This window comes from Sphingobacterium sp. UME9 (assembly GCF_014170215.1).
GTDB classification, from domain to species: Bacteria; Bacteroidota; Bacteroidia; order Sphingobacteriales; family Sphingobacteriaceae; genus Sphingobacterium; species Sphingobacterium paramultivorum.
Window position 1 is genome coordinate 403,701 of record NZ_LZZP01000009.1, and the last position, 91,275, is coordinate 494,975.

Sequence of the window (91,275 nt, forward strand, 5' to 3'; positions counted from 1 at the left end):
GAGTGTCATCGAACGGGTTGAGGTTATCAAAGGTGCTACATCCATCTATGGAAATGGCTCCGCAGGCGGTATTATCAACTACATTACACGCAATCCATCGAAAGACGCAGCTCCGATACAAGGGATCACAAGTGTTAGAACTACTTTCAATCCAGTTCATAGCGCCGGTACTATGGGCTATCGCATAGGACAAACCTTATACGGACAAAAAAATAAATGGAATTATACCGTCAGTGGATCCGCCGATTATGTTGGTCTGCAACGAGATGGTGACGGTATCCCCCTTGGTCAGACTGATGGTCTTTCAAACACCTATCAATATAACGCATTCCTAAAAGCTGGCTACCGTATTGATAGTAGCTCCAATATCACAGCAGTGTACAACTTCTACCGAAGTAACCAACACAATAGATACATCAGCCAAACAGGTGTATATGGTCAAACGCCAACGATAGGCGTGAAAGGCGAAGATCCAGGTAAACCTGCTGGAACTCCATATAACCACAATGCCATGTTGACCTATACTAAAAGTAATCTATTCGCGTCGACATCTTTAACTGCTTCTGCATACTACAATACATTTCGATCCATGAACCGTTATGTCGAGAAAGCTTCTGCATGGTATGGCCCGGGACAAACACAGATCAATTCGGAGAAAAAAGGCTTACGTGTTAACTTAAACACACCTTTTCAGATATTGGGTTCAAATGCAGATATCACCTATGGTGTAGATTTACTAAATGATGTAACAGATCAAAATCTGACCGACGGCAGGGTCTATATTCCCTATATGAACATGTTAAACGTTGCTCCATACGCCCAAGTAAAAATTGATTTCCTAGAGAATTTAATCTTTAAAGGCGGTGTGCGCTATGAAAATGCAACAGTCAAAATAAAGGATTTCAATACCATTGCTACAGGCCCCAACAACGAAGGAAGTATTGCCGTAAAAGGAGGCGATATCCCCTACAAAGGAGCGACCTTCAATGCAGGTTTGCGTTACAACAAATTCGCGATCTTTAATCCCTTCGTTAGTTTCTCACAAGGTTTCGCGATCAATGAACTCGGCCGTATTGTGCGTCGGGCAACAGATAACGATCTAGATAGCCTAAAAACTGATCCTATTATCACCAATAATTACGAAATCGGATTCTCAAGCAATTACAGCATTTTCCAGCTATCAGCATCTTATTACTACAGTACTTCAAAAATGGGCGTTGAACTGGTGGACATTGGCGGTTACCTGATGCCACAACGCCTTCCAGAAGATGTGTATGGGTACGAAATTGCATTAAGCGCTAATATTTCACCTCAATTGACCATCGGTGGAACCTATGCCTATGTGGAAGGAAAATCAAAAAAAGACGATGGATCAAAATCCTACCTCAATGGTTCACGTATCTCGCCAGACAAAGCAACGGGATACATCTACTATACTCCGATCAAACCCTTAACCTTTCAGCTTTTTTGGGTGCATACAGGATCCCGGGATCGCTTTCTTCCAAACGATAAAGGCCTATACAAAAACAGCGAAGGCCCCGTTAAGACCGTTGACCTATTTAACTTAAATGGAAACTACCAGGTAAACAAACAATGGTCTATCGGCATGGGAGTAGAAAACTTATTCAATAAAAACTATTACCCTGTTGTCAGTCAATATCGTGCCTTAAATGAGGAATACGTCAAAGGACAAGGTATGCTGGCCTCTTTTAACATCAACTACAAATTCTAATATGTTTAAAACTGTCATTCTTTGGTTGCATAAATGGCTCGGAATCATCACCGGAGTTGTGGTATTCATCCTAAGCCTGACAGGCAGCATATACACCTTTCAGGATGAGCTCAAGCTCTGGGCTTATCCTGAAAAATATTTTATCTCCGACACAACCAACCACTCAAAAACTCCGCTACCTTTAAGCACACTTCTTTACAGCGCACAGAAAAGCCTCAAAAAAAATCAAAAAATCACGCGGGTTGATCTCTATCCTTCGAAGGATCGTACCTGGGTATTTCGTGCCATAAAAACGGACGAAAAAGCATTTGGCCATTGGAATTATTACCGCTATTACAAACGCGTTTTCATCAATCCATATACTGGTCAAGTACAGCAAGTAGAAAATTCAAAAACAGAATTCTTTCAACTGGTGCTTCAGCTTCACCTAAACCTCCTCTTGGGCAAGCAATATGGCCATTCTATCGTCAGCTGGTCAACGGCCATTTTTGTCCTTATCTTACTTAGTGGCATCGTTCTTTGGTGGCCAAAAAAATGGAAGGGCAAGAATCTCAAGCGCAATTTTTGGTTAGATACCAAAGTAAAATGGAAGCGACTGAACCACGACCTCCACAATGTCATCGGATTTTACAGTTTATTTATCGGATTGATTTTTGCCATTACGGGACTTGCTTTTGCTTTTCCGGATTTCAAAAAGACCTATATCGCAACATTCAATTTATTGCAGTCGCCAACAGCTTCTTCCACACGCAGCTCCCCTATACCCTTGCCCGCTGTGGAAAAGAAATTTCAGGACAATGCGCTGCGGTATGCCTTGACAAATTATCCGGATGCTGAAATGATGTCGATCCGACTAAAAAAAGAAACCGAAACAGCAATGGATATACAGGTGAGACATCATGAAAAACGAAGCGGTGTATTTGATTGGCTTTATTATAATAAAGAAGAAAACAGTCTTACAGCAGTCAAATCCAGCAACGAATTGCAGTATGGGGATAAGCTCGGTGCACTTAACTATGATATTCATACCGGTGGCATCGGTGGACTCACAACAAAAATTATCGCTTGCCTAGCTAGTCTCTTTTGTGCTTCCTTGCCCATCACAGGATATATTATCTGGATGAACAAAAGCAAAAAGAAGAAAAAGAAAGGTTATCAACATAATGTTAATAAGTACTGTTAATAACTGTATTTTTCTTTTAAACAGGTTTTCAACAGCGTTATTAACATAATGTGGAAAACTAACCTTTACCCTATTTACCGACACCATCTCTTGTACAATTTATAGGAATGCGATACACCATCTGAAAAAAACAACATACAAGACAAAAAGACGACAATCTTTAAAACGAGAAGATCCCAACGCCAAGCAGCGCAAACAGAGCAACACTAAAAAAAGGAAGCATTCTTCAACAGAAGGAAGCAAAGCACACAACCAAAAAAGAAGGCCGTGCGAGAAAAAAAGAAAATCCGATACACAGAAGTGCACCGGATTTCTTCAATAACAAACCAACAAAAACATACTAAAGATTCGGATTTCGCACCGTCTCTTCGTATGGTATAGCAAACAAATAATAAGAACTGTTTTCTACAAAATTAGAACCATTAGGAAATTTAATAACTCGGTGCCCTTGACCATTAACCAGCTTAGGCTTACCGTCTGCACCCACAATTTCTACTTGAATAGGTTTTCCTTCAGCATCAAGATAGGATTTACGCACAACCTTTCCCTGAGTCCGAAGAATATCCGACAAAGCAAATCCTTCACCCCAAAGTTCCTTGCGTCTTTCAACAAGAATGGCAGCAATTAATTGTCCATTATCATTTCCTGAAAACAGCTTAGCGTTTCTAGCCGTCCGTAATTTGTTCAGCGCTGCTACCGCTTTATCGTTTTCACCAGCTCTTGCATAACCTTCAGCCGCTATCAAAACCATTTCAGAAGCACGCATGTATACAATATCTCCAATTAAATTGGACTTAAACTTAAACTTCTTATACCGTAAGAAACCTTCCCGACCGGGTAAATTATCCCATTCAAATAAAGCGTAACGCACATCACTGGCATCGAATAAATCTTTAAAATAAGGATCGGCCATAAAACTATAGTAATAAGATCCAGCTGACGACACATCCAAATAATGAAATGTATAACTTGCCACATTTTGCTCGTTAGTCTGCTGATGTCCCCAAATCCACTCACTATTTCCAAGATCATTAAAACCGGCCTGATAATCTGACGGAGTCATTAAATTATACTTCTGAGCTGCTTTTTCAGCATATTCCGCAGCTAGCTTCCATTCGCCTACCTGTAAATAGGTTCTCGCAAGCAGACCATAAACGACATCCGCATTGATTTCATATTTATCCGCTCTACCAGCAGAAGCCAACAAGCTTTCACTGTCTTTGAGATCTTTCAAGATAAGTTCATACACTTCTGCCTGTGTTGACCTTGATTTTCCTTCAGTCGACAATGTACTTGGTTCGGTATAGATCGGAACAGACTTGGCATTTTTATCTTTCAGATAACTGAACTGATAAAAAGTCGCCAGGTTTAGATAAGAAAACGCGCGCAATGCTTTCGCTCTTCCTTTCAATACATTTTTGGTTTCGACAGATCCCTCAGCTCCATCCACTTTCGCGATCACATTATTCATATTATCGATCACTTTATACAGCATTATCCAAAAAGAATTAACGCGATTAGAACGATTGTTTGTTAATTCGGTAAATGCGTATGCATCGCGATAACCGTATTTGGTCGTCACCGCAACATCACTTCCCATTGCATCACTTGTACGCATTACCGCCGTATAACCTGGATTGGCATAAGTAAAATAGGTATCATTTAAATACTTCCAGGTACCGTTGATCACCGTAGCAACATTGTCGGTATTTTTAAACACCTCACCTTCCGGCACAGAAGTAGTCGGATCCAACTCAAGCGCATCCTTACATGATGCATTCACTAGGGAGAGCGCCAATATGATATATACAATTTTTAGTTTCATGATTTTCATTTAAATTCTCAGATTAACAATAAGGCATTAAAAAACAAGCTGAATACCACCAGAGATTGTTCGCATTGCCGGATAGCGAAAATAAGTCGCTCCATTCACCGTCTGCTCTGGATCCATTCCTTGATGACCATAAAATGTCAATAGATTTTCGGCAGTTGCAAAGACACGAAGCTTTTCTACACCTATCCGCTTCAATAAATCCGAAGGTAATCTATAGCCCAAACTCACATTTTTAAGGCGTGCATAAGTGCCACTGTAAAGAAAACGTGTGGACGAAGAGGTCCAATTCAAGTTATCGGTAGTCAATTTAGGCACATCGGTCTGCGTATGCTCGGGCGTCCAACGCTCGAGGATCTCCTTGGACCAAGCACGTCCTGGATTATTACCGCTATGCATAAGCTGAATATAATCGTTATCTAATATCTGTCCACCCAAACTAAAACTCAACAAAGCAGACAAATCAAAATTTTTGTAAGTGAAACTGTTTTGAACCCCACCGACAAGATCTGGCAATGAAGTCCCGGCAATAAAATTACCGGCCTTACTGTATTCCGAAGTTTTTTCACCTGTTTTATTACCGTCCTTATCAGCGGTATACCATTGTGGGAGACCGTTATCCGGATTTACTCCAGCCCATTCCGGCAGATAAAAATCATAGATACTTCCGCCTACACGCAAGAGTTTATTCCCTGTAATGATCGGTTTGTTATCTTTTGGCAAAGCTGTAATCTTGTTTTTGTAATGCGAAAGATTGACGTCTAAATTCCATTTAAAATTTTCATTTCGAACCGGGACAGTACGAATATCCACGTCGACACCTGTATTTTTCAGGGCTCCAATATTTGCATCATAGCCCGTATAGCCTGTTGAATAAGCCATCGGCATGGTAAACAGCAAATCCTTACTCCGACGGTTAAAGTACTCCACACTCAATGAAACCCGGTTTTCAAATGCAGATACATCGACACCTACGTTCAAATTGAGGTTCGACTCCCATTTTAGATCTGGCGTAGCCAACCTACCGGTATACGTTCCGCCTTTACCCAAACTATTTGCAATGGTATAAAGTCCTTTATAAGCATAATAGGTACCTAAATTATCGTTTCCTTGTCCACCATAACTTGCTCTTACCGTCAGCTGATTAATTGTTGTGTTATCCTTCAAAAATTCTTCCTGTTTCAGCTTCCATGATCCACCCACAGACCAGAATGTTCCCCAACGTTTTGCTGGCGAAAAGCGGGACGAACCATCGGTACGTAACGAAGTCGATAAATAATACTTGTTATCATAGTTATACTCCGCTCTTCCCAAGAAACTCAATAGCCTATACCCAGCACTTGATCCTGTGAAGTTATTGAGTTGTGATGCAGCAGCAGGTTCATCAAAGTAAGGGAGCACAAATTGCTGTCTGCTACCGTTGATATTACTACTGTTAAAATCATAGTATTCCTGGCCGGCCAATACATTGAGGTAATGTAAGCCAAACTGCTTCTCATAAGTCAATAGATTGTTCCAGGTCTGTGCTACGGTACGCACATTTGAACGATAAACATACCCGCCCGTATTCACACCGTCTCCCAGCAAAGGATTGGTATAGTCGTGTGTATTCCCGTTGATATAATCAACATTATATGTCGACTTAAATTTTAAATTTTTGGAAAACAACACTTCTAGATAAGTCCGGGCAGATAGATTTTCCCGACGGATATCATTTCTGTCCAAAGGAAGAGAAGCAGCTAAATTATTACGTGGTGTTGCACCACTTGGACGATATTCTCCAAAATCGTAAATCTTATTTCCGGCTCCATCAAGCACAAACGAACCATCTGCATTGCGCTCATAGTATGGATAAAAAGATGGCACCAGCCTCGTAAAATTTATAATGTTTGCCGTATTGCTGTCCTCAGACTGCGGATATTTTTGTTGTGTACTGCTACCACCTATGTTGAGACCGACATTTAACCAGGATTTCACTTTGCTGTCAAGATTTGCACGTAGGTTGTACCGTTTAAATCCAGATTCAATCGCTATCCCCTGATCATTCAGATAACCACCCGAAATATAATAGGTGCTTTTGGCACTACCACCGCTAAACCCTAGGTCTGCTTGTGTACGCACTCCCGTACGTTGCAATACGTCGGTCCATGGATCATCCCATAGTGTCTTCGCGCCGGCAACCAACTTACCGTCTACTCCGACCGGCTGCGGGTATTGACTGCCATACGGATTGATATTTAAATCTGTCAATACGGTCTTACTTGCGTTGGACGCCGCTTGCTCTGCTGTAAGGCCATTTGACAGGTTTTTGTTTCTCAAAGCTTCCCAATAGAGCTGAAAATATTCATCGGTCGATACCTGATCATAGTCACGAACTGCACGGGTTGAATAGCCCTGTGTAAAATTGAGATTAATCTTGGTGTTGTCGGAAGACACACCGGACTTAGTTGTAATAATAATCACACCATTCGCCCCTCTGGAGCCGTAAAGTGCACTTGATGCTGCATCTTTTAAAACAGAGATAGACTGAATGTCATTCGGATTGATGGAGTTAATATCCCCGGCATAAGGACTACCATCCAACACGATCAGAGGTGAACTGGAGGCATTAATGGAGCCGATACCCCTAATACGTATGGCTGCTTCCGTACCTGGCTGTCCCGAGGACGCTACAGACTGTAAGCCCGGTACCTGTCCCTCCAGGGCCTTCGTAATATTTGACACCTGTCTATTTTCAATAGCTTTGCTGCTCACCGTACTGACCGATCCCGTTATGTTTGTACGTTTGGCAGTACCGTAAGCCACGACCACCACCTCTTCCAGATCTGTACTGGAGGGTTTCAAGGACAATGTTAAGTTTGTACTTGTTGCTTTTAGCTGTTGAGATTCATAACCTACAAAAGAAAATTCCAATACAGGTAATGCGTCACCTGTGACATTGATTGTAAACTCTCCTTTTGAATTCGTTAAGGTTCCTTGATTTTGCCCCGAAATGCGAACATTTACTCCAGGAAGTAGGTGACCGGTATTGGCATCAACAACTTTTCCTTGTATAGCCCGCTGCTGAGCATACAACCTGTTCATATTGACACCTGATAATGCTATCGCAGCAATAGGAAAGTATTTAAGTTTTGCGTACATCGTAAGAATGCTTTACTAAATAAGTTAAGTGTGATTAAATACAAAAAACACAGTGGCTCCTTGCATTCCAATAAAATCTACCGAATAAGTAGTTTTTATTGGAATGCAAATATATAACAAAATCTATTGAATTAATAGATTTTGTTATATAAAAACACAAAATACTATAAATGAAATATTTAAAATTAAAAACTAAGCTTTTAAAAGTTATTTAGTAAGCTAACTCACTATTATTGATCAAGCCATTTTTGAAACTTCGGAGATCGTTCCTCACTAACAATGACTACAATTCCCGCTGGAGTTGAGGGTATTAACTCTAATTTGATTCTATTCCGACTAATTTTTAACATGGATTGAATCGCATCTATTCGGACAAGAAATTTACGATTGATCTGAAAAAAAACTGTTGGATCTACCTGTGTAACGAGATGAGTGATGGTATCTTCAATAATATATGCAATTCCAGATCCTTTTTCTACAGCATACAGCTCTTTGTCTTCTGCCATAAAATAAGCAATATCAGCAATGGCCAGCGACTTTAAAAAATTACCATATTTCACTAGAAAACGCTGTTTGAGCCGAGGTTCTACTTTGGGCAGTAGCGGTTCGATACGTTTCATGACCTCAGCCAACTCGTCGCTGTCGAAAGGTTTTAACAGATAGGCATAACCCTTATTTTGGAAGGCTTCCAATGCATATTGTTCGTAAGCAGTCGTAAAAATCAGCGGCACATCGATAGATACCTGCTTAAAAATTTCAAAGCTCAGCCCATCCATCAGGTGGATATCCATAAAAATCAGATCGAATTGATTTCTATTGATCGTCATCACCGCTTCCTGAACCTCTTTTGCATTGGTAAAGATCAGTTCACTTTCTCCGTAGAGCGCAGTCAACATCTCCTTTAAGCCTACAAAAGCCCAGTCTTCGTCTTCGACAATCAGTATTTTCCATCCCATGGGTTGAATGTAATAAAAAATCCATTTCCTAAAAAGAAAATGGATTAATATATATAGGATTTAAAAAAAATCAATTATTTTAACAGATCGGGATTATTATTGATTGCTTCCTGTGGATAGCGTATCACATAACGAGGATCGTTCTGCTGCAGGGTTACCGTTCTACCGAAACTACTGTGCGTGATCGCAGGGCGTGTCGTCCGTTTTAGATCATACCAACGTAATCCCTCTAGCGCCAGTTCACGCTTACGCTCCAGTAAAACCGCATCCAGTAACTGTACTGTTGACAAACCTGCGTCAGCCTTAGTTTCTTTGGCATAGGCATCTGCTGTGAATCTATTTTTCTTTAAAGCAGACAGATATTTTAATGCCTCTGCAGTATTTCCCAGACGAACATAACATTCGGCCATCGTTAAATAAAGATCAGCATTTCTAAAACTCACGTTAAAACGATTTTCACCGCCTTTGAGAGATACATAATCACCACCACTTTTTTGGAAGTAACGGCCTTTTCTTAAATCGCCTGCAGAATAACTGTCTAACAAGACCGGTGAAATAAAGGAACTTGTACGTACGCCAGGAACAGATACTTTTTCCAAAGCCATAATCATCTCTGCCGATTCAAAATCATTCGGAAGTAGACTTCCAGCAACATTCAGATCAACCAGTTTGTCATTTATAGCCAAAGATTTCTTAGCGGCATCAATTGCTTCCTGCCACTCAGCGCGATATAAATGAACGCGTGAGGCCATGGCAAAAGCAGCGCGTTTGCTAAAGCGATAATTAACACCTTTTGCCTGATCATCCACAGTCAGTAAAGCTGTCCCTTTTTCCATGTCAGTTAGGATCTGTACATAGGATTCTCCAATGGTCGCGGGAACAAAACGTTGTTCCAGGTCAATCTTTGTTGATAAAGGAACACCCCGAAGCCCTGCATTACTCGCCGAATAGACCTCGCTGTATAGATTTAACAACTCAAAATGAGCATAGGCACGCATTAGGTAAGCTTCACCTTTAATCTGATCTACCGTGGCATTACTTCCTAATTTCTCATCAATCGTACTGATGACCTGGTTGGTATAAAAAATACTGTTGTAAAATGCCAAATACGGATAAGCAATTGTTGCGGGATCAGGGTTTTGATCGTTCCACAGGTAGACATCCTTAATACTAGAGGCATCTGTAGAACTCTCATCTATAAGTAGTTCATCTGTACGCAGGGACAAATAAGACTTATGTGCAGGAAAACCTACGTAGCTACTTGTCATTAATCCCCTAAAATCGCTTTCCGTGGCAGGAATAACTGTTCCAACCGGTTGTATATCTAAATATTTATTGCAGGATGTCAATGCGCTCGCTGTCATGATCATTCCAAAATAAATTATTTTCTTCATGTTATAAATCAATTAAAAGAATTAAAAACTTGCAGAAAGACCAAAGGCAAACGATTTGCTGATCGGCTGTGCATAATAGTTACCATAAGTTTCAGGGTCAAAATATCCTTCATAATTCGCTCCGAAAACAAATAGGTTACGCCCTTCCACATTCACACGCAAATTGTTCGCACCAATTTTTTTACTTAGTGCAGCAGGGAGTGTATAACCTAAACGAATGCTATTGATGCGGACATAGCTCATTTTCTTAGCCCAAATATCATACTGGTTGAAAGAATTGATTGGGTCGTTGCTTTCCATCCACCCATACGCCATCCAGCGTTCATTTAATTCAGAACTAATACTTCCCAATGCTGGTAAAGTGTTGTTGCCCTGTAAAGCCATCAATAGGTCCTTAGTGTAATTCTGTCCACGATCTACCTTACTAGGATTATAAGTCGGTGTCCGGCTTACCCAGCGCTCCAAATTGAAAACAGCTGAAATTGCCAAATCAAAATTAGCATAACGGAAACGGTTAGTCATACCACCGATAAACTTCGGATCTTTACTACCTTTATATTTAAATTTAGCACGGTATTGCGCTGCAGTCATATCGGTTTGCGAAATATAACCCGGCAAGAATTCTGCCCATGGATCATATAATCCATAAAACTCCTCAAAGCTTGAAATCGTTCCATCCTGATTTCTAAACTGCATTACGCCATCTTTATCCAAACCTGCTGTTTCCAATACGTACATACCATTCATCGGACGACCTTCCTGTGCCTCTGGTGCATAAGCCTTCGGATCATTCATAACCTTAAGTAACTTATTGTCGTTATGTGCAATATTGAAGTCCGTTGACCAAGAAAACCTATCTGTCTGAATCTGACGGCTTGAAATCGTCAACTCAATACCTTGATTGCGTGCTGAAGCCCAGTTAACCTGCACATTTTGGAATCCATTTTCCAAAGGTAGTGCGCTGAAGCCAATTAGGTCAGAACTTTTCCTGTTATAATAATCAACGGTAATATTCAGTCTATTTTTCCACAGCCCCAGATCAATTCCAGCATTATAGGATTGTGTGCGTTCCCATCTCAATTTATCATTGGCAGGCATTCCAACTACCACAGAACCTTCTGGATAACCTGGAAGTATAGTTGCATTTTTATACTCTCCAACAATAAAAGGATAGGTATTCCGGTCCACATTCCCCTGGATACCATAAGATGCACGTACACGAAGATCCGATAGCGCTGTTTTTCCTTTAATAAACTCTTCTTCTAATACATTCCACGATCCCGAAAGCGACCAAATTGGCAAAAACCGATATTTTGGATCCACACCAAACATATTTGAGCCATCATAACGAATACTACCATTGACGTTGTACTTACGATCAAATGTATAGGTCGCATTTCCATAGAATGAAGCGTAAGAGTTTTCAATAAATCCTTTTTTATACGGGTTGAATCGTTGATCTTCTTGATTGTTACTATTTGGAAAAACAATACTTTGCGTAGTCAAAGTTGCTGGATTATAGCCAAATCCTTTAGTTGAAACGATTTTATTCGTACTACGCCGCAACTCTGTTCCTCCCATCAGTTCCAGCTCATGTTTATCATTCCAAGTTTTGTTATACTTTAAGTAAGTTTTCCAATTATATTGGAAAATACTATTATAGTCATTTTCAATCTTACCTCCAGTTGGCAGGAAATACTTGTTCGTTTTACTAACAGCATCATAATATCGTGTAGCAGCACGCAATTTTCGGGTATTATAGCTTTCCTGATCGGCAAATTTTTCTGTGCTGTTTTCATCAAACTGCAGACCAAATTCGGAGCGTAAAGACAATTGTGGAACAATGGTATATTCCAGGTAACCGATCGCTTTCAGCGCCTTATTTGTTAATGTATATTTGGTATTCTCGCGCTCCTCTACAGCATTGAAAGGAATATAGGTATCTCTTTCGTAGCCTTCAATATCCGGATCATAATTGTATTTCCCAAATTGATCACGTACAGTCAAGTAAGGGTTAACCGAACGTACATAATTACTTGGATTAGTAAACCCGTCCGCCTCCTGGATCGGGTTCTGCCTATTTGAAATGGATCCGAGTAGATTAATTCCAGCTTTGAATCTGTCGTTAATATTGAAGTCATTATTTAATGTCAAAGAATAACGGCGAAGATCAGCTCCTTTTGTAGCTCCTTTTTCATCATAAAAACCACTGGACAAATAATAGCGATGTCCGTCATTACCGCCTGAAATTGATGCTGAATACTGCTGGTTGACCGCCTGACGGTATAATTCTTTCCCCCAATCCGTCTGTTGTGCGCGCAATTGACTTATCGACTGCTGCACTTCTGGTGACAAAGCCGCTAAACCACCCGAACGGTAAGCATCCAATGCATTTGCTTTGTTTAGGATACGCATAACCGCCCCCTTATCCGTACGATAATTTAAATCGGTTCGGTCGGCCATCAATAGTTCAAAGTCCACCTTTTCATTGGCATCCATCAGGTTGAGGTTACTGAAGTCCGGGCGTTGCGTCACAAAGGTGTTTGCTGACACCTGCAATTTTGCAGGCCCAGATTTCCCCCTTTTTGTGGTAATCACAATCACGCCATTTGCCGCCCGGGCACCATAGATTGAAGTCGCTGCAGCATCTTTTAAAACGGTAATATCGGCGATATCATCGGGATTGATACCCGCAATCGGAAGATTGTTCAGACTATTCAAATTGTCTTTATCAATTCGATTGGGTAGTTCTGCCCCTTCAATCGGCAATCCGTCAATAACCCATAGTGGATCCTGTGTACCATTCAGTGATACTGTACCACGGATACGGATCTGTGGTGCACTATTTGGTCCACCATTAAAATTGCTCAACTGCAAACCTGCTACCTGACCAGCAAGCATTTCATCGATCGATGCAACCCCCGTCTGTTTGATGTCTGCTACATTGATTTTATTGTAAGCCGTCGTATTCTTACGCTTTTTGATATCCGTATAACCTGTTACGATCACCTCATCCAAGGATTCACCACTTGGTTGCAGCAGGATTGTTTTATGATCCTGGAATACCGGCACCTGAATACGCTGGTACCCGACATAGCTAATCGTTACATATTTTAAATTACTAGGCACTTTTAAGCGAAATTCACCAGCCGCATCGGTCAATGAACCCAATGCCGACTGCTGCACCTGATTAGGTACACCGATATCTTCTGCTACTGCCGAACTTTCAACGACAACCGTCGCCCCCACGACCGGTTTTAACGTGACCGCATCCAAAACCTTTCCTTTCAGTTCCCTGGATTCCTGCGCATGCGCAACGTGCACACACATGAAGGTCAACGGTATTAAAAACTTATTCATTTTGGTAGATGTTAATATATTAGTTTAATTCTAAGGTATTTGCAATACGTAGTAAAAGATCCATGTAATGCGATTTTGTAGTCGCGTCACCTGTCCGCTGCTTTTGTTTCAGCAACTGGTAAATCTCATATAGTTCAGCACGTTTATAGGTCAACATATCGGAAGTACGTATCATGCCAGTGACATGTACATTCCGAAGTCCCGTTTGTGAAGAGGATGCATGTTGCGGATGTAAACATAGATCAGGTTGTGTCGCTTCAACCAGTTGCTCAATGCCTGCCAGTTTCTTCGCATTTAATTTCTCCATGGATTTGTTTGTAGATACCATCAGAACATCCACATAGTTTTGTTGTAGCATCCGTGTTTTAAGGTCCAACGATTGTCCACTGATGGTTTTAGCAAAGATCGTCTGACGTACAGAAATTAGAAACTCAGGTGCACTCCATGCTTTTCTACTTCCAAAAAGATTTTCCATCTCAACCATACGCAGCAAACGTTCATCGTTGACCAGTTTATACAACATGGCATACTGAAACTCACGTTGTAGGTTATAAGGAGCATACTCAAATGGTCCTATTGGAGAATCTTTCAATGGAAAAGTTTTTGCCATCAGCTCTGGGACGAACAACCACTCGGGCATGTAAAAAACATTCTTCTTGAGATATTCCAAAGCACGTACTTGTTTGTCTTTTGGTACTGGACTATAGGCATCTTTTTGATCACCCAAAACAGCATTTTCCAGGTATATTCCCCCGATATTATTTAAGACATGGTCAGCATACGCGTACCATTGTCCGACTACACCCATATATAATTTACCGGCACGGTAGTAATCATCACCTACATTAGTGGTCCAGTTGATAATATTAGGCATCATACGACGCAGATTCAGCATGCCATATTCACCAGCTTTCATCGCGTCGTCACCAAGATCTTCCGATTGAGCCCGCGGATCAACGATATTTTTAGAATCTTGCTGTTCACCGTAATGGTAAATAGGATCATGTACATGGCTGTCAATTTCCTTTCTCAACAAAGGAATTTCATCCCAAGGTTGCGTTTTGCCATACCAACGGTAAGCCCAGCCAATGGCATACTTGTCGTAAGCACCGATCACGGGAGTGATCTGTTCCACACCATCTTCGGGTTGTGCCACATAATTGAAACGAGCGTAATCCATAATTGAAGGAGCAGTCCCCCCCATTTTGGCGGTGAAGCTTTTGCTACGCAATGAATCAACAGGAAAACTTGCCGAGGAGCCCATGTTATGCATAAGACCCAAAGTATGGCCAATTTCATGGGAAGAAACAAAGCGAATGGCATGTGCCATTTTTTCATCCGAAAACACATTGGATCGTACCGATGTATCTACTATACCTGTTTGTATACGCATCCAGCTATTTAAAATCGTCATGACGTTGTGCCACCAGATCACATCGGCTTCAAGGATCTCCCCCGAGCGCGGATCGACCACTGAAGGTCCCATGGCGTTAGCCTGAGCAGATGCTGCATAAACGATCGAGGATACATTGGCATCATCGGGATCAAATTTGACACTATCCGGCTGTTGTTTGGCCAGAATTGCATTTTTGAAACCAGCAGCTTCAAAGGCAACCTGCCAATCATGAACTCCATCGATGATGGCTTGTCGCCACTGTTTTGGTGTCGCCGGATCTAAATAAAAGACAATCGGTTTCTTTGGTTCGACCAACTCCCCTTTCAGATACCGCGCTTTATCTTCGTCACGCGGTTCTAAGCGCCAGCGATTGACCAGATTTTTCTTATCCAGTTCCTGTTGTTTATCATTAAAATACCAACGTGGTGAAGTAAAGAAACCTACTCTTGGATCTGCAAACCGCGCAACCATAGGATTTTCAGGCAATTCGTAAAGGTTACTTGTAATTTCTAAAGAAACCGGTACAGATTCATTACCTTCAGTCACCTTGGTAGAGAATACAGACTTCACAACGATATTATTCGCATAGGATTTAATGTCTTCAACGGTAGATATACTCGTTTTAGGTGAAGTTCCCAAACCCAAAGACGTAAACACATCCGTAAAGCTTTTTTCTGAACCGTCAAATACTTTATTGACTTTGATCACCACGGCACTTGAATCTTTTGAATAGCTTTCAATCTTAAAAGATTCGATATAAGAAGGACGGTAGTTATCATAAACTGAAGCCGCAATCGCATCACCCTTAGGTACTTCGACCTGCGGTTTAATCTCCGAAACCCACACTTCTTTTTTCTCCTTACGATGGGTAAAACGAATGACCTTATTTTCATAATTCATCCCTTTGTTTACCCCAGCCTCATTCAAGGCCAACGGTACAGAGGATAGCTTTTGGATCAACAATATATCTTGCCCCATCTTTTTCAATGGAATTTCAAAGTAGTAGTTGTTTTCTTTACGGATCACAGTAAACATTCCACTATCCACACGCGCATCTTTCAACAATTTGTCGTATGCAGCTGTAGAATCTTTCTTTGCCGTAGAATCTTTGGCAGAAGTAACCGTCTCTTTTTTTCTTAAACCTACTGTTTGCAATAATGAACAAGATTGCATTAGACCCGCCGAAAATAAAAGACCAATGGCTAGCTTAGTATAAGTGTTTTTCATCAAATAATTATTTTTGAGCTCGCTTTCAAAGGCATAAATGAGCTCGTGGCATTCTATTTGTTTTTCACTGGTGACGACGTAACATCAACCGAATATCCATTGTTGATCCTAAGCCTGTTTTAGCTTCGGATTTTGAATCAGAAAGTAATTGCATCTATTCCATGGAGGTCAATCATAAGTTGCACTTTATAAAGACCTTGGCATTTTATGGGATAAGATTAGGCTAATCACAAACTAAAACCGCTGGATTAAGAGCCAAATTTGTTAAAAATATTGTACAGAATAATACATAAAGGGATGAACACGTAGTTCAGAGTGATGAACACGCACTATAAAAACATGAATACGCAGACACCTCCAATTTCATTATTCATATACAGCATTATGCGAGTGGTAATCGCACAATAAATTGCCCCGACGCTATCCCAAAATGAAAACCTGCCATGGCATAGTAACTATAGATGGATGACAAATAATTGAGCCCGTACCCTTCACCTTCAAGCTCTGCTCCCTGTCTGGGCTGCCAGTTGTTGCTAACCTCCAGCAAGTTGGTTTCGGGTATATAGATTAAACGAATAGTAAGCGGATTCTCTTTCGAAATGCGTGTATGCTTTATCGCATTCTCAATCAGCATTTGCAAACCCAAACGTGGAATTTTCTGTTCTAATAATTCTCTTGGAATATTTATATCCATATCCTGCAATGCCGCGCCGAACCGCACCTGCTGCAAAAAGAAATAGGCTTTGGCCAATTCCAGTTCCTCCCTTAGCGTAGACCATTCGGCCTCATCTGTACGCAACATTTTACGATAAACCTTGGTCATCTTTCCAATAAATGACTTGGCCAGTTCATCGTCTTTTCCGATCAGGTACTGAAGCGACCCAAATGTATTGAAGAGAAAATGTGGATTGATCTGTTGTCGCAATTGTACAAGGCGCATCTGCGTATATTCATTTTCCTGCTTCAGGGCCAGCAATTTCAATTGCTGAATCTTGCGTCGCTCCATAACATTAAAATAGATCAATACCATCGCCACCAACATCAACCCTACACCGAGCAAGATACTATAGGTCAACAATTCCTGAATTTCCTCTTCGATACTCAACAAGAGAACATACACCTTGATTTCGCCACCAACAAACAGAATGTTACAGGGATAGGAATTAACCATCACGTCCAGCTGCAGAAAATCTGACTGAACAATTTGCCCCTGTTTTGACACAGCGGCAGTATTTCTCTTTCCCCACTTTCGATTATCGGGAGAATACACACAGATGCCGCGGTCATCATAGATCTCAAAATAAGCCCGCCTTCCGAAATTGAGCTTCGCAAAATAAGCATTCAGCCTTTCGATATCCATATAGATATGATATAGCCGATGATTTATTGTTCGTGTCCGTAACAATGTTAGCATCCTATGGCTCATATAATCAGGTTGACCAACCGGGATAATGACCAATAAGGAATCACCACTCTCCTTTGGATCAAAAGTGGGTTGTTCCAATATTTTTTTTTCAGAAAGGTACAGATCCTGCTGTAGCAATTCCAATTGCTTTTTGACAAGAAACATATTCTCATCCGCAAAATCGATCAAGATTCTTTTCTTAAGACGATCAACTTTATGATGGATAACACCGAGCAATCCCCCTCCTACCAGCAGCAACAACAACAAACAGACAATCAGGATAATACTATTTTTCTGTTCGGCATTTTTAAATCGAAATTTCACGGCGCAAAAATACATCAAAATTTTCAAAGCTTTAGCAAACAAGTTCATAAGAAAGGCTCTAACCCAGCCTTTTGTCAATGAAAAACGACATAATCCAAGCTCTTTTCAAAATAAATGCATCATATAACTGAGATTAATAATAATTTTCTGACTTTTGTAACCACAAAAAATTACAAAGTGTCAAAAGCTACATTTATAAAGGTTGTGAAACGTATCGCTATCGTTTTTGCAAGCATCATAGTCTTACTCGTTATCAGCATATTATCCATCCCTTATATATTCGAAAATGAAGTCAATAGCAAGGTCAAATCACTGGTAAACGAACATATCAAGGGCGAGTTAAACTACGCTAAAGTGAGATTAACCTTCTTTGACCAGTTTCCACTGCTGACAGCGTCGATGGATGATGTCTTATTAAAAGGTGCCGAACCTTTTAAGAACGATACACTACTTGCCGCAAAGAAAGTAAGTTTTGGTGTGGATTTGATGAGCCTGCTCAAATCCAAAATTGTCATCAATAAATTCATCGTGAACAGCGGAAAGATCAACATCCTGGTAGACTCCCTGGGTAATGCCAATTACAACATTTATAAATCTAGCCCCGCTGATTCCACAAAAACACAAGACAATTCCGAAAGCAGTGCTTTAGCCTTCCAACTGATTAAACTGGAAAAAACCAATCTACATTACGAAGACCGCTCTATTCCGCTTAAGATAGAAGCTAAGGATTTGGAATATGAAGGCAAAGGGGATCTCATGTCAAATATATTTGACTTAAATACACGGGCAAAAATTGCATCTTTCTCCTTCTCTTTTGACAACGAACTATATGTGGACCGAAAATCAATTGATGCCAATTTACTTACACGTATCAATACCAACAACTTGTCGTTCGTATTTGAACGAAACGATATCAAGATTAACCAGCTACCGGTTCGATTCAGAGGGCTCCTGTCATTTATATCCCATGGATATCACCTTGATTTTAAATTGAAATCACAGGAAAGTACCCTGGCCGAATTACTTTCATTAGTCCCAAATAGCTACGCTTCTTGGATCAAGGACCTCTCCGTGAAAGGTACATCTGAGGTTTTTGTTAATCTAGAAGGTGATTATATTGTCGACAACAACAAAATGCCTAATCTTTCACTTGGGCTCATGGTCAACAATGGCTTTCTCGCGTATAAACAATCCACCAATCCGCTAACAGACTGGAACGCCAAATTACGGATAGACTTGCCGGCACTGAATCCGGACTCGCTACAAATTGATCTTAAACAATTTGACTTTAAAGTTGCTTCAGGCTATTTCAATGCACAGGGTAAAATAGCCGGACTACACCCTGTAACCGTGCATGCCAACATAAAAAGTGATCTTAATCTCGATAAACTCCATGCCTCGCTACAGTTTCCCGATTTTTCTTTCGGTGGGAAATGGAATCTTGACGCAAAAATCGACGGAACATACGCCAAAGCTATTCGTAAGGTAGGACTTCAAAAACGCGAACAGGAATACGTCGCATCCATTCCTACTTTTGATATCAAAAATACACTCGTAGATGGTAAATTCAAATTGGCTAACCTCCCACAGGGATTGGACAAAATTGCTTATCGTCTGGAAGCAAAAGATCCCGATGGCCAGTTAAAAAGTGCATCAATAGCAATCCATGACATTTCTGTTCAGGCACTTAACAACTATATAAAAGGATTTATTTCAATAACAGATTTTAATAAAATTGCAGTCAATTCGGATTTAAAGGCATCATTTAATTTAGCAGATATCAAAAATTTCTACCCAATTAAACAAGTCGAATTGGCGGGATTGGTGGATGTCAACCTCATAGCAAAAGGTTATGTGGATCTCAAACGAAACATTTTTCCCGAAACCAATACGTCCGTCGTGATGAAGAATGGCTTGATCAAGTCAAATGATTATCCTATCCCGATGGAAAATATTCAGGTCGAAGCTTTTGTCAATAGCGAAAAAGGTTCACTTCGAGATCTGAATGTCAAAATTCTACCGATATCATTTACATTTGCGGGTGAACCTTTTTTCTTGAAAGCAGACCTCAAGAACTTCAATAACATCAAATACAACATACAGTCCAAGGGTAAGCTCAATCTCGGCCCTATTTATAAACTCTTTGCATTGGATGGCACCAATGTCGATGGCTTTATCTATACAGATTTCAGTTTAAAAGGCTTACAGAGCGATGCCACCAATGGTCATTATAACCGACTCCAAAATAGCGGTCGGTTAAGTATTGGAAATATCCAAGTTCAGTCCGACATGCTTCCACAGCCTATTGCAATTAGAAGTGGGAACTTCAGTTTTAATCAGGAGAAAATGAATTTCGATAAATTCCTGGTTGCCTATGCTAAGAATAATATTTCCATCAAAGGATACCTCAACAATATTATTAATTATGCAACAAGTAGTCAAGCACCGTTAAAAGGTCAATTTACACTCAGCAGCAAGAAAATCAATGTGGATGATTTTATGGTTTTTGCCGCCCCTAGTTCGTCTACAACAGCAAGCTCCTCCGAAAGCGGTGTGGTTCTTCTCCCCAAAAATTTGGACGTTCAGGTCTTAGGGCTTGTCAACGCTATATCATATAACAAAATGAATATCAAAGATTTCAAAGGGGACCTACAGGTAAAAGAAGGTAAGATGACACTGAATAAGACAAACTTTGAAATCGCGGGACTGAAAGTAGATATGAACGGAAGTTATCGTCCCATAAATCCACGTAGAGCAAGTTTTGATTATGCGGTGAAAGCCGACAGCTTTGATATTCAACGCGCTTACAAAGAGATACCGATGTTCAGAGAAATGGTTAGCTCTGCCAAAAATGCTTATGGCCTTGTTTCATTGGATTACAAATTGGGTGGCCTATTGAATGGCAATATGCAACCAGTGATGCCTTCTATCGTCGGCGAGGGATCCTTAACGCTAAATCAGATTAAGTTCAGAGGCTTCAAACTACTCAATGGAATTAGTCAATCTACTTCCAAAGAAAAATTGAAGGATGGCGAAGTAAAAAAAGTTGTTATTAAATCCCATATCAAAAATAATGTGATGACCATCGAACGCACGAAAATGAGAATGATGGGATTCAGGCCTCGCTTTGAAGGTCAAGTGACCTTAGACGGACGTATGAACCTAGGTTTTAGACTGGGCTTACCTCCTTTTGGAATCTTTGGGATACCTATGCGAATTACGGGCACTCCAGATAACTTTCACTTAAAAATGGGAAAATACAAAGAAGAGGATCTCGATATGGACATGGATGATGAGGACAGTAAAGTATATAAAGAATCTCAAAAAGTGCAAGAAACACAGGCTAAGTAAACGCGCAATTAGTTTTAGTAAATTCAGTCGACACAATAGTGCTGAATTAAAAACGTTATTAAGTTAACAGAAAGATTTGTTAACTTAATAACGTTTTTAATTGTTGAAAACTATGAGATACATACTAATTATACCCATTGCGGTTCTATCCATCTGCAGTTGGTCCAGTTTCAATACCGTTAACGACCAGAAAAACCCCTTATACGGGAAAGTATTCCGTGAGATCAATGAAATTGCTGAATTAAAATCTTATACCTACACAACTGGCGCACTTATTGAAACCGACAAGAATGCACAGGGCGATTATCGCTTTGCTGCCGGCTATTTTACAAATGCCAAAAATGGTGTTTGTATTTTAGAGGAATTGTTACCCGATGATAGCAAAGGTAAAGTCAAATACAAGATTTTGGATACCATCAATATCCAAAAACTGAAGTCCAACGAGCAGCTCAGCTTATGCAACTGCAAGCAAGGTGACAAACCAAACAGTGAAATTATAGCCATTAGCCGGGTCGATGAAAGCAAAGAATATTTCGACAAAATCGTCAAAGCATGGCGCATGGATACCAAAAGCCAGAAAATTATTCCTTTAAAAGACACAAAAGGTATAAGCTGTCTTAATGAAGGCTACGGCATCTAGTAGCGACAGTTTTTTAAATCAATCCGTCAGCCTTCAACTTGTCAAACACATGCAAAACGCCAATGACCTGGATCGGTTCTTCCTGGTACTCTTGGTGTGAAAAATAACGAACGGCGCCAATCTCATTACTGGGTTCGATCTGCTCTGTTAATGGATACAGAAAACAATCTTGTTCCATGATAACCTCTGGCACAAGCCCGTATGCCGGGGCTGTAACATGGCAATAATAAGATATTTTATCCGGATCCAGATTGATATTTAGCTCCTCCAAAATCTCACGACGAAGGGACTGCAGGGCTTCCTCCCCCGCATCAATCTTTCCACCCGGCAGGTACCATGCCTTTCTATTGTTGCTATACGCTAATAATAATCTATCTTCCTTAATACTCACTAAACCCGCTGTAGGCAAACATTTTGTTGTTGTCATGAAATGTATTATAAGCTATTACTGATTAAATACGCTAGATGTGAAATTACTTCTTTTACGACATTTATCAAAGCGCAACAGCTAATTTGGAGAATCCTTCATTAAAACTTTGCACAAAATCAATAGAGAGGCTAATCAATATCCCGAAACAGCATGGGCTAGTTTCTCTTTAAGCACAAGCTTCCGTAGACTCTTCAAAAAAGTCTCCGCATGATTTATGGTAAAACACAGCGGCGGTAATAGACGGAGCGTATAGCGTCCTGCATATCCTGTAAAAATCTTTTCAGAAAACAGCAGTTCTTTGCGCAGATGTCGAATATCGTTTTCAAACTCTACGCCAATCATCAAACCTTGCCCCCTAACTTCACTCACGCCATGAATTTTTCTTAATTCTGTCAACAAAAATTCACCTACAGCTGCGGCATTATCAATCAATTGCTCCTTTTGAATTACATCAAGTACAGCCAGAGCCGCCGCGCAGACCGCATGACTACCACCAAAAGTAGTCCCCAATTGTCCTATGACCGGCTTTATCTTAGGCGAAATAATTGTTGCCCCCATCGGCAGCCCATTTGCAATCCCTTTGGCCACCGTAATTAGATCGGCTTCTATCCCTGCATGCTGATGTGCAAAGAAAAGTCCCGTGCGCCCATACCCGCATTGAATTTCATCCAAAATAAGCATGGTCCCAGTTTTCGTGCAAATTGCTCTTACTTCCTGTAAGAAACTAGGACTTGCCCGATGAATTCCCCCGACACCTTGAATAGGTTCGATAATGACCGCACAATATTCTTCCGTTTCCAATTGTTTTTTCAAACTGGAGATCTCATTGAAAGGTGTAAAGACAAATTGTTCACTTTCATTTAATGGTGCACGAATTGACTGGATATCCGTTGCCGCAACCGCAGCGGAGGTTCTCCCATGAAACGCATTTGACATCGCCAATACTTTCCTCCTTCCCGTATGGAACGAAGCTAACTTCAGTGCATTTTCATTTGCTTCAGCTCCCGAATTACTGTAAAAAATAGCATACGTCGGATAACCACAGGCACTGCCTAAGCGTTCGGCCAAACGATCCTGAAGATCGTTTGTAACTGCATTTGAATAAAATCCGATCTTGTTCATCTGTTGTATAGTTTGCTCAATAACATGCGGATGACTATGCCCAACAGAAATAACGGCATGACCACCATAGAGATCTAGATAGGCCTGCTGCTGTTTATCATAGACAAAGCAACCAAGGGCTCGTTCGATCGCAATATCAACTTTCTCAAAAACGGGAAATGGTTTCATGAATGACTTAGAATTAGTAAAACTCAAAAATCCACTTAAATCCCCTTTCATTCCTAGTCCAAGATGGTTATTTATTACTAGTCCAGCCGACACAGGCAATAAACAAAATAACTCATCTTAAATAGAATAGCGCAGCACTGCTCATGCGCCATCTATCGAATGTATTTTAATCCTGCAGAACAATTGTATATTTGAACAATTACCCGATACAACAGCCTCATGCTTAGACCTTGGAATTTAACGATAGATATTGACAGATCCTCTTCAAAAGCAATTTACATCCAAATAGCGGATAACATTGCTGCTGATATTCAATCTGGTAGATTGCCGAAGGGAACGGCCTTACCGAGTAGCAGATCTCTTGCAGCCCAACTAAAATTAAACCGAAACACGGTAATTGATGCCATACAGTTGCTGTTGAGTGAAGGTTGGCTGGTTAGTCAAGCACGTAGAGGTATATTTGTAGCGGCCCAATTACCTTATGGCTCGAACCTATATGTTGCACAAAAGATCGAATTATCTGATCATCAGCCTCCAACACGCATTATATTCGATGACGGTAATCCAGACAGTAAGATTGCCCCGGTAGAACAGCTCGGACGGGCCTATCGCCAAATTTTTAAACGTAGCGCACGTTGGAAAATGATGGGATATGCCGATCCCCGAGGTCATCTAGATTTTCGTGAAGAAATCGCCAATATGCTCAACATCGAACGCAACATGCACATCGATAAAAACAAGCTATGCATCAGTCGTGGAAGCCAAATGGCCATGTACCTGGTCGCCCAATGCCTATTGCAGCACGATGATTATATCTTTGTAGAGTCCCCTGGATACCATTCAGCCTGGAAGATCTTTGAAAAAGCCGGCGCGAAATTGATTCCTATCCCTGTCGATGCCGATGGTCTTATCGTTGAAGAACTGCTGCCGCATTTATTGAAAAAGAGCAATATTAAGGCGCTGTACCTTACCCCACATCGACAGTACCCAACCACTGTCACATTAAGCAAAGAACGGAGATCACAATTAATAGCATTATCCAACCAATATAACTTCACGATCATCGAGGATGATTACGACTACGAATTTCATTTTGAACAAGTTCCCTATTACCCGCTCGCTTCACAGCAGGAACTGATCAATACAGTTTACATTGGTACACTGAGCAAAGTTGTCGCACCAGCACTCCGTATCGGTTATCTTGCGACGAGAAACGAGCATTTGCTCCAGCAGATTACCGAACTTCGCTACATCATCGATATCCAAGGTGACAATATTATGGAGCAAGCTGTACTGGAACTCATTCAGGATGGAACAATTCGTAGACATATCCGAAAAGCAACGCAGCTTTACAAAAGGAAACGTGATTTTATGATCGCCCAATTGGACAAACATCTGCAGAACCATGTGAACTATATTTCTCCACAAGGGGGATTGGCGGTTTGGCTATCTTTTAAACATCAAATCGACTGGGCATTTTTATTCCAAAAATTAAAGGAAAGATCAGTACATATACCGCATCCCGAAAACTACATCAGAGAAAATGTTTTTGGCGGAATACGGCTTGGCTACGGATCCTTATCAGAGGAATTGATCGAAGAAGGAATAGTCATTTTGGCTGAACTTTTGGAACAGGCAAAACTCTCCTCCTAATGGTTTGAAACACAAAAAGCAACTAGACTATTTTCCAATTCGGACGGACTTCATTAGATTAAAATTCTGAAAAAACAAGCACATTCAATATTTAATTCCGCCTCATAAAGACCGATTAAAAGATTAGTATAGGTAATACGTAAAAAACAGTTAAAAATGCTGATAAAACGTAATTATTTTGTCAAAAATCAATTTTTTCACTTATTAATCGCATAAATTAACCGTAGTTTTACGGCGCAAAAGACACACGAGTAATTCCTAATAGGATAGCTATATAATAAGAGAGAGAATAGAGTACATTAATTTATGACTGAGAGAATACCCAGCAGGCCATATGCAGCAATAACTGGTATTGGCGGATATATTCCACCGAATAAAAGATCGAATACAGATTTGGAGCAGTTTTGCGATACATCCGATGAGTGGATTATCAAACGCACAGGTATTAAGGAGCGGAGAATTTTAGAAGAAAATCTTGCCACATCAGACATGGCTGTAAAAGCTATACAAGATTTGGCAACACAATATCATAAAAATCTGAACGATGTAGATGCCCTAATTGTGGCGACTTCTACACCTGATATGCCTATGCCGGCAACAGCAAATATCATTTTAGAAAAATTAGGTCTTACCAATGTTTGGGCTTTTGATGTCAATGCTGCGTGCTCTGGATTTTTATATGCCTTAGATATGGCTTCTGCTCTCGTTGAGACTGGACGTTATAAAAATGTACTCGTAGTCGGAGCCGACAACATCAGTACTTATGTCGATTTAAAAGACCGTTCAACCAATATTCTTTTCGGTGATGGCGCTGGTGTGATATGGCTTGAGCCATCTCTAGAAGGTGGAATTATGGATGCCTATCTATGTAGCAATGGAGCGGGAAAAGAATTTTTAAAAATTGAAGCCGGCGGTTCTTTGTATCCAATCGACAGCAATCTTCCTGTTAACGACAACAGATTCCTGAAACAAGATGGTAAAACTGTATTTAGACATGCTGTTCAGTCTATGAGCGATGCGTGCAATACGGTTTTGCAACGCAACAACCTACAGATTGAAGATATCAATTGGTTAATCCCACATCAGGCTAATCAGCGCATCATTGATGCCGTTGGGCGTAGTCTTAATATACCACAAGATAGAGCGTTAAGTAATATCGAATACCTAGGAAATACCATTGCTGCAACGATTCCACTATGTATCTGGCAAAATATTAAAAAATTAAATACCGGTGATTTAGTCATGTTAACCGCCTTTGGTGCCGGTTTCTCTTGGGGAGCCAGCATATTTAAATGGATGATTTAAGCGATCAAAAACTTTAGTCGTCATAAATTCACACTAAAATAAAACCCCAGGAATCAATGATTTCTGGGGTTTTTCTTTATTTCCCGCTACCAAAAACAGGATCGCCCTTGCGCAAGAAGAATCGAACCTATCCTCTTTTTTACAGGCAGCACCGTGAAGAAGAAAGGAATAAATAATGGGGAGTTTATAGGGACCTTATACGGACCTTATAGGGACCTCATTCGGATAAAAGCGTCTAAAATCCGATTTAATTCCCAATGAAGTCCCAATAAAATCAGTATTATTTCAGAAGATGTCCTCCATTTATCCTCTCTTTTAATGGCAAAATAAAAGGGGGCTTTGCATCGCAAAGCCCCCTTTAAAACTCCAATAAAACCTACGCTTTTAATAATTTAATGACAAGCCCACACCAAAGCCCATATCACTATCATAATGCGTTCTAAAAGCCATATTTTTGGTGATGACATAATTTAGTCCCGCCATATATTCAAGGTCCGAGTTGACCATAAAATCACCACGGATTCTTCTAGCGATCGGAATATCTTCTCGCATCAGCTGCAATCTGACAATACCATCGTGATACACCTCCGCCTGAAAATTGACCAACATGGGTAAAGTATACATAAAACCCAGACTTAAGGCTTTGCGACTATCTTTTTTATTGGCCTGTCCAAAAATATTTTTCTCATGTTCATCCTCCCCCATACGGCGATAACGATAATCAAAACCTACAAATGGCATAAACCATTGCATCTTCCCAAAGTATCTACCCAGGTGGGTTTCCACCTCATAGCCATGCATATCATTATACCCTAATCGCCATTCGGAACCAAGCTGCCAACGCGCATTCTGAAACATGGCCTGACCGTCATTTCCATTGGTCGCAAAATCATTTTGCGCCATAAAATGGGTCATATTACTTTCCATTTGCAATTCCTTATAGGCTTTGGCTTTGTCTGGAAGATTGGGATTTTTATAATCGTCCACAGCAAACACGCGGTTCATCCCAGCCATCATATGATACAGAATATGGCAATGAAAAAACCAGTCCCCTTCTTCATTTGCTAAGAATTCGATCGTATCCGTCTCCATCGGCATGATATCAACCACATTTTTCAATGGCGCTTTTGATCCTTTTCCATTCAACAGTCTAAAGTCAAAGCCATGCAGATGTATTGGATGACGCATCATCGAATTATTATAGATGGTAATGCGCAATACCTCACCCTTTTTTACAGGTATCTTATCCGTTTCAGAGAGAATTTTATTGTCCATGCTCCATACATAACGACTCATATTTCCCGTAAGCGTAAATTTAAGATCTCGTATCGGCGCTTCTTTAGGCAGTTCCGTCGCCTGGGGAGATTCCAACATCGCATAGTTTAGCGTTACAATATCGCCCAATGCATTAGCATTATAACGATTTGGATCTTCTTCCATCTTCATTTGTCCATGATCCATACCGCTATGTTTACTGTGATCTTCCTTTTTCTTTCCATCACCTGTAATTTCGGGATACATCACCACATTCATATCCATCTGATTCAAGCTCATCTTCATGCCCATATCATTAAGGTCCCCATTCATCTTCATCATATCGTTCATCATCTTCATGCCTTCAAAATATTTAAGGCGGGGAAGTGGAGAAATCAACTGTTTGATGCCATTTCCGACAAAATAACTCGCAGATTGCGTTCGATCTTCTGTTGTTGCCATAAATTCGTAAGCTGTACCTTCATTTGGGATTGTTACAACGACATCATAAGTCTCCGATACGGCAATCATCAATCTATCGACCTCCACCGGTACCACATCATTCCCATCATTGGCAACAACGGTAATTTTGCCACCTGCATAGCGCAGCCAAAAATAAGACGAAGCACCGCCATTGGAAATTCGTAAACGCACTTTATCTCCTGCTTTCAAAGCTTTACCATTCACCGATTTTAAATCCGTGGAATGAGCCCCGTTCATCAAGACCTTATCATAATACACATCACTGACATCCATTGCCAGCTGACGTTTCCATTCATTCGTAACTTTCGTCTTAAACTTCCCTTCTTTAATAGCTTCAACGTACGATTGTGTAGCCCCTTTTTTTATCGCGGCCCAATCGTTGGCCGTGTGTAACATCCGCTGAATGTTATTGGGGTTATAATTTGTCCATTCACTCAATATGACCGGAATCGTGGGTAAATCATCAATTCCTTTCCGGAAAGTCTTATCATCTGCACGCTTGTTGAGAATAAGACTACCATACATACCGATCTGTTCCTGCAGGCCGGAATGCGAATGATACCAGTGTGTACCGTGCTGGATTATCGGAAAACGATAGGTATAAGTCGAATTCGGCTTTATAGGTTCCTGCGTCAGGTGTGGCACACCGTCTTCTTTGTTCGGCAGAAAAATACCATGCCAATGTAGCGACGTACTCTCCTTTAACTCATTGTGAACAACAATTTCCGCCGTATCTCCTTCAGTAAAAGTCAGGGTAGGCATCGGAATCTGTCCGTTTACAGCGATTGCCCGTTTTGATTTGCCGGCATAATTGACAATGGTATCCCGTACATAAAGGTCATGACGAACCACTTTCTGGGCCAGCACTGTCAGTTGTGTCATCAATAGTAAAACAACCGTTAATATATTACTCTTTTTACGCATGTTCATTCATTTAATTGATTAGTATTCCATTTCCCATCGGTCCTACGCCATATTGGTAGACCAGTCTAGCCCCGTGATGCCCTGTGATAAATAGTATCACCGATAAACTTATCAACAAAATCAATATCAAATAGTTTATCCAAGCACCTGCACCTTTCCGCAATCCAACAAAATGCAGGACTGTTGTACTACTTGCTAGCCAAAAGCTGATCCAGGCAAAACGTTGATGGATCTCAAAAACCGTAAAGGCTCCTTCATCGGCATCGCCTGAAATATGGGTTGCGGTCTGAATTGCAGCAAGCGCTCCAAGTGTTCCCAATAACAACAATCCAAAAGTCAGCACAGTGAAAGGACGTCGATGTTTTTTTAACAATAAGGCACCAATATGACTAATCAACGCCGTCAACAAGAGTACAATCGGAAAATGCACCAATAGCGGATGTAAACTGGGCAGTCCTTCGAATAAGCTTTTCATTGTTTTATTGTATTGTTTCTACGATAGATCCACAGGTGGGCATTGATTGACCTAGATAAGGATTTTCAATTTTCTTTTGTGTGCTCAACCAATTGGCTCCTTTTCCATCACGATACATAGGGCAGTGTTGATAATAGACCGTAACTTCAGGTTTGAGAGATTTCATCAACACATACATATTTTTGGAAAGGGTCACAAAGTGCTCCCGCTGATGTTCATTTTCCTTAATTCCAGCGATATGTTCTGTATCGAAAGCCAATTTTCGTTGATATTCCTTCCAAAGCTTTCCTTGAACAGCATCCAATTGTTCGCTATTAACTTTTTCAATGGCGGCCTGGATTCCTTTCGCAGCTGCCTGTGCAGCCGCTCCATTATCCTTAACCAATGCATCTTTCAGTTCGAAATAGGCACTGTATAAGCCTGCAAAAGGACTGCTAGCCGTTTTAAGATTAACTTTCTCGGTGGATGATTCTATTTTTGCAGCCGTATTACTTACGCCGGCCGCCTCTTCTTTAGTCAAAGCGGTATCGCCTTTACCATTGCCGACAGCTATCGTTGCGGTATCCTCGGCAACAGCGACCATATAATCTGCATGTGTATTTTCCGATGTTGAATTGTTGCATGCAACGAATATCAAAGCCGTCGCCACAATTAGCATAAACTTTTTCATAATTAAGTGTATTTATAGGTTTAGATTTTTAATGTAATTTCGATAGTTTGCTTCGTTTTCAAAATAGGAAACTTCACCCTGATCGCCGGTAATTGCGATGGAAGCCGTCGCCTTATCTACTTCTTTTTTTGAAAAAGGATCGATGGCTACACGTACCGCAGCTTCTTGGGGTATGCGCTTTTTACACATTTCACAGCAGCCATAATAATCCTTACCCTCGTGTCTGACCAGCAATTGTTTTTTCCCCATAAAAGCATCATTCACCATACAAACTTGTGCTGTAGGCACAAGATCGCCTACCTTGTATTGAACGGACTGTACAGGCAAATTGATAGCAGGATCAGTCGAAACTATTCGATCTTCAGCTTGGGTATTCGTTTGTGAACCATCACAGGCCGTTAACGACAACACAACAACCGATAGGATAGCTAGGAAATAATTCATAACGCAGCCGATTAGTTTAACGTTTCCACTGTACTTCCGCAACTGATCATTTGTGCACCAAAGAATGGGTTTTTCACGGCATTCTCCTTACTTAACCAATGCGCTCCCTTGCCTTCATTAAACATGGGGCAATGCTGATAATAAATAGGTCCATCCACTTTAATCACCTTCAGAAGCTCATACAACGTATTTGAAAGAGATGCAAAAGCCACACGTTGCTTAGCCACATCTTTATTTTTAGTTATACCTGCCGCATCGGTTGCCAGCTTATTCATAACCTTCATCCATACCGTATGTTCATCATGGCTAAGTTTATTCATATCGACAGCTTTGATTGCTGCTTGAAATGCCTCTGCCTGAGCCGCAGCTGCCACCGCATCTGTCTTCACCAAAGCATCCTTTAGCGCAAAATAAGGATTTGTCAACAGTACAAATGCGGTCTTTTCATCGGCTGATTTTGTATTCGCCGAAGGTTGAATTGTTGTTTGTACGCCCTGGCTATGGTTCGTATGATCAACCTGATGTTCAGTGCCATTTTTTAATGCTGGTTTTAGGGCTCGTTCATATTGTTCAGCTTTTGCCAATTGGACATAAGCATCATCTGGAGCCAGAAATTTCTCATTGTCGAACCCCGCCAATGCAATACGCTTAAGGACCTCATCCGCGCTTGTTTTTGAAGAGTCGTAGGTAACAACTGCTAGCTTGGTTGTCTGATTCCAGTCAACTTTAGCAAATTGTCCGTCCTTGCCTTCTTTTTCAATGATCGTTTTAACAGCCGGAGTATTTCCAAAAATCTTTACAGTAGCTGTCTTTGCATTTTTAATTTGTGCATGTGTATGTTGGGTGGATAGTAATACAGGGATTACCAAACCAAGTAATGAAATTAATCTCATGATTATGATATGTAGTATATAAAAGAATACTGACGAAAAAACCCTTCTACAGCGATTTACTGTATTTGCGTATTGAATCCGATAGATTCAAAGGGATTTTCATAAGCTAAATAAACAGGGTTTTGGATAGAGAAACCGATCCAAAAAGACATAGCATAGGCTATCAGTCTAACATTAAGCGATCTGAGGAGGTTGCCAAATGGAAAAATAGGCATCTGCGCAATAAGGTTGTTTATAACGCGCATAAGCGTTTAATGCATCAGCATGTAAGGGTAAAATAAGCTGAGCTTCGATCACTGAAACAATAGGATTACATTGCAGGGAGGTGCGGCATGATTTTTCGCCACAATGTTTACCACAGTCATCCCCATGGTGATCTGATTTTGGCGATTCAGCTCTTTCATCTTTACAACAATCTTCTGTTCCGACGTCTTTTATATGTTGTCTTTCATCAAGACAACAGGATTTTTCTTCCTGTTTTGGCTTTTCGGACGGTTCGTGGCAGGCAAATAACCTATTTGGTGCTAAAAAAAGCCCCAGCATACAGATTACAAATACGATATTGCGTTTTGCCCACATAACGGATTAAATTTGAAAAGTAGAGATGTGCTACTTTGGAGGTAAATTTCGGTAGAATTTACGAATGTACAATTGTAATATTTCTTATTTTGTTTATAATATTTTGATTTGCTGTATTTCCGATTCTCGGCCTGACCACATAAAAACTATTTTTCGAGTCCTTTGATCCAGTTAAGCATCAACAGACAGCCGGGTGCATACACTCCTCCATGATCAAAACCCTGCAGTTGGTACAACGAGGTTTTGGTATGCCCAACCTGTTTTAAGATCGCTGCCAAATGTGCGTTTTCCTCAAACCGTGCGGCCATTTCCAATTGTTGATCGCCGGTGATCAGGAGAATTGGAGGTGCATCCTTCCGGGCAAAAGAAAGTGGTGCAAACTGGTCAATCTGGGGGATCACCATAGATTGACCACGTTCCTTTTTAATTGTATAATGCGTATTTGTTTGCCCACTAATCGGCGCCAGCCCTTTTATATTATTTGCATCAACACCAAATTTTTGAAGGTAATGTTTATCCAAACCAACCATTAAAGCCAGGTATCCGCCTGCAGAATGCCCCGACACATAAATTTTTGAGGGGTCTCCACCATAGCTGGCAATATGTGAAAATGTCCATGCAACAGCCTCAGCAGCATCTTCAATATAGCTCGGCGATTTCGCTTTGGGGCTTAGCCGATAATTTACAGCTACAACCGCTACACCTTTCTCTTTAAGTTCAAGTGGAATAAATTTATTTCCCTCCTCTAGTCCACCTCCATGAAACCATACGATGGTAGCAAAATTTTTACGATCAGTCGGGATATAGATATCCAATTTACAACGTTCTTTCTTATAAGAATCTGGTTCATCAGGTTTACAATAGGCAACGTCGGTTGTCGTTTTATATTGCTGCGCAAAAATCAAACTTGGTGAAAACAGAAAAAAGAAGATAACAAGCAATTTGGAGGACATTATAAATCGTATTTAAGTGTTAAATAGCTTAAAGTTAACAAAACTCAATCAAAACTATTTGGTTGAGCTAAAATAAGTTTCAACTTTACACTTTTTATTTTATATTGATAATTATCTGGCGATAGATATAACAAAACCCAAATTTTCCTGTTATTAACTTAGAAAACATCATACATTATATGGAACAGATAAAGATTGAAACCCATATCAACGTACGCGTAGAAACGATCTGGAATGCGTATAACTCAGCCGAAGATATCATGCAATGGAACCATGCTTCAGATGATTGGCACTGTACAAGCTCAATCAATGATTTACGCATTGGCGGAAAGTTCAAAAACCGCATGGAGGCAAAAGATGGATCCATGGGCTTCGATTTTGAAGGCAGCTATACCGCGCTTGACCCCTTTAAAAAAATAGCCTATGTTATGCCTGATGGCCGTCATGTTGAAGTCAACTTCAATGCAAAAAAGTCTGCTACGGATATCACGATAATTTTTGATGCAGAAACGGAAAATCCAATTGATATGCAACGTAATGGATGGCAAGCCATACTCGAAAATTTTAGATCCTACGTTGAAAACACCTATGCAACGACACAACTCGGGTAATCGTATTAATGATGAACGAACTTAGCTTGTCTTTTCATGCAATCATCTTTTAAATAAAGGATATGCTTAGGATTCTTAAAAGTATAGTTATATTTAGCCACTAATTTATCTTCCCTTCTCCATTAAAAGCGGGGAACGATACCAACAAAATGCGATAAAAAGATTACATATGACAATAATTAACAATTATGAAGAGTATAAAGCCTTTGAAGGAAAATCATTAGGCGAATCCCAATGGCATGTTATTGATCAAAAACAAATTAATCAATTTGCGGATGCAACACTTGATCACCAATGGATTCATTTAGATAGCGAAAAGGCCAAAACGGATAGTCCTTTCAAATCAACTATTGCCCATGGCTATCTGACCTTGTCTCTCATTCCTTATTTATGGAAACAAATTGCTGAAGTAAGAAATGTCAAAATGGAAATCAATTATGGGATTGAAAACCTACGTTTTGCACAACCCGTTTTGGTTGACAATGCTGTACAGCTACATACACAAGTAAAATCGGTGGTCAATTTGAGAGGGGTTATTAAAGTTACCATTGAAGCTACATTGAAAATCAAAGACAGTGCAAAACCGGCTTACGTGGGTGATGTTATCTTTTTATATCATTTCAATTAATTCCAACATTAGACTATAGGCCATTAGCGAATTCTTATACATGCGCAATAGCTTTCAAATAAAACTTATTACAAATCATAAGGATTATCCTTATGATTTGTTGCTTTTAGCAGACGAAACCATTCATGCAATCGACAAATACCTCTATGAATCGATGGTTTATGTTGTCTATGAAACGGAAAAACCTATCGCTGTTTTCTGTTTATATCCGGTCAATACGGATACATTAGAAATTAAAAACATCGCCGTATCAACAGAGTTTCAAAGTATGGGGCTCGGAAGTCAACTGCTTGATTTTATCAAGGAGAACTACCAGCAATACCCGAACCTGATTGTAGGTACCGCAGATTGTGGTCTGGCTCAAATTCGTTTTTATGAACGAAATGGCTTTGTTAAATACGCCATCCGCAAAGATTTTTTCATCGAAAATTATGAGCTGCCTATTTATGAAAATGGTCAGCTGTTGAAAGATATGATTATGCTGAAGTATACGTTAAATGCCTAAAGGCAAAAATAAATATAGACGAGTACCGGTATTGATAATCCCAACCACAGCACTACCCCCTGTAGTATTGCTTTAAAACCTACTGCCAACAAAACCTCCCTAGACAAGCTTGCTCCAATTAAAAACAAAGTTAAGGTAAGCCCCATCTTTGAAATAGGAACGACATAGCCTCCTATATGCTGAAAAAAAGGGATATAACTTGTTAAGATAACCGCCAATACAAATAGACCAATAAAATATGGTATTTTAATGCTCGTCCCTTTGGTCTTGAATGCTACAGCACTTAAACAGGCGATCGGAATAATCCATAAAGCTCTAGTTAATTTTACGGTTGTCGCGACCTGTAGTGATTCATTACCATATTTACTCGCTGCACCAACGACAGAACTGGTATCCTGTATAGCAACCGCGCACCATAAACCAAATTGTGTCTGGCTGAGATCAAGCAAATGACCAACAACAGGAAATACAAATAAAGCAATGGCATTCAGTACGAATATGGTCCCTAGCGCCACACTTACTTGCTTCTCATTGGCTTTTATCGTCGGTGAAACCGCCGCAATGGCACTTCCACCACAAATGGCAGTGCCGACAGAAATCAAATAAGCGGTCACCTTTTCCAACTTGAGTAACCTACCCAATAGATAGCCCAATGATAATGTTCCGAGAATAGAAATAACTGTTAACACAAACCCTTGCTTACCCGTTTGGATAGCCGTATCGATATTCATTCCAAAGCCAAGTCCAACGACAGAAATCTGTAACAAAATCTGTGTTGCCCTGTGATTGACTGCCAGAAAGGGATGACCGATCCATTGTGCTACAATAATGCCCAAAAGTAAGGCAAGCGGAGCTGAAACGAATGGCGTAAGACACAATACAAATAAGAGCATAAAAATGATTTCCCGAACGGAAACTTTTCGATTGAGCAACTGTTTATAACGAATTGTCGTATTTATTTTTTTGTCCATGACAATGATACATTGATTGGCACAAAATTGAATAACTCTCAATTATTTTAAAAGACACAATTATAAATGAGTCATAACAATTAGTTATAATAAAAAACTACATTTTAGCCAAATAGCTAAAGAATACGCTATAAAAACGAAATAATCCTTATGGTAGAACATTAAAATACTACGATAAATGATTATATTTCAAATAGGTTACAAAACATATGGATTAAACTCGACTTAATAATTATATACCGATGAAACTGACAGCCATTCATCCCAAACTGCCCATGCGCAACAAAACCATCACAAAGGATTTTTATCTACATAAACTTGGATTTTCATTATGTGGCACTGCCGACTATGAAGGGTATCTGATGTTGAAGAAAGATGATATTGAAATTCATTTTTTTGAATTCCAAGAACTTCCACCCGAAGAAAATTATGGTATGGTTTATATACGCACAGACGATATTGATTGTCTGTATGAATCTTTTAAAGAAAATAACGTTGAGATTCATCCCAATGGTAAACTTGAGATTAAGCCTTGGGGTCAGCGTGAGTTTTCGATTTTAGATCCCGACAGCAATCTACTCACCTTTGGCGCCGATACTTAGACATCGAAAAGCCCACTAAAGATTGCTAAAAATCAGCGAGGATCCGTAGTGGGCTTGGTATTGTTTGTATGGGTTCTTAGCCGAAAAGGTCTGAACTCAAATAACGATCACCTCGGTCACAGGCAATAAAGACAATAAGGCCTGCTTCGATTTCATTTGCAATTTTAAGTGCTCCGGCAAAAGCTCCGCCGGTACTCATTCCGGCAAAAACACCTTCGCGCTTGACAAGCTCCCGCGCAAACTCGGTTGCTTCCTGTTGGGATATATCGATTACACGATCTACCCTGCTCGGATCAAAAATCTTGGGCAGATATGCTTCGGGCCAACGCCGTATACCTGGTATCGAGGATTCCGGAGTAGGCTGGCAACCTACAATCTGAATAGCTGCATTTTTCTCCTTCAGATAGATGGAGTTTCCCATAATTGTACCTGTAGTGCCCATAGCGCTTACAAAATGTGTAATCTTTCCTTCGGTATCACGCCAGATCTCAGGTCCCGTTGTCTTGATATGTGCTTCGTAATTATCCGGATTTGCAAATTGATTCAATATAAAATAGCCTTCTTTTTCGGCCTTTTCTTCTGCATAATCGCGGCATATTTCCATGGATTCCAATAAGGTGACTTTAGCGCCATAAGCCTCCATCGTAAGTGTTCGCTCCCGTGTTGAAGAAGCCGGCATCACAAGCTCAAGGTTAAGTCCATATATACCTGCAATCATAGCCAGTGCGATTCCGGTATTACCACTCGTTGCCTCAATCAATTTGCTATCTTTTGTAATGTCACCGCGCTCCATCGCCGAGCGGATCATATTTAGTGCCGCACGGTCTTTCACCGAACCAGCAGGATTATTCCCCTCCATTTTCGCAAATATCCGCACCTTGGGATTTGTATGAAATTGTGTTATCTCGACTAAAGGCGTATTTCCTATGGTATCTATGATATTTCCCATGGTATCTATATTATTGGTTTCGAATCTATAAATTTTGAGGTGGCCTGATGATATACGGTGGTGTAAGGCTCTACAGAACTTGTCAACCAAACATTCCCGCCAATGACCGAATGATGGCCGATGTGTGTTTCACCGCCGAGGATTGTGGCCCCTGAATAGATAATGACATGATCACCGATTGTCGGGTGGCGTTTTACATTGGAAAACACCTTATCAACACTCAGCGCGCCCAAGGTTACACCCTGATAAAGCTTCACGTAATTACCAATGGTGCAGGTTTCACCGATGACTAATCCGGTGCCATGGTCAATATGCAGATGATGGCCTATCGTTGCTCCGGGATGGATATCAATGCCTGTTTTGGAATGGGCATGTTCCGTCAATATACGCGGTATCAAAGGAACACCCAAGCGATGCAGTTCATTGGCCATCCGGAAGATACAGATGGCAAAGAAACCGGGATAAGTACGCACGACTTCTCTTTTATTCTGTGCTGCTGGATCCCCATCCATCAAGGCATCCGCATCCCAGCACATCAATTCATAAAGCTGTGGAATCCGTTCAAAAAATTTGTGCGCTACTTCCGAATGATTACAACTTTGACAAGCTTTGGATTTGCTTAAGAGCTGCTCCAGTTCTAATTCAAATTGTTCAAAAGCGAGCTTCACATCATCGACCGATTTCATCTCGCTAGAATTTCGTTCGGGGAAGAGCACATCCACAATTCGGATAGCCCAGCCGCAGATCTTCTTGTTAGAAGGCATTTCTAGAACAGCCAGTTGCTGTTCATAGATATGTTGATAAAAATCATGCATCTTCACTAGTTTATTAAAACAAATATACTATACAATATTGATAGATTAAGCCTTATTATCAAAACTTAGCCCCTTTGACCATCACGTATTGTCCCCTGATCAAGGGAGCACATCTTTTAATTTACAGAACCAGACGCTCAAACAGCTCCTTCAATGTTGCTTCGGGGTCCTCACATAATCCGGGATGTGATGCCGAACATTGAATCAGGGTACTCCGCTTTGCGGTCAGCCATCGAAAGCGTTCGGTGATATCCAGTGCAGCAAGTTTGCCGGCATCTTTTTCGCCGTGGCAGATTCGTTGGAAAGATGAAAGATGATTTTCGATCAATTCCAATTCAATATCCGGACAAAGCGACCGTACCTTCTGTTCATTGACAAGATAAACCATCTTCGCAAAACGATACTTACGACAATAAAGAGCTACGCCTACATTGATAAATTCCTCTCGCTCCACCCGTGGTATCAAACGTACCACAGCATACTCATATACGGTCTTTTCTGGCATCTTCTATTTGTTTTACAAAAATGGATGAATTGGCTACACGCCGTTTCAGGAAAGAAACATACACTTCGCGCGCATCGGCTGCAGAGAGCTCACGTTCGGCATCTTCCAGCCACTCATCGGGAACCACCGCCAATATTCCGCGAAATACCGCCTCCGTAAAAACGGAACGGTATTCCTGGTCTATTTTCTCCACCATACTTGCATTTTTGAGCAGTACGTGATCTTTAATCTGAACAAATGGTTTTAGGGATTGTTCTTCCCAATTATCCCAACTGTGATGAAAATATAAAGAAGCGCCGTGATCTATCAACCAAAGTTCTTTATGCCATATCAGCATATTTGTATTCCGCACAGTACGGTCTACATTCATCAAGAGTGAATCCAACCAAACAATTTTCGATGCTTCCTCCGCGCCGATAGCATCGACATTCGCGTCAAATGTGATGGCTCCACTCAGAAAATGAAGTCCCAGGTTTTTGCCCACACTAAATTTGAGCAGATCCTGAATTTCTTCATCGGGTTCTGTACGGCCAAAGGATTCGTCCAACTCCGCAAATACAATTTCGGGAACTCTTAATTTTAGTAATCTTGCCAGCTCTCCGCCGATCAATTCCGCGATCAATGCTTTTCGTCCCTGACCTGCCCCTCTAAATTTTATAACATAACTAAAGCCGTCATCGGCATCGACTAATGCGGGTAAAGACCCTCCTTCCCGAAATGGCTGAACATATCGGATGATCTCTACTTCTCTAATAACAGGTTGTTGAAAATCCATGAATTTATATTTTTACTATCTTCAAAGTTGGCAAGATACCTTGCAAACTGATCAAACTTATCTAAAGTTACCCATATTTAAACGTTTGGGGATATAGGAAACAAGAAATTCACGCCATGCACTTGCACGATGCTGTTGCCCCTAGCCCCTGCGAACTTTTAATTGTGGTAATATCCAAAATTATTGTTTATATTTTAGCAATAAAGCACAAATTGTACATTCATTTGACCGTTGGAAGTATTATTTTCTAATTATATTTGTAGTGTAATCACAACTTGTCTCATCAAGTTTCTTCAATCAACGATATGGATACCATTCAGGAATATAACAGTGTTATCAAACATTGTCAGGATTTATTTATTAAAAAAACAAAAGATTATGGAACGGCATGGCGGATTATGCGCCTATCTTCCATTACGGATCAGATTTACATTAAAGCACAACGTATACGCACGCTAGAAATCAAAAAGGTTTCCAAAGTAGGCGAAGGAATTGTTGATGAATATATCGGTATTATCAATTACTGTGTCATGGCCATGATTCAGATTGATTTGGGTGAAGATGGTGAAGAAAATTTGGATCCAACCTTTGTAAATCAGAAATATACAGAAAAGGTTACCGAGACCAGAGATCTCATGCTTGCCAAAAACCACGATTACGGTGAGGCATGGCGCGATATGCGTGTTTCTTCCATGACAGATCTGATCTTAATGAAAATACACCGCGTCAAACAAATTGAAGATAATGATGGGCAAACCCTGGTTTCTGAAGGCATCCATGCCAACTATCAAGATATGCTCAATTACGCAGTTTTCGCATTAATTAAATTAGGAATCGCACAACAATAATCGGATTATGACAGTTACACAGCAGCGTACCAAAACAAATTATCTTTTAGGATTTTGCCGGATTTTCACGGGACTTCTTTTCATATTCTCAGGTTTTATTAAAGCAAATGACCCGACAGGGTTTGGCTATAAGCTTCAGGAATACTTTGAGGTCTTTCATCTCACAGCTTTTAATGAATACGCTACTGCCATCGCTGTAGTGATCTGTGGTTTTGAAATTTTGTTAGGAGCACTGTTATTATTGGGGGTCTATGCGAATACCGTTGCCTGGGGCCTGCTACTACTGATTCTATTTTTCACTTTTCTAACCTTCTATTCGGCATTTTTTGAGGTCGTGACCTCTTGTGGCTGTTTTGGGGATGCCATTCCACTTACACCTTGGCAATCATTTTCTAAAGATCTAGTGCTCTTGGCGTTGATCCTTATTATATTTTTTAACCGAAAGCAATTACGATCAATTATCAAAGGATCAGGCAATCAATTCGTTGCTACTGTGATTACAGCTGTTATCTCTTTAGGTATTGGTGTCTATACCGTAAACTACCTCCCGTTTATTGATTTCTTACCCTACAAAGTTGGCAACAACTTACCTTCATTAATGGTGCTTCCTGAAGGCAAACAAGGCGATTTGTTTGAGCAAATCTATACCATGAAAAACAAAAAGACGGGTGAAACAAAAAAGGTCAATGACAAGGTCTATATGGCTGACAAGCTATGGGAAGATGAATCGTGGGAAATTATAGGTGAACCTGAGAGTAAATTGGTCAAAAAGGGATATGATATTCCTATTCCTGATCTCTTGATTACGGATGCCGACGGAGCAGACCATACGCAAGAAATCATCGCTAATCCGTATTACAATCTTGTTATCGTTGCAAAGGATCTTTCTTCGACCAATATTGATGCTATCCAAAAGATCAATCAGGCAGCCATCCAATTAACAAAAGATTATAATGGGCTTCGTATTGTTCTATTGACTGCTTCGGCATCCAAAGATGCCCAATATCTGAGTGATAAAATGCAATTAATTGCGGAGATATTCTATGCCGATCTCATTCCTCTGAAAAGCATGGTCAGGGCAAATCCTGGTGTACTCCTCCTAAAGGGAGGCAACGTCGTCGGAAAATGGCACTATAATAACTTTCCGGATGCCAAAACCATTGAAGATAAATTTCTAAGTAAAGACAAATAGTACCTATGCCTAAACCTATATTTTTGATTGGTTATATGGGAAGTGGAAAAACTACCCTGGGTAAGAAACTTGCCACTAAACTCGAACTCCCTTTTATCGACACAGATGAGGAGATCGTAAAACAAATTGGCATGAGCATTACCGAATATTTTAGTCAACATGGTGAAGACGCATTCCGGGCATTAGAACGCGAGCAATTGCGTAAATTTTCTGAGAATGCTGCCGTAATATCTACCGGTGGTGGTGCCCCCTGTTTCTTTGACAACATGGAATGGATCAAGGCGAATGGATATGCCGTCTATTTACAGATGTCACCTAAAGCACTTTTTGACCGTCTTTCTCAATCTAAACTACACAAAAGGCCCATTCTAATCGGAAAATCACCTGAGGAACTACGGCTATTTATTGAAGAGAAGTTGATCGAAAGAGAACCTTATTATACACAGGCCCATCTGACAGTCGACCAATTAAATACCAGTGTCGAGGCACTAGCCGATCTGATTAATCAGCACAATAGATAGACAATGAATATACGTATACGCCACTACTTCCTTTTATTGATCTGCTTTATCGTAAGCAGTTGCTTTCGTAACGGAGCCAATACGGATGGCTTGCCAGTGGGTAAACGTATACAGCTCCAAAATGTGGAGGAATTATATCAGTTTTTGACCTATGACGATAATCGTTATCCATTGGTCAGTTTGCATCGTGGTGGCCCCACATCTGGATACCCCGAAAATGCAATCGAAACGTTTTCCTATAATGCGAGCTTGCAGCCAGTCCTTGTTGAATGTGATGTTCGCATCAGTAAAGACTCAGCGCTGATATTAATGCATGACAATACGCTAAACCGAACAACCACCGGCAGAGGGCCTGTGAATGCCAGCAGTTTGGCTGAGCTCAAAAAGCTTCGTCTATTGGATAATAACAAAAAGATAACGCCATATAGGATCCCCACGCTGGAAGAAGCACTTTCTTGGGGAAAAGGAAAGGTAATCTTCACCTTAGACATTAAAAATGATGTCCCTTATGAAGCCGTTATCAATGCAATTCGCAAACAAAGGGCAGAATCTAGCGTAGTCATCATCACGTATAGTGCCAACCAGGCGGCCAAAGTGCACAGTCTGGCTAGCGACATCATGATTTCGGCCTCGGTCAATAATCTGGATGACCTTGCTCGTCTAAATGAAAAAGATATCCCCGACAATCGCTTGTTAGCCTTCGTCGGAACCCGTGAAGCAGACCCAGCATTGACCAAAGTACTACATGACCATGGAATCATGTGCATATTGGGTACACTGGGAAACTTAGACAGACAGGCCGACAAAAAAGGCTTTCAAGTTTATGCCGGATTTATTGATCGCGGTGCAGATATATTAAGTACAGATCGACCTACAGAGGCAGGGCGAGCGCTAAATTTCTACATCAAGAAAAGAGGAATTACTTCGAAATTTATTCAGTAAGATTCCTAACTTGTGCCTAATTCTATTCGTTTAATACTTGGATTATCTCGATATATCCCTTCAATCTTTTTTAGCACGTACAATTCTCCCGATCAATTTATAGACCTCAAACCATAACACTGATGCTGCAGCCACGGAGAGCGCTATCCCCAATTCATATCCGCTCAGGGCTGCTACAGCAAAAAATTGGGCGACCGGAGCAACATATAATATCACGGCTAAAAATAGAAGCACAGCGATCGAAATACCCACGAGCAGCAAGTTTCGGTTTTTAAAACTTTCAAGGATACTATAGTGGAAAGATCGGTTAGCATAACTCAACAAAACATTGGCAAAGATTAAAGTAGCGAAAACCATAGCCCTCGTTTTTTCCTCTGTTCCCCCCTGCTGAACAGTAAACTGATAAACAAATAGAATCCCTATAGTGATTATCAGGCCTTGAACAATGCTTATTCCGAGCTCATTTATACTCAAAAAAGTGTCGCCCATAGCTCTAGGAGGTCGTTTCATCGTATCCTTTTCAATAGGTTCATTTTCATATACAATCGAGCAGGTGGGCCCCATGACCAATTCGAGGAAGATCACATGCACAGGGCTAAAAATCTGCGGAAATACCCAGCCTAAAAACAAAGGTAGTGATACGGTCAAAATAATGGGGATATGAATAGAAATGATGTATTGAACCGCCTTCTTGATGTTTGCGTAAATCCTTCTTCCGGCTGCTATACCAATGATTAACTTTTGTAGATCGTCATTTGTGATAATCAACGCCGCGGCTGATTTTGCTATTTCAGTACCTTTATTGCCCATAGCAACGCCGATATGGGCTGCTTTTAATGCTGGGCCATCGTTTACTCCATCGCCAAGCATCGCCACAACCTCGCCTTTCTTTTTAAGGGCATTTACAATAGCCAATTTAGCATCGGGAAACATTCTGGTAAATAAAGTTGTTTGCTCCGCTATCGCCATAATTTCAGCCTCGGACCTATTGACTATTTCACTGCCATTTATCGGCGGAGACAAAATACGAATTCCGGCCTGAGCCGCTATTGCTTTAGTCGTATCGGCATTGTCGCCAGTAATTACTTTGACTTTAATCCCGGCTTCATAAATATCTTGGAACACTTCCTGGATACCCTTTTTGGGTGGATCATAAAATACGGTCAACCCTAAAAATTGGAACTCAAAATCCTGTTGCTTCGCGGGGAAATTATTGCCTTCGAATTTCGCTTTCCCCACACCCAATAGACGAAAGCCCTGCTCTCCATAGGATTTAACAATAGCCCTAATTTTATCTTTCTCACTATCGGGCAGCTTCGATACGCTAAGTATAGCCTCCGGTGCCCCTTTGGCAGCAATAATCCGATCTTTTCCTGTATTTTCGAAAAGATGGGTCATCATCGGCGGTTTACCATCTAAAGGATATTCATGAAATAATGCATATTCCTTTCTGAGGTCCTGCTTTTGCGTTTTTTCATATATTTTATGCAACGTAATTTCCATGGGGTCAAAAGGCACAGGCTCACTGCTCCACATCGCATAATCGATAAGCTCTCTTAAATCGGACTCATCAAACCTTTCCTGATCATAAGATGAATCCGTAGCATAATTATAGAGGTATTTCAATTGCATGGAATTCTCTGTAATGGTCCCGGTCTTATCTGTGCAAATCACCGTTGTACTACCCAAAGTTTCAACAATACTGCTTCTTTTGATTATAATCCCCTCCCGCATGAGTTTCCATGCACCAAGCGCCATAAAAGTTGTAAACGCAACAGGAATCTCTTCCGGCAATACAGACATGGCCAAAGTAAGTCCATTGAGCAAGCTCGCCACTAAATTACCACTGTCAATAAAACTGTATAGACATACGATTAAAAAAATTAGGATACCGACAATGGCCATTGCTTTTACAAACTTTTGGATTTGCACCTGCAACGGTGAAATTTCTTCCTTGATATTTTTGATCGATTCACCTATTTTCCCAACACGGGTCTCTTTACCGATTTCAGTAACTTCAAACACAGCCAGGCCTGAGACCGTAACCGTCCCGCCGTAGACCAGATTATCTTCAGATTTACTGTCCTTAAAGACGGAAAAACTCTCCCCCGTCAACGAAGATTCATTGACAGAAAAATCGTTACTATGTAGAATACGACCATCAGCGTTTATAATTCGACCTTCCTCTGTAATGCAGAGATCCCCCACAACAATCTCATGTGTTGGAATTTCACTAACCTTCCCATTTCGAATCACGATGCTTAATGGTTCATTCAGCTTTTCCAATTCCTCCAGGGCTTTTTTGCTACGATTATCCTGATAAAAAGAAATAGCCGTAACAGCAACAATAGCGACAAACATAAATACAGCCTCTCCGTAATTCCCCACAAAAACATAAATCATCGAGATGATAATCAACAGAATCAGCATAGGCTCCTTCAAAATATCCACAAGCAGTTCAAACCATGTATTCTTGTGATTATCGCTCAATTGATTCCAACCATATTTAGCGCGAGAGGCATTAACCTCAGCTGCGGAAAGACCTTTCAGATTATCGGGAATATTATATGACATATCGAATGAACTAGGTTACCTAAATATAATGAATAATTCTTGTATCCAGGAGTTAAATCATCTGTCGACGATCATCTCCTTCACATGTAACATCATGTTACAATCTTTTATTTACAACTTTTACTTTTTGTAAAAAAGAAAGGCTACATGACTTATCAGCAACATATTAGCATAAAATTTACCTTATAATACTTTTCTTTTATTGCATATTTCTATTACAATGATATATTTGCGCAGAAATTCATTTGGGGACTTTGAATTTTATATTAGCCAAAAGCAATTTTACGATCATTTTTCCAATAATGCCAAGACAGCTTCTTGCTATTGAAGTCCTTCTTTGCTACCTATGTTTTCAGATCAGGTAAAACACAAAGAGAAGCTGGAAACTAAACATATTGTTAAAATATTTCTGTACCTATCGTTAGATATGGAATAGCATCTAAACTTGTTGTGGCCTCCATAATAGTATATTAATAATAAAAACAAGATGGTCATCTTAATTGCAGAAGATAATGAGTTGATATTACGGACAGTTCAATACAAACTGATCAAGGCAGGTCACGAGGTTATCACTACCACCAATGGAAAAGATGCAATTGAAAAGCTCAATACAATGGATCTAGATCTGATCATTACCGACATTATGATGCCATTTGCTTCGGGGATAGAAGTACTTTCTTCCATAAAAAAGCTCGAGAAAAAAATCCCCGTTATTGTACTTTCCAACATGGGACAAGAGGAAGTCGTCATTGAAGCTTTTGACCTTGGCGCTTCAGATTTTATGGTGAAACCGTTTAGCCCAGAAGAACTCCTGTTGCGGGTCAAACGACTGACGAGCAACAACATTTCAGCTAGAGCCATCCCAGATCGCTTGTAACGAAGAACGGGCAGTTTTCTTCACTTGAGCGTGCTTTCAATTGACTAAATCCATTTCTTCAATAATTTAAAAACTTTGCTCTTTTTAGCATAGGGTGGATAAATCAACGTAGAAACTGAAAATTTAGATTGAAACATGACAGCCCTTTCGTGTGAAAATGCCTTAAAGCCAAACTGCCCATGACAACTGCCCATGCCACTGCCATTGACACCACCAAAAGGCAAATGCGGGTTGGAAACGTGAATCAAAACATCATTCACACAAGCCCCTCCTGAGGACACCTGTTTCAGGATATATTGAATATTAGACTTGTTATTGCTAAATATATATAAAGCTAAAGGCTTTTCAGCGCGATTAATGAGTGCTAGAGCCTCTTGTAGGTCTTCATAGGTTACTATTGGAAGTATAGGACCAAATATTTCTTCTTGCATAATTGGATTGTCAGCCTTTACATCGATCAACAATGCCGGACTTAATGTCAGATCGTCCGCCAATTGCCCTCCTTCGCGCAGTTTTGCCCCACATGCTGTTGAATTCGCGATTAATGAAACAAGACGACTAGCGTGCTTTTGGTTAATGATCTTTGCATAAACTGTTCGATCCAGCTGCCCATCTTCCGTAAAAAACATACTTTTAATCGCCTTTAGATAATAGTTTACAAATTCATCCCGCTTATCTTTAGGCAAAAGAACATAATCTGGCGCAATGCAGGTTTGGCCTGCATTGATTAATTTTCCCCAAGCAACTTTATGGGCAGTCATTTCCAAATCTGCAGTCTCATCTAATATAACGGGTGATTTTCCACCAAGCTCCAAGGTTACAGAACTGAGATTGCGGGAGGCAGCCTGCATAACAAGTTTACCTACTGCTGGACTCCCGGTGAAGAAAATATGATCAAAGGGAAGCGCTAATAGTGCTTCGGAAACAGGCTGTTCACCTTCAATACAGGCCACTTCCCGTTGGTCAAATCCTTTGGTCAAGATCTCCCCAATAACTGCAGACGTGAATGAACTATGTTCTGAGGGCTTTAAAATCACACAATTGCCCGCTGCAATAGCTGAAATCAAAGGACTCATTGTGAGCTGAAAAGGGTAGTTCCAAGGCGATATAATGAGCGCCGTACCCTTAGGTTGGTAGGTAATTGTACTTTTAGCAAAAAAATTGGTCATCGAGCGGCCAACCTGTCTAGGCTTCATCCATTTTCGTAAATGTCGTATTGCAAATGCTATTTCACCGTAAATAAACAATACTTCGCTTATGGCGGCTTCACTTCGTGACTTCCGTAAATCTTTTTCGAGCGCCGCATAGATTAAATCCTCATGACTTTCAATAAGCGCCCTTAGCTTGTAGAGTTTCTTTATACGCTCCTGTGCACTGCTAGACCGTAATTCATATTTAAAAAGCTGCTGCTGTTCAAATATTAAACCTATCTGATCCGTTAACGTCTCTTTGTTCATACCAATTGAAGATCAATATTATTATTTTTTTGATGGCATATTATTGATCCATTGGCGAATCAGATCCACACCTTCTTTATGTATTATACTTCTGGCCAACTCCGGCATCGCCGTACCGGGTTCCACACTGTTCATCCGATAAAGCAGGATAGAATGCTTGGCATCTCCGGGAACCACATCAAAATCCAAGCCACCTGCTCCACCTCCAGCTGAAACAGGAGCTTTACCAATACCAAGGTGGGAAGGAATTTTCACATCATAATCCAGGAAAAGCCCCGTATTATAAGCGTCTCCCCCTTTGGTATGGCAATGCGCACAATTCACATCTAAATAGGCTCTTGCCCGTTGTTCCAAACTGAATTTGTTTTCATCGGTCCATATAGGCAATTGCGGTACTTTCTTTAGATCGGGCATATTGGACACCCGGCCAAGGGAAAGCCATTTGGCTAGTTGGTTGATCGAATCACCTAATCGCACAAAATTGAGGTTTCGGGCTTTTGGACCTATGGGCATCAGTTTGGAGCTATTGTTATGACAGCGCTTGCAATCGTTGGTGTTGGGTACCATATAGTTTGTCGTATGCTTATTGCCCGCATTATCTATCAATGTAATCGGTAGTTTAGCACCGCGAATATGTTTAATAGCATCGGTCTGCCCATCATTCCACAGATAATTCATCACTTTCCAGGCATGATCAGCTGGATCCTTCACCAGTAAGCGCGTCTCTATCAACACTTTTTGCCTTTGTTCATTTATGTAGGAGAAATTCTTTATAATAATGGTTGAGTCGGGAAAATCTAACGGACCATACGCTGTGTAGCCTATTTTCCCTCCTTTTGGCAAGACAATAAAGCGGTCTTTAACGGCATAATCAGAAAATAGGGGCGTGCTCAGATCGTAGCCCAAGATATCAGCTCTTGCCACTAATTGGTTTAGTTTTCCAGTAAAAAAGCCGTATTCGGACAGTCGTTCTCTAAATTCAAAAGAGACAGCCCTATGATCTGATGATTTCTTTTGCCCCTGCCGACAGCTCTGTTGCAGCAAAAGCAGGATCACACTCAATATTCCGATACAGACGAGGGCAAATTTTGTTGGTTTCACTGTTATTTGCATTGAAAAGGTTGTACATTACTTGAGGGTTTCCACTTCGCCGGTTGACCTGCGTGACTAAAATCTGCCGATACAAACATATTCTCACCCGGCTGATTGATACAGATGGAATCCGGGTTTTGAGTATGACCATTCGTGATCACATTACTGGTAATACCATCATACAATATGGCAGGAATCCGCTTATTTTTTCGATCCGGCTCAACGCTATTCAACTGGGCTTCAGTAGCAATAATCAATTGACCGATACGATGCTCATAAGCTGCTTGCGGGAATTTATCCCCCATCTTAATGGTATTTCTATAAATTTTAACATGTGTGGGTATGGGGGAATAATTTGCATTGATGCGTTCCGCAGCTTTTTCATCCACAGCAAAACCTGAAGCAATCGTAATCGCAGACGTATTGTTTTGTTCGATAACATTATCGTAAATTTCAATATTTGATGTAGAAAGAATAATGATACCACTTCCCGGAGATGCATTCCCTACTCCCCAAAATGTTCCGAAACTCCCACCTTTGGCAAAATTTTTAAAATTATTATCATAGATTTTATTGCGATATGCCTTTACCCTTCCACCGCGTTGTGAAAGTTCAGGCAGATCAAAAATCAGAAATCCGGCTGTATTTCCATAGAATTCATTATCGTAAACTTCAGCATCTGTTGTATTTTCAATTTCACAACCTGCCACATTTTTCGCTGCTTTGCATTTCCGCACAATGACACCTTTTGTCTGTCCAACATAGATACCTGCATCTGAAGCCCCTTCGGCATAACAATTCTCAACAAGCACATTTTTACAGAGCACAGGATAAATCCCATATCCGCCACTTGTAGAATCGGCCGAGCTCCATATACTATGAAGATTTGAAATGACAACGTCTTGGCTATTGTTTATCTTCAATAGATCTCCTTTTGAATCACGAATGGTCATATTCCCAATCGCTAAACCTTTCACATCAGTAACCCGGATTCCCTCTCCTCCCTGTGTCTGACTGGAAAAATCAATAATTGTCTTATCATAGCCCTCGCCTTCAATCTTAATATGATTTACTTGCGCAATGCTCAGATTATCGAAGGAGTATTTTCCAGCTTTTAGCACGATATTGGTGCTATCTTTAATGGAAAGGAAAGCTTCTTCAATAGCCTCTTCTTGTCCAGGAGTAAACGTAAGGACTTTGTAACTGTCTTTCGATTGGTCGGCACAGCTGTACAGGAAGGAAGCTGTGACCGCAATACCAATCAATTGTTTTAAATATCTTTTCATGTTCTGATTTATTTAGTTTTTGATTAGAAAATATTATAAGCATAAGTGACATAATACACTGCTCCTATACGTGGATTAGCAATTCCTGTCGAATAATACTTGTTTGTGATATTGGTCCCCCCAATACGAATTCCGGATCGAGCCTTAACAAATTTATAGCTCACTTGCGCATCGATCACCGCTGAGCTTGGCACTTGACCTGCGGCAAGTCCTCCAGACACAACATAATAGTACCCCGGTTTATAACGTAAGGAAGTACTAAAAGACCAAACCTGTTTTTTCCCAAAGCCACTATTCGCGAATTCAAGATTAAAGTGATAATGTGGTGTATTGAAATTGTTAATTTGACTATTGTTCTTATTTTTTAGGTAGTCAGAATAATAATTGGCCTTGGTCACAAAATTCCGGCCTAGATCCAAACTAATACTCGCGGCATATCCATAGGTATTTACGGTCTCTCCGCCATTAAAAGCGATATTATACTGAACATAGGTCGCATGATCTTTAAAAGCATTGTAATCATCGCTTCCAGGAGTATTGGCAACATTGGCATAGCCAATAAAATTCTTCCAAGTTGAAAAATACCCCAACACATCGATCATCACCCGCTTGCCCAACATAGCTGCATAGCCCAGTTCGAAAGCATTAACCGACTGCGGCTTAATATCATCAAATTTAAATTTCTGAAGTACGGTTGGATCGTTCGATTGCTGAAACTTTTGCACGCTTTCCAAGGTGTAAGGAGGATAGCGATCAAATTGATAATTATCGATCAACAACAGCGATGAACCACCGGAGGAATAGCTATTATAACCGTTTAAGGTATTTTGCAAGGCTTGTATATTAGAGGGGAAACTATACGCATTCTGATAAGAAAGGCGTAAATAATTCTGATGAAACAAATCAAACACCAGTGATGCTCTTGAAGTTAACTTTGGCTGAGCAAACAACGTATTCTTATCGTAACGGAATGAAGTGGCAATATTAAGGCGATCATCCAATACTTTTTTGGCGAGTTGCAGGTAAGCACTGTACTCTTTTACATGAATCGGCTTATCCTTATCTGGGAATAATGTATTTTTTGAATTTAGATTGTACAAGCGCCAATTGACACCTGCAATCACCTGCATAAATTTTACGAGATCTGAGAAATTATACTGTGCTTCGGCATTGTACAATTTGCTACGGTCCAAAAACAGCGTTCCACCCTGCGATATTGGTGTATTGCTGATACTATCTTTAAGTCTATTGAACAGCGGTGTTCCAAGTTCGGCACGTCCTTGATCGGCTAACGTGCGTGCCGCTAGATGAGCGTCTGTGAGCGAAGTACCTGAAGCAAGTGCATTTAAGAGACCGGCAGTATACTCAGGATACCAGCCACCTGTTCCTCCATCGTAACTTGTTTTCCAAGATTCATTGATATATTGTGCCGTCGGCCCTGCAACCAGTGTCCTCCCCGAATTTTCTTGGGTCGTATACGTTCTGAAAAACCATTTATCCCCACGAAGCTCCAGCCGATATTGCCCTACTTTAAATCCTTTCAGCTGATAACGCGTATCGTTGGTATACACAATATTACCTGTACCAAAAGTGGCTGAAGCGATGGCTTCAATAGTGGTGGAAACCTTGTAACGAAATTCACCATTGATTTTAAAGAGCTTGGCTCTATTATCGAGATAGCCATATTCGGGGTATCCAGTCCGGGCAACATAATTTGGATTTTTCAGTAGGGGCTCGATTAGGGGGGCCAATTCCGGATTTCCCTGAAGTGCACCTTCCAAAAAGGGATTAATATCTGTCGAAGTCGCTCCTCCATACAGGTTAACCCCATTATAGTTTGGATCTGTCAGCGCTGTCCCAGGACCGTTTTTGTTGGTTTCATCGTTGGCTACCCAATCTTTTGCCTGTGTATACTGACCATTGATCTTGAAAGCAATTTTATTCCCCATTTGTTTTGCATAGCGTATAGCCCAATCATAATAGGGTGACGTAGGCACAGGATCATTGTTCTTTTTATGATTGATATGGTTGACACCTTGAGTCACCAACACACTTAATCCTTGATATTTAAACGGATTTTTACCTGTGGCAACCATCGTACCATTCAATCCCCTTGACCCATACAAGGCTGAAGATGCTCCAGACAGCACCTCTATATTATCGACATCAAGTTGAGTTAGCCCGATGACCGATCCGAGCGGAAAATTCAGTCCTGGCGCCTGATTATCCATCCCGTCTACGATCTGAGTAAAGTTGGTGTTCCCACTGGTATTGAACCCACGCGTTGTAACACTGGTAAAACCAATACTGGATACGGTAACATCGACTCCTCTCAAGCCTTGAAGCATATCCATGTAATTTAATTGTGCAGCATTACGAATGTCTTTGCTGCTCATTTGCTCAATTGTTACTGGCGCGGATAGTTTACTTTGTACGGTTCTACTTGCAGAAACAACAACTTCCTGCCCCAAAATGGGCGATAAATTCAAAGAAATATGCAATGGAGATGACAGGTTATTCACCAAAACTTCTTTCGATTCATACCCGATAGCGGAAATATACAGCGTAATGGGTAGTGGTCTATTTGTTTTCAGCTGAAAACGCCCTCGATCATCCGTGAAAGTACCTTCCTTTCCGTTTTTTACGTGAATCGAAACTGCATAGGCCGGCTCGGATGTTGAGCTATTGCTGACCTGCCCATTGATGATCTGTTGTGCAGACAAACTAAATGGCACACAGATACAGAGAATCTGGATTAATAAGGCAATTTTTTTCATGTTTATATTGGTTAGCGTATTATTATCGCTTCAATGCTTCACCTTACCCGCCATGATTCTCCAAAAATGGACAATCGAGAATTACATTCTGAGCCCTCTAAAAATTAGGCTGACTAGAAAGTTGGTATCCCGAAGACTTTGTGCATAGTCAATTTCAACCTGCCGCTTCAGTATCGCCTGCTGCTCTGTGCTATGTTTCAATGCATTAGCAAAATTTATAAGTACAGAAGCTATATTTTCAGGATCTGTTAGATCCAATTTTTCATGTGCAATGGCCTGCGTGAGAAGCTTAGTAAGAAAAGCTTTCTCTTGCACCATCATTGCATCATATAGTTCAAAAAAACGAGGTAAAATCTTATCAAGTGATTCGACAGACACCCTATTCATATTTAGCACATTGGTATAATAGTTCAATCTCGATTCTAAATAAAAAGAAATCTGATTCTCCACTCCCTTCTTTTTCAATGTACTTTTTTGTAATGTATCGATAAAAGATTGTCCTTCTCGTATTGCTACTTCAATAAAAATATCCTCTTTGTTCTTGTAATAATAATAAAGAGACGTTTTGTTCAATCCCACAGTTTTAGCAATGTCTTCCAAGGTTGTTTTTTCCAATCCATAACGCTCGAAACATTCCATGGCCGCCTGTCCAATTCTTTCTTTGACCTGTTCCTTTTTATTCATCTAAAATAAAGTTAGTAATATATTTTTCAATTTTCAAACATTTAAATAAAATGTTTGAAAATTGAAAAATATATCAAGATGTAAACATAACACTGTTAAAAGTCAAATACATACAGACTTAACATGTTACGCCAAACATAGACAAATTGATTTTTAAATAAAAGAAGTATGCGATCTTATTCAGGTTTATTCGCGACAAAATTGTCTTTACTGCACTTTTTTAAGGGGCTCCGTTTTCTTTTCATCAAAGTATCCTGACTCCATCTTCTCTATTTTGTTTCCTGTTAAAACAGTCCAGCAATAAAAAACAGACCAATCACAGGTTGTTTATTTGGAAAAGCAGACTCCTCGCAAATAGAATATGACTATGATGTATATAGTTGGGGATATTTTTAGATTATCTACAAAAAAAAAGCACTAAAAGAGAAGTAGTTACAAATCATTTATTGTTTATCAAAACATTAAAAAAAATCTTTGGCAAACTATTTGTTTGAACAGCGAAAGCTTTCTAATCGGAAACACACAACTTATATTTTTTTAAATTATCATGAAAAAAGTAATTCTACCTTTTCTAACACTTTTTACGCTACTATTTGTTGCTCATCAGCAAGCAAACGCACAAACTCCGTATCGGACAGCCATTGGTCTTGGAATAGACGTCGGCGATGGTCAAACGTTATTCGGTCCACAGATAAAACACAATTTTGGTGGAAATGACGCTGGAAATGCACAAGTATTATTTGGAGACAATATTACTGTTATCGGCGTGGATTATTCATACAACAAACGTATTCCTGGATCTCGAGGTCTTTCATGGTACATTGGTGTTGGTCCACAAGTATCATTTATTGATTATGGTAAATGGCACGACGACTGGTATGACGACTACCATTGGAAAGATGGAAAAACACATACTGATTTTGCGATCCGTCCAGCTTTGGGTCTAGAGTTCAAAATACCTTCTGCGCCATTGGCCATGCATTTCGACTGGAAACCTTGGTGGAATCTTTCTCATGGTTCTAATTTCGAGCCATCGCGTTTTTCTTTAGGATTTAAATTCGTTTTGAAATAGCATAACGCGAATACAAATAACAAAAATCCTGCTCATCATCGGTGTGGCAGGATTTTTTGTTTTCACCATTAAGGTGTTTTTATCTTTACACCGACAAAGTATGTCTTTGGCATGTTGGGCCCATAAATGTAATTGCTATCGCGATTTTTCCCGGTATCAAAATCAGTTTGATACGCATTAAAAATATTTTTTACCCCTGCATAAAGCTCAATGACATTTTTGTATTTAGGTAAGTTAAATGCATAAGCTACTTTACTATTGAGTTCCGAAAAGGCTCTTGTCCGTACCATTTGATCGTCAGGAAAATTATCTGCTCCCCCGACATGGGCAAGACGCATATTTCCCGTATAAACATAGTTTAAATTGATTGTCCAGGGTTTACTTCCTGTAATATTGAGGTTGGCAAAACCATATTCGTTGGGTGTCCGCAAAAATGATCGAATTGGAGCTACTCCTTCCAAATACGACACCGGACTATCATACCTGCTTTGCTGCACTGTCAATCCAGTTTCCAACTGAATCTTCTTAGCATAATTTGCACGTAATTCCAATGTTCCTCCGGCTACAGTTGCGTTGTTTCCATTTCGCTTTTCAAAAATCTTCCCAAAATTATCTGCACCGATTTCCTCAAGCAAAAATGCATTATTCAGGTGTGTATAAAATCCTTCCAGGGTGAAGCCTGCTATCCACGTTTCAGTTGCTTTATCGTAGTTTATCGAACCACTTAGGCTTTTTGAACGCTCCTCCCTTAAATCGGGGGATAACTGTACACGCGATACGCCGCCACCAGCAAATGCAATATGCAGGTCGGTATCAAATGCCTGTGGCGCTCTAAAGCCGGTTCCATAGCTTAATCGAAATTGTGTTGTTGGGGCATATTTATAAAGGAGTGCTATTCGCGGACTGACAACAACTTTATGCAATAAATTATGTTTGTCAACCCGAACACCCGACAATACATTAAACTTAGTCGCCAAATCCCAATCACTTTGAAAGAAGCTTCCCCAATCTTTGGTATGCTGATCCACGAGATAATTATAACTCGGAATTTCGTCATAAACTTTGTCAGAAACATACTCCGATCCAATGGTCAATACATTACGACCACTAAAGAAATTGCGGATCTCATGATTCAATTGAAAACCTCCCTGAAGTGTTGTTGTTTTAGAATCCCCATAAGGTGGATGCTTAAGATGATTTTCAATCGCCTCAGGATCATCTGGAAATACGCCGGTATAATGTTTTCTATTGGTATTTTGAAAAGCAGTATAGACGATGAATGCCGATTTATCTTGATTGAAGTTAATCTGATAATCCGTGCTTCCCATCCAAATTTTATGATGCCGCTCTTCTGACTGCAGTGTTAAATACGCAGGTTTATCGGTCATTTCACCACCGAAACGATATTCATTCAGGTTGCTTAAGGAGACTTCTAATTTTTGATTATCCGAAAACTGATAGAATGAATTAATTCCTAAAGAGGTATTTTCAATTTTGGGCATTTCAGAAAAATTATCACTATTTGCATCATAGAAACCACGATCCCGCTTGTTGAAGAAGAATGAAGTTCCGGCATTCCCCTTCTCGTTGACTAATGTTGCATTACCCCCGAGGTTAAAATCATTTGCCCCCCCACCTATACGCTGATAGAAAGAATTGATTTCATAGCTGTTTGCCCGTGGGAGCTTTGTAATCACATTCACCGTTCCGCCAATTGCGCTTGAACCATACAATGAGGAGCCGCCTCCGCGAACGACTTCAATTTTTTCAATCATATTGACCGGAAGTTGCTCCATGCCATAAAGTCCCATCAACGGACTGAAAATTGGCCGACCGTTAATCAGAATCTGTGAATAACCACCCTGAAGTCCATTCATCCGCAATTGCGTATAGTTACAGGTCTGACAGTCTGTTTCTACGCGCAATCCGGGTTGAAACTTCAAACCCTCCGAAAGATTACACACTTGTAGATTGTCCAAAGTCTTGCTATCCAAAACATTTACCATTACAGGACTCTCTGTTTTGCGTTTAAATGTTTTGGTACCCGTTACCACAATTTCATCCAGCAAAAGTTCAGCCCCATCTAACTGAATATCTTTGGTCAATACCCCTGGACCGACTTTTACTGAATCACGGAATTCCTTAAATGCAATGTGTTTTACTTCCACTTCCCAGGTACCATGGGGGATACTTTCAACGATATACCTTCCCGAATTGTTCGACTTGGTACCTATCTGTAATTTTGGAATAACAACGGATGCTGCTCCTAACGGCACACCATTCTTATCGTAAACCTTACCAGTAATCTTACCTGTCTGTCCAAAGGAAATAAATCCTGTAAGCACCATGGCTATTGTCAAATGAGCACTGTACCCTTTCATCATGTTTTGCTTTTTTATATTTATAATTTAGATTAGCAAATCTAACAAGTTAGATTAGACTAACAAAATAATTATAACATAATTATTAGACACGGCTAATATTTAATAAATTTGTCTTATGATTTCACAGACCGAAGAGAATTACTTAAAAGCATTGTATAACCTCACTTACCTAAAGGGTGATGCGAATGTCAATGAAATAAGTAAAAGGCTCGACATCAAGATGCCTACAGTAAATAGTATGATGAAAAAACTAGCCGACAAAGGTTTCGTTCATTATGAAAGCTATAAACCATTGCGGTTAACTGAAGAAGGAAAGAAAGAAGCCGCCCTTATTATCCGGAAACATCGACTTACTGAAATGTATCTGGTTGAGAAAATGGGGTTTGCCTGGGATGAAGTCCATCAGATTGCTGAACAGATTGAGCATATCCATTCGCCCGAATTTTTCAGTAAAATGGATGAGTTATTGGGTTATCCGACTGTGGATCCCCACGGGTCGCCAATTCCCGATTCTAATGGGGTTATGCCTTTGGAAAACTATGTGTTTCTAAATAGTTGTAAAGTAGGTGATATAGTTACATTAATGGCGGTTCAGCCATCTTCTAAGGAGCTTTTACAATATTTGACAGCGAAAAATCTCGAGCTCGGTACGACTTTAACAATCAAATCAATAGAACCGTTTGATGCTAGCATCACAGTGGAATACAAAGAAAGGCCAACGGAAGTGCTAAGCAGCAAAGTCACCGCAACACTACTTGTACGCCTTATTGCCTAAACTAGGAGAGAATGAGATCCAAATGTTATTTTTTGAAATGAAATCTACTGTTATTTCTCTTTATTAAGAAAAAAAATGTTAGAAACAACTAACAAAAACAAGTAAATCTTTAAAATGCTAAACCCGGAGAATCTATAGAAATACGATAAATTATCGCTCTCTACAGTTCAACTATCAATTTGCAAAAATTGGGCGTTTATTCTTCAATTTGATACTTGATTGGTTGCCCGGTAGCAATCTCCCGTTCCAATATCTGCTCCGGAGAAAGATGTTCCAAAAACATAATCAGCGCTCTCAGGCTATTGCCGTGCGCAACAACGAGTACATTTTTACCTTCTTTCAGTTTGGGTGCTATAAAACGTTCATAATATGGAATAACACGTTCGTATGTATCTTTCAGGCTCTCACCTCCAGGCGGAGGCACATCAAAAGATCTGCGCCAGATATGCACTTGTTCAGCACCATATTTTTCGGCTGTTTCGGCCTTATTCAAGCCCTCAAGCTTTCCATAACCTCGTTCATTCAAAGCAGCGTCTATAACAATGGGGATGGGAGGATCGCCCATTTCATGCAAAATAATATTTAACGTATGCTGCGCTCTTATAAGTGTCGAGGTATACGCTATATCAATTGGTTCATTTGCCAGAGCCAGTCCTGCCTGCCGAGCTTCCTGTTGTCCCAATTCAGTAATATCAACATCTTGCCATCCCGTAAAGCGATTTTCCAAATTCCATTGTGACTGTCCGTGCCGGACTAAAAAAAGTTTTGCCATTATTTATCCAAAGTTTTTCTAAACGGTCTCTCACTACGTACCCAACATCATATATAATAGCGATACATTCCATTTTGTTTTATTTATACCATTTAGTCCCGATCAAATCACCTAAACCTAGGATCGAAGTACTTCAAAATCCAACGACAGATCCTTTAGTTAAAAAAATATAATGACATATTCAGTTCCCCTATTATTTGTATAAACTTATCGGTTATATCCGGGAACAGCAACTAATTTTAGGGTGAAAACTATCCTCATTACCAGAACTAAAAAAAAATAAACACCTATAAATCAATCAAATAAAACAACATAAATTATTTAACATATTTTAATTCTACACAGTGTAGAATATATTCTATATTTGTAGTATGAATAAATTATCAGCTACGGAAGAACAATTGATGGGCTACATCTGGGACATGAAAAAAGCTTTTATGAAAGATCTTATGGAAGCGTATTCTGAACCTAAACCAGCGCCAACAACTGTTGCTACATTATTGAAGAGAATGACTGAAAAGGGGGCGATATCTTATGTGCTTTATGGAAATTCGAGAGAGTATTATCCACTAATTGATAAAGACAGCTATTATTTAGCACATGTAAATGATATCGTAGAAAGCTACTTCGACAATTCAGCATTAAAATTTGCTTCTTTTTTCACTAAACAATCTCAGCTGAGCAAAGAGCAATTGGAGGAACTGAAAAATATAATTGATTCCGAAATTAAAAACAAAGAGACATGATGCTATATATTGGAAAACTGATAGCCTGTTCGGGTTTACTCTATCTTATTTATTGGTCAATACTACGCAACCAAAAACTACTGCTATTCAACCGTTTTTATTTACTCGGGATTATCCCCCTATCTGTCGTCATTCCATTGTTACAGATCGTTGTCCCATTTGATATTTTCAACTTCCTGAACGACAGAAACAGTGATGTTACCCCTGCGGGGCCGATCATTAAACAGCCCGCAACAGATTCAGCGCTCTTCAATAATTATCACGTCGATTGGTACGACGTCGCTCTGCTGATTTATGTAATTGTCACCATTGCATTACTTCTGAAACAAGTATGGTTATACCGCAAATTCCTATATTATATCCGCAGTGCCACACCAACCCATGAACAGTCCATTTATTGTATACATGGTTTAAAAACACCCTTTTCCTTTTTTCAAAAAATTTATGTTCCCAAAGATGCCTATCAACAGGGCGGTATTGATCAGTCAATTATAACTCACGAACGGGCCCATGCCAATCAACGCCATTCGATGGATGTACTTTTCATACAGATTTTGGGTATATTTTTGTGGTTCAATCCCTTCCTTTATCTCATTCAGAAATCGATCCGACAAACCCATGAATACCTTGCAGATGATGCCGTAGTCAAGATTCATGAAAAGTTAAGATACCAGCATTTGATTATCGAGTGGAGCATGTCCACCCCTGATATAAACACATTACCGGCCAGTAATTTTAATTTTTTAACAACAAAAAAACGATTAATTATGTTACAAAAAAGAACAACCCGAAGTAAACTCTTGCTAATGCCCGGGCTTACTTTATTACTGACAGTAGCGATATCTACGTTGTTTTCAACACATGTGGAGGCACAGAAAACAACGCCGACCACGACAAAAAAAGCAGCAGCTGCCAACACCGCAATAACGCCGCCTGCATCAAAGCAACCGGACGCTCCTAAAACTAGTGGAAGATCTCCTAAATCACCGACAAAGGAAATGGTTCCGCCAATGATATCCCAGCGCAAGTCTTCTTCCCAACAGGAAGGTAATGTACGTTTCCCGGAACCTCGAAAAAAACCTGCCCCACCTCAAAAATCACCCAAAGTAATCGAGGAAGTATATGTTGAGCAGGTCAAATTTGCGGAACCTCAAAAAAAATCTACTCCATCAAAAAAAACTTCGGCGATAATTGAAGAAGTGCAAGTAGCACCTAAAATTGAGGAAGTAAGGGTCGAAGATATTCAACTGCGTCAACCAAAGCGGATCAATCTTTCCGCCAATGCCAATGTCAGTTCAAATCAAGATCAAAAAGATATTCAAGTTAAGGAGGAAACGCCCGCAAGGATCGTCCTAAAAATGAAACCCGAAGTAGAAGTAAAATCTGTAAATAAAAAATAAATAGCAGAATTCTTCGGAATACAATAAGAGGAATACAATTCCTCTTATTGCGTTATGTCTACTCCTCACGATTACTCACCTATAAACCAGAATGTTGTTTAGATTATCCGAAATTTAATGTACCAACTCTTCTTATAGATATTGATATAATCTAAAATCAAGTTAAAAACAAACATCAGCATTTTCCAGAATATAATTAAGGATTGAATTCGGGTTTAAAAAACGATAAATTCTACTATAGTTTATTTTTAAAGCAATCGTTTGCGTAAAAAAATTGTATAAAAACCAAATAACAAATCGGTAACATTGTAGAAGAGTACCAATAGTATACCAACAGTATACTTGTAGTATTCATCTGCTATCATTAAGATAGTACTGCTACTATACGGTACGATACCCAATTATTAAATTCTGATCAGGAGGAATTTGGTTTTAAATACAAGTTTAAATTATGGAGGCATGTAAAAATGATGAGTTGGCCTTACTGCGCGCTCTTAAGTCAAGCAATCATAAGGCATTTGAGGTGCTCTACTACCGCTATAGCCCTAGACTTTACCGTCATATACTTAACCTAGTCAAAATACCTGCCTGTGCAGAAGAAATCCTTCAGGATGTATTTCAGAAATTATGGGAGAGGCGCGGTGAAATAGACCCTGACAAGTCCCTTCAGTCTTATCTCTTCACTATTGCTAAACACCTCGTGTATGATTTCTTTCATAAAGAGATCAAAAATCGAAATCTAAAAGAGTTGATTATTTCCATTTCAACATCAGACTATTCCCACATTGAGGAGGAATATGCGTACAAAGAGTCTAAAAAAATTGTCAATCAAGCCATTGAAAACTTATCTCCAAAACGCAAACTCATTTATACCTTATGCAAAATAGAGGGGAAAACCTATGAGGAGGTCAGTATCTCCTTAGGTATCTCCACTTCTACGATCAGTGACCATATCGTGAAGGCTACAAAACAGATTCAGAGCTTCTGTTTGAGCAAGGAAATTACACCGTCCCTGTTAATCGCTCTTATCAGTGCCATATTAAATCAAAAATAAGACACTCGCTGTTTCTATCGACAAACAGGTTGCTTCCATAGGTATTCAAACAGCCCTTTTTAAACCCTTTTAATTTTTTTTACTTTTTTTTAAATCAGAGCAGAGGACAGGCTCTAATTTTCCGTATTATATATAAATAGCCAATCAGTGAAAGATTCAAAACATATAAAACTATTATTTGAAAGATATCTCAATAACCACGCTTCAAGAGAAGAGACGGCGGAGCTATTTCAATATTTCCAGGATACGAATAACAAGAAGGCGCTTGAACAGATGATCGAGAACCAACTTGAATCTCGAGATAAGGAAGAACTTATAGACAAGATGATTTTAGACCGTGTTTTTGGTAAAATTGATCTTGACACCGAACCACAAAATATCACAAGTCCTACATGGTATAAAATTACAGGTGTTGCAGCTGCCATCATACTGATTATCTCTATCTCTTATTTATTTCTTAACCGTAGCACATATAATGATCATACAGCTACCATCATCGAACCTGGTCGCGATAAAGCAACACTTGTGCTTTCTTCTGGTAAAACGATCGTACTGGAGGATGTTGCTAATGGAAAATTAACGGAAGAGCTCGGCACAACAATTGAAAAAACAGAAAAAGGCGAAATTAATTATAAGATTGAGGGAAATACCGATGTACGTGTCGCCATGAATCTTTTGAATGTACCAAAGGGTGGACAATTTCAGATAACCCTTTCTGATGGCACAAAAGTTTGGCTGAACTCAAATTCCAGTCTCAAATATCCAAGTGCATTTTCAGCCTCTGAACGCCGCGTAGAACTAACGGGTGAAGCCTATTTTGAAGTCTCAAAAAATAAACAAAAACCATTTATTGTCGAAACTTCGCTTCAAAAGGTCGAAGTCTTAGGGACTAAATTCAATATCAATGCCTACGAGGATGAATCTTCCACACAGACATCCCTTGCAGAAGGATCTGTAAGAGTGAGTTGCAAAAACAATACAACCTTACTAAAACCGGGTCAACAATCTACTTTAACGGATCAAAATATCGCAGTAAGATCAATAAACCTGGATCAAGTATTAGATTGGAAAAATGGTGATTTCAACTTTTCCAATAACAACTTAAAGGAAATCATGCGTAAAATTTCGCGCTGGTATAATATCGAAGTAATTTTTGAAGGTCCCATTTCACAAGAAACCTACGTCGCTCAAATTTCTAGAAAAAAACGATTAAACGATGTATTAAGAGCACTTCAACTTTCCGGTTCCATCAAGTATAGCATACGAAACAATAAACTGTACATATCGCAATAAACTATAACACACATTAATAACCACTGATTATGAAAGAAACCAGTCCAGCCTAAACATTTCTTCCAAAAAAATAGCCGAAAATGCCTGCCAGCACTCTCGACTAATTTTTTACTTGGAAAACAAGAATTCATTTCAACATCAAACCAGTTAACCAATTTATAAATATATGCATTATTATTTATGTAGTAAGTATTGTATTGTCTTTTTTATTAAAGCTATGCGATACATCGGATCACTATGCAACACATCTATAAAAGTTGTGGTCCTTTTAACAGCATTTATCTTTTTAACACATGTCTCCTCTGCTCAAAATGTTACCCTTAAACACAAGCAGATTACATTGTCCGAAGCATTTCAAGAAATCAGAAAACAGACAAACGTCGATTTTATCATTAAGACAAGTCAACTCGACAAAGTAAGGCCTATTCAAAATATAGATATCCAGAATAAGCCACTAAATCAGGCTCTTGAAAAATTATTGGAACATCAGCCTTTGGTCTTTACAATTGACAATGGCATCATTGTGATTTCGGACCGAGAAAAAAAAACGCCCCTCGCCCCCACCGTTCAAAAAAACGGTAAGGTTGAGATCGTGGGTACAGTGAAAAATGATGGAAACAATCTTTATGGTGTTAGTGTCAAGGTCAAAGACAGCCCGTCAATCGGTACAACAACGGATGGTAATGGAAGATACATTCTTGTGGTTCCCGCAAATTCGACACTAATATTTTCCTATGTCGGCTACGCCAACCAGGAAATTGCCATTGCCGACAAACGTCGCATTGATGTGCAGCTAAGTCCCGATCAGAGCTTAAGTGAAGTTGTTGTTGTCGGTTACGGAACACAGAAAAAAACCAGTGTCGTGGGAGCATTGGAATCAGTAAAACCAGAAACCTTACGTATCCCAACGGCCAACCTCTCCAATGCATTGGGGGGAAGACTTTCGGGTGTGATCGCGGTACAACGCTCGGGCGAACCCGGTGCAGATGGGGCTAGCTTTTTCATTCGTGGTGTATCGACATTTAGCGGAGCCACCAATCCCCTGATCTTATTGGATGGTGTCGCAATCTCCAAAGGCGACCTGGACGCATTGGCACCAGAAGTTATCGAAAGCTTCTCAGTCCTCAAAGATGCTACTGCCACCGCCGTATTTGGTACTAGGGGAGCAAACGGCGTCCTAATTATCACCACCAAAACAGGTAAGGACCTTAATAAACCGCGTATTTCAGCACGTGCACAATCGCAGATCTCAAGACCTACTTCCATCCCAAAATTTGTTGATGGTGTAAGTTATATGGAGATGTTCAATGAGGCGGTTATAGGTCGCGGTACTGGTGAAATTTTATATTCCCAAGATAAAATAAACGGCACAAGATTAGGCTTGGATCCCTATGTATATCCTAACGTTGACTGGTATAATGAAATGTTTAAGTCCCATACCATCAACAACGAACTTAATCTAAATGTGCAGGGTGGTGGCGCCAAAATAGGCTATTTCCTCAGCGCAACAGGCAACATTAGCAACGGTTTATTGCGTAAATTTGACCTCAACTCTTTTGACAATAATGTCTCTGTCAAACGTTATAGCTTTCAGAACAATATCAATGTCAACCTTACTTCAACCACCAAAATAGCTTTAAAGCTCAATGCACAACTTCGTGATTACTATGGTGCCGGTGTGGATGCTCCAAGCGTATTTGGCGACATCATGAATGCCAATCCAGTGGACTTCCCTATTATGTTTCCATTTACCGGTATTGACAGAAGAGACGTTCAATACGGAGGAAAAGCTGGTGGTACAGTCAACAATGGTTTTATCAATCCCTTTGCCCGCATGGTCAATGGCTATCAAAATGGTTTCCAAAGTACCTTATTGACTACAATTGATGGAGCTCAAAAACTTGATTTCATTACAAAAGGGCTAGAATTTAAAGCCTTGGTTTCCTTTAAAAACTGGAGCAACACAACAACAAAAAGAACCAGTGGCTACAATCAATACATGATTAACAGTTATGCACCCGATCCTGCAGGTGGATATACCTACGATCTAGTCATGGTGGGGCAGCCACAAAATCTTTCCTTGGGAACCGAAACGGGCACTAGTGGTGATCGTGAAATCTATTTCCAGCCTTCCATCGAATACAACAGAACATTTGGTAATCACACCGTATCGGGTTTATTTCTTTACAATACCACCGATTTCAATGTCAATAATCCGGCTGATCTAATCAGTTCGCTACCACGTAGACGCCAGGGTATTACGGGACGTGCAACATATGGTTTCGCCAATAAATATCTTGCCGAAGTCAACTTTGGCTACAATGGTTCCGAAAACTTTGCCACTGGAAGTCGCTTTGGCTTCTTCCCTTCCGTTGGTTTGGGCTATGTACTCAGTAATGAAAAGTTCTTTACAGATTTATTTCCTGCTGTCAGTAATTTAAAAATTAGAGGGAGCTGGGGTAAAGTTGGTAATGATCAGATTGGCGGAGGACGTTTTCCTTATCTTTCAGACCTCAAATTGGATGGAGCATCGTTTACAACAGGTATCGATCAGAATACGACTTATACAGGACCTACATACCTACAATTTGCAAACCCATTGATCTCTTGGGAAGTTGCAGAGAAGAAAAATATAGGTATGGACCTCGGTATTCTTAACAATAAATTCAATATTGTTTTCGACCTATACCAGGAAGATAGAACCAATATCTTCGTTGATCGTTCGGCAACAATCCCTAATGTATTTGGTACTGCAGGAACGAAAGTGTATGGCAATGTTGGTGAGGTAAGAAATAGGGGATTTGATTTCTCCCTAGAATGGAACAAAAGTGAAAAAGATTGGGGAATATCTATGCGTGGAACCTTTACATATGCACATAATACCGTACTTAAAAATAATGAACCAGCCTTTACCAAATACCGCAACCTCTCGCAAATTGGGTATTCTATTGGCACAAACCTAGGCTATCTTGCAGAGCGCTTATTTATTGATCAGGCCGAAATAGATAACAGTCCATTACAACAGCTAGGGGGTTTTGTCGCTCCCGGAGACATCAAATATAAAGATCTAACCAATGATATCGATGGTCTAAATCTAATCAATAGCGATGATAGAGTTCGAATGGGTTATCCAACAACACCTGAAATTGTCTATGGTTTGAGTACTTCCATCAATTACAAAAAGTTTGATTTTTCCTTCCTATTACAGGGAGTTGACAGAACTTCTTTTATGATCAGTGGTTTCCATCCATTTGGAAATCAGGGTGTGCGTAATGTATTGCAGTTTATCGCCGAGGACCGCTGGAGTCCTGAAAATCCTAACATATTTGCTGCTTATCCACGACTGAGCAAATTGGACAATCTCAACAATACTGAAGCTTCTTCTTATTGGCTGAGAAATGGGGCATTCCTAAAACTCAGAAGTGCTGAGATTGGATATTCACACAAATTTGCCCGCATTTTTCTAAGTGGTTATAATCTATTAACCTTCTCTAAGTTCAAACTTTGGGACCCTGAACAAGGTGGAGGCAATGGTTTGGGATATCCGACACAGCAAGTATTCAATCTCGGAGTCCAACTTCGTTTCAATTAAAACAACTTCGAGATTAAAACTATCAATAGAATTTTAAAATGATTTATCAGATGAAAAGAAAATATATAGGCTACCTTGCATTATTCGCATGCGCGACTTTTTTGACCACCACTTCCTGCAGTAAATTCTTGGATATCGTCCCTGATGAACGTCCTTCGGAAGCAGACGCCTTTCGTGATCCAAATTCAGCCAAAGGTTATTTGTATTCCTGCTATGCGTGGATTCCAAATTCACGTGTAGGCACATCTTCCATTGATTTGATGACTTCTGACGAAGTAACAACTGCTTTTGAACATGAAACCTTCGCCCGATTTCCCCGTGGACAATATACAGCCTCAAGTCCTGTCATTTCCTACTGGGATAACCTTTACAAAGGAATACGACAATGCTATATCCTAATTCGCAATGTAGATAAAGTTCCCGGGATAGATCCACAGGAGGCGGCACAATATAAAGCTGAAGCCAACTTCCTGATAGGCTTTTATCATTTCCTATTAGTCCGCATGTACGGCCCAGTTGTTATTGCAGACCAAGAGTTTGATGTCAATGCACCTTCTTCAGCGTATCCCAAACGTTCGCCTTATGATGCCTGTGTTGATTTTATTATTAAAAAGCTGGATGAGACAGCTGGACAGTTACCTGCTCTTCGAGCTGCGGATGAATGGGGTCGTGCTTCCTCGGTTATTGCCAGGTCGCTAAAGGCTAGAGTGTTGCTTTATGCAGCCTCACCGCTCTTTAATGGTGGTGGAGGTGATAAACAGAGCTTCTATGCCGATTTCAAAAATTTGGATGGCACAGCATTGATCAGTACAACCTTCGACAAAGAAAAATGGCGCCGTGCAGCTCTAGCGGCTAAAGAAGCCATTGATGCAGCTGAACAGAGTGGGTCTTCGCTGTATAAAAACAGTACCTACAATACAGCACTACCAGCCAATCCTATTGAAAAGGACTTACGCCTTACTTTTATTGACAAAGCCAATACCAAGGAAGTGATTTGGGCGGAAACACGTCGGGAAGGTCTTTACGATTTCCAAAATAAATCTACTCCATTTCTCAGTGGCGCACAAGGCGAGTCCTATAACGGTGTATCCCCGACCCTCACCCTGATAGAATCCTTTTATAGTAAAAATGGTTTACCGATTGACAAAGATCCCAATTATGACTATAATGGACGATACGGTGTAACAAGTACGCCAAATGGCAATACATTATCGTTAAATCTAAATAGAGAACCGCGTTTTAATGCCTGGATCGCCTATCACAACAGCTACTATGAAGTGGTTAGGGGGAGTGCCAATCAAATCCTTGTTCAGTTTAGGAAAAATGATAATTGCGGTATCCAAGGACGGTCTAATAACTACTCACCAACAGGATATCTCAACAAAAAAGGTATTGCCCCTGAATTGAACCAAAGCAGACTGCAGGTCTCCGTCAATTATCCATGGCCGGTGATACGTCTAGCAGAACTGTACCTGAACTACGCGGAAGCGCTGATCGAATATGGTCAGGATCTGAATACTGCCAAACAATATATTGACCGCGTTCGGGTCCGTGCGGGCATCCCAACAATTGATGTCGCATGGGCTCCAATTGGCGGTGCAAATAATCAGGCAACACTACGTTCCATCGTCAGACAAGAACGCACCATTGAACTTTACTTGGAAGGCCATCGCTTCTGGGATTTAAGACGTTGGATGATCGCCGATCAATACCTCAACCAACAGGCGAAAGGAATGAATATACAAGGAGCTACCGATACAGATTTTTTCAAAATAACGACGGTCGTTTTTCCACGTAGTTTTAGTCAGCGTAATTATTTAATGCCTATACCACAGGAAGAGATCAATAAAAACGAGGAATTGGTACAAAATCCCGGTTATTAATTAATTTAATGAATTGCACAAGATGAAATACACTATCGGAATATTCGCTCTACTCTTTTTAGCAATAGCGTGTAAAAAAGAAGAAATAAAAATGACCAAACCACCACAACTGGTTACGGTTGAAGCAGAACCACGTATTGGCGGAACTCTCCTGAAATGGAAACTTCCTTCAGACAACAATTATCTTTATGGACAGATTACATATAAAAAAGCGGGATCAAAAGATCCCGATAAAATCTATAAAATCAATATAAGTTCTTTTGCCGACACGATGCGTATAGATGGGCTGATCAATAAATATGAATATGTCTTCAACGTCCAATTGTTCAATCAAGACAAGAAAACAAGCATTGGTGGAGATATCATAAGCAGCAATAGTGTTAGGCCAATCGTCAGGCCTTCGGAAGTGACCTATTTCCCGAACGAGTTAACTAAAATACAGGTGACCGATAATATAGTAGAAACCTATACACAGGAAAGCAGCGAGGGCCCCAAAAAGAATTTATTTGACGGCGATAAAAATACATATTGGCATACCGCATGGTCTGCAAATACAGCCCCTCTTCCGCACTGGATCCAACTAAATTTCCCTCAGGAAGAAGAGATTGGCGCCATAAAATACTTCTTCAGACAAAATAATAGCGATGAAGCCGGGCGTCCGAAACAATGGGGAATAGAAATAAGTTCAGACGGAAAGCAGTGGACCAGAGTTTTTACATCAAAAGATAATCTTCCCACATCAAATGTTGCTGAAGAGCAAAGTTTGGCTTTTGATAAAAACTATAAGTCCAAATTTTTCCGTCTAATGATCCTTAAAAACGGTGGAAAAAGTTATACCCATCTAGGTGAAATGAATGTCTACCGGATGCGCTCTTCTATCATTGACAAAGAAAAAGAAGCGGAAGATAACTATTGATCGTAATCGCAAAGATTGTTTTCTAATCATCACTGGTGCTCAAAAGGGCACGATGACGGAGGTAGAAATACCTCCGTTTTATTTTTCTCATCAGTATATCATCAATATTCGAACAAGCTCCAAAAGGGGTACGACTTCAAATTCCCGCTATAGCATCCGCCTATTCGACGAAGCTATCCCCAGTAAAAAATAAGAAACTTTTTTATTACCTTAGATAAATAAATCGAACAAGAAAACAACTTGTTTTTTCATTAACTATAGTTCACATATATGAAATTATATGCCTTTGTTTTGGGAGTAAGCTTACTTCCGGCCGTAGGATTATGTCAAAAGACCGTCACCCCTGGTAGCAGCGATATCAATACCAACTATATAAAACCAGAAAAATCACTGTATACGGTCTATTATGTTAAAGATAACACCTGGGACAAACAAGGATCATTGACCTACGATATTGTAGCGGCCAACAATCAGTTAACCTTAACGAATACCTATGTTCCGAAAGACAATGCATGGACTTCGATCCGCACGACGATTGCCGACGCAAAAACACTTCGGTCCATCAGCTACTCGAGCGATGGCAAGGAAACAAAAGTAAACCTCAACTTTGCAGAAACAATTACAGGTAATTATTACTCGAAGAAAACTAAAAAGGAAAAAAAGATCAACTTACAGCCAACGAGACCTTTTGTAGATTTTAACTGGACAGATCATCTGATTTCAACTCTACCTTTAGATCTCGGGTATAAAGCGCGCATCCCGCAATTTTATTACAATAGTGATTCAGACATTTTTGTCGAAGACTATACCATTAAGGAAGTAAAAAGCTACAGTTATGGTTCCCCGAAAACAGGTAAGCACGACAGTTGGCTGGTTACACTTTTAGAAGAAAGTACCGGAGCCATCTACAATTATGTCATCGATAAGAAAGATCGCCGATTATGGCAAAGGGAAATGTCCATGGGAAACGGAAAGTGGGAAATTACCGTAAACGAAGAACTGGACTATCAACCTATTAAAAATAGATTCAACAAAGAACAGTCTGCCCGACAGATTTCTCAAGGGAACAGTGTTATTATCGGGACGGCTTACGCACGATCTAGCTCCGGAAAAAAACTTGGCGGGCTCGTGAATACTGCAAAAAAGCAATATGCTCCAAAAGGAACAGAAATTACGCTATTCGCCAACTCTGCTTATTACGAAGAATGGCTGGAAGTCAATAAAAAGATCCGAAAACAGAAAAAGGTCCAGGAAGTTCCATTAGACCCTGATTTTGGCTATGCTGTTAAAAAAGCAAAAGTGTATGATGATGAGGGGCATTTCGAATTTGCAGATCTCATGCCAGGTGCATACGTGATTATGGCGAGCTTCGATTTCACCAATTCTTACAACTATTCCTATGTATCAGGCTACACCAATTATTATAACTATTGGGGTTATACAGGTTCCACGACAAATTACGGTACGGCAAGATCATCTTATGTCGACAAGGCCAATGTTGAGAAACACGTTACCATCGACAAAGACGGTGAAAAGAAAGAGGTAAACTTAAAGGAAATGTAATCCTAAAAATGCCCTTAAACAAACTCGTTTAACGGCATTTTTATATTTTTGAGATCTATTCCTAAAATGAGAAGATCATCTATCCATTTACTTTTTTCGAAGTTCAATATAGCGGTCTATGCTAATGGGAAAGTTATCGGCAGTACGCAGTAGAAAACAGGCAGCCGCTCCTACCCAGACTGAATAATCGAACGTCGATTTAATTCCTAACGAGAGGGTCATCACTATCGCAAAGCTGATCAGTAGAATCCCGGCAACGAATGCAGTAAAACGCAGCTTATAGCCGATCAGCAGTAGGATTGCTAAAACAACCTCTAATAATGTTGCACCGATAGCAAGTATATTGCCGAAAGATTCGGGCACAAAAAAATTAAGGGTATTTGAATAGGCTACAAAATTGGCCCAATTTCCCCAGGAAACATGTGATGCCCCCGGTGCCCCCCACACCCCAAAACGATCTGCAACAGCAGACAAAAATGCTGTCGATACAGCTATACGTACAAAAAGTTGACTATACATGGTATAAATTATATAAATATGGTGTAAACGATATAAATCAAATTTAAGAGAACAAAAACAGTCCAAACTTAAACCAGTTTAAGAAACTTGTTTCAACCATCCCATACCGACAAAGACCCTCCTCATTGTCATACCGCTGTTGTACCTTCACTTCCTCGCTCGGCGTTCGGCGATCACCTGTGGTTAAATCCATTGCACAGTTAAATCAATAAGGCTGCCAGCACATGGGTGCTGTACAGCCTTATACATCAATTAATACGAATAAGAATTTAATATCATGTGTCTACTCCATTAAATGATAACACACTGTTATAATGACGACCAAGATGCTCAATAGTCCCAATGGAAATAAAAATTATAAACAAAAACTAAGCGTCCTCATAAGAAGATCGATCTATCAAAACTGCCTTGGTTTACTGCTAAATCCTCACAATAGCGATATCACATATCAACAAACCAAAGTACAATGCTATATTTCAATCTCCTATAGAAAATTTGCTACAGCTGCAGGTTTAATTCCTGCTGCTGTTGGTTTCTAAAAATTAACACCTTCGGCTGGTCTGCGTGTACATGCTTTTTAATCGCTTGTTGCAAGTCTATTAATTGATCTATTTTCTCGCCCTGGTAATTCAGCACAACATCACCGACACGCAAACCGCTTTTATAAAGATTGCCTTTTTCATCCAACTGGAGTAACAGCACACCACTTATCGAGGGTAGGCCCGCAGCCGACTGCTCTCCCAAAGTCTCTACTGATTTAAACAAGCCCGACTTCCAGGCCCATCTGCTCCCCTGCTCCTTTGCTTCGGATTGGATCAACTGAGGTATTTCAGGTCTAGCGGCAAGAGTTTTAAGTCTTTTACTGGTAACTCCGAAATGCAGCATGTCAAAATTTTTAAAATCTTGATCTTTCCAGTTCTTCAATCGGAAATCACCATGTGCAGGATTCGTAAAGTTCAATTGAATAACACGACCATGTTTTTCTATGCCTTTCGCCCGATCTTTGTCTAGGTCATCCTGCCTTCCGTAGATATTATGGTCTACCTCTTCCCCCCAATACTTGACCTGTATATCCTGATGGGACTCCATCACGATATTATTACGGAATACATCGTGACTATTCTGAAACCAGACATGCGGATGAAAACCATTGTTGATCATCACGTTGTTATACACTTTGCGATAAAATCCTTCTCTTAGTTTTAGTCCCCCACTTAAACAAAGATTGTTGTAAATTTCATAGTTGGAAGATCCGTCGTCCAAATCAATATCCCAACCGTGATCACAGCGAAATCTATTATCATGAATTTTGGTTGTTTTGACTGCATCCAACAATATTAAATTGGGATGTTTCCCCGTCAGTTCATCCATCTCCTTTCGATTAGGATGCCAAAATCGGTCGCGACCCCATGAGTTGAAGGCTCCATGATCGCTGGTTTCCAGGACTGTATTAAAAACATCATTGTAAGCTATCTCATGACCGCCCCAAGTACCATCACCTACATTAATACCTGCTCGAGGCACATCGTAAATGGTATTGTGCAAAATTCGTAAAGATTCAGCCATGGAGACCTGTACACCGGCGACTTGTTTTTCGATCAATCCAATGTTATGAATCAGATTGTCACTCGCCTCACAATCCATAGGATAATTATCGGTTTTTGGCCCTTTGATGGTATCCATTTGGGCAAACGGAACAAATTTTTCATATCGAAATTCCGGTGAGCGTACCGCCGCTGGATCTCCTACAAAATTAATCGCTCCTGCACCGATCTGTTCAATCCGGTTGCCTTCGATCTTGACCCCGCGATTGTAATTATTAACAAATATTGCATTGCCGCCCAAAGCGATAAAATCATTCGCTCGGAAGATACAGTTTTCCGCACCTTCAATCTTTAGGGCTCCCTGTCGATAGATCGTCCAATCACTACGTAAGAGTGGTTCGCTTGTTTTCATAAAGGTAGGAGCAGTATACGTGAAGCGAAGGCCACTAACCTCAATATCATGCACTGGGCTGGAAGATGAACCTGAAAGATGGATTAGATTTTCCAATTGTGGTGCTACAAACTTTAGCTGGTTGGGATCAACTCCTTTAGCAGGCATATAATATAATAGTGCTTTCTCCTCATCCAAATACCACTCCTGAAAGGTATCGAGTTCTTCAAAGATATTTTCTACAAAACGATAGGTCTCGTGCATTTTGCTGGGACGATTATTTTGCTGTCCACCTTCAAGTGTAACTGTTGATAAGCTATCTTTTCCGGTAATCTTATAATGGAATCCTCCCCAGCGACCAGCATGCAAAGCATGTACAATTCCCCCCTTAGGGTTTTTCCAGGTTGCGACACGTTCGGGACTTAATGCATCTGCAGCATAGCCTTGAAATGGCAAGACAGTGGGATCGTAGTTTGGATAACGTGCCCGGACAAGATGCTTATCATTAGCATATAGACTTTGGAAGTTTACTCCTCTTGGGACCTTAGCTTCCCAAATACCGTGATCGCCCTGTTTCCATTTGAGGTTAAGCGATTTGGCACCACTCAGCGTAACTTGTGCTCCATCCTCGGCTTTAATCCGCAAGGGTTGCCTTCTTGTACCCGATATCCCAGCAGACAATTCAATCGGTTTATCCAGTTGGTAGGTGCCTGCCATAAAGATGATTTCGATGCCCGGTGTATTTTTCCCTTGTTTCTGTTTTTCTACTAATCGCAGTGCGGCCTCAGCTGTGGCATAGGGACTTCCCTTAGTTCCTTGGTTTCTATCACTTCCTTTTGTACTGACATAAATACGTTTGACCGAGCCAGACTGTTGCCCACGCACGCTAAGCGAAGTGACACCGGTAAGGCCAATAAATAATAATTTTGGAAATAGCATACAAGATATCTTCATAATTTTAATCGTTCATATAGTTTTAGCTAGATTACATCGACTATAAACCCGCTATATAGTTAGGTCTATAAGTCCATAAAAATAAAGTCGTTTGCTATGCACAAACGACTTTTTCAGTTCGTGTTTCATTCGATCAGGTTTATATTTCACAAAACAATAGTATTTCGGCGAATTAACGAACGGTCTATTGAATCACTTCACTGATCTGTACCTCTGGCGTAATATTCGTGTACTTTGGAAAATCTTCGGCAAACTTTTTCCCATTTTCTTTTAAAGGATCCTGATAGGCCGCAACAGAATCAAAATACAAATGGCAAATGGCCAAATAGATCGGGCCTTCTGCTGAGCTACGTCCCGAAAACCCTTTATCAATGGTTACGCCTTTCAGTGCTTTACCGTAAACTTTTTTGACAAGCGCAATATGTTTAGGGAGATAATAATCCCAATCAAATGTCTTTCCAGGTCCATTGCGATAAAAGATCGATACCTTGATCATCCCTTTTTTATGAAAAGGTGGATCTGCCTTTGCATTGCACTGAAACCCCAACAGCGTGGTTATCAAAACCATAACTAAAATAATCTTTGTTTTCATATTTGTTGATAAGTAAGATTAAATAACACTCTTTTTTCCAAAAACATTTACCATGAGTCAATAAACAGCGAATATTGCTTAGATTAGTTCTTTTTGCGCTCTGCGGCTGCTTTCAACAAAATATCTTTACTAGCAACCGGCACATTTCCGTCAGCATCAGGTCCAATATTGAGCAACAAATTTCCACCTTTTTCATTTATCTCCCGTAGCTTAGTATTTACTTCTGTAGGAGATTTCCAATTATTATCTGATTTTTTATATCCCCAAGAATTGTTCAGGGTATAACAGGCTTCCCAATCGTAATCCAGTAACGCTCCAGGATGTTCTTGTTCAGGCGTTCCAAAATCTCGCTTAAATTGATCACGCTTTGCTACGCGGTTATTAATGATAAGAGAGGGCTTCAATTTGCGTAGATATTGATAAAGATCTTCTCCTGCGGCCATATCCCACCAATTCACCCAGTCCCCATCAAACCACAGGATGTCAGTATCATACTTAACAACCAATTCTTTCAATTGATTTTTCATGTATTGAATATAAGCGGCTTTCTGTTCTGGCTTAATGAGGATCTGGCCCCAATCTCCTTTACCATTGGGATCGACATATTGCGAATCGTGATGCCAATCGATAATACTGTAGTAGGTACCAAATCTAATCCCAGCTTTCTTACAAGCTGTGGACAACTCCCGCACGAGATCTCTTCCTTTCATTGGCGTCGAAGCTATATCATAATCTGTGTAGGGGGAATCCCACAGACAAAACCCCTCATGGTGTTTGGTCGTCAGGACAATATACTTCATTCCGGCATCCTTAGCCAATTGAACAATACGATCCGCATTGAAGTCCTTAGGGTTCCATGTGTTGATCAGTTCCGAATATGCTGCCTTCGGAATATTCATTTCCGATTGTATCCACTCGGCATATCCTTTAGTTGAATTCCCTTTATACATCCCTCCAAGTTGACTATAAAGTCCAAAATGAATAAACATTCCATATTTTGCTTCCCTAAACCAATGCATCCGTTCATCAAAATCCTTTTTGGACTCCTGTAAATAATTAACTTGGGCGTTTCCCATGTTCATAAACAACATGGCTATTAGAGAAAGAATACAATGCGTTGCTTTTATCATATTTATATAATTGGTTAATCCAACAAGCTCAAGCGGCTGTCAAATATTCTATTGGTATCTCACGCGCATTCGGCAAATGCTAAACCATTCTGCTATTGCAAAATAAATATAAAAAATATGAACAACACTTTTTATTTATTTCAAATAAGTTACGCTTAGCGTACAGGGCTATACCTGTCACAATTTTATAAAAAATGAAAACTTCCAAAGCAGCTTATCAAACAGTCTATCTGCTATGAAATTTAATATAAATTCTTTTTAAAAAGGATTTATATTTAGTAAAAATATCATTAAAAACCATACTATAGATTGAAATTATGAGTTTAAAGACCTTAATCACAAAAAGCGCAGAGTATAACAACTGGGTCGTTAATAAATACATCAATTGGCTGGCTGATAAATCGGACGACCAACTTAACCAAGAGGTACCTTCAAGCTTCCCGACCATTTTGAAAACTTTAAACCACATCTTGCAGACACAGGAATATTGGTGGAGCCACATTGCAGAAAGCAATGATTTTGATTTTGAAAAAAAGCGAACCACAAAAGAAGAAATATTTGAAGCACTAAGAAGAAGTTCAGTTCAACTTGTGGATTATATACACAAGCTATCTGAGTTGGATCTTGAAAAAAATATCAAAGTGGAATCACCATGGTTTCAATGCGACTTCACGAAGTATGAATACATACAACAGCTGATCCTTCACGGAACATATCACAGGGGACAGATCGTTACAATGGGCCGGGCTATTGGAATAACGGATGCCCCAATGACAGACTTTAATTATTGGAATATCTATAAAGATCAACAATAGGGATTCGAGCAGCGCTATGGACCAAATTACCAGTAAAGTACAGATCCGAGAAATTGTCGCAGCGGCGAAACAGCAAGGACAGCAATCCGGTATTGAATGCCTTATATTAAGCTTACAAGAGTGTTTACTGAAAAAGAAAGTACGATTTCCACTTCTGGAGTTCGCTGCCAGGGAAACTATGCTATTCGTGCCTGAGGCCGAGCAGTTACACTTGACAGATCGTCTCATTGCCACAACAGAAATGGGAAGTTATGTTTTAACGGGAATAATTCTTCAGCAACGTCTCACCGAACACTTTGAAGAATCTATCCATAAAGCCTGCATCTATATAACCATGGGCAATCAATGGTACGTATGTGATATCATCGGCGAACGCGTACTTGGTCATGCGCTGTTGACTTCACCTAAAAAAGCAATACCATTATTAGAAGAATTAGCTCATCATCCTGATAAATGGATTCTCCGTACCATTGGTGTAGCTACGCACTATGCTATAAAAAAGGGACTACCAGCCACATGCGTAGACACTTTGTTGAAGCTGTTGGTTTCACTATCCAATAAGACAGATTTCCACGTGAAGAAAGGAATTGGCTGGGGGGCTAAAACAATAGCAAAATTCTACCCCGAACTTGTCGCCTGCTCCAGTAAAGCAATTGAATCGCCAGAAACCAAACAATGGTTTCGGACAAAAATTACCATTGGTCTCATTCGCCACAAATTGGAGGCTAAACAGATCCAGTAGGAAGCCACAATGGTTCATCATAATCAATGAAATGAATGCGTTTCTTTGCGATAGTTATACATCAAGAAAGGCGAAGTCTACAATTAAACCGCGCCTTTCTTTATACCTTTAGTCCATATGTAACCACGCCCTCGGTTATTGGTCTTTTTTCATTGTTCCTTTTTCACGAAGATTAATATGCCAGCTAAAAGCCTCTTCTAGCAAATGTGGTGTATGCCCTCCCCTTTCACAAGCGCGGTTATAATAGTCTGATAGCTGCTCCTTATAATCGGGATGTACGCAGTTCTCAATAATTACTTTCGCTCGCTCACGAGGCGCTAAACCACGCAAATCTGCCAAACCATAATCTGTTACCAAAATATCGACATCATGTTCGGTATGATCTACGTGAGAAACCATAGGAACAATATGAGAAATTGCATCCCCTTTAGAGGCTGCCTGTGTAACAAAGATGCTCAAGTAAGCATTGCGTGCAAAGTCACCCGATCCACCGATACCGTTCATGATATTTGTTCCCGACGTATGGGTAGAATTTACGTTTCCATAAATATCAAACTCTATGGCTGTATTAATTGCTATAATCCCCAAACGTTTGATCAGTCCAGGTGTATTGGAAATGTTCTGTGGCCGCAATACAATTTTATCACGGTATCGATCCAAATGATCGAACACTCTTGAATAACACTCTTCCGAAACAGTAATTGAAGAAGCAGAAGCAAAATCCAGTTTTCCAGCATCGATAAGGTCAAAGGTACTATCTTGCAACACTTCAGAAAACATCGTTAGATTACGAAACTTACTCTGTATAAATCCGGTCAGAACAGCGTTAGCTACTTTTCCAATACCCGCTTGGAGAGGCATCAAGCTTTCTGACAAATGACCTAACTCTACTTCATTTTCGAAAAACTGTAAAATATGCTTCGCTATCGCTGTAGTTTTGGTATCCGGTTCAGCAATGTCAGCTGGGCTATCAAGCTCATTCGTAAACACAATTCCCACCACCTTGCTTGCATCCAAAGGAATAGTTTTACGCCCAATTTTATTTTCAGGAGCAACGATTGGAATAACATTACGCCGAGGATAATCTTCCGCTTGGTAAATATCATGTATTCCTTTAATAGTCATCGGTATCGCAGTATTTACCTCCAAAATAACCTGCTTAGCCAATGCAGCAAAAGTCGCCGAATTTCCCACAGAAGTCGTTGGAACAATGCTTCCGTCTGATTCTATTGCTGCTACTTCCAAAACAGCAATATCCACCTGAGGCAAATTCTTATTGTGCAGCAATTCGGCTGTTTCGCTTAGATGCTGATCAATAAACAGCACATCTCCAGCATTAATTTTATTACGTAAAATACGGTCTACCTGAAAAGGCATCCGCTTAGATAGTGCTCCCGCTTCCGCCAATTTACCATCCGTTCCATGTCCCAACGAAGCCCCGGTAATCAAGGTTATTTTCAATGGATCCACTTTTGCACGTTCAGCCAAAGCAGGTAACACAACCTTACTGTCTCCAGCCTTAGTAAAACCACTCGACCCAACGACCATTCCGTTTTGAAATAGTTTAGCAGCTTCTTCCGCTGTAATCACTTTATTATGTAAGCTTTGAACTTTTATTCTTTCGTAAGCCATATTGTTATAGTTTGATTTTATTCCATTATTGTAAACTTAAGAAATTGAAACCTATATATTTCCCTTATTGGAAAAGTTCTTTGTTATATTTTCCAACCTCTTAACCAAACAATTTTAGCATTTTTTTCAACTGCATATTTATTACCATTCGACACAAAATTATCCAAACGAGACTAAAAAGTCACAACTCGCTACAAATCAAAAATATACAACAAATCATAATAAAAAAATATTTTATATCACACTGATCGATAATATATATCACACTGATAGCAAACAACTTACAATAATTAAGATAAAATCAAAGTAAGTAAAGACTAACTCTCCGGTCGATTAATTGCCATTTTAACGTAAGCATACACTCACTTTTAAGAAGTAAAGGTGGGGTATAGTAAAAAAGTCTTACCTTTGTGATATAGTATTATAGGTTAAAATGAATACACAAGATATAACGACAGATGCTAAATATGTCAACCGCTATTATATGACGGAAGTAGACTCATTTGAAGATAGCATTTACTGTCACCACGCTATTATTGCAGAGAATCATATTTCCGAACACTGCCACGATAAGGACCAATTTTTATATACAGAAGGTGGTGTCGTATTTGTTAAAACAGAGGAAAAATCATATTTTCTACCTGCCCGTCATTATTTGTGGATTCCTGCTGGCATAAAACATAGTATTCATCCAAGTACCCCTGAGGTCGTTATGCGTAATTTGTACTTTCCCAAAGCCAATAATGACGCACCCTTCTACAGTAAAATGGGGATTTATCCAGTAAATGATCTTTTGATAGAGCTGATTATGTTTACCAACCGCTGGAATGGCAATATATTTCCGGTCGAAGAACCTAAATATAGTATTGCTACAGCATTTAAGCTTATCCTGCCGGAATTATCGCTACATGAGCTTCCATTGGCCTTGCCTTATCCTAATCACCAGAAATTAAAGGATATCGTCACTTACCTCGAAGAGAATATAGAGGAAAATGTCAGCTTTAAAAAACTTGCCGGATTATTTAACATTAGTGAACGTACATTAGCCAGGCTATTTCAAAAAGAATTAAATATGTCTTTTATCCAGTACTACACGATCCTCAGAATGCTAACCGCTCTTAAGCTCCTTTTAGACGAAAAACTAAGTGTAAATGAAGTTGCACTCAAAGTTGGATACAATAGCCTCCCCACGTTTAGTAACACATTCAATAAGGTCGTCGGTATCCGTCCAAGCGAATATGTCAAACAAAAAGAATTGCTTATTTAAAAATGTTTACCTAATTTAGGTCAATAAACCTAATTCAGGATGAAATTCAAACATATCATTTATAGTGCTGGAATTTTATTGCTTAGCACTTCTTTATTTGCCAAATCTCAAGATAAGAAACCCAAACCCATTCAGTTATTCAATGGGAAAGATTTGAAGAACTGGACCCCAAAAATCAGAAACCACAAAGTTGGGGATAATTACAAAAATACATTTCGTGTAGAAGACGGTTTACTCAAGGTAAGATATGATGGTTATGATAATTTCAATTTTCAGTATGGCCATCTCTTCTACAATAAAGAATTCTCTGCTTATTTGTTGCGTGTCACTTACAGATTTGTCGGTGAACAGGTAAATGGTGGCGAAGGTTGGGCTTGGCGTAATAGTGGAGCCATGCTACATGGACAGGATCCTAATACTATGGGTGTGGATCAAGACTTTCCGATATCTATAGAAGGGCAACTGTTGGGTGGAAATGGCAAGGACGAACGGACCACAAGTAACCTTTGTACACCAGGCACAAACGTTGTGATCGACAATAAGCTATTCACACCGCATTGCATCAGCTCAACATCAAAAACCTATGCTGGAGATCAGTGGGTAACTGCTGATTTTTTGGTATTGGGAGACTCTCTTGTGCAGCATATCCTTGAAAACAAGGTCGTATTACAGTATAATAAACCCCAAATTGGTGGCGGCAATGTAAGTGGTTTCGATCCTAAAGTGAAAAAAGATGGTCAGCTTTTAAATAAGGGGACTATTTCACTTCAGAGTGAGAGTCATCCCATTGATTTCAAAAAGGTGGAACTTTACGATTTAGAACCTTACATGAAAGATCCCAACAAATTGAAAAAGATCATCGCTGAGTTACTTCCAAATTTGCAGCAATAAATACACTGTAGGTCAGTTTTAAAATAAAAAAGCATCGATATCCGATGCTTTTTTATTTACCATTCGCTTGGAAAGAGAAATCCAAAGTATATAACATAAAGAAAAGGGATACAGCGAGCTGTACCCCTCTATATCTGTACGAAAAGCTTACGCTAAACCGTTAACAAATTTTGTTAACTTAGATTTGTTGTTAGAAGCTTTTTTCTTGTGGATCACATTTTTCTTTGCCAAACGATCAAGCATAGAAATTACGCGTGGTAACAATGTTTTTGCTTCTTCTGCAGAAGTAGTGTGACGTAATTTTTTGATTGCGTTACGTGTAGTTTTTGCTTGGTAACGGTTTCTTAAACGTTTAGTAGCGTTTGCTCTAATTCTTTTGATCGCTGATTTATGATTTGCCATTTTTTTTAGCTAATTTTTATTCAATTTTTTCTTGTAATTCGGACTGCAAAAATAACACCTTATTTTCAATATTCAAAATCTATTTTATTTTTTAGGTTTAGTATATTTGCGACATGCAAAAATTATCGATGGATGAACTTCAACGTACAGATGTTGAATCGTTTAAAAAACAAGAAAAAACTCCTATCACAATCGTTATGGACAATGTACGGAGCATGCATAATGTGGGCTCGGCCTTCCGTACTGCAGACGGATTTGCTATTGAAAAAATACACTTGTGTGGCATTACCGGCACACCTCCCCATCGCGAAATCGAAAAGACGGCCCTCGGGGCAACCCAATCGGTCGCTTGGGAATACCACAAAGATACCACAGCTGTTGTTGATCAGCTTCGGACAGAAGGGTATGTCATTATTGCCATCGAGCAAGCAGATGATAGTGTTATGTTACATCAGTTTGAACCAGAAAATGACAAAAAGTATGCGTTGATTTTTGGAAATGAGGTCAATGGAGTAGATGAGAATGTCATGGAAAAAATTGATACCTGCATCGAAATCCCCCAATACGGGACTAAACATTCCTTAAATGTATCTGTCGCAATTGGCATTATTCTTTGGGATTTTATCCAAAAACGCAATTTCAATTAAAAATTTATCAATAAAGGTCACATTCCTATTCACATTGCTTCCATTTTAGAAAGCAAAATAGTAGATTTGTGTGCAAAATTTAAAGAAGAAATGAGTGTATTAGTTAATAAAGATTCAAAAGTAATCGTTCAAGGTTTCACTGGAAACGAAGGTACTTACCATGCTACTCAAATGATTGAGTACGGAACAAATGTAGTTGGTGGTGTTACTCCTGGTAAAGGTGGTCAACAACACTTAGACCGTCCTGTATTCAATACTGTGCAAGATGCAGTTGACACTACAGGAGCTAATGTTTCTATTATTTTTGTACCTCCAGCATTTGCTGCAGATGCGATCATGGAAGCTGCCGCTGCTGGTATCGAAGTGATTGTTTGTATTACAGAAGGTATCCCAACAAAAGACATGATCCAAGTAAAATCTTACTTGAGCGACAAAAACTCTCGTTTGATCGGTCCTAACTGCCCAGGTATCATCACTGCAGACGAAGCTAAAATCGGTATCATGCCAGGATTTATCTTCAAAAAAGGTAATGTGGGTGTTGTTTCTAAATCAGGAACTTTAACTTACGAAGCCGTAGATCAAACTGTAAAAGCAGGATTAGGAATCACAACAGCAATCGGAATTGGTGGTGACCCTATCATTGGTACAACAACGAAAGAAGCTGTTGAATTATTAATGAATGACCCTGAAACTGAAGCGATCATCATGATCGGTGAAATTGGTGGCGGAATGGAAGCTGAAGCTGCTCGTTGGATCAAGGAACACGGTACTAAACCTGTTGTTGGATTTATCGCAGGTCAAACAGCGCCTCCAGGACGTCGTATGGGACACGCTGGTGCAATTGTAGGTGGTGCAGATGACACTGCTGCTGCAAAAATGAAAATCATGCGTGAGTGTGGTATTCGTGTTGTTGAATCTCCAGCTGAAATTGGAAAAGCAATCGCAGAAGAATTGGCTAAATAATTAGACCATCGAGCATATAAAAAAAGGGAATCAAATTTGATTCCCTTTTTTTATACCTAATAATTAGATGACAACATTAACTAGACATTGCTTCGTCTGCCGATGGTCCATATAAGCCCGGTACAGCAATATCCAATAATCGCAAATAAACAGTCAACTGACCACGATGATGAACAATATGATTATTGACAATAAAACGTATCGCTCCAGCTCGTGGCAAACGGGCAATCTCATGGTCCCCAGCTTTAAGCACCCATTCATTAAACCAATCCGATTCGGCGATATCCTCTAGTGTTGCCTTGTTCTCTTCCAGTCCAAGAGTGAGGATTGTTTTCAACTCTTCTACTGAGGATACTTTGAGAGGCATATAATCTACTTTAAAATCAAATACGTCCTTTGGTATTGCCTTGTGTACCCAGTTATGTAACTCGACAACATGAGCGGCCAATTCGCCCAAACTCATCGATTTTTCGTGTGGGCGCCAATCCAATTTATCGTCCGGTATCCGTTCTAGAATGCGTCTGGTATTTTTTGTTTCGTGATCCAATTCGATCAAATAGCTCCTTTTGATACTCATATAAATACTAATTCATTAATTGAAAATCTTTTAATACGGTAACAGTATAGGGGAATTCCACAGCCTTATGTGCTGCCGCTCGCGCAATCTCTCCCTCTACATAGGTTACCTTGAGCGGTAAAAAAGTATTGTTCAGTACATTTTCATGGAATAATGCCTCATACCAGGTGCAGGCAGCAACGAAACGTCCGTAGTTCAGATTTAGGTGATAGCCATCACGCGTAAAATGATCCCCCACAAAACTCGAACGCGCATTTTGAACAGCTGTACCCGAAGGAATCAAAAGATCGAAATTACCCCAGTTAAACACCTCTTGCGAAGTATTGGCAATAGCTCTATACATACTATCTTGGCTACGGTTATAACGAACAAAACCTTCATGCGATGAACCGTTCTGATATGCCCAAGTTTGATGCAATATATACTTAGTTTCAGGAAATAGAATATGTTTTGTCACATAATCATATAAAGGCGGTAGATCCTTCGCATACGAGTCATAATCTCCTGATAGCGGACTTGCTTGCTGAAAGCTAATATAATCCCAAGCCTCATCGATAAGCGCTTCAGATAAGCGCTCATTCGCTTTCTCGGACATTTGCCCGTCAAGATTTATTTTGCGGTAGCGATAAGCCGGCTTATCTTCTTTTGCGTTACTTACATGTAAACTTAAAGGAGCTCCCCCAATATAGAGATTGCCGATCACTATCTTTTTCTTGCCGGCTTTCGCCAATTCACATAAATTCTGTTCGATAGCATCTTCCGAGAAACTATTACCGATGGCCAATATTCGTAGCACACCATCATCTAAAGATTTATTTTGCGCATTTAATCGATTATTCTTCAAAAAGAATACGATTAAAAAACCAAAAACCAATACCTGTTTTACTTTTATCATCATATAATGCAATAACAACTAAATTAGATAATATCTCGTAGAAATACGAATGATATACCTAGAAAGGGAGATTTTCTCCCATCTGTAAGCTATCGAGATAGGAATCTGGGTAGTATATACATCCAGTCATTACGAGTAGCTACTGCAAGGCCAATTAATACACAGCTATAGGATACAGGTCAAAAGTAATAGGAATTTGATACCGTCAGTGCAGGCTGCAGGACCGCTACCGGTTGGACTACAATCCATCGATGGGTATTTGGATGACAATGCCCCTTGGCTACGACAGTGCAGCATAGCACCGGAACACAGTGATGACTGCATGACTGCCTACTATGAAGATGTATTATGCCACTGAGCACAGTAACAGTTGCGGTTGCAGGATAGCGACAATTGCGCAACAGCTTCCGACGGACCGGGCTCACCGACGTCCATGTGCTGCGATACCAATGTGCAGAGGATATGCAGTGATGGTCAGTGGCGGAAGTGTAACGGCCATGTGCTGCGATAACCAATATGCGGAGGATAGGCAATAGCCTGTACATGGAAATACGGAAGTATTTAAACGAAAAGAAGCCCTTGACTGTTTCCAGCAAGGGCTTCCGTGTAAAAAAAGGCACCGACCTACTCTCCCACCTGTTACGGCAATACCATCGGCTCTGGCGGGCTTGACTGCTCTGTTCGGAATGGGAAGAGGTAGACACCGCCGATATAGGCACCTAAAAATCTTTATTGGTTGATCTATGATATTCATATCATCTTATTCATGCCAAATGACATAGCTATTGAAAGAGGTTCGTTTCTGTTTGTTTCAAAAATTAAAGAGGAAGACAACAGTGTCTGTCTGCTTGAGAAAGCTTCGGGCTATTAGTACCACTTGGCTTTGGTCTCTCAACCTTTACACCTATGGCCTATCAACGTAGTCATCTTCTACGACCCTATAAGGAAGTCTCATCTCGTGGCTAGTTTCGCACTTAGATGCTTTCAGCGCTTATCTATTCCAGACGTAGCTACCCTGCCGTACACCTGGCGGCATAACAGGTTCACCAGAGGTCTGTCCAACCCGGTCCTCTCGTACTAAGGTCAGATCCACTCAAACTTCCAACGCCCACAACAGATAGGGACCGAACTGTCTCGCGACGTTCTGAACCCAGCTCGCGTGCCACTTTAATGGGCGAACAGCCCAACCCTTGGGACCTTCTCCAGCCCCAGGATGTGACGAGCCGACATCGAGGTGCCAAACCTCCCCGTCGATATGAGCTCTTGGGGGAGATCAGCCTGTTATCCCCAGCGTACCTTTTATCCTTTGAGCGATGGCCCTTCCATACAGAACCACCGGATCACTATGTCCGTCTTTCGACCCTGTTCGACTTGTCGGTCTCACAGTCAAGCAAGCTTATGCCATTGCACTCCACGTACGGTTACCAAGCGTACTGAGCTTACCTTTGAAAGCCTCCGTTACCTTTTTGGAGGCGACCACCCCAGTCAAACTACCCACCAAACAATGTCCTCGGAAATACCGAGTTAGAAACCGAATACAGAAAGGGCGGTATTTCAAGGTTGATTCCATGACTCCTGGCGAAGCCACTTCAACATCTCCCGCCTATCCTACACATCCTGTACCCAATCTCAATGTTAAGCTATAGTGAAGGTGCATGGGGTCTTTCCGTCCCGTTGCGGGTAATCGGCGTCTTCACCGATACCACAATTTCACCGAGCTCATGGCTGAGACAGCGCCCAGATCGTTACACCATTCGTGCAGGTCGGAACTTACCCGACAAGGAATTTCGCTACCTTAGGACCGTTATAGTTACGGCCGCCGTTTACTGGGGCTTCGATTCAATGCTTCTCTTACGATGACATCCCCTCTTAACCTTCCAGCACCGGGCAGGTGTCAGGCCTTATACTTCATCTTGCGATTTTGCAAAGCCATATGTTTTTGTTAAACAGTCGCCTGGGCCTTTTCACTGCGGCTGCTCATCGCTGAGACAGCGCCCCTTCTCCCGAAGTTACAGGGCCATTTTGCCGAGTTCCTTAGCCATGACTCACTCGAGCACCTTAGGATTCTCTCCTCGACCACCTGTGTCGGTTTGCGGTACGGGTCTTCATAACCTGAAGCTTAGCGGGTTTTCTTGGAAGTCTGTTTACCTGCTCTATCAGCGCCACCGGAGCTTTGCTGTACTATTGGGTTTCAGCAGGGTCGGCGGATTTGCCTACCGTCCCTATACCTACGCCTTTCAACGAACTATTCCGTCAGTTCGCGGCAGTGTCACTACTCCGTCACCACATCGCAGTTATGAAGAGTACTGGAATATTAACCAGTTGTCCATCGGCTTGCCCCCTTCGGGTGCGCCTTAGGTCCCGACTGACCCTGATCCGATTAACGTTGATCAGGAAACCTTGGTCTTTCGGTGGGCGGGTTTCTCACCCGCCTTATCGTTACTTATGCCTACATTTGCTTTTCCATAACCTCCACAGTTCATTGCCAAACTGCTTCCCCGGCGATGGAATGCTCCCCTACCAGATGTACATCTTTCAGTACAAATCCATAGCTTCGGTACCGTTCTTGATGCCCGTTTATTATCCACGCCCGGCCGCTCGACTAGTGAGCTGTTACGCACTCTTTAAATGAATGGCTGCTTCCAAGCCAACATCCTAGCTGTCTGGGCAACCGGACCTCGTTAGTTCAACTTAGAACGAATTTGGGGACCTTAGCTGATGGTCTGGGTTCTTTCCCTCTCGGCCTTGGACCTTAGCACCCAAAGCCTCACTGCCGGCTATATTTGATAGCATTCGGAGTTCGTCTGGATTTGGTAGGATTTGACTCCCCCGCACCCAATCGGTAGCTCTACCTCTATCAAACTCTACGCCGACGCTGTTCCTAAAAACATTTCGGGGAGTACGAGCTATTTCCCAGTTTGATTGGCCTTTCACCCCTACCCTCAGGTCATCCGGAAACTTTTCAACGTTTATCGGTTCGGTCCTCCATTACATGTTACTGCAACTTCAACCTGCCCAAGGGTAGATCACAAGGTTTCGCGTCTACCTCATCTGACTATGCGCCCTATTAAGACTCGCTTTCGCTTCGGCTGCGTCCCTGAAGGACTTAACCTTGCCAGACAAGAGTAACTCGTAGGCTCATTATGCAAAAGGCACGCTGTCACAGAACTTGTCTGCTCCAACCGCTTGTAAGCACACGGTTTCAGGTTCTTTTCACTCCCCTGTTCGGGGTTCTTTTCACCTTTCCCTCACGGTACTGGTTCACTATCGGTCTCTCAGGAGTATTTAGCCTTACCAGATGGTGCTGGTGGATTCCCACAGGATTTCTCCGGTCCCGCGGTACTCAGGATACCACTATGTCAACATTCTTTACCTGTACGGGGCTCTCACCCTTATTGCGCAGTTTCCCACCTGCTTCCAGTTCATAGCGCTGTACAATCTCGTGGTCCTACAACCCCGACCATGCCGTAACATGATCGGTTTGGGCTCTTTCCCGTTCGCTCGCCACTACTTGGGAAATCATTGTTATTTTCTTCTCCTACGCCTACTTAGATGTTTCAGTTCAGCGCGTTCGCGTTTTATACGACTATTCTTCAAATAGTCAGGTTGCCCCATTCGGAAATCTCTGGATCAAGTCGCATTTGCCAATCCCCAAAGCTTATCGCAGCTTATCACGTCCTTCTTCGCCTCTGAGAGCCTAGGCATCCCCCGTGTGCCCTTATTTACTTTCTTCACCGGCATAGCCTTTTGCTACTATGCGGCTGCTTTTGATATATATACTCGTATGCTAGGTTCGGGATCGTTCGGCCTTGACCGAGGGTCTCTCCCTTACTTCAAACACATACACGTATTGTCTCTATACTGTTGTCTTCTCTTGTAATTTTTTTTCTCTTTCAATATGTCAAAGAACTCTTTTTCCGGTTTATTTTAGGAGCATCTGTCGATGTTCCTCCCGGAGATGTGGAGAATAACGGATTCGAACCGTTGACCCCCTGCGTGCAAGGCAGGTGCTCTAGCCAGCTGAGCTAATTCCCCTCTTTTTTTCGTAGTCCCGAGCAGATTTGAACTGCTGACCCCTACATTATCAGTGTAGTGCTCTAACCAACTGAGCTACGGGACTAGCTTATCTTGTTCATCTCTTTCTCTCGGTCCTGCTCCTTTCGGGGCGGGCACTTTCTTCTGATGTTTTCTTCTTTTGCAATCATATGTAACGTGACGAGTACCGATCCGCGATACTCTAGAAAGGAGGTATTCCAGCCGCACCTTCCGGTACGGCTACCTTGTTACGACTTAGCCCCAATTATCGGTTTTACCCTAACACGCTCCTTTCGGTAACATGCTTTAGGTACCCCCAACTTTCATGGCTTGACGGGCGGTGTGTACAAGGCCCGGGAACGTATTCACCGCGTCATTGCTGATACGCGATTACTAGCGAATCCAACTTCATGGGGTCGAGTTGCAGACCCCAATCCGAACTGTGAATGGCTTTTAGAGATTAGCATCATATTGCTATGTAGCTGCCCGCTGTACCATCCATTGTAGCACGTGTGTAGCCCCGGACGTAAGGGCCATGATGACTTGACGTCGTCCCCACCTTCCTCACTGTTTGCACAGGCAGTCTGTTTAGAGTCCCCATCATTACATGCTGGCAACTAAACATAGGGGTTGCGCTCGTTGCGGGACTTAACCCAACACCTCACGGCACGAGCTGACGACAGCCATGCAGCACCTAGTTTCGTGTCCCGAAGGACGAATGCGTCTCTGCATTCTTCACTAACTTTCAAGCCCGGGTAAGGTTCCTCGCGTATCATCGAATTAAACCACATGCTCCTCCGCTTGTGCGGGCCCCCGTCAATTCCTTTGAGTTTCACCCTTGCGGGCGTACTCCCCAGGTGGATAACTTAACGCTTTCGCTTGGACGCTGGCTGTCTATCGCCAACATCGAGTTATCATCGTTTAGGGCGTGGACTACCAGGGTATCTAATCCTGTTCGATCCCCACGCTTTCGTGCATCAGCGTCAATACCAGCTTAGTGAGCTGCCTTCGCAATCGGAGTTCTAAGACATATCTATGCATTTCACCGCTACTTGTCTTATTCCGCCCACTTCAAATGGATTCAAGCCCATCAGTATCAAAGGCACTGCGATGGTTGAGCCACCGTATTTCACCCCTGACTTAATAGGCCGCCTACGCACCCTTTAAACCCAATAAATCCGGATAACGCTCGGATCCTCCGTATTACCGCGGCTGCTGGCACGGAGTTAGCCGATCCTTATTCTTCCAGTACATTCAGCTAGATACACGTATCTAGGTTTATTCCTGGACAAAAGCAGTTTACAACCCATAGGGCAGTCATCCTGCACGCGGCATGGCTGGTTCAGGCTTCCGCCCATTGACCAATATTCCTTACTGCTGCCTCCCGTAGGAGTCTGGTCCGTGTCTCAGTACCAGTGTGGGGGATTCTCCTCTCAGAGCCCCTAGACATCGTCGCCTTGGTAAGCCGTTACCCTACCAACTAGCTAATGTCACGCGAGCCCATCTCTATCCTATAAATATTTAATAGCTAACCGATGCCGGTCAGATATATTATGCGGTGTTAATCTCTCTTTCGAGAGGCTATCCCCCTGATAGAGGTAGGTTGCTCACGCGTTACGCACCCGTGCGCCACTCTCACCGTCTTCGAGCAAGCTCTCCGACGGATCCCGTCCGACTTGCATGTATTAGGCCTGCCGCTAGCGTTCATCCTGAGCCAGGATCAAACTCTCCATTGTAAAATGAAGTTTTTGATTCCAACTATTTACATAATCAGAATTCTTTTTTTATATCTCTGATCTTGGATCGAATTGAACTAATTCTTGAATTTGTTCATGACTTTCGTTTGTCTACTCGTCACGCTTACATGATTGTGTTTTCTTAAAGAACTTTTCTCGCTTCAACTTCCGTATCCGCTATATTCCGAT

The 91,275-nt window shown here is 40.6% G+C and carries 70 protein-coding genes, 2 tRNA genes and 3 rRNA genes (1 of these 75 cut by a window edge); 32 read left to right on the forward strand and 43 right to left on the reverse strand.

All coding sequences use genetic code 11. The annotated features are described in order from the left end of the window. Window positions 1-1,732 carry the 3' portion of a TonB-dependent receptor gene (locus tag A9970_RS14935; RefSeq protein ID WP_182982860.1) on the forward strand. It extends 599 nt beyond the left edge of the window, so only the last 1,732 of its 2,331 coding nucleotides appear in the window; its start codon lies beyond the left edge, outside the window; its stop codon occupies window positions 1,730-1,732. A 1-nt stretch (window position 1,733) separates the two neighbouring features. Beyond that, window positions 1,734-2,915: a PepSY domain-containing protein gene (locus tag A9970_RS14940; protein ID WP_182982861.1), complete on the forward strand. Its 1,182-nt coding sequence runs from the start codon at window positions 1,734-1,736 to the stop codon at window positions 2,913-2,915. A 340-nt stretch (window positions 2,916-3,255) separates the two neighbouring features. Here A9970_RS14940 and A9970_RS14945 read toward each other — a convergent pair whose 3' ends face one another. From A9970_RS14945 to A9970_RS14975, 7 genes are all read right to left on the reverse strand, one after another. Beyond that, entirely contained in the window at window positions 3,256-4,740 is a 1,485-nt protein-coding gene (locus A9970_RS14945) for a RagB/SusD family nutrient uptake outer membrane protein (protein ID WP_182982862.1), read from the reverse strand. Between the two features lie 36 nt (window positions 4,741-4,776). After that, window positions 4,777-7,887, reverse strand: coding sequence for a TonB-dependent receptor (locus A9970_RS14950; protein ID WP_220801618.1), 3,111 nt, complete (start codon window positions 7,885-7,887; stop codon window positions 4,777-4,779). 230 nt (window positions 7,888-8,117) lie between these two features. Continuing rightward, complete coding sequence (locus A9970_RS14955) at window positions 8,118-8,843, reverse strand: LytTR family DNA-binding domain-containing protein (protein ID WP_153847916.1); 726 nt, start codon at window positions 8,841-8,843, stop codon at window positions 8,118-8,120. Between the two features lie 74 nt (window positions 8,844-8,917). Beyond that, window positions 8,918-10,237: a RagB/SusD family nutrient uptake outer membrane protein gene (locus tag A9970_RS14960; protein ID WP_182982863.1), complete on the reverse strand. Its 1,320-nt coding sequence runs from the start codon at window positions 10,235-10,237 to the stop codon at window positions 8,918-8,920. 21 nt (window positions 10,238-10,258) lie between these two features. Then, the gene (locus A9970_RS14965) at window positions 10,259-13,597 is read right to left on the reverse strand and encodes a SusC/RagA family TonB-linked outer membrane protein (RefSeq protein WP_182982864.1); all 3,339 of its coding nucleotides are present in this window, start codon (window positions 13,595-13,597) and stop codon (window positions 10,259-10,261) included. 19 nt (window positions 13,598-13,616) lie between these two features. Beyond that, window positions 13,617-16,220: a zinc-dependent metalloprotease gene (locus A9970_RS14970; RefSeq protein ID WP_182982865.1), complete on the reverse strand. Its 2,604-nt coding sequence runs from the start codon at window positions 16,218-16,220 to the stop codon at window positions 13,617-13,619. 382 nt (window positions 16,221-16,602) lie between these two features. Continuing rightward, window positions 16,603-17,997, reverse strand: a complete 1,395-nt coding sequence (locus tag A9970_RS14975; RefSeq protein ID WP_182982866.1) for a sensor histidine kinase — start codon at window positions 17,995-17,997, stop codon at window positions 16,603-16,605. A 129-nt stretch (window positions 17,998-18,126) separates the two neighbouring features. Here A9970_RS14975 and A9970_RS14980 point away from each other — a divergent pair, with 129 nt between their 5' ends. After that, complete coding sequence (locus A9970_RS14980) at window positions 18,127-21,300, forward strand: AsmA-like C-terminal region-containing protein (RefSeq protein WP_182982867.1); 3,174 nt, start codon at window positions 18,127-18,129, stop codon at window positions 21,298-21,300. 112 nt (window positions 21,301-21,412) lie between these two features. Beyond that, window positions 21,413-21,940: a hypothetical protein gene (locus A9970_RS14985; RefSeq protein ID WP_112373688.1), complete on the forward strand. Its 528-nt coding sequence runs from the start codon at window positions 21,413-21,415 to the stop codon at window positions 21,938-21,940. A gap of 13 nt (window positions 21,941-21,953) precedes the next feature. Here A9970_RS14985 and A9970_RS14990 read toward each other — a convergent pair whose 3' ends face one another. Beyond that, complete coding sequence (locus tag A9970_RS14990; RefSeq protein ID WP_182982868.1) at window positions 21,954-22,367, reverse strand: NUDIX domain-containing protein; 414 nt, start codon at window positions 22,365-22,367, stop codon at window positions 21,954-21,956. A gap of 135 nt (window positions 22,368-22,502) precedes the next feature. Beyond that, window positions 22,503-23,660, reverse strand: a complete 1,158-nt coding sequence (locus tag A9970_RS14995) for an aspartate aminotransferase family protein (RefSeq protein ID WP_182982869.1) — start codon at window positions 23,658-23,660, stop codon at window positions 22,503-22,505. Between the two features lie 219 nt (window positions 23,661-23,879). On the opposite strand from A9970_RS14995, the gene A9970_RS15000 reads away from it, so the two are divergent. Both A9970_RS15000 and A9970_RS15005 read left to right on the forward strand, forming a co-directional pair. Beyond that, window positions 23,880-25,313 (forward strand): PLP-dependent aminotransferase family protein, encoded by a 1,434-nt coding sequence (locus tag A9970_RS15000; RefSeq protein WP_182982870.1) that lies wholly within the window; start codon window positions 23,880-23,882, stop codon window positions 25,311-25,313. Between the two features lie 306 nt (window positions 25,314-25,619). Further along, window positions 25,620-26,618, forward strand: coding sequence for a beta-ketoacyl-ACP synthase III (locus A9970_RS15005; protein ID WP_153847908.1), 999 nt, complete (start codon window positions 25,620-25,622; stop codon window positions 26,616-26,618). A gap of 384 nt (window positions 26,619-27,002) precedes the next feature. Here the strand turns inward: A9970_RS15005 and A9970_RS15010 are convergent, their stop codons facing one another. The 7 genes from A9970_RS15010 to A9970_RS15040 form a co-directional block, all read right to left on the reverse strand. Continuing rightward, window positions 27,003-29,279, reverse strand: coding sequence for a multicopper oxidase family protein (locus A9970_RS15010; protein WP_153847907.1), 2,277 nt, complete (start codon window positions 29,277-29,279; stop codon window positions 27,003-27,005). Window positions 29,280-29,289: 10 nt separating this feature from the next. Further along, window positions 29,290-29,754 (reverse strand): DUF2231 domain-containing protein, encoded by a 465-nt coding sequence (locus tag A9970_RS15015; RefSeq protein WP_182982871.1) that lies wholly within the window; start codon window positions 29,752-29,754, stop codon window positions 29,290-29,292. Between the two features lie 4 nt (window positions 29,755-29,758). After that, complete coding sequence (locus A9970_RS15020; protein ID WP_182982872.1) at window positions 29,759-30,424, reverse strand: DUF3347 domain-containing protein; 666 nt, start codon at window positions 30,422-30,424, stop codon at window positions 29,759-29,761. A gap of 12 nt (window positions 30,425-30,436) precedes the next feature. Next, window positions 30,437-30,868 (reverse strand): hypothetical protein, encoded by a 432-nt coding sequence (locus A9970_RS15025; RefSeq protein WP_182982873.1) that lies wholly within the window; start codon window positions 30,866-30,868, stop codon window positions 30,437-30,439. 11 nt (window positions 30,869-30,879) lie between these two features. After that, the gene (locus tag A9970_RS15030) at window positions 30,880-31,761 is read right to left on the reverse strand and encodes a DUF3347 domain-containing protein (protein WP_182982874.1); all 882 of its coding nucleotides are present in this window, start codon (window positions 31,759-31,761) and stop codon (window positions 30,880-30,882) included. A gap of 174 nt (window positions 31,762-31,935) precedes the next feature. Continuing rightward, window positions 31,936-32,340, reverse strand: coding sequence for a hypothetical protein (locus tag A9970_RS15035; protein ID WP_182982875.1), 405 nt, complete (start codon window positions 32,338-32,340; stop codon window positions 31,936-31,938). 146 nt (window positions 32,341-32,486) lie between these two features. Beyond that, window positions 32,487-33,293: an alpha/beta hydrolase gene (locus tag A9970_RS15040; protein ID WP_153847901.1), complete on the reverse strand. Its 807-nt coding sequence runs from the start codon at window positions 33,291-33,293 to the stop codon at window positions 32,487-32,489. 179 nt (window positions 33,294-33,472) lie between these two features. Here A9970_RS15040 and A9970_RS15045 point away from each other — a divergent pair, with 179 nt between their 5' ends. The 3 genes from A9970_RS15045 (at window position 33,473) to A9970_RS15055 (ending at window position 35,037) form a co-directional block, all read left to right on the forward strand. After that, on the forward strand, window positions 33,473-33,904 hold the full coding sequence (locus tag A9970_RS15045; protein ID WP_153847900.1) for an SRPBCC domain-containing protein: 432 nt from the start codon (window positions 33,473-33,475) through the stop codon (window positions 33,902-33,904). Window positions 33,905-34,073: 169 nt separating this feature from the next. Next, window positions 34,074-34,532: a MaoC family dehydratase gene (locus tag A9970_RS15050; RefSeq protein ID WP_075991219.1), complete on the forward strand. Its 459-nt coding sequence runs from the start codon at window positions 34,074-34,076 to the stop codon at window positions 34,530-34,532. Window positions 34,533-34,572: 40 nt separating this feature from the next. Then, window positions 34,573-35,037, forward strand: coding sequence for a GNAT family N-acetyltransferase (locus A9970_RS15055; RefSeq protein WP_153847899.1), 465 nt, complete (start codon window positions 34,573-34,575; stop codon window positions 35,035-35,037). Here the strand turns inward: A9970_RS15055 and A9970_RS15060 are convergent. Then, window positions 35,034-36,008 (reverse strand): YeiH family protein, encoded by a 975-nt coding sequence (locus tag A9970_RS15060; protein ID WP_182982876.1) that lies wholly within the window; start codon window positions 36,006-36,008, stop codon window positions 35,034-35,036. The genes A9970_RS15055 and A9970_RS15060 overlap by 4 nt on opposite strands. A 242-nt stretch (window positions 36,009-36,250) precedes the next feature. On the opposite strand from A9970_RS15060, the gene A9970_RS15065 reads away from it, so the two are divergent. Further along, window positions 36,251-36,610 carry a VOC family protein gene (locus A9970_RS15065; RefSeq protein WP_182982877.1) on the forward strand — a complete coding sequence of 120 codons (360 nt, stop codon included), beginning with the start codon at window positions 36,251-36,253 and terminating at the stop codon, window positions 36,608-36,610. Window positions 36,611-36,686: 76 nt separating this feature from the next. On the opposite strand, the gene cysM is transcribed toward A9970_RS15065, so the two are convergent. The 4 genes from cysM to A9970_RS15085 all read right to left on the reverse strand — a co-directional run bounded on the left by cysM (window position 36,687) and on the right by A9970_RS15085 (window position 39,654). Next, window positions 36,687-37,559 carry a cysteine synthase CysM gene (gene cysM, locus A9970_RS15070; RefSeq protein WP_153847896.1) on the reverse strand — a complete coding sequence of 291 codons (873 nt, stop codon included), beginning with the start codon at window positions 37,557-37,559 and terminating at the stop codon, window positions 36,687-36,689. A 5-nt stretch (window positions 37,560-37,564) separates the two neighbouring features. After that, window positions 37,565-38,374, reverse strand: coding sequence for a serine O-acetyltransferase (locus tag A9970_RS15075; protein ID WP_075991214.1), 810 nt, complete (start codon window positions 38,372-38,374; stop codon window positions 37,565-37,567). Between the two features lie 121 nt (window positions 38,375-38,495). Continuing rightward, window positions 38,496-38,879, reverse strand: a complete 384-nt coding sequence (locus A9970_RS15080) for a DUF3037 domain-containing protein (RefSeq protein WP_075991213.1) — start codon at window positions 38,877-38,879, stop codon at window positions 38,496-38,498. Next, a complete protein-coding gene (locus A9970_RS15085) occupies window positions 38,857-39,654 on the reverse strand; it encodes a HipA family kinase (protein WP_182982878.1) in 798 nt (265 codons plus the stop codon). Before A9970_RS15085 ends, A9970_RS15080 begins: the two co-directional genes overlap by 23 nt. Before the next feature lie 305 nt (window positions 39,655-39,959). On the opposite strand from A9970_RS15085, the gene A9970_RS15090 reads away from it, so the two are divergent. From A9970_RS15090 to A9970_RS15105, 4 genes are read left to right on the forward strand one after another with little or no spacing between them, the layout of a single operon-like run. Further along, the gene (locus tag A9970_RS15090) at window positions 39,960-40,502 is read left to right on the forward strand and encodes a DUF1599 domain-containing protein (protein ID WP_088163452.1); all 543 of its coding nucleotides are present in this window, start codon (window positions 39,960-39,962) and stop codon (window positions 40,500-40,502) included. A 7-nt stretch (window positions 40,503-40,509) separates the two neighbouring features. Further along, window positions 40,510-41,694, forward strand: coding sequence for a BT_3928 family protein (locus A9970_RS15095; RefSeq protein ID WP_182330031.1), 1,185 nt, complete (start codon window positions 40,510-40,512; stop codon window positions 41,692-41,694). 5 nt (window positions 41,695-41,699) lie between these two features. Next, on the forward strand, window positions 41,700-42,215 hold the full coding sequence (locus A9970_RS15100) for a shikimate kinase (protein WP_182982879.1): 516 nt from the start codon (window positions 41,700-41,702) through the stop codon (window positions 42,213-42,215). 3 nt (window positions 42,216-42,218) lie between these two features. Then, window positions 42,219-43,157, forward strand: a complete 939-nt coding sequence (locus A9970_RS15105; RefSeq protein ID WP_182982880.1) for a glycerophosphodiester phosphodiesterase family protein — start codon at window positions 42,219-42,221, stop codon at window positions 43,155-43,157. Between the two features lie 60 nt (window positions 43,158-43,217). On the opposite strand, the gene A9970_RS15110 is transcribed toward A9970_RS15105, so the two are convergent. Beyond that, window positions 43,218-45,731 carry a cation-translocating P-type ATPase gene (locus tag A9970_RS15110; RefSeq protein WP_182982881.1) on the reverse strand — a complete coding sequence of 838 codons (2,514 nt, stop codon included), beginning with the start codon at window positions 45,729-45,731 and terminating at the stop codon, window positions 43,218-43,220. Window positions 45,732-46,218: 487 nt separating this feature from the next. Between A9970_RS15110 and A9970_RS15115 the strand changes: the two genes are divergently transcribed. Next, window positions 46,219-46,608, forward strand: a complete 390-nt coding sequence (locus A9970_RS15115; RefSeq protein ID WP_120335280.1) for a response regulator transcription factor — start codon at window positions 46,219-46,221, stop codon at window positions 46,606-46,608. A gap of 44 nt (window positions 46,609-46,652) precedes the next feature. Here the strand turns inward: A9970_RS15115 and A9970_RS15120 are convergent, their stop codons facing one another. The 5 genes from A9970_RS15120 to A9970_RS15140 form a co-directional block, all read right to left on the reverse strand. Beyond that, complete coding sequence (locus tag A9970_RS15120; protein ID WP_182982882.1) at window positions 46,653-48,065, reverse strand: aldehyde dehydrogenase family protein; 1,413 nt, start codon at window positions 48,063-48,065, stop codon at window positions 46,653-46,655. Between the two features lie 21 nt (window positions 48,066-48,086). After that, window positions 48,087-49,178, reverse strand: coding sequence for an SO2930 family diheme c-type cytochrome (locus tag A9970_RS15125; RefSeq protein WP_259655405.1), 1,092 nt, complete (start codon window positions 49,176-49,178; stop codon window positions 48,087-48,089). Next, on the reverse strand, window positions 49,169-50,443 hold the full coding sequence (locus A9970_RS15130; protein WP_182982884.1) for a parallel beta-helix domain-containing protein: 1,275 nt from the start codon (window positions 50,441-50,443) through the stop codon (window positions 49,169-49,171). Before A9970_RS15130 ends, A9970_RS15125 begins: the two co-directional genes overlap by 10 nt. A gap of 23 nt (window positions 50,444-50,466) precedes the next feature. Continuing rightward, entirely contained in the window at window positions 50,467-53,220 is a 2,754-nt protein-coding gene (locus tag A9970_RS15135) for a TonB-dependent receptor (protein ID WP_159731939.1), read from the reverse strand. 81 nt (window positions 53,221-53,301) lie between these two features. Beyond that, window positions 53,302-53,904: a TetR/AcrR family transcriptional regulator gene (locus A9970_RS15140; RefSeq protein WP_182982885.1), complete on the reverse strand. Its 603-nt coding sequence runs from the start codon at window positions 53,902-53,904 to the stop codon at window positions 53,302-53,304. Between the two features lie 547 nt (window positions 53,905-54,451). On the opposite strand from A9970_RS15140, the gene A9970_RS15145 reads away from it, so the two are divergent. Continuing rightward, window positions 54,452-54,976 (forward strand): hypothetical protein, encoded by a 525-nt coding sequence (locus A9970_RS15145; RefSeq protein ID WP_070564708.1) that lies wholly within the window; start codon window positions 54,452-54,454, stop codon window positions 54,974-54,976. A gap of 68 nt (window positions 54,977-55,044) precedes the next feature. Here A9970_RS15145 and A9970_RS15150 read toward each other — a convergent pair whose 3' ends face one another. Then, on the reverse strand, window positions 55,045-57,360 hold the full coding sequence (locus tag A9970_RS15150) for a TonB-dependent receptor domain-containing protein (RefSeq protein ID WP_220801619.1): 2,316 nt from the start codon (window positions 57,358-57,360) through the stop codon (window positions 55,045-55,047). Between the two features lie 115 nt (window positions 57,361-57,475). On the opposite strand from A9970_RS15150, the gene A9970_RS15155 reads away from it, so the two are divergent. Continuing rightward, entirely contained in the window at window positions 57,476-58,135 is a 660-nt protein-coding gene (locus A9970_RS15155) for a metal-dependent transcriptional regulator (RefSeq protein ID WP_182982886.1), read from the forward strand. A gap of 196 nt (window positions 58,136-58,331) precedes the next feature. On the opposite strand, the gene A9970_RS15160 is transcribed toward A9970_RS15155, so the two are convergent. Continuing rightward, entirely contained in the window at window positions 58,332-58,907 is a 576-nt protein-coding gene (locus A9970_RS15160; protein ID WP_182982887.1) for a 2,3-diphosphoglycerate-dependent phosphoglycerate mutase, read from the reverse strand. A gap of 371 nt (window positions 58,908-59,278) precedes the next feature. Between A9970_RS15160 and A9970_RS15165 the strand changes: the two genes are divergently transcribed. The 8 genes from A9970_RS15165 (at window position 59,279) to A9970_RS15200 (ending at window position 71,354) form a co-directional block, all read left to right on the forward strand. Further along, window positions 59,279-59,653, forward strand: coding sequence for a BlaI/MecI/CopY family transcriptional regulator (locus A9970_RS15165; RefSeq protein ID WP_070564700.1), 375 nt, complete (start codon window positions 59,279-59,281; stop codon window positions 59,651-59,653). Beyond that, complete coding sequence (locus tag A9970_RS15170) at window positions 59,650-61,053, forward strand: M56 family metallopeptidase (protein ID WP_182982888.1); 1,404 nt, start codon at window positions 59,650-59,652, stop codon at window positions 61,051-61,053. Before A9970_RS15165 ends, A9970_RS15170 begins: the two co-directional genes overlap by 4 nt. 451 nt (window positions 61,054-61,504) lie before the next feature. Continuing rightward, complete coding sequence (locus A9970_RS15175; protein ID WP_182982889.1) at window positions 61,505-62,107, forward strand: RNA polymerase sigma factor; 603 nt, start codon at window positions 61,505-61,507, stop codon at window positions 62,105-62,107. A 147-nt stretch (window positions 62,108-62,254) separates the two neighbouring features. Continuing rightward, window positions 62,255-63,400 carry a FecR family protein gene (locus tag A9970_RS28935; protein ID WP_182982890.1) on the forward strand — a complete coding sequence of 382 codons (1,146 nt, stop codon included), beginning with the start codon at window positions 62,255-62,257 and terminating at the stop codon, window positions 63,398-63,400. A 259-nt stretch (window positions 63,401-63,659) separates the two neighbouring features. After that, entirely contained in the window at window positions 63,660-66,992 is a 3,333-nt protein-coding gene (locus A9970_RS15185) for a TonB-dependent receptor (protein WP_182982891.1), read from the forward strand. Window positions 66,993-67,042: 50 nt separating this feature from the next. Beyond that, window positions 67,043-68,875 (forward strand): RagB/SusD family nutrient uptake outer membrane protein, encoded by a 1,833-nt coding sequence (locus A9970_RS15190; RefSeq protein WP_182982892.1) that lies wholly within the window; start codon window positions 67,043-67,045, stop codon window positions 68,873-68,875. Window positions 68,876-68,897: 22 nt separating this feature from the next. After that, window positions 68,898-69,791 carry a discoidin domain-containing protein gene (locus A9970_RS15195; RefSeq protein ID WP_182982893.1) on the forward strand — a complete coding sequence of 298 codons (894 nt, stop codon included), beginning with the start codon at window positions 68,898-68,900 and terminating at the stop codon, window positions 69,789-69,791. 270 nt (window positions 69,792-70,061) lie between these two features. Then, complete coding sequence (locus tag A9970_RS15200) at window positions 70,062-71,354, forward strand: hypothetical protein (RefSeq protein ID WP_182982894.1); 1,293 nt, start codon at window positions 70,062-70,064, stop codon at window positions 71,352-71,354. Between the two features lie 87 nt (window positions 71,355-71,441). Here the strand turns inward: A9970_RS15200 and A9970_RS15205 are convergent, their stop codons facing one another. From A9970_RS15205 to A9970_RS15225, 5 genes are all read right to left on the reverse strand, one after another. Continuing rightward, window positions 71,442-71,873, reverse strand: coding sequence for a DoxX family protein (locus A9970_RS15205; protein WP_182982895.1), 432 nt, complete (start codon window positions 71,871-71,873; stop codon window positions 71,442-71,444). A gap of 43 nt (window positions 71,874-71,916) precedes the next feature. Next, complete coding sequence (locus A9970_RS15210; protein ID WP_182982896.1) at window positions 71,917-72,066, reverse strand: hypothetical protein; 150 nt, start codon at window positions 72,064-72,066, stop codon at window positions 71,917-71,919. Between the two features lie 305 nt (window positions 72,067-72,371). Then, complete coding sequence (locus A9970_RS15215; RefSeq protein ID WP_182982897.1) at window positions 72,372-74,762, reverse strand: PDZ domain-containing protein; 2,391 nt, start codon at window positions 74,760-74,762, stop codon at window positions 72,372-72,374. A 184-nt stretch (window positions 74,763-74,946) separates the two neighbouring features. Beyond that, the gene (locus A9970_RS15220) at window positions 74,947-75,354 is read right to left on the reverse strand and encodes an EthD family reductase (RefSeq protein WP_182982898.1); all 408 of its coding nucleotides are present in this window, start codon (window positions 75,352-75,354) and stop codon (window positions 74,947-74,949) included. 83 nt (window positions 75,355-75,437) lie between these two features. Next, a complete protein-coding gene (locus A9970_RS15225) occupies window positions 75,438-76,484 on the reverse strand; it encodes an alpha-L-fucosidase (protein WP_182982899.1) in 1,047 nt (348 codons plus the stop codon). Between the two features lie 317 nt (window positions 76,485-76,801). Here A9970_RS15225 and A9970_RS15230 point away from each other — a divergent pair, with 317 nt between their 5' ends. Together A9970_RS15230 and A9970_RS15235 are read left to right on the forward strand one after the other, a co-directional pair. Beyond that, window positions 76,802-77,299: a DinB family protein gene (locus tag A9970_RS15230; protein ID WP_153847874.1), complete on the forward strand. Its 498-nt coding sequence runs from the start codon at window positions 76,802-76,804 to the stop codon at window positions 77,297-77,299. A 16-nt stretch (window positions 77,300-77,315) separates the two neighbouring features. Further along, entirely contained in the window at window positions 77,316-78,041 is a 726-nt protein-coding gene (locus A9970_RS15235; RefSeq protein ID WP_182982900.1) for a DNA alkylation repair protein, read from the forward strand. Window positions 78,042-78,176: 135 nt separating this feature from the next. Here the strand turns inward: A9970_RS15235 and A9970_RS15240 are convergent, their stop codons facing one another. After that, entirely contained in the window at window positions 78,177-79,673 is a 1,497-nt protein-coding gene (locus A9970_RS15240) for a succinate CoA transferase (protein ID WP_182982901.1), read from the reverse strand. A 433-nt stretch (window positions 79,674-80,106) separates the two neighbouring features. Between A9970_RS15240 and A9970_RS15245 the strand changes: the two genes are divergently transcribed. Beyond that, window positions 80,107-80,940, forward strand: a complete 834-nt coding sequence (locus tag A9970_RS15245) for an AraC family transcriptional regulator (RefSeq protein ID WP_153847872.1) — start codon at window positions 80,107-80,109, stop codon at window positions 80,938-80,940. Between the two features lie 39 nt (window positions 80,941-80,979). Then, window positions 80,980-81,831, forward strand: coding sequence for a DUF1080 domain-containing protein (locus A9970_RS15250; protein WP_182982902.1), 852 nt, complete (start codon window positions 80,980-80,982; stop codon window positions 81,829-81,831). A gap of 147 nt (window positions 81,832-81,978) precedes the next feature. On the opposite strand, the gene rpsT is transcribed toward A9970_RS15250, so the two are convergent. Beyond that, complete coding sequence (rpsT, locus tag A9970_RS15255) at window positions 81,979-82,233, reverse strand: 30S ribosomal protein S20 (protein WP_046671646.1); 255 nt, start codon at window positions 82,231-82,233, stop codon at window positions 81,979-81,981. Window positions 82,234-82,346: 113 nt separating this feature from the next. Between rpsT and A9970_RS15260 the strand changes: the two genes are divergently transcribed. Beyond that, a complete protein-coding gene (locus A9970_RS15260) occupies window positions 82,347-82,880 on the forward strand; it encodes an RNA methyltransferase (protein WP_182982903.1) in 534 nt (177 codons plus the stop codon). A 90-nt stretch (window positions 82,881-82,970) separates the two neighbouring features. After that, entirely contained in the window at window positions 82,971-83,843 is an 873-nt protein-coding gene (sucD, locus tag A9970_RS15265) for a succinate--CoA ligase subunit alpha (protein ID WP_153847869.1), read from the forward strand. Between the two features lie 76 nt (window positions 83,844-83,919). Here sucD and A9970_RS15270 read toward each other — a convergent pair whose 3' ends face one another. Then, entirely contained in the window at window positions 83,920-84,420 is a 501-nt protein-coding gene (locus tag A9970_RS15270; RefSeq protein ID WP_182982904.1) for a DinB family protein, read from the reverse strand. 7 nt (window positions 84,421-84,427) lie between these two features. Then, window positions 84,428-85,318, reverse strand: coding sequence for a DUF4886 domain-containing protein (locus A9970_RS15275; protein ID WP_259655407.1), 891 nt, complete (start codon window positions 85,316-85,318; stop codon window positions 84,428-84,430). Window positions 85,319-85,650: 332 nt separating this feature from the next. Here A9970_RS15275 and A9970_RS28505 point away from each other — a divergent pair, with 332 nt between their 5' ends. Next, window positions 85,651-85,851, forward strand: coding sequence for a hypothetical protein (locus A9970_RS28505; RefSeq protein ID WP_220801621.1), 201 nt, complete (start codon window positions 85,651-85,653; stop codon window positions 85,849-85,851). Between the two features lie 75 nt (window positions 85,852-85,926). Here the strand turns inward: A9970_RS28505 and rrf are convergent. From rrf to A9970_RS15305, 5 genes are all read right to left on the reverse strand, one after another. Next, window positions 85,927-86,038: ribosomal RNA gene (gene rrf / locus A9970_RS15285) — 5S ribosomal RNA — on the reverse strand. 125 nt (window positions 86,039-86,163) lie between these two features. Continuing rightward, window positions 86,164-89,047: ribosomal RNA gene (locus tag A9970_RS15290) — 23S ribosomal RNA — on the reverse strand. Between the two features lie 229 nt (window positions 89,048-89,276). Next, window positions 89,277-89,350: transfer RNA gene (locus tag A9970_RS15295), tRNA-Ala, on the reverse strand. Between the two features lie 11 nt (window positions 89,351-89,361). After that, window positions 89,362-89,435: transfer RNA gene (locus tag A9970_RS15300), tRNA-Ile, on the reverse strand. 121 nt (window positions 89,436-89,556) lie between these two features. Further along, window positions 89,557-91,086 (reverse strand): 16S ribosomal RNA (locus A9970_RS15305). Together the 16S, 23S and 5S rRNA genes with 2 tRNA genes alongside form the textbook arrangement of a ribosomal RNA operon. Window positions 91,087-91,275: the final 189 nt, after the last annotated feature.

Excerpts from the sequence above, each read along its gene's own strand:
- A9970_RS14940 (WP_182982861.1), top strand. The coding sequence starts at position 1,734 with ATGTTTAAAACTGTCATTCTTTGGTTGCATAAATGGCTCGGAATCATC.
- A9970_RS14945 (WP_182982862.1), bottom strand. The coding sequence starts at position 4,740 with ATGAAACTAAAAATTGTATATATCATATTGGCGCTCTCCCTAGTGAAT.
- A9970_RS14950 (WP_220801618.1), bottom strand. The coding sequence starts at position 7,887 with ATGTACGCAAAACTTAAATACTTTCCTATTGCTGCGATAGCATTATCA.
- A9970_RS14955 (WP_153847916.1), bottom strand. The coding sequence starts at position 8,843 with ATGGGATGGAAAATACTGATTGTCGAAGACGAAGACTGGGCTTTTGTA.
- A9970_RS14960 (WP_182982863.1), bottom strand. The coding sequence starts at position 10,237 with ATGAAGAAAATAATTTATTTTGGAATGATCATGACAGCGAGCGCATTG.
- A9970_RS14965 (WP_182982864.1), bottom strand. The coding sequence starts at position 13,597 with ATGAATAAGTTTTTAATACCGTTGACCTTCATGTGTGTGCACGTTGCG.
- A9970_RS14970 (WP_182982865.1), bottom strand. The coding sequence starts at position 16,220 with ATGAAAAACACTTATACTAAGCTAGCCATTGGTCTTTTATTTTCGGCG.
- A9970_RS14975 (WP_182982866.1), bottom strand. The coding sequence starts at position 17,997 with ATGAACTTGTTTGCTAAAGCTTTGAAAATTTTGATGTATTTTTGCGCC.
- A9970_RS14985 (WP_112373688.1), top strand. The coding sequence starts at position 21,413 with ATGAGATACATACTAATTATACCCATTGCGGTTCTATCCATCTGCAGT.
- A9970_RS14990 (WP_182982868.1), bottom strand. The coding sequence starts at position 22,367 with ATGACAACAACAAAATGTTTGCCTACAGCGGGTTTAGTGAGTATTAAG.
- A9970_RS14995 (WP_182982869.1), bottom strand. The coding sequence starts at position 23,660 with ATGAAACCATTTCCCGTTTTTGAGAAAGTTGATATTGCGATCGAACGA.
- A9970_RS15000 (WP_182982870.1), top strand. The coding sequence starts at position 23,880 with ATGCTTAGACCTTGGAATTTAACGATAGATATTGACAGATCCTCTTCA.
- A9970_RS15005 (WP_153847908.1), top strand. The coding sequence starts at position 25,620 with ATGACTGAGAGAATACCCAGCAGGCCATATGCAGCAATAACTGGTATT.
- A9970_RS15010 (WP_153847907.1), bottom strand. The coding sequence starts at position 29,279 with ATGCGTAAAAAGAGTAATATATTAACGGTTGTTTTACTATTGATGACA.
- A9970_RS15015 (WP_182982871.1), bottom strand. The coding sequence starts at position 29,754 with ATGAAAAGCTTATTCGAAGGACTGCCCAGTTTACATCCGCTATTGGTG.
- A9970_RS15020 (WP_182982872.1), bottom strand. The coding sequence starts at position 30,424 with ATGAAAAAGTTTATGCTAATTGTGGCGACGGCTTTGATATTCGTTGCA.
- A9970_RS15025 (WP_182982873.1), bottom strand. The coding sequence starts at position 30,868 with ATGAATTATTTCCTAGCTATCCTATCGGTTGTTGTGTTGTCGTTAACG.
- A9970_RS15030 (WP_182982874.1), bottom strand. The coding sequence starts at position 31,761 with ATGAGATTAATTTCATTACTTGGTTTGGTAATCCCTGTATTACTATCC.
- A9970_RS15035 (WP_182982875.1), bottom strand. The coding sequence starts at position 32,340 with ATGTGGGCAAAACGCAATATCGTATTTGTAATCTGTATGCTGGGGCTT.
- A9970_RS15040 (WP_153847901.1), bottom strand. The coding sequence starts at position 33,293 with ATGTCCTCCAAATTGCTTGTTATCTTCTTTTTTCTGTTTTCACCAAGT.
- A9970_RS15045 (WP_153847900.1), top strand. The coding sequence starts at position 33,473 with ATGGAACAGATAAAGATTGAAACCCATATCAACGTACGCGTAGAAACG.
- A9970_RS15050 (WP_075991219.1), top strand. The coding sequence starts at position 34,074 with ATGACAATAATTAACAATTATGAAGAGTATAAAGCCTTTGAAGGAAAA.
- A9970_RS15055 (WP_153847899.1), top strand. The coding sequence starts at position 34,573 with ATGCGCAATAGCTTTCAAATAAAACTTATTACAAATCATAAGGATTAT.
- A9970_RS15060 (WP_182982876.1), bottom strand. The coding sequence starts at position 36,008 with ATGGACAAAAAAATAAATACGACAATTCGTTATAAACAGTTGCTCAAT.
- A9970_RS15065 (WP_182982877.1), top strand. The coding sequence starts at position 36,251 with ATGAAACTGACAGCCATTCATCCCAAACTGCCCATGCGCAACAAAACC.
- cysM (WP_153847896.1), bottom strand. The coding sequence starts at position 37,559 with ATGGGAAATATCATAGATACCATAGGAAATACGCCTTTAGTCGAGATA.
- A9970_RS15075 (WP_075991214.1), bottom strand. The coding sequence starts at position 38,374 with ATGCATGATTTTTATCAACATATCTATGAACAGCAACTGGCTGTTCTA.
- A9970_RS15080 (WP_075991213.1), bottom strand. The coding sequence starts at position 38,879 with ATGCCAGAAAAGACCGTATATGAGTATGCTGTGGTACGTTTGATACCA.
- A9970_RS15085 (WP_182982878.1), bottom strand. The coding sequence starts at position 39,654 with ATGGATTTTCAACAACCTGTTATTAGAGAAGTAGAGATCATCCGATAT.
- A9970_RS15090 (WP_088163452.1), top strand. The coding sequence starts at position 39,960 with ATGGATACCATTCAGGAATATAACAGTGTTATCAAACATTGTCAGGAT.
- A9970_RS15095 (WP_182330031.1), top strand. The coding sequence starts at position 40,510 with ATGACAGTTACACAGCAGCGTACCAAAACAAATTATCTTTTAGGATTT.
- A9970_RS15100 (WP_182982879.1), top strand. The coding sequence starts at position 41,700 with ATGCCTAAACCTATATTTTTGATTGGTTATATGGGAAGTGGAAAAACT.
- A9970_RS15105 (WP_182982880.1), top strand. The coding sequence starts at position 42,219 with ATGAATATACGTATACGCCACTACTTCCTTTTATTGATCTGCTTTATC.
- A9970_RS15110 (WP_182982881.1), bottom strand. The coding sequence starts at position 45,731 with ATGTCATATAATATTCCCGATAATCTGAAAGGTCTTTCCGCAGCTGAG.
- A9970_RS15115 (WP_120335280.1), top strand. The coding sequence starts at position 46,219 with ATGGTCATCTTAATTGCAGAAGATAATGAGTTGATATTACGGACAGTT.
- A9970_RS15120 (WP_182982882.1), bottom strand. The coding sequence starts at position 48,065 with ATGAACAAAGAGACGTTAACGGATCAGATAGGTTTAATATTTGAACAG.
- A9970_RS15125 (WP_259655405.1), bottom strand. The coding sequence starts at position 49,178 with ATGCAAATAACAGTGAAACCAACAAAATTTGCCCTCGTCTGTATCGGA.
- A9970_RS15130 (WP_182982884.1), bottom strand. The coding sequence starts at position 50,443 with ATGAAAAGATATTTAAAACAATTGATTGGTATTGCGGTCACAGCTTCC.
- A9970_RS15135 (WP_159731939.1), bottom strand. The coding sequence starts at position 53,220 with ATGAAAAAAATTGCCTTATTAATCCAGATTCTCTGTATCTGTGTGCCA.
- A9970_RS15140 (WP_182982885.1), bottom strand. The coding sequence starts at position 53,904 with ATGAATAAAAAGGAACAGGTCAAAGAAAGAATTGGACAGGCGGCCATG.
- A9970_RS15145 (WP_070564708.1), top strand. The coding sequence starts at position 54,452 with ATGAAAAAAGTAATTCTACCTTTTCTAACACTTTTTACGCTACTATTT.
- A9970_RS15150 (WP_220801619.1), bottom strand. The coding sequence starts at position 57,360 with ATGATGAAAGGGTACAGTGCTCATTTGACAATAGCCATGGTGCTTACA.
- A9970_RS15155 (WP_182982886.1), top strand. The coding sequence starts at position 57,476 with ATGATTTCACAGACCGAAGAGAATTACTTAAAAGCATTGTATAACCTC.
- A9970_RS15160 (WP_182982887.1), bottom strand. The coding sequence starts at position 58,907 with ATGGCAAAACTTTTTTTAGTCCGGCACGGACAGTCACAATGGAATTTG.
- A9970_RS15165 (WP_070564700.1), top strand. The coding sequence starts at position 59,279 with ATGAATAAATTATCAGCTACGGAAGAACAATTGATGGGCTACATCTGG.
- A9970_RS15170 (WP_182982888.1), top strand. The coding sequence starts at position 59,650 with ATGATGCTATATATTGGAAAACTGATAGCCTGTTCGGGTTTACTCTAT.
- A9970_RS15175 (WP_182982889.1), top strand. The coding sequence starts at position 61,505 with ATGGAGGCATGTAAAAATGATGAGTTGGCCTTACTGCGCGCTCTTAAG.
- A9970_RS15190 (WP_182982892.1), top strand. The coding sequence starts at position 67,043 with ATGAAAAGAAAATATATAGGCTACCTTGCATTATTCGCATGCGCGACT.
- A9970_RS15195 (WP_182982893.1), top strand. The coding sequence starts at position 68,898 with ATGAAATACACTATCGGAATATTCGCTCTACTCTTTTTAGCAATAGCG.
- A9970_RS15200 (WP_182982894.1), top strand. The coding sequence starts at position 70,062 with ATGAAATTATATGCCTTTGTTTTGGGAGTAAGCTTACTTCCGGCCGTA.
- A9970_RS15205 (WP_182982895.1), bottom strand. The coding sequence starts at position 71,873 with ATGTATAGTCAACTTTTTGTACGTATAGCTGTATCGACAGCATTTTTG.
- A9970_RS15210 (WP_182982896.1), bottom strand. The coding sequence starts at position 72,066 with ATGGATTTAACCACAGGTGATCGCCGAACGCCGAGCGAGGAAGTGAAG.
- A9970_RS15215 (WP_182982897.1), bottom strand. The coding sequence starts at position 74,762 with ATGAAGATATCTTGTATGCTATTTCCAAAATTATTATTTATTGGCCTT.
- A9970_RS15220 (WP_182982898.1), bottom strand. The coding sequence starts at position 75,354 with ATGAAAACAAAGATTATTTTAGTTATGGTTTTGATAACCACGCTGTTG.
- A9970_RS15225 (WP_182982899.1), bottom strand. The coding sequence starts at position 76,484 with ATGATAAAAGCAACGCATTGTATTCTTTCTCTAATAGCCATGTTGTTT.
- A9970_RS15230 (WP_153847874.1), top strand. The coding sequence starts at position 76,802 with ATGAGTTTAAAGACCTTAATCACAAAAAGCGCAGAGTATAACAACTGG.
- A9970_RS15235 (WP_182982900.1), top strand. The coding sequence starts at position 77,316 with ATGGACCAAATTACCAGTAAAGTACAGATCCGAGAAATTGTCGCAGCG.
- A9970_RS15240 (WP_182982901.1), bottom strand. The coding sequence starts at position 79,673 with ATGGCTTACGAAAGAATAAAAGTTCAAAGCTTACATAATAAAGTGATT.
- A9970_RS15245 (WP_153847872.1), top strand. The coding sequence starts at position 80,107 with ATGAATACACAAGATATAACGACAGATGCTAAATATGTCAACCGCTAT.
- A9970_RS15250 (WP_182982902.1), top strand. The coding sequence starts at position 80,980 with ATGAAATTCAAACATATCATTTATAGTGCTGGAATTTTATTGCTTAGC.
- rpsT (WP_046671646.1), bottom strand. The coding sequence starts at position 82,233 with ATGGCAAATCATAAATCAGCGATCAAAAGAATTAGAGCAAACGCTACT.
- A9970_RS15260 (WP_182982903.1), top strand. The coding sequence starts at position 82,347 with ATGCAAAAATTATCGATGGATGAACTTCAACGTACAGATGTTGAATCG.
- sucD (WP_153847869.1), top strand. The coding sequence starts at position 82,971 with ATGAGTGTATTAGTTAATAAAGATTCAAAAGTAATCGTTCAAGGTTTC.
- A9970_RS15270 (WP_182982904.1), bottom strand. The coding sequence starts at position 84,420 with ATGAGTATCAAAAGGAGCTATTTGATCGAATTGGATCACGAAACAAAA.
- A9970_RS15275 (WP_259655407.1), bottom strand. The coding sequence starts at position 85,318 with ATGATGATAAAAGTAAAACAGGTATTGGTTTTTGGTTTTTTAATCGTA.
- A9970_RS28505 (WP_220801621.1), top strand. The coding sequence starts at position 85,651 with ATGAAGATGTATTATGCCACTGAGCACAGTAACAGTTGCGGTTGCAGG.